94 protein-coding genes and 4 pseudogenes (2 of these 98 cut by a window edge) are annotated in these 115343 nt (G+C 42.7%); 18 read left to right on the forward strand and 80 right to left on the reverse strand.

Features of this window, described 5'->3' with window-relative positions; translation table 11 throughout:
• The 8 genes and pseudogenes from CRO04_RS03085 to CRO04_RS03120 form a co-directional block, all read right to left on the reverse strand.
• A protein-coding gene (locus CRO04_RS03085) for an endonuclease MutS2 (RefSeq protein ID WP_097002769.1) crosses the window boundary here: on the reverse strand, window positions 1-929 show its start. It extends 997 nt beyond the left edge of the window; 929 of the gene's 1926 nt are visible here — the first part of the coding sequence; it begins with the start codon at window positions 927-929; its stop codon lies beyond the left edge, outside the window.
• Between the two features lie 298 nt (window positions 930-1227).
• Window positions 1228-2274 carry an NUDIX domain-containing protein gene (locus CRO04_RS03090; protein ID WP_097002770.1) on the reverse strand — a complete coding sequence of 349 codons (1047 nt, stop codon included), beginning with the start codon at window positions 2272-2274 and terminating at the stop codon, window positions 1228-1230.
• 13 nt (window positions 2275-2287) lie between these two features.
• Window positions 2288-2683, reverse strand: a complete 396-nt coding sequence (locus CRO04_RS03095) for a ty transcription activator TEC1 (protein ID WP_097002771.1) — start codon at window positions 2681-2683, stop codon at window positions 2288-2290.
• A 261-nt stretch (window positions 2684-2944) separates the two neighbouring features.
• Window positions 2945-3418 (reverse strand): LURP-one-related/scramblase family protein, encoded by a 474-nt coding sequence (locus CRO04_RS03100; protein ID WP_097002772.1) that lies wholly within the window; start codon window positions 3416-3418, stop codon window positions 2945-2947.
• A gap of 31 nt (window positions 3419-3449) precedes the next feature.
• On the reverse strand, window positions 3450-4133 hold the full coding sequence (gene nth / locus CRO04_RS03105) for an endonuclease III (protein WP_242974339.1): 684 nt from the start codon (window positions 4131-4133) through the stop codon (window positions 3450-3452).
• A gap of 1 nt (window position 4134) precedes the next feature.
• Window positions 4135-5358: pseudogene (locus CRO04_RS03110) on the reverse strand (endonuclease Q family protein); the annotation flags it as partial.
• A gap of 101 nt (window positions 5359-5459) precedes the next feature.
• Window positions 5460-5876 (reverse strand): YjdF family protein, encoded by a 417-nt coding sequence (locus tag CRO04_RS03115; RefSeq protein ID WP_097002773.1) that lies wholly within the window; start codon window positions 5874-5876, stop codon window positions 5460-5462.
• Window positions 5877-6068: 192 nt separating this feature from the next.
• Window positions 6069-6809, reverse strand: coding sequence for a hypothetical protein (locus CRO04_RS03120; protein WP_097002774.1), 741 nt, complete (start codon window positions 6807-6809; stop codon window positions 6069-6071).
• A 534-nt stretch (window positions 6810-7343) separates the two neighbouring features.
• Here CRO04_RS03120 and CRO04_RS03125 point away from each other — a divergent pair.
• Entirely contained in the window at window positions 7344-8354 is a 1011-nt protein-coding gene (locus CRO04_RS03125; RefSeq protein ID WP_097002775.1) for a hypothetical protein, read from the forward strand.
• Between the two features lie 34 nt (window positions 8355-8388).
• On the opposite strand, the gene CRO04_RS03130 is transcribed toward CRO04_RS03125, so the two are convergent.
• Complete coding sequence (locus tag CRO04_RS03130) at window positions 8389-9117, reverse strand: PLP-dependent aminotransferase family protein (protein WP_097002776.1); 729 nt, start codon at window positions 9115-9117, stop codon at window positions 8389-8391.
• On the opposite strand from CRO04_RS03130, the gene CRO04_RS03135 reads away from it, so the two are divergent.
• The gene (locus tag CRO04_RS03135; RefSeq protein WP_097002777.1) at window positions 9110-9424 is read left to right on the forward strand and encodes a GNAT family N-acetyltransferase; all 315 of its coding nucleotides are present in this window, start codon (window positions 9110-9112) and stop codon (window positions 9422-9424) included. The genes CRO04_RS03130 and CRO04_RS03135 overlap by 8 nt on opposite strands.
• On the opposite strand, the gene CRO04_RS03140 is transcribed toward CRO04_RS03135, so the two are convergent.
• The gene (locus CRO04_RS03140) at window positions 9406-10590 is read right to left on the reverse strand and encodes an MFS transporter (RefSeq protein ID WP_097002778.1); all 1185 of its coding nucleotides are present in this window, start codon (window positions 10588-10590) and stop codon (window positions 9406-9408) included. The genes CRO04_RS03135 and CRO04_RS03140 overlap by 19 nt on opposite strands.
• Window positions 10591-10707: 117 nt before the next feature.
• On the opposite strand from CRO04_RS03140, the gene CRO04_RS03145 reads away from it, so the two are divergent.
• Window positions 10708-11622, forward strand: a complete 915-nt coding sequence (locus CRO04_RS03145) for an AraC family transcriptional regulator (RefSeq protein WP_166432456.1) — start codon at window positions 10708-10710, stop codon at window positions 11620-11622.
• Between the two features lie 241 nt (window positions 11623-11863).
• On the opposite strand, the gene CRO04_RS03150 is transcribed toward CRO04_RS03145, so the two are convergent.
• From CRO04_RS03150 to CRO04_RS03220, 15 genes and pseudogenes are all read right to left on the reverse strand, one after another.
• Entirely contained in the window at window positions 11864-12517 is a 654-nt protein-coding gene (locus CRO04_RS03150; protein ID WP_097002780.1) for an ABC-2 transporter permease, read from the reverse strand.
• On the reverse strand, window positions 12514-13362 hold the full coding sequence (locus tag CRO04_RS03155) for an ABC transporter ATP-binding protein (RefSeq protein ID WP_097003088.1): 849 nt from the start codon (window positions 13360-13362) through the stop codon (window positions 12514-12516). Before CRO04_RS03155 ends, CRO04_RS03150 begins: the two co-directional genes overlap by 4 nt.
• Window positions 13363-13367: 5 nt before the next feature.
• A complete protein-coding gene (locus CRO04_RS03160) occupies window positions 13368-13739 on the reverse strand; it encodes a GntR family transcriptional regulator (RefSeq protein ID WP_097002781.1) in 372 nt (123 codons plus the stop codon).
• A 133-nt stretch (window positions 13740-13872) separates the two neighbouring features.
• Window positions 13873-15549, reverse strand: a complete 1677-nt coding sequence (locus tag CRO04_RS03165) for a methyl-accepting chemotaxis protein (protein ID WP_097002782.1) — start codon at window positions 15547-15549, stop codon at window positions 13873-13875.
• 139 nt (window positions 15550-15688) lie between these two features.
• Entirely contained in the window at window positions 15689-16642 is a 954-nt protein-coding gene (locus tag CRO04_RS03170; RefSeq protein ID WP_097002783.1) for a tocopherol cyclase family protein, read from the reverse strand.
• 72 nt (window positions 16643-16714) lie between these two features.
• Window positions 16715-17659 (reverse strand): L-lactate dehydrogenase, encoded by a 945-nt coding sequence (locus CRO04_RS03175; RefSeq protein WP_097002784.1) that lies wholly within the window; start codon window positions 17657-17659, stop codon window positions 16715-16717.
• A gap of 99 nt (window positions 17660-17758) precedes the next feature.
• Window positions 17759-18592 carry a methyl-accepting chemotaxis protein gene (locus CRO04_RS03180; RefSeq protein ID WP_097003089.1) on the reverse strand — a complete coding sequence of 278 codons (834 nt, stop codon included), beginning with the start codon at window positions 18590-18592 and terminating at the stop codon, window positions 17759-17761.
• A gap of 121 nt (window positions 18593-18713) precedes the next feature.
• Window positions 18714-20858, reverse strand: a complete 2145-nt coding sequence (gene vanT / locus CRO04_RS03185; protein WP_097002785.1) for a serine racemase VanT catalytic subunit — start codon at window positions 20856-20858, stop codon at window positions 18714-18716.
• A complete protein-coding gene (locus CRO04_RS03190) occupies window positions 20845-21615 on the reverse strand; it encodes a M15 family metallopeptidase (protein ID WP_097002786.1) in 771 nt (256 codons plus the stop codon). The genes vanT and CRO04_RS03190 overlap by 14 nt, the downstream gene beginning before the upstream one ends.
• 2 nt (window positions 21616-21617) lie before the next feature.
• Entirely contained in the window at window positions 21618-22661 is a 1044-nt protein-coding gene (gene vanG / locus CRO04_RS03195) for a D-alanine--D-serine ligase VanG (RefSeq protein WP_097002787.1), read from the reverse strand.
• A gap of 2 nt (window positions 22662-22663) precedes the next feature.
• Window positions 22664-22939: pseudogene (locus CRO04_RS03200) on the reverse strand (M15 family metallopeptidase); the annotation flags it as partial.
• Between the two features lie 248 nt (window positions 22940-23187).
• Window positions 23188-24287 (reverse strand): annotated as a pseudogene (gene vanS, locus CRO04_RS03205) (vancomycin resistance histidine kinase VanS).
• Between the two features lie 13 nt (window positions 24288-24300).
• Window positions 24301-24999 carry a VanR-ABDEGLN family response regulator transcription factor gene (gene vanR / locus CRO04_RS03210; protein WP_097002789.1) on the reverse strand — a complete coding sequence of 233 codons (699 nt, stop codon included), beginning with the start codon at window positions 24997-24999 and terminating at the stop codon, window positions 24301-24303.
• 87 nt (window positions 25000-25086) lie between these two features.
• Window positions 25087-25542 carry a peptide deformylase gene (def, locus tag CRO04_RS03215; RefSeq protein ID WP_097002790.1) on the reverse strand — a complete coding sequence of 152 codons (456 nt, stop codon included), beginning with the start codon at window positions 25540-25542 and terminating at the stop codon, window positions 25087-25089.
• Complete coding sequence (locus tag CRO04_RS03220) at window positions 25517-25777, reverse strand: helix-turn-helix transcriptional regulator (protein WP_097002791.1); 261 nt, start codon at window positions 25775-25777, stop codon at window positions 25517-25519. The genes def and CRO04_RS03220 overlap by 26 nt, the downstream gene beginning before the upstream one ends.
• 255 nt (window positions 25778-26032) lie before the next feature.
• Here CRO04_RS03220 and CRO04_RS03225 point away from each other — a divergent pair, with 255 nt between their 5' ends.
• A complete protein-coding gene (locus tag CRO04_RS03225) occupies window positions 26033-27076 on the forward strand; it encodes a PocR ligand-binding domain-containing protein (protein ID WP_207654387.1) in 1044 nt (347 codons plus the stop codon).
• 66 nt (window positions 27077-27142) lie between these two features.
• Here the strand turns inward: CRO04_RS03225 and CRO04_RS03230 are convergent, their stop codons facing one another.
• The 10 genes from CRO04_RS03230 to CRO04_RS03275 all read right to left on the reverse strand — a co-directional run bounded on the left by CRO04_RS03230 (window position 27143) and on the right by CRO04_RS03275 (window position 39200).
• A complete protein-coding gene (locus CRO04_RS03230; RefSeq protein WP_330400766.1) occupies window positions 27143-28135 on the reverse strand; it encodes an ArsR/SmtB family transcription factor in 993 nt (330 codons plus the stop codon).
• Between the two features lie 65 nt (window positions 28136-28200).
• On the reverse strand, window positions 28201-29823 hold the full coding sequence (locus CRO04_RS03235) for a glycoside hydrolase family 43 protein (RefSeq protein ID WP_097002793.1): 1623 nt from the start codon (window positions 29821-29823) through the stop codon (window positions 28201-28203).
• A 4-nt stretch (window positions 29824-29827) separates the two neighbouring features.
• Window positions 29828-30676, reverse strand: coding sequence for a carbohydrate ABC transporter permease (locus CRO04_RS03240; RefSeq protein WP_097002794.1), 849 nt, complete (start codon window positions 30674-30676; stop codon window positions 29828-29830).
• A gap of 2 nt (window positions 30677-30678) precedes the next feature.
• Window positions 30679-31575: a carbohydrate ABC transporter permease gene (locus CRO04_RS03245; RefSeq protein WP_097002795.1), complete on the reverse strand. Its 897-nt coding sequence runs from the start codon at window positions 31573-31575 to the stop codon at window positions 30679-30681.
• A gap of 26 nt (window positions 31576-31601) precedes the next feature.
• Window positions 31602-32972 (reverse strand): ABC transporter substrate-binding protein, encoded by a 1371-nt coding sequence (locus CRO04_RS03250; RefSeq protein ID WP_097002796.1) that lies wholly within the window; start codon window positions 32970-32972, stop codon window positions 31602-31604.
• A 62-nt stretch (window positions 32973-33034) separates the two neighbouring features.
• Window positions 33035-34003 (reverse strand): family 43 glycosylhydrolase, encoded by a 969-nt coding sequence (locus CRO04_RS03255; RefSeq protein ID WP_097002797.1) that lies wholly within the window; start codon window positions 34001-34003, stop codon window positions 33035-33037.
• A 171-nt stretch (window positions 34004-34174) separates the two neighbouring features.
• On the reverse strand, window positions 34175-36532 hold the full coding sequence (locus tag CRO04_RS03260; RefSeq protein WP_097002798.1) for an ABC transporter permease: 2358 nt from the start codon (window positions 36530-36532) through the stop codon (window positions 34175-34177).
• The gene (locus CRO04_RS03265) at window positions 36516-37211 is read right to left on the reverse strand and encodes an ABC transporter ATP-binding protein (protein ID WP_097002799.1); all 696 of its coding nucleotides are present in this window, start codon (window positions 37209-37211) and stop codon (window positions 36516-36518) included. Before CRO04_RS03265 ends, CRO04_RS03260 begins: the two co-directional genes overlap by 17 nt.
• A 61-nt stretch (window positions 37212-37272) precedes the next feature.
• Entirely contained in the window at window positions 37273-38502 is a 1230-nt protein-coding gene (locus CRO04_RS03270) for a sensor histidine kinase (RefSeq protein ID WP_097002800.1), read from the reverse strand.
• On the reverse strand, window positions 38499-39200 hold the full coding sequence (locus tag CRO04_RS03275) for a response regulator transcription factor (protein ID WP_097002801.1): 702 nt from the start codon (window positions 39198-39200) through the stop codon (window positions 38499-38501). Before CRO04_RS03275 ends, CRO04_RS03270 begins: the two co-directional genes overlap by 4 nt.
• Before the next feature lie 310 nt (window positions 39201-39510).
• Here CRO04_RS03275 and CRO04_RS03280 point away from each other — a divergent pair, with 310 nt between their 5' ends.
• A complete protein-coding gene (locus CRO04_RS03280; protein WP_097002802.1) occupies window positions 39511-40671 on the forward strand; it encodes an endo-1,4-beta-xylanase in 1161 nt (386 codons plus the stop codon).
• Window positions 40672-40768: 97 nt separating this feature from the next.
• On the opposite strand, the gene CRO04_RS03285 is transcribed toward CRO04_RS03280, so the two are convergent.
• The 5 genes from CRO04_RS03285 to CRO04_RS27130 all read right to left on the reverse strand — a co-directional run bounded on the left by CRO04_RS03285 (window position 40769) and on the right by CRO04_RS27130 (window position 48659).
• Window positions 40769-43411: a glycoside hydrolase family 9 protein gene (locus CRO04_RS03285; RefSeq protein WP_097002803.1), complete on the reverse strand. Its 2643-nt coding sequence runs from the start codon at window positions 43409-43411 to the stop codon at window positions 40769-40771.
• A 96-nt stretch (window positions 43412-43507) separates the two neighbouring features.
• Complete coding sequence (locus tag CRO04_RS03290; protein ID WP_097002804.1) at window positions 43508-46156, reverse strand: glycoside hydrolase family 48 protein; 2649 nt, start codon at window positions 46154-46156, stop codon at window positions 43508-43510.
• Window positions 46157-47001: 845 nt separating this feature from the next.
• On the reverse strand, window positions 47002-47376 hold the full coding sequence (locus CRO04_RS26705) for a DUF5680 domain-containing protein (protein ID WP_330400777.1): 375 nt from the start codon (window positions 47374-47376) through the stop codon (window positions 47002-47004).
• Window positions 47298-47672 carry a helix-turn-helix domain-containing protein gene (locus CRO04_RS26710; protein ID WP_242974325.1) on the reverse strand — a complete coding sequence of 125 codons (375 nt, stop codon included), beginning with the start codon at window positions 47670-47672 and terminating at the stop codon, window positions 47298-47300. The genes CRO04_RS26705 and CRO04_RS26710 overlap by 79 nt, the downstream gene beginning before the upstream one ends.
• Before the next feature lie 870 nt (window positions 47673-48542).
• Window positions 48543-48659, reverse strand: coding sequence for a putative holin-like toxin (locus tag CRO04_RS27130; RefSeq protein WP_330400767.1), 117 nt, complete (start codon window positions 48657-48659; stop codon window positions 48543-48545).
• 939 nt (window positions 48660-49598) lie between these two features.
• Between CRO04_RS27130 and CRO04_RS03300 the strand changes: the two genes are divergently transcribed.
• Window positions 49599-50207, forward strand: a complete 609-nt coding sequence (locus CRO04_RS03300) for a hypothetical protein (RefSeq protein WP_097002805.1) — start codon at window positions 49599-49601, stop codon at window positions 50205-50207.
• 136 nt (window positions 50208-50343) lie between these two features.
• On the opposite strand, the gene CRO04_RS27245 is transcribed toward CRO04_RS03300, so the two are convergent.
• The 3 genes from CRO04_RS27245 to uvrA all read right to left on the reverse strand — a co-directional run bounded on the left by CRO04_RS27245 (window position 50344) and on the right by uvrA (window position 55292).
• Window positions 50344-50436: a putative holin-like toxin gene (locus tag CRO04_RS27245; RefSeq protein WP_242974326.1), complete on the reverse strand. Its 93-nt coding sequence runs from the start codon at window positions 50434-50436 to the stop codon at window positions 50344-50346.
• A gap of 202 nt (window positions 50437-50638) precedes the next feature.
• Window positions 50639-52180 carry a glutamine-hydrolyzing GMP synthase gene (gene guaA / locus CRO04_RS03305; protein ID WP_097002806.1) on the reverse strand — a complete coding sequence of 514 codons (1542 nt, stop codon included), beginning with the start codon at window positions 52178-52180 and terminating at the stop codon, window positions 50639-50641.
• Between the two features lie 283 nt (window positions 52181-52463).
• Window positions 52464-55292, reverse strand: a complete 2829-nt coding sequence (gene uvrA, locus CRO04_RS03310; RefSeq protein ID WP_097002807.1) for an excinuclease ABC subunit UvrA — start codon at window positions 55290-55292, stop codon at window positions 52464-52466.
• Window positions 55293-55544: 252 nt separating this feature from the next.
• Here uvrA and CRO04_RS26720 point away from each other — a divergent pair, with 252 nt between their 5' ends.
• Entirely contained in the window at window positions 55545-57533 is a 1989-nt protein-coding gene (locus CRO04_RS26720; RefSeq protein ID WP_097002808.1) for a YARHG domain-containing protein, read from the forward strand.
• A gap of 57 nt (window positions 57534-57590) precedes the next feature.
• Here CRO04_RS26720 and CRO04_RS03320 read toward each other — a convergent pair whose 3' ends face one another.
• From CRO04_RS03320 to CRO04_RS03360, 9 genes are all read right to left on the reverse strand, one after another.
• Window positions 57591-60965, reverse strand: coding sequence for an ATP-binding protein (locus CRO04_RS03320; protein WP_097002809.1), 3375 nt, complete (start codon window positions 60963-60965; stop codon window positions 57591-57593).
• Window positions 60946-61596, reverse strand: coding sequence for a DUF4194 domain-containing protein (locus CRO04_RS03325; protein ID WP_097002810.1), 651 nt, complete (start codon window positions 61594-61596; stop codon window positions 60946-60948). Before CRO04_RS03325 ends, CRO04_RS03320 begins: the two co-directional genes overlap by 20 nt.
• Window positions 61593-62954, reverse strand: coding sequence for a Wadjet anti-phage system protein JetA family protein (locus CRO04_RS03330; RefSeq protein ID WP_097002811.1), 1362 nt, complete (start codon window positions 62952-62954; stop codon window positions 61593-61595). The genes CRO04_RS03325 and CRO04_RS03330 overlap by 4 nt, the downstream gene beginning before the upstream one ends.
• Before the next feature lie 158 nt (window positions 62955-63112).
• The gene (gene ftsH / locus CRO04_RS03335) at window positions 63113-65077 is read right to left on the reverse strand and encodes an ATP-dependent zinc metalloprotease FtsH (protein WP_097002812.1); all 1965 of its coding nucleotides are present in this window, start codon (window positions 65075-65077) and stop codon (window positions 63113-63115) included.
• Between the two features lie 143 nt (window positions 65078-65220).
• On the reverse strand, window positions 65221-66201 hold the full coding sequence (locus tag CRO04_RS03340) for an ABC transporter permease (RefSeq protein WP_097002813.1): 981 nt from the start codon (window positions 66199-66201) through the stop codon (window positions 65221-65223).
• Window positions 66202-66215: 14 nt separating this feature from the next.
• The gene (locus CRO04_RS03345; protein WP_097002814.1) at window positions 66216-67319 is read right to left on the reverse strand and encodes an ABC transporter permease; all 1104 of its coding nucleotides are present in this window, start codon (window positions 67317-67319) and stop codon (window positions 66216-66218) included.
• Window positions 67316-68845, reverse strand: coding sequence for an ABC transporter ATP-binding protein (locus tag CRO04_RS03350; protein ID WP_097003091.1), 1530 nt, complete (start codon window positions 68843-68845; stop codon window positions 67316-67318). Before CRO04_RS03350 ends, CRO04_RS03345 begins: the two co-directional genes overlap by 4 nt.
• Window positions 68846-68954: 109 nt before the next feature.
• Window positions 68955-70229: a BMP family ABC transporter substrate-binding protein gene (locus CRO04_RS03355; protein ID WP_097002815.1), complete on the reverse strand. Its 1275-nt coding sequence runs from the start codon at window positions 70227-70229 to the stop codon at window positions 68955-68957.
• 156 nt (window positions 70230-70385) lie between these two features.
• Complete coding sequence (locus tag CRO04_RS03360) at window positions 70386-74213, reverse strand: GDSL-type esterase/lipase family protein (protein WP_166432457.1); 3828 nt, start codon at window positions 74211-74213, stop codon at window positions 70386-70388.
• Between the two features lie 335 nt (window positions 74214-74548).
• Here CRO04_RS03360 and CRO04_RS03365 point away from each other — a divergent pair, with 335 nt between their 5' ends.
• The 6 genes from CRO04_RS03365 to CRO04_RS03390 all read left to right on the forward strand — a co-directional run bounded on the left by CRO04_RS03365 (window position 74549) and on the right by CRO04_RS03390 (window position 81389).
• Complete coding sequence (locus CRO04_RS03365) at window positions 74549-76159, forward strand: CTP synthase (RefSeq protein WP_097002817.1); 1611 nt, start codon at window positions 74549-74551, stop codon at window positions 76157-76159.
• Window positions 76160-76526: 367 nt separating this feature from the next.
• Window positions 76527-77705, forward strand: coding sequence for an ABC transporter substrate-binding protein (locus CRO04_RS03370; RefSeq protein ID WP_097002818.1), 1179 nt, complete (start codon window positions 76527-76529; stop codon window positions 77703-77705).
• Window positions 77706-77830: 125 nt separating this feature from the next.
• Window positions 77831-78712, forward strand: a complete 882-nt coding sequence (locus tag CRO04_RS03375) for a branched-chain amino acid ABC transporter permease (RefSeq protein ID WP_097002819.1) — start codon at window positions 77831-77833, stop codon at window positions 78710-78712.
• Window positions 78713-78722: 10 nt separating this feature from the next.
• Entirely contained in the window at window positions 78723-79826 is a 1104-nt protein-coding gene (locus CRO04_RS03380) for a branched-chain amino acid ABC transporter permease (RefSeq protein ID WP_097002820.1), read from the forward strand.
• Window positions 79826-80692 (forward strand): ABC transporter ATP-binding protein, encoded by an 867-nt coding sequence (locus CRO04_RS03385; RefSeq protein ID WP_097002821.1) that lies wholly within the window; start codon window positions 79826-79828, stop codon window positions 80690-80692. The genes CRO04_RS03380 and CRO04_RS03385 overlap by 1 nt, the downstream gene beginning before the upstream one ends.
• Complete coding sequence (locus tag CRO04_RS03390) at window positions 80679-81389, forward strand: ABC transporter ATP-binding protein (RefSeq protein WP_097002822.1); 711 nt, start codon at window positions 80679-80681, stop codon at window positions 81387-81389. The genes CRO04_RS03385 and CRO04_RS03390 overlap by 14 nt, the downstream gene beginning before the upstream one ends.
• Before the next feature lie 45 nt (window positions 81390-81434).
• On the opposite strand, the gene CRO04_RS03395 is transcribed toward CRO04_RS03390, so the two are convergent.
• From CRO04_RS03395 to rimP, 10 genes and pseudogenes are all read right to left on the reverse strand, one after another.
• On the reverse strand, window positions 81435-82478 hold the full coding sequence (locus CRO04_RS03395) for a C40 family peptidase (RefSeq protein ID WP_097002823.1): 1044 nt from the start codon (window positions 82476-82478) through the stop codon (window positions 81435-81437).
• A 57-nt stretch (window positions 82479-82535) separates the two neighbouring features.
• Entirely contained in the window at window positions 82536-83492 is a 957-nt protein-coding gene (locus CRO04_RS03400; protein WP_097002824.1) for a bifunctional riboflavin kinase/FAD synthetase, read from the reverse strand.
• Window positions 83492-84397, reverse strand: a complete 906-nt coding sequence (truB, locus tag CRO04_RS03405; RefSeq protein WP_097002825.1) for a tRNA pseudouridine(55) synthase TruB — start codon at window positions 84395-84397, stop codon at window positions 83492-83494. Before truB ends, CRO04_RS03400 begins: the two co-directional genes overlap by 1 nt.
• Before the next feature lie 12 nt (window positions 84398-84409).
• Window positions 84410-85360, reverse strand: a complete 951-nt coding sequence (locus CRO04_RS03410; protein ID WP_097002826.1) for a DHH family phosphoesterase — start codon at window positions 85358-85360, stop codon at window positions 84410-84412.
• Window positions 85361-85372: 12 nt separating this feature from the next.
• Window positions 85373-85735 carry a 30S ribosome-binding factor RbfA gene (gene rbfA, locus CRO04_RS03415; protein ID WP_097003092.1) on the reverse strand — a complete coding sequence of 121 codons (363 nt, stop codon included), beginning with the start codon at window positions 85733-85735 and terminating at the stop codon, window positions 85373-85375.
• Window positions 85736-85822: 87 nt separating this feature from the next.
• On the reverse strand, window positions 85823-88837 hold the full coding sequence (gene infB, locus CRO04_RS03420) for a translation initiation factor IF-2 (protein WP_097002827.1): 3015 nt from the start codon (window positions 88835-88837) through the stop codon (window positions 85823-85825).
• A gap of 55 nt (window positions 88838-88892) precedes the next feature.
• Window positions 88893-89222 (reverse strand): annotated as a pseudogene (locus tag CRO04_RS03425) (L7Ae/L30e/S12e/Gadd45 family ribosomal protein); the annotation flags it as partial.
• Window positions 89215-89484: an RNase P modulator RnpM gene (gene rnpM, locus CRO04_RS03430; RefSeq protein ID WP_097002829.1), complete on the reverse strand. Its 270-nt coding sequence runs from the start codon at window positions 89482-89484 to the stop codon at window positions 89215-89217. The gene rnpM and the pseudogene CRO04_RS03425, both read right to left, overlap by 8 nt.
• Before the next feature lie 21 nt (window positions 89485-89505).
• Window positions 89506-90663 carry a transcription termination factor NusA gene (gene nusA, locus CRO04_RS03435; RefSeq protein WP_097002830.1) on the reverse strand — a complete coding sequence of 386 codons (1158 nt, stop codon included), beginning with the start codon at window positions 90661-90663 and terminating at the stop codon, window positions 89506-89508.
• 29 nt (window positions 90664-90692) lie between these two features.
• A complete protein-coding gene (gene rimP / locus CRO04_RS03440; RefSeq protein ID WP_097002831.1) occupies window positions 90693-91160 on the reverse strand; it encodes a ribosome maturation factor RimP in 468 nt (155 codons plus the stop codon).
• A gap of 265 nt (window positions 91161-91425) precedes the next feature.
• Between rimP and CRO04_RS03445 the strand changes: the two genes are divergently transcribed.
• Both CRO04_RS03445 and CRO04_RS03450 read left to right on the forward strand, forming a co-directional pair.
• Window positions 91426-92193 carry an ABC transporter ATP-binding protein gene (locus CRO04_RS03445; RefSeq protein WP_097002832.1) on the forward strand — a complete coding sequence of 256 codons (768 nt, stop codon included), beginning with the start codon at window positions 91426-91428 and terminating at the stop codon, window positions 92191-92193.
• Window positions 92186-92983: an ABC transporter permease gene (locus tag CRO04_RS03450; RefSeq protein WP_097002833.1), complete on the forward strand. Its 798-nt coding sequence runs from the start codon at window positions 92186-92188 to the stop codon at window positions 92981-92983. Before CRO04_RS03445 ends, CRO04_RS03450 begins: the two co-directional genes overlap by 8 nt.
• A 408-nt stretch (window positions 92984-93391) precedes the next feature.
• Here the strand turns inward: CRO04_RS03450 and CRO04_RS03455 are convergent, their stop codons facing one another.
• The 4 genes from CRO04_RS03455 to CRO04_RS03470 form a co-directional block, all read right to left on the reverse strand.
• Entirely contained in the window at window positions 93392-94408 is a 1017-nt protein-coding gene (locus CRO04_RS03455; protein WP_097002834.1) for a pirin family protein, read from the reverse strand.
• 1 nt (window position 94409) lies between these two features.
• The gene (locus CRO04_RS03460; protein WP_097002835.1) at window positions 94410-94862 is read right to left on the reverse strand and encodes a MarR family winged helix-turn-helix transcriptional regulator; all 453 of its coding nucleotides are present in this window, start codon (window positions 94860-94862) and stop codon (window positions 94410-94412) included.
• A gap of 171 nt (window positions 94863-95033) precedes the next feature.
• Window positions 95034-95345 (reverse strand): DUF3784 domain-containing protein, encoded by a 312-nt coding sequence (locus tag CRO04_RS03465; protein WP_097002836.1) that lies wholly within the window; start codon window positions 95343-95345, stop codon window positions 95034-95036.
• Window positions 95346-95481: 136 nt separating this feature from the next.
• On the reverse strand, window positions 95482-96474 hold the full coding sequence (locus CRO04_RS03470; RefSeq protein WP_166432459.1) for an acyl-CoA thioesterase/BAAT N-terminal domain-containing protein: 993 nt from the start codon (window positions 96472-96474) through the stop codon (window positions 95482-95484).
• 277 nt (window positions 96475-96751) lie between these two features.
• On the opposite strand from CRO04_RS03470, the gene CRO04_RS03475 reads away from it, so the two are divergent.
• Window positions 96752-98119, forward strand: a complete 1368-nt coding sequence (locus tag CRO04_RS03475) for an MATE family efflux transporter (protein ID WP_097002838.1) — start codon at window positions 96752-96754, stop codon at window positions 98117-98119.
• Window positions 98120-98197: 78 nt separating this feature from the next.
• Here the strand turns inward: CRO04_RS03475 and CRO04_RS03480 are convergent, their stop codons facing one another.
• The 8 genes from CRO04_RS03480 to CRO04_RS03515 form a co-directional block, all read right to left on the reverse strand.
• On the reverse strand, window positions 98198-98557 hold the full coding sequence (locus CRO04_RS03480) for a hypothetical protein (RefSeq protein ID WP_141400936.1): 360 nt from the start codon (window positions 98555-98557) through the stop codon (window positions 98198-98200).
• Between the two features lie 7 nt (window positions 98558-98564).
• On the reverse strand, window positions 98565-99530 hold the full coding sequence (locus CRO04_RS03485) for an ABC transporter ATP-binding protein (RefSeq protein ID WP_097002840.1): 966 nt from the start codon (window positions 99528-99530) through the stop codon (window positions 98565-98567).
• 1 nt (window position 99531) lies between these two features.
• A complete protein-coding gene (locus CRO04_RS03490) occupies window positions 99532-100575 on the reverse strand; it encodes an ABC transporter ATP-binding protein (protein WP_097002841.1) in 1044 nt (347 codons plus the stop codon).
• Between the two features lie 11 nt (window positions 100576-100586).
• The gene (locus CRO04_RS03495; RefSeq protein ID WP_097002842.1) at window positions 100587-101504 is read right to left on the reverse strand and encodes an ABC transporter permease; all 918 of its coding nucleotides are present in this window, start codon (window positions 101502-101504) and stop codon (window positions 100587-100589) included.
• Window positions 101505-101521: 17 nt separating this feature from the next.
• Window positions 101522-102481, reverse strand: a complete 960-nt coding sequence (locus tag CRO04_RS03500; protein ID WP_097002843.1) for an ABC transporter permease — start codon at window positions 102479-102481, stop codon at window positions 101522-101524.
• An 81-nt stretch (window positions 102482-102562) separates the two neighbouring features.
• Complete coding sequence (locus tag CRO04_RS03505) at window positions 102563-104305, reverse strand: peptide ABC transporter substrate-binding protein (protein ID WP_097002844.1); 1743 nt, start codon at window positions 104303-104305, stop codon at window positions 102563-102565.
• Between the two features lie 69 nt (window positions 104306-104374).
• Window positions 104375-106057 carry a M3 family oligoendopeptidase gene (locus tag CRO04_RS03510; RefSeq protein WP_097002845.1) on the reverse strand — a complete coding sequence of 561 codons (1683 nt, stop codon included), beginning with the start codon at window positions 106055-106057 and terminating at the stop codon, window positions 104375-104377.
• A gap of 1 nt (window position 106058) precedes the next feature.
• Window positions 106059-107171, reverse strand: coding sequence for an ArsR/SmtB family transcription factor (locus tag CRO04_RS03515; RefSeq protein WP_097002846.1), 1113 nt, complete (start codon window positions 107169-107171; stop codon window positions 106059-106061).
• Window positions 107172-107416: 245 nt separating this feature from the next.
• On the opposite strand from CRO04_RS03515, the gene CRO04_RS03520 reads away from it, so the two are divergent.
• Entirely contained in the window at window positions 107417-107986 is a 570-nt protein-coding gene (locus CRO04_RS03520; RefSeq protein WP_097002847.1) for a GNAT family N-acetyltransferase, read from the forward strand.
• On the opposite strand, the gene CRO04_RS03525 is transcribed toward CRO04_RS03520, so the two are convergent.
• From CRO04_RS03525 to CRO04_RS03545, 5 genes are all read right to left on the reverse strand, one after another.
• Window positions 107944-108789 (reverse strand): MerR family transcriptional regulator, encoded by an 846-nt coding sequence (locus tag CRO04_RS03525; protein WP_097002848.1) that lies wholly within the window; start codon window positions 108787-108789, stop codon window positions 107944-107946. The genes CRO04_RS03520 and CRO04_RS03525 overlap by 43 nt on opposite strands.
• A gap of 19 nt (window positions 108790-108808) precedes the next feature.
• Window positions 108809-110152, reverse strand: coding sequence for an MATE family efflux transporter (locus CRO04_RS03530; RefSeq protein WP_097002849.1), 1344 nt, complete (start codon window positions 110150-110152; stop codon window positions 108809-108811).
• 117 nt (window positions 110153-110269) lie between these two features.
• Window positions 110270-110770 carry a PTS sugar transporter subunit IIA gene (locus CRO04_RS03535; protein ID WP_166432460.1) on the reverse strand — a complete coding sequence of 167 codons (501 nt, stop codon included), beginning with the start codon at window positions 110768-110770 and terminating at the stop codon, window positions 110270-110272.
• Between the two features lie 28 nt (window positions 110771-110798).
• Entirely contained in the window at window positions 110799-112268 is a 1470-nt protein-coding gene (locus tag CRO04_RS03540) for a glycoside hydrolase family 1 protein (protein WP_097002851.1), read from the reverse strand.
• Between the two features lie 27 nt (window positions 112269-112295).
• Window positions 112296-113693 (reverse strand): PTS transporter subunit EIIC, encoded by a 1398-nt coding sequence (locus CRO04_RS03545; protein WP_097002852.1) that lies wholly within the window; start codon window positions 113691-113693, stop codon window positions 112296-112298.
• Between the two features lie 212 nt (window positions 113694-113905).
• On the opposite strand from CRO04_RS03545, the gene CRO04_RS03550 reads away from it, so the two are divergent.
• Entirely contained in the window at window positions 113906-114739 is an 834-nt protein-coding gene (locus CRO04_RS03550) for a MurR/RpiR family transcriptional regulator (RefSeq protein ID WP_141400937.1), read from the forward strand.
• A gap of 289 nt (window positions 114740-115028) precedes the next feature.
• Here CRO04_RS03550 and CRO04_RS03555 read toward each other — a convergent pair whose 3' ends face one another.
• A protein-coding gene (locus tag CRO04_RS03555) for a flavodoxin family protein (RefSeq protein WP_097002854.1) crosses the window boundary here: on the reverse strand, window positions 115029-115343 show its 3' portion. It continues 255 nt past the right edge of the window; 315 of the gene's 570 nt are visible here — the last part of the coding sequence; its start codon lies off the right edge, out of view; its stop codon occupies window positions 115029-115031.

A 115343-nucleotide genomic window follows, 5' to 3' on the forward strand; every position in this document is an offset into this window, starting at 1 on the left:
ACCTGATCCGGGTTCATAAACGGATGGCGCCCTTCCACGATCCGTATCATCCGTTCTGAATGGAGCTCCGGCTCCACTCCGTTCATATCTGCACTTAATTTAGCTTTTGCAAAGAGGAAATCCAGTTTCTCTAAGACCTGCATGTTCTCTGTAAGAACCGGAAGCTGATCTTCTACCAGAGCTGTAAGAGTATAGAGAATTCTCCTGGTTTCATTCTCCTCTTCGATTCTTAAATTCTCCAGTTCACCATTTAACACTGCAATGGCAGATGGTTCAATAAATAAGGTTGAGCCGGTAGCGGACTGGTCAATAACGCTTCCAGGCACCGACGGTTTATACTCCTTTTTCACCGGCAGGCATACCTTACCATTCCTGATCGTTATATAGGAATCAGAAAAATACTTTTTATTGCCCCGAAGCATAGTCTCAGCCTTTGTTCTCAGCTTCTCTTCCATTCGGACGATGTCCTGGCGAATGCTTCTTAAATATCTGCTCGCTGAGTCATCCACCCGCTTGTTCCTGATACTTTCATACAATTCCTTTGCAAGATCCTCTAACGGATTTAAATTCTCTTCATAATAGGCCAGACTCAATTCTAAATATTTGCATCGGTTTAAGAAATCCTTGTACCGTTTTACTCCTGTTAACATCGTTCCGATGAATTCCAGTTCCTCCGGCATCAAAAGACTTTCCTGTGTAACTGATTTGAAAATTGCCAAAAGGCCGTTCATAGCAACTGCCGGAGGCTGCCCCATACGGTCCAGGATCATTCTCGCCTGAGTCGTGTCCCGAAGATTTTTCCTTACCAGGGCTTCGTTCAGTTGTGGAGTTAATTTCCTGATTCGTTCTTTCGCACCATCTGTAAGAGCCAGTTCTTCTAATCTTTCTAAAATACGGTTAAATTCTAATATCTGAAATGTGTGATTCATGTCATTCTCCCTGTTTCATCTTTTTTAAGCTGCTAAAAGATTCATGGAGCAATCAGCCAGGCCTGTTTTGATACACAAAAAAGACCTGTAAGACTACAAATCCTCGTCTTACAGGTCTAAAATCCTGTCAGTCAGTTTTGTATCTTCATGGGCTAAACAGGTACACAAACTAAGGAGTGCAAAAAACTGCCTTCCTTCCGTTGATTCTCCTGTTCACATTATGATTCTGATTTACGCTCCATGATAGGACACAATTAACATAAACACACTTCCTGCTTTCTTTGATTCTTCTACTATATCACAATTCAGCTTGTCCGGTCAATCCCTTTTTCTGATACCACTGCGCAAGCATGTGAAGCTCTTTTTCATTTAAACAGTGAACCAGAGTTCCGTCTCTCATCTGTCTTAAACATTCCTCATAATCCATCCAGAGTACGGATTCCACTTCCTCTTTCTGAAGCACAAGCTGACTTTCATCCACCGGTTTTTGATATACATAAACATGGCTGACTTCGTGATTACGAAACGGTCTGCCGTAAAATTCAGCTTCCTCCTGTTCCTCGTGAAGACCTACATAAGCAAGTTCCTCCGGTAAGGCATCAATCCCCAGTTCTTCCGACAGCTCCCTGACAGCCGATATAAGAAAATCGTCTCCTGCCGGAATATGTCCTGCAGAAGAGATGTCGTAGCATCCGGGATAAGCATCCTTGCCTTCACTTCGTTTCTGTAAAAGCAGATCAAATCCGCTTTTATCATTAGGTCTTACTACCCATACATGAGAAGTTCCATGAAGCATTCCAGCCCGGTGCATCATAAAGCGGGCCCGAACCGTCCCGGTGGTCTGCCCAGTGATATCCCGTTCTTCCAAAAGTTCCAGCGGTGTTCCGTTTAAGAAAGCCGCCTTTAATTCCTCTTTGTGATACTGCAGTTTCAGAGAGAAAAAGGGAATCTGATCCATTAAAAGTTCAAAAAAAATACGATCCCCTTCCCATATGGGAAGACTGTGGATCTTTTCAACCGGCACCCATTCAAGCACTCCCTCCTGGCAATCTGTCAGTGAGCCTTCATAGCTGTCCGCTGTATATAAAAACATATATTCATCAGGATACTGGTTCGACACAAAGGTTATGAATCCCCTTAGTTTATAAGATAACAGAGTCAGTCCGGTCTCCTCTTTCACTTCTCTTAAAAGGCATTCTTCCGGGCTCTCCCCTTCTTCCAGATGACCGCCGACTCCCACCCACTTGTCCTGATTGATATCATTTTTCTTTTTAATCCGGTGAAGCATGAGATAGCGCCCCTCATTTTCAATGTAGCAAAGGGTAGTTAAGTTCTGATGCGCCATATCCGTTTCCTCCTTACTTCTTCTCTTTTAAAACTGCGTTCTCGTTAATATCAGAAACCGTCTCCGTTATATCTTCCGATGAGGCCCGCACCTCCACCTGCACTGCACAATTGGTTTTCTTTCCATCATAGATAACCGGAACCCGGTATGTACCCGCTTTATTCCAGTCACACTGGCTGAAATCAAATGTGAAGCCGGAAAGATCGTAGTTCTCCTTATTAAAATACCGATCTGCCTGCAAATCTGGTGCTGTACCAAGGACGGTTTTTGCATAATATGTGGTTGTGGTATTGTCATCGAAAATAGGCTCTGCTTTCCCTTTTAAGGTCTGAAACAGCAGAACAAGTACCAGTACCAATACCAATGTTCCGAACAATGTTAAGTGTAAGTGAAATTTCCTTTGCTTCATCTGGGCCTCCATACTTAAATCCGATTGTTTCATGAAAAAAGCTGCGTTTAAGGCAGCGTAGTCCTATATTATATTACCATATAATTTCCAGATTGGCATCCATTGATTTATTACAATTTCTTAAATTTATCCTAAAGAAGTTCTTTTCATGTCACTGTGAAGCGGGAAAGAATTATATGCAGATTTATACTATTACATAAAAATAAGGCACCGCTCCGCCTGATTGAATGAATGGGCGGAGCGGTGCATGATATTTTTTTATTATTTATCCTGACTGCATTTAACAGCATCAATGGCAAGAACCACCATTAAGGATAACAGAGCCTCCCTCTCATCCTCCACATCAATGATATACGTGTCCGTAAAACGGAACAGCTGTTTTTCTATCTGCGCCACAACACGACCATCCCTGGAATATATAGAATAATCCCACTCAAAAAAATCGCCTTTTACTTCCCAGCCATTACAGTCGATGTTAAATGAGGGCCTGAAAAAAGTAAACTCCTTTGTTATTGTCCCCACAGTCTCACCATTAATAATAATATAAAACCGGGGAAGAAACGTAAATATCTGCTCTTTTAAAGTAGCCAGATGACCGCCGTTTTTATCATAGATTTCCAGCTTATGTCCCCACGCAGGTTTGCCTTTGACTGTGAAAACGCAGCCGCCTTCTTCATTATATATGTCATAACTGTCAAACCAGGAAAAAAAGCGTTGCTTAAACATTAATTTCATTGTTTCGTCTCCTTTTATGCGTTGTCGGTAACTAATTAACCTCCTGCAGCTTTCTCTCGCACCAATCCGCCAGCACACATTCCCCGCACTTAGCCTTCCTGGCTGTGCAGATCTCTCTTCCATGATAGATCAGCTGAAAGTTAATCCGGTTCCAATGTTCCTCTGGTAAAACGTTCTGAAGCTCCTGTTCCACTTTCACAGGATTCTTTCCTTCTGCCCAGCCAAGCCGTCTGGATATCCTGAATACATGGGTATCTACCGTAACTCCCGGAATATTATACGCATCGGCGAGAAACAGGGTGGCTGTCTTCCTCCCCACTCCAGCCAGCTTTAACAGTTCCTCTATTTCTGCCGGAACCTCACCGCCATATTCATTTACAATCTGAGTACAGCATTTCTTTAAATTCTTTGCTTTATTCTTATAAAGACCTATGGAACGAATAGATGCTTCAATCACTTCCAATGGTGCTTCTGCCAGCTGGGCTGCAGTCTGAAATTGTCTGCAAAAGTCAGGCAATGATTCTTCCACCTGTTTATCTGTACTCTGCGCACTGAGCATAATCGCTGCCAGCAGCTGCCATGGCTGATCATGATAGAAACCTTCTTTTGTCACACCGTACACTTCATCCAGCTTTTTAAGAATTGCTTCTGTTTTCTCTTCTGTCATCTGTGTTGTATTCCTTTCCTCATCTTTTGCCAGGGGAATTTTTATCACTATCAAACAGCTTAATTCTTCCATATTCCCCGTCATATCCCGGTATTCGTTCCACGTTTCCTTCCCGAAGCCGGCTTACACCCTCTGCAATCAAAGGATCCGATATCTGCCTGATATCTTCCAGGGGAACCTCTCTTAAGATATCAAACTCCGGTCCCAGTCTGCGCAAAAGTTCAAAATACTGATTCTGAACCTTTTTGCTTGCCGCAGAATATCCCAGACAGGCTGCAAGCACCTCTGGCAGCGGTACCAGACTTTCAAACGGCTTCCCCTGGGGCAGCACAAACCCTTCTTCCCTGTCAGAAAGCTGCCTGATCCGGCGGGATACTCCCATAGTCAGTTTCCTGCCACAGGCCGGACACCTGCCGGAATGCTGTTCTGCTTCAGAAGGCGAAAAACAGATTCCACATTTTCTGTGACCGTCATGGAAGTATTTTCCTTCTTCCGGAAAAAATTCGATGGTTCCCATTAATCCTCTGCCCGTACTTAGCGCCTGAGAAAGTCCGTTAAAAGTCAGATTAATGTCTAACAGGCTGGCTTCCCTGCCAAGCTTTGCCGGAGAATGGGCATCGGAGTTGGAGATCAGCTGGAAACGGTCCAGCGCCGATATCCCCCAGATCATGGAAGGATCGGAAGAAAGTCCGGTTTCCAGTGTATGTATATGAGACGTCAGATCCTCGAAACACTCTTCTATCGTATCAAAGCCAGAACATGCTCCAAACAAAGAGAAATGGGGTGTCCAGATATGAGCGGGGATATAAACTGCCCGGGGATCTGTTTCCAGCATCATCTCCAAAAGGTCGTGACAGTCAAGTCCTAAGATAGGCCTTCCGTCTGAACGGATATTGCCCACTGCCTCAAGCTTCGTGGAGAGTTTTTCTGCCGCTTCCAGTCCAGGCAGAAGAATGAGGCTGTGTACTTTTCTTGTCTTTTCATTCTTCTTATATATAGAACTGATTTCTCCTGAAACAACAAAACGGGGAATCAGGGAATCGGAGGTACTTTCACCCTCCAGGCGGTACTCTGCCTTTAACACATAAAGTCCATCATCCGCCGGAATCAGTTTTTCTTTTAATTCCTCCCGCCATGCCGGGTGAGTAAAATCACCGGTACCAAGAATCCCGATTCCCTTTCGTCTTGCCCAGAGATCCAGCTGCTCCGGTGTACAGTCCTTACTGGTTGCCATGGAATACCTGGAGTGGATATGTAAATCTGCTATGTACATTCTTTCACCTGCTTTTGTCAATATAAATTCAATTATACCCTTCCGCCCTGCCCCGCGCAATTAACAATCTCTTCCTGTTTTTCTTCAAAGAGAAAGGGGCATTATCTGCCCCTGTGCTTCTCCTTTTTCTTTTGCTGTTTCTGTTCAAACCTTTGCTGGGCTTTCTCTTCCCTTGCTTCCCGGGACAAAACTTTCCGCTCCAGTTTTCCTTCTTCCTGCTGCAATTTCAGCGCCTGCTGGGATTTGGTGCTGATTCCTGTGTTTCGAATCTGCCTGCGGACCTCCCGCAAAATCCGTTTTGGATTCTTCCTGCTTACTTTTGCAGCAGCTTCAACAGCCGGACTAAACCTCAGTCTGTAGTAATTCTTGCGGAGGAATTCATTTACCTCATAATCCTTAGGCTCTGCGCCGAATGTGACCTTGCTTGCAGACAGCTTCCCATCTGTTTCCCGCTCCAGAACGCCTACCCAGAAGGGCTCCTCAAAAAATACTGAAAATCTTACCGAAACCTTGTCCATAACAATTCCTCCTTTTATTGTTTCGACAAAGAACGGACGACCAGGAGGAGGGTTACTTAGAAACGGAGGTAAACCGTTTCCGCCCGGACTACCAACCGGATCTCCATGACAAATGTCATGAGCTGTGTTTTTATCTTTGCTTTTTTCATTATATCATTTCTGTCAAAAGCTGAAAAGACCTCTATAAAACTATCAGATAATTAAGGAATCCAGCCCGTCCACACCATTCTTCCATGCCATATGGATGTCATTATGTATGGATCTGGAGGGTATGGATCTGGAATCCAGCGTGCAAGTAAAGTGTGTTCTGCAGTTATGCATCACCCATATGCATCTATAGCTCTTTTTCAGCACACAGCCATAAAACGCCGACAATTCCAGCATCAAATCCCGGCAATTTTCAAAAGGTTCTCCCTGATTTTCCAATATTATTTTTTTAATTATTTTTATTGCATCTTCCGTTGTCATCTGAGACAGATCCAGCTGGTGCTCTGTCACAAACTTTTGAGCCAGCAATTCATGTTTTTCAAACAGTCTGAAGTCATCTTCTTCCCGGAAATAATCATTGTCCACCGGCGGCTGTGCAATCTTCTTGAAAAAATCAGGACCATATACGTTCAGTAACTCCGCATAGGTTTTTACTGCCTGTCTGTATTCTCTTATTGAGGAATATGCAATCCCCTCGTCCCTGCTTTCCGGTACAAAATCACTGGTCCGGTAGCTGCTGTATCTTCCTGAATAGCAATGAATGACCATAAACAGCTTTTTTTCCCATGTTCTGCTGTAAAACTCAACCACCAGCCTTGCCGTTTCACCCTTACTGTTTCTAAATTTCCTGACAAACCAGCAGCTATCTATGTTTTCACCGGATATAAATCCAATGGGCCTTAAAACAGTTCCGATAATCTCTTTAATGATTTCTTTACTAGTCATAAATATATTCTCCTTTTAAATAAGCAAAGCTGCGCAAGTATACGATTAGAGAATGTTACTTTGGCTTTATTATATAATATCTGTCATATCCAGCACAAGCTGATATAGGCTAAAAGTTACAATTATTGATAATTATACCTTTTAAGCTTATACCATGTTTCCAACAGTTTCTCAACCGATGGGACAAAATTATACATGTTAGGTTCCAAAATTTGCATTTTTTACTGAAAAAATCCATCAATTTTAATCGTAATGAGCTTCAATATTGATGCTATGTTCTGACTGCTCTTTCCTGAATTGACTCCCTGCATCTTTTGTGCTAAGATGTGCCTATCAATTTTAGCAGAAAGGATTAACCATCCAGGTAACTTCCCCGGAAGGGAAAAAACTGACTACGAACCTGAAGCTGAAAGCCTCAGATCTGGAGCTTATGGAACAGTTAAAAAACATTGTTGTTACTGGAAAGTTATGGTAAAATACTTTCAGGCCATGAATAGTTCCCCTACCAATGGCTGAACAGGAGGAATTAAAAATATGAAAAAACTGATGAAAGTATTTGCTGCTGCATCACTTCTGTCTCTCTCCATTGCGTCTACCGCTATGGCCGGAACCTGGAAGCAGGATTCAGAGGGCTGGCGCTGGAAGGAAGACGATCATACCTATACCGCTTCTGCATGGAAGTGGATCGATTCTGATAAAGACGGAATGGCAGAATATTACTATTTTGATGATAACGGATTTCTGGTTACGAACGCTAAGACTCCAGATGGACGCACTGTGAATGAAAACGGTGCATGGACTGACGATGGAATCATACGATTAAGAGCAGCTAACCCATCAACTGCTCTTGAGATGAAGAAAAAGGGAGAACTTCTTTACCAGGAGGCTGACAAGAAAAGTTCTTCTTTACCAGGACAGGATATAAACGCAGATATTAATTTGGATGTATATTACAACTCTGTGCAGCTTCCGATTAATATTAATATGCAGATGAAGTACCATGATATCGATACTCCCAATATGGAATTTTTAACCTACAGCAACATTAAAGCTATGGAACTGGAAAAAACAGAAAGTTCCTTTTATACCAATGGCTGCTACTACTCCAATTCAGGAGACAACCAAAAGTTTAAGGTGAATATCGGATACGAGGATATGTCAAAGCATCTCACCCTTGGGGGACTTACAGGGCAGTTTGCCAAATTACTGAACAACGTGCAGATCGCCCAGGATAAGGCAGGTAATAACGTACTGTTTTACTCCACAGAGGCAGGCGGCCTGGAACAGTATTTAAATACATTCTACGATAAAGTGTGGCCTTCTCTTACCTACTCAGATTTTAAAATCACTGGTGTGAACGGTAAAGCGGTATTTACTCCGGAAGGCTATTTCTACAAAGAATCCCTCCTGATCTCCATGATTATCACTGAGGAGGAAGAGACCATGAGGATTAATATGAATGTAAACCTGGATTATAACAATCCTGGACAGGCTGTAACAATCACGTTTCCTTCTACAGACGGGTATGAGGAAATTGTATATTAAGCAAATGGGAGTGTTGCAAAAAGATATGAAATCTTTAAGATTTCATATCAGGAGCAATACTCCTGTTCTTTTTAACAAAAATATCAGTCTCTTCTTTGATTACTTCTATCACATCTTCTAATGCATTCAAATCTTTTTCAGATACACCTGCAATGCAGAGACGAAGACCTTGAAGTCCATCCTCGGAAATAAGGTATTGGGAAACTAATATATTTTTCTGAGAAAGCTTTTCTACAATTCGATTGGCCGAGATAGCAACAGGCATCGATATCCATAGAAACAACCCTTGCTTCGGTACATGAAAAGTCAGTCCAGCCAAATCAACATGTGACAGGATTGCTTTTGCCTTTACTAGTTTTCGTCGATAGCATGCATTCACTTTACGAATGTGCTGATCGTACATTCCTGATTTTAGGAAAAAATTCAGTGCACCCTGTGCAATCCCGGAAGTACAAATATCAGATAAATACTTCTGTTGAACGACCATGTCACGTAGAGCATCAGGAACAACCATTGCACCTAAACGGATTCCTGGTAAAAATGTTTTTGAAAAACTACGGATGTAAATTGTAAGCTGGTTAGTATCGTAATAATGCAGGGGAAGGCATCTTTTGTCCATTCCCAAATCGGCTAAATAGTCATCTTCAATCATTAGAATCTGATAGCGACCGCAAAGATTCGCAATCAGATTTTTATTATTTTCCGAAAGTGAATATCCGGTTGGATTATGGTATCTCGGAATAATATAAAATGCTTTGGACAGCTATTGTGATTTCGAAAAGCATGGAATTGGATTTACGCTGCTATTAAAAGATAGAATCCCGGCTTCTACCGCCTTCGCATCCTATGTAATTGATCGTAAACTTGAAATAGGAATTGAGACGAGCACAGATTACCGCGGTTCAGGCTTTGCAGCAAGGGTATGCGCCCGATTGATCGATTATTGTCTGGATAATGGTTTGGAACCTGTTTGGTCTTGCAACTCGGGGAATATGGGTTCCAGAAAGCTTGCAGGGAAATTAGGCTTTGAGGAATGCAAAAGAATTCCCTATTATCGTTTACCAGTATAAATTGCTAAAAACCTTATAAGAACGATTACCAGAATAAGGGGAAATACGATTGCAGAAAATATGCCAATTTTTAAATTGCTGTCAAACCACCCGGAAACAATTCCTACCAGCGCAGGACCTCCAGAACATCCCAGATCACCGGCAAGCGCCAGGAATGCGAACATGGCTGTGCCTCCGCCCCGAATCGAAGCGGCAGCCAGACTGAATGTCCCGGGCCACATGATACCTACCGAAAAACCGCAGAGTCCGCACCCAATCAGCCCCAGAAACGGATAGGGGGAGCAGGTAATTAAAAGATAAGATCCCATACAGAGAATTCCGCTTGCCACCATAACCTTTTTCAGTTCCCATCTTTCCCCATACTGCCCATATACAGCTCTGGATATCCCCATCATAATGGCAAACAGCATAGGACCAGCCAGATCACCAATGGTTTTTGTCACACCCAGTCCCTCTTCCGCAAAGGCCGATGCCCACTGGCTGACTGCCTGCTCACTTGCGCCCGCACAGACCATAAGAATCATAAAGACCCAAAACAGCTTTTTTCCAATCAATGCGCAAAATGATATTCCCTCCTCCTCTTTTCCAAGAGAAGCAATGGGAACACGAAAAAATAAAACCATGCACACAGCCGGTACAACCGCCCAGAAAAGCGCCAGTATCTTCCAATTACCAATGCCAAAGATTCGGAAAAATAAAGTAGAAATCAGAACCACACCCACATGCCCCCAGCAATAGAAGGAGTGCAGCATACTCATGGCTTTTTCTTTATTATCTGTGGGACAGGCTTCCACAATGGGACTGACAAGAACCTCTAAAAGACCTCCGCCAATGGCATAAATTACAACAGCAAACAGTAATCCCATCCAGGAAACAGAAACAATCCCCGGAAGAACCGTCAATAAAATCAGACCTGCTGCCGCCATGAGGTGTGCGGCAACCATGGAAATCCGGTATCCTACCCGGTCAATGAATGCGGCAGATAAAAGATCCACCAGCAGCTGAACCCCAAAATTCACCGTAACCAGAAGGGTAATTCTGGATAATGATATCCCATATTCCCATTGGAAATGAAGAAACAGCAGTGGAATAAAATTATTGACAATTGCCTGAACAATATAGCTTAAAAAGCAGGCATAGATGGTATTTTTATAACTTACCTTCACGTATTGATCCTCCCCCACATAATTTTATTGTATTATACCGCAGATGGTAATTCAATTCTTGCAATTTACCGCCAGCATATGATACAATTTAGCCGATTATATAAAGGAGAACGCTCTATGCAAAATACTAAAATACTGACCGACGAATCCATGATGGAGCTGGTCTCCCATGGTTTTGCAGACTTTCCTTTTCAGTACTATTATGAAGATGTGGGAAAGTTTGACAACCGCTGCATTGACTGGCACTGGCACAGGGAGTTTGAACTGGTATCGGTGACCGAAGGAATCGTACATTGTTCCATCGGAAATATCCATTACATACTGGAACCTGGTGACGGTGTCTTTATTAATACCGGTGTTATGCACCGTTTTCTGTCAACTGGTACCGCAATCATTCCAAATGTACTGTTCGCTCCGGAATTTATTGCAGGGGAAGGAAGCTTAATCTATGAAAAATTCATAGCTCCATTCCTTTTCTCCGGCATATCCCACATCGTATTAAGAGGCAAACGTCCATGGCAGAGCCATCTACTGTCTGCTTTCTCAGACCTCTGCCGCCTGTGCAGTAACCAGACGGCAACCTGGGAGCTTGAGGTACATGCTCTGGTCTGCCGGATCTGGTCCGTCCTGTTTGAACACAGGGAGGAATTTGCCACTATGGAAAATGCAGGAATCAACCGCCTGTCCCAGGCCCGTTTTAAACGTATGACCGCATTTATTGAAGAAAACTATGGTAAGAGACTGACCCTGGAAGACATTGCGCATTCGGTAGGAGTCAGCAAGAGGGAAGCGCTCCGCTGCTTTCAGTGTTCCGTCCCTCTTTCTCCCATTGAATACTTAAATAAATACCGGCTGAATCAGGCAAAGAACCTTCTTCTGCACACAGACCGGACAATCACTGATATCGCAGAAAGCACTGGTTTTGAAAGCACCAGTTACTTTGACCGTCTGTATAAACGGGAATATCACACGACTCCCAGGAAGCACAGATCCGCCTTTCAGCGTGAAGGCCATATCCGAAAACAGAACTGAGAAAAAACAGCAGGAAATACAGCAGAACCAGTACAAAGCAGATTTCACCTGCCAGCCGGTATCTGACTAATCGGATTCCTTTTGCCCATTTATAAAAATAATAGGATATGAAGCCAATCCCTATGGACCCGATTAAGATCGGCATCCATGCCATAAAAAGAAGAATAAGATTCATTGAACTACGCTCCGGTACTTTCTCCTCTTATCTTCCCCTTTTTATGACTGAATAATCCAGATTCTGTCAGAATTGCTTTTTCCTTATAATTCTGACAGAAACCAGGTAAGAAACAATTATTACTGCAACACCGCACAGAAGCAGGATTGCGGTCACCGGTCCCAGTTGAAGCGTGTTTAACCTTCTAGCTGCTGCGGATAAGTCTACCTGAAATATCTTTGCTGATCTCACTGCAAGGAATCCGATGGCAAAGATTACTCCAATGATTATAAACAGAGCAGTTCTTCCTTTTTCCTGGCCGAACTTCAACTGTACCGGAATCATTACAGACAGGAACAGGAAAGACAAAATAAGAAACAAAAGTGATGTAACTACAATTTCCCAGGCATCTGCTCTTCCTCTTACAACATTCATGATAACTGCAATTATATTCACAACCAGCCAGGCTAACCCCCCCGTAAGGATACCAAATACATACTTCTCTGCCGTATACTGCTCCCTGGTGACAGGAAGGGTAAACAAAAAAGCATATCCATTGTCAAATTCATCGTAACTAATCGTACTGATTGAAAACATGCAAAAGATTAAAGTCGCATAATTAATCACAAAAACCGTATTAAAATCTGCCAGAAACATTCCCACCGACAAAAAGATATAAAACAGGAAAATGCGCATCTGGTTTTTCATAAGCAGAATATCTTTTATTAACAATCCTCTCATAACCGTTCCCCCCTTATCATCATTGTTATCACTTCATCAACACTTCCCTTTTCCATTATAATTTCCGGCTGATTATCCCGGTAATACTGGATCTTATCTGTAAGGAGACGATAGCCGAAAGTGTCCTTTTTTTGCCGGATAATATATTTCTTATCCAGATTCTGATACTGTTCCTGTGTTACTTTTAAAAGGCCATAGCCTCCCAGAAGCGCATCGGTTTCCTCGTGCAGAACAATTGCTCCCTCATTAATGAGATAAAGATCGTCACACAGCTGCTCTAAATCCGTGGATATATGGGAGCTGATCAGTATGGAACGGTCTCCTGGCTCCATGTACTCCCGGATGGTATCTAACAGTTCCTCTCTGGCAAGAACATCAAGCCCGGCAGTCGGCTCATCAAGAATAAGAAGCCTGGCTTTATGGGACATGGCAGCCAGCACCTTCACTCTGGCTTTCATTCCAGTAGAGAATTCCTTCATCCGTTTACCAAGCGGCAGACCGGATTCTCTGCATTTATTTATAAACCACTCTGAATCGAATGACTGATACAGGCTTTTCATTATTCTTGTAATATCCTGTACCGTTAAATACCCGCTGAATCCGGAATCAGCCAGAACCACGCCCATATCCTGTCTTTCCCTGAGGGACAGCTGGTTAATTGGTTTTCCAAATATGGATACCGTACCTCCATCCAGTGTAATCAGACCCAGTGCCGATTTGAATACAGTGGTTTTCCCCGCACCATTCGGGCCAATCAGCCCGGTAATATATCCCGGCTGAAGATCCAGAGAACAGTTCAGCGTAAAATCTCCATACGTTTTCTGAATATTTTCCAATTTTAACAACATCATCAATCCTCCAAAATTAAATAAAACAACTCCGTCAGTTCCTCATCCTTCATACCGCAGCTTCTGCCCTTGCGTATTGCGGCTTCCATATCTGCCTCTACCTCTTTTTTCTTTTCCTCCAGCATAAGTTCCTGACTGGCGTAAGCAATAAAGCTTCCCTTTCCATGAACCGTCACGATAAACCCTTCCTGTTCCAGGTTATCATAGGATTTCTTCACAGTTAAAGCACTGATGCGCAGTTCCTTTGCCAAAGTCCGGACAGACGGTAGATTATCACCTTCTTTTAACGTACCCTGCATGACTGCTCTCTTAATCTGTTCCGTGATCTGTTCGTACAGGGGCTGCATGGATGAATTATTTATTATTATTTTCATATCACCCCTCCTCAATAAACAGTATATAACAGTATACAACTGTTGTCAACTGTTATATACTGTTTGTCATTATTTTCATTCCATAAAAAAAACGATACACAGGCCTGATCAAACCCGTGTATCGTTTTTTTATTTATCTTTTCAGCCGGAACTGACCAAGTAACGCTTTTAGATTCTGTGCCTGTCCGGCAAGCTCCTGGCTGGAAGCGGAATTTTCTTCCGCAGATGCTGCGCTGTTATCTACCTCCATGGAAATCTGGCCGATTCCATTCTCAATCATTTTAGCAAATTTGGCCTGATCCTGGGAAGCGTTTGCTATGCTTCGGACCTTATCCATAATCTGACTGCTTTCCTTTGATACTCCATCTAAATTGACGGCTGCCCGGTCTGCGAGAACGGTTCCCTCTTCCACTGCTTTTAAAGATGCCTCAATTAAGTCAGAAGAGTTCTTTGCTGCATCTTTACTCTGGCTTGCTAAAAGACTGACCTGACCAGCCACGACAGCAAACCCTTTCCCTGCTTCTCCAGCCCTTGCAGCCTCGATAGAAGCATTTAATGCAAGAAGATTGGTCTGCATGGCAATATCATCAATGGTTACAATCATCTTACTGATTTCCTCAGAGGTTTTCTTTATACTGCTCATGGCAGCAACCATTTCTTTCATATTCTGGTTCTCTGTATAAATATCCCGTGCAATCCTCTCCATTTCCAACTGAATCGCCTTTGACAATTCCGCATTTCCACCAATCTGCTCTGTGATACGGGAGACAGACTCTGATAATTCGTTTGCGATACCCGCCTGGTTTTCAGCTCCTACCGCCAAAATCCGGGCAGACTCTGATATCTGGCTGGAACCATCAGATACCTGATTGGCTGCATGATTCATTTCTGCAAAACTTCTGGATATTTTTTCCGTAAAACGATGCAGGGAGGTTTCAATATTACTGAAATCTCCGATAAACTCATTGGAAAAGTCAACATTAAAATTGCCTCCTGCCATCTGCTCCATCACAGTGTCAATTTCCATAATATAGCAGCGGATCTTCTCCATGGAATCTCTCAGCCCCCGTGCCGCCTGTCCGATCTCATCATCGGATTCACAGGCAATCTGTGTATGTAAATTTCCTTTTGCAAACTCCTTCGCTGCATTCTGGATCTCTTTTAACGGAACAGCAATGGATTTTGTCAGACGTTTTCCCATCAGCAGCGCAATACCAAGGGATATAAGGGAAAAGAATGCCAGACATACGGTTGCCAGATTCTGAACCCTCTGGCTGTTTGTGTATTTGGCAAGTGCCGCCTCATCTGCCTGAGTACCAGTCTGATCCAGTGCATCAGCCAATACCTCCGATGCGTCGTTAAATGTAGTCTGATAATATTTTACTGCACCTTTTGTATCATTTTTCTCCAGCATGGATATCAGAGCTGCGGTATCTTTCTGAAAATCAGCAAATGCCTGATCGAGAGCATCCCCCGTCTGTTTATCCTTCAGATTTTCCTTTATCACTCCTATGTATTTTACTATTTTTTCATATCTGCCTTCTATATCAGCTTTTTGTTCTGCAGTCACAGAATTATCTTCACAAATGGCGGCCCAGAGGATCCGTTTATTAATCGTCTGAACATCTTTTCGTATCTCCATTTGTTTTTTCGTTGTCTCATACTGAACGCGGTAGAACGTTGTCATATTATTGCCAATGTTACGAAAGCTCACCAGCGAAAAGACGGAAGATAGAAAAATAATAAAAACCAGAATTGCAAATACCCATTTCAGCCTCGTAGAAATACTTAATTTTCCTGCTTTCTTCATCTCAAATCCCCTCTTTCGGTTTGTTATTGTAATGTACTTCTAATTCTATTATAGCAACGGAAAAACCCAATTCCAACTTAATATTCATTCAGAAAACGAGCTATTATCTTAACAAATTGTAAGATAACAACTCGTCGTGTTATAAATCAGCCTCAAAACTAACAGAGCTGCTGGACAGATCAAAGATAACTTCTTCTCCTTTATACAGCAGAAATCTGCCCCGCACAAGATGCTCTTCCTTGATTAACCGGCTCATTGCCCCCTGATTGGGCGCCAATAGTTTATGTGCAAATCGTTTCTCGTCCTTTCGGTTCTGGTTGGAGAGGAATACTTTCAAAACATAGGTTCGCTGTTTTATAATCACAGCAGTCTCTCTTTTACTCACCACCCTTGCTCCTAAATAGGTCGCAAACCTGTATTCTTTCCCCTGATACATGATAACGCAGATACAGCCTTCAAACCGGATTCCCAGCCATGGAATTATAGCCACAGAAACCAAAACAGAAGCATTTTCCAAAAAGTCATTGCACTGGAGCCAAAGATAACTTTCCGGAAATGACTTTCCCTTATCTCCTTCTATATAACCCAGCCCTCCGCTAAAATCCACAATCCTGCCGTTCAGTCTGATCTTTCCCGACAGCCTGTGTGACATGCTGATGATCTCATGCTTGCATTCCATAAAAGGCATGATCTGAAAGGGCCCCATAATAGAATACCGGATTGGGGTGACAGGACCAAAACGTACAATTCCCTGCAGTGAAAGTTCCTCTGTCTTTATATTCACCTTTACCCCTTTTCGGGAAAAAATGTTATTATCCAGCATAATCATCTGCTGCCTTCGGTCAATCAGGAAATCCTCTTCCTTAAAATCAAGACAGCAGGCTCTTTCGTTCCATATGACCTGAACAAAGGGATAGCTTTTCCCCCTGCCATCCATGCTAAGTCCGGGAATCAGTGCAAGAACCGTATCTTTGTTCTGCATTTTAAAGTACCAGCCTGCAAAAAATTTCCGTTTTTTTATACAACAAAGATTCATACAGATATCTCTCATGCTGTCTCTGAATACTGCGAAGCTGGTTTTTACATCTGGCATTTAGCGCAATCCTCCTGACTTCCATCGTCTAATCATATGGTTGCCAGATATGCCAGATCATAGTCAGGAAAATCAGCTAAATATAAAATTATTGCGAAGTATCTCCACAGACTGATGAAACTTATCCAGTTCCTCGTCCGTCATATGGATCTCCAGTATATCTGCGGCACCGGTACGGTTTAAGATCGTGGGCACTCCTGCAAAGACATCCGTCTCCCCATATTCTCCCTCCAGTAACGTGGATACTGGAATAATACGGTTCTCATCGTAAAGAATTGCCTTTATGATTCCGGCACATGCCGTAGCTATTCCATAATAGGTAGTTCCTTTCCTATTATAGATCTCCCAGCCTTCCCTGGTTGTCTTCTTTACAATTTCATCAAGATCTACGTCACCCACAAGATCTTTATTATCATGAATGATATCATTGAATGATTTGCCGGCTACGGTCACAATAGACCAGGGAACCATCTGGGAATCTCCGTGTTCTCCCATGGAATAGGCATAGACACTTCTGGGATCCACGTTCACCAGCTCTGCTATAAAATTCTGAAGTCTTGACGTATCTAAGGAGCTGCCTGTACCGATTACCTGATTCTTTGGAAGTCCGGACAGCTTATAAACATAGTGGGCAATGATATCAACCGGATTGGATACTACAATGAAAATTCCATCAAAACCACTTGCCATGACAGGTTCAACGATGGTTTTTACAATTTTGGCACTGACCTCCAGCGTATCCAGTCTGGTCTGTCCTTTCTGGGGTGGCGCTCCTGCTGTAATTACCATGATATCCACATCCGAGCAATCTGAATAACTGGCTGTACGCACTTTCACATTACGGTCCAGATATTTGATTGTATCCCTTAAATCAAGTACCTCGCCCAATGCTCTTTCTTCGTTGATATCAATCATTAAAATTTCGTCACAAACTCCCTGGGTTACCAGGCTGAATGCAGTGGAGGACCCTACCAGTCCGCAACCTACAACAGCTACTTTTGATTTTTTGATCTTCATGTGTTATTCCCTCTCTGAACGGTGTCATAATAACTGATTTTTATTACATAAAATAGAGATAGTGCCTCCTTTGGCTCTATCTCTATCTCTTTAGCGGCTTTACAGATGCTCAAGAAGTGATTCCAGCTGCTTTGCTGTTCCGTTTAATTCCTCAATGGAATTGAGTATCTTTTGAAATTCTTCCGTTTCCTTTGTAAAAATCCGATTGGATTCGTTGATCCGGGTGTTAATCGTGGTAATGGAGGCATTGATACTTTTCAACACTCCGTCGATCTGACCGATGGATTCGCTGGTGGAGGCCGACATCTTACGGATCTCTCCTGCGACTACGGAAAAGCCTCTTCCTGCTTCTCCCGCCCTTGCTGCCTCAATGGCTGCATTCAGTCCCAGTAAATTGGACTGGGTTGCCACGTCCTTAACAAAATCCAGAATGGAATCTGTATTCTTTGTACTTTCATTGGCTTCTGACACTTTAACCGATATCTCACCGTTCATATCCTTAAGCTGTTCAATTCCCTTGCTCACATCATTGGTAGATTCGGTAATCTGGTTAGCACCATCCGTCAGCCTGTTGATCAATTCAATTAAGTTGTTCCTCTTTTCCAGACTTCTTCCTAAAGTCAGGACACCAATCACCTTGTTCTTTTCGGTTATGGGAACTGCATAGGATTTGAATGGAATGCCATATACAGCTGCAGGCACATCTTTTATAATCACTCTGCCAAAATCTAATGCCTCCCTGATTGCTCCTCCTGCAGGAACAATGTCACCGGGATTAATATGAAATTTCAGCTTACTGCCATTTCTTACTGTAATGAACTTCTCTGTATCGGTTAATGCAAAAGATACATCATCATCAAATAAATTCATTAAATATGGTATAACAGAATAAAAAGAATCCAGTATTTCATTTCCAGTCACTGAACTGTCCATCTTTCGTAATCCCCCTTTTTTTGAAATCATCTGGTTCCTGCCCATATGTAACAGGATGATGAATTCCAAGCATATTACTTATTTTATTACATTCCATGATTTATGTCAATAAAACTGCTTTTTATGTTATGGAACGAATTATTCTTGTTCCCATTCTGCTTAATAACTCATTCGTTATGGTACCTGCCTTGTCTGCAACCATAACAGCAGATAAACTATTACTATTATCTGTACCAATTAATGTTGCAGTCATTCCAACAGCAACATCCCGTATGTCAGTTACATCAACAGCAAGTTGATCCATACAAATTCTTCCCACAATAGGGACTGTATAACCCCCGATTAAAACTTCTCCATTTTCACTGGACAGATTTCTTGGAACACCATCCGCATACCCTATAGAAAGGATTGCAATCAGGCTGTCTCTTTTTGCAACAAATGATCTCCCATAGCCAACGCTTTCACCGCTTCTTACAGCCCTCATAAGTATAACTTGTGACTTTAATGAAAGAACAGGCCGTAAATCAAGATGTAAATGAGGATTGTCATGGGGAGAACTTAAAACTCCGTATAACGCTATTCCAGCCCGCACATAATCACATTTTAGCTCCGGGTAATTTAAGAGTCCATAACTGCTCTGTATATGAATTGGGGGAGGCTCTATACCAGCCATTCTTATACGTTCAAGCAGTTGATAAAAGCTGGAAATCTGCATTTTCGTAAAGCTGACATCTTCCGCTTTAAGACTGTCTGAAACACAAAGATGGGTAAAAATACCGCATACATATATTTTCTTGTCCCTAAGCACCTTTAAAATGTCATCAACATCACTGGCTGCAAATCCAAGACGGTGCATTCCTGTGTCAACTTTTATGTGTGTCTTAATCTTATATCCCTGATTAGCCAGAAAGCCTGCATACTCTAAGCTAATCAATGTCTGCGTAAGTTTGTATTTATAAAGTTCTCTGGCTCGTGCAGGATTTGTATAGCCAAGAATTAATATTTCTCCCTCAATTCCATGTCGGCGTAACGCAATACCTTCATCAATAGCAGCAACCGCAAACGATTTTACTCCCATGCGGCTGACAGCCGCAGATACTTCAAAACTTCCGTGTCCGTAAGCGTCTGCCTTTACGACTGCCATCAACTCACAACCTTCAGGCATCGCTTTTCTTAAAACTTTAACATTATGACTTAAATTATTTAAATCAATTTCTATCCAGGCTCTTTCTTTATTTATGACACTTGCTTTTGTTTTCGTATTACTATTCTTAACTTTATAAAGCGCCAGAACAGACAATACTGCAAATGAAGTGGATGTAATACTGACTGCCAGATAATGCACAACACTGTTTTCAACAAGCAATGTTTGTAATCCAAGCAGCTTAGCAAACAAACGAACGACAACAATCATCATTGGATGAATTATATAAATGACCAGTGTTGCTGTTCTTAAGAATGCTCTTTGATGTCCTTTCCAAAAGGTCAGAGTATGAAACAGGAAATACATACACGGCAGGAGAAGAATATACATACTGTCGTGCCTCTGCACTCCTAACCTGTGCAGCAACAGCCCTTCACTAAACAATAACAGGACAGAGACTAAAAGGCCAATCAGGCTTTTTTTCAATGAAGTACGAAAAGGCTTATCGGCAATCATACCGCCAAGCACAAAGAACACGGGAGCAAAGAATACTCCGTTCCTCGTATAGTCTGACACCTGAAAAACGTAACCATAAAACGCTTTTAACAAAGGTAATTTTTCAGAGATCCCATAATAGCTGTCACCAAATAAGCCAATCACATAGAAAGCCGAAGTAATCATCAATGCTTTTTTGAAACCTGTCTTTTTTACGAATAACCATGCAAGCATTGCACCGATAACAGACGCAGGAAGATACCACAAATGATACAGCGTTCCATCAAACAGAAGATCTTTTATGATGTTGGGCAGCAGATGATCCATTGCAAAATAGCCATTATAGATATTTATGGGAATGTAAATGACAATAGAAACCGCATATATAAGTACCGTTTTTTTAACAAAAGCCCTTAGCTTATCGTCATTATAATTGTATTTAGAAATAAGAAAAAATCCCGAAGTCATAAGAAAAAAAGGCACAGCAACGCGGGATATTATCCGGGTAAGTATAAAATCGCCTGTTTGGCTGTATGAAGATAAGGGGGAGGTATGAATTGCGATTATCAAAAAAGCTGCAACAACTCTAAAAATATCAATCCCCTTATAATATTTAGTATGATTCATTCCTGTTCCTCCAAAGTGTCACAATAAAACCATCGATGTTATTTCCCGACACCAGATATACTGCTTTTTCTGGCAGAGAAAATGTCGTTTTTGCCCCTTTAGCAGCCATAACATAATAAACTTCGATACTTTTATCATTCATATGTGTCAGTAAGCGCTTCCCATTGCCTGGAAATTGTTTGATAAAATCAATGTATTCTTCCAGAGTTAATTTTTTTTCAATCATAATTTGGGAATGAGGGTATCCCACATATCGAAAATGCCAGGGTTCATGAGCAATACCCGTAATTTGTTCTTTACCGCTGGGGTATCGTTCTATAAATCCATAATGAGGAGCAATTCTACGAAACTTATCACAAATACCTTCATACGGAAATTCAGGACAAATAAAATCAATTTCATCTTTTTTTAATCCCAGGTCAATAGCAAGTCCCGTCTGATGCTCACTATGATATGGAAGTGCTACAAATTTTCGTGTGAAATCCTCTCCGCTTTCCTGACGAGAGGTTTCATATATTTTTGTCTGCTCATTTGCAGAGCGGTATCCACTTACAGGAACAATTTCATTTGAGCAGCCGATCTTTTCAAAAATAAGCTGAAAAACATTGGCAGCTTTCCGCATCATAAGAATATTGGGATATTCTGCGGTGGCCGGCGTTAAATCCGTTCCATCAACGTTCTGTACCGGGTATTTTGCATTTACAAGAATCAGATTTCCAGCATGTATTTCTTTATTTGATAATGTAATAGTGGTCATCGTTATATATACAACCCAATCAGTTTGTCCAGAATTTCTTCAAAGGACATACCAATTCCTTTCATCATATTTGGATATCGGCTATGAGATGTAAACCCGGGGATTGTATTAACCTCGTTAAAAACAATTTCGCCGTTTGGTTTCAGGAACATGTCAACTCTTGCAAATCCAGAACAACCAAGCGTTTTATAAATTGTTTCTGCCGTTTCCTGTATTCGTTTTTCACATGCGGAATCTATTCTGGCAGGCATATAAATTTTAGAAGTTTTCAAGGTGTATTTTTCAGTATAATCAAAAAATCCGTCAGTCAGTTCTATTTCGTCAACTTTACCTATCATTAAATCATCTATACCTAAAACAGCACAGCCCACCTCAAATCCTGGGATGTTTTCTTCAATGATAACCGCATCATCGTGTTCAAACGCAGCGTCAACTGCCTGTTGTAACTCAGTTTCATTATATATTTTAGTTATACCAAACGACGAACCTGCCCTGACTGGCTTTACAAAAAGCGGATAGGTAAGTTCCGATGATTTTTTCAGCAGTTCATAATTAACAGGCTGCTTAAATACCATTGATTTTGGAACTGCAATACCTGCGGCACAAACAAGCCGATGTGCCATATCTTTATCCATACACAGTGCGGAAGAGAGCATATTACAGCCGATTACCGGTATGCCTGCAAGCTCAAACAATCCTTGTACCGTTCCATCTTCTCCGTACCTGCCGTGCAGTACGGGAAAAGCAAAATTAAGTTTTATCACCCTGCTTTCGCCCTGCACAAACTCTATAATGCCGCCTGTTGTCCGATTTTGCGAAACTACAACAGGAATAAGATTACTGGAATCTTCAATCCAGGTATTATCAGGTATTTTATTAAAATTGCCGCTGTAATGATACCAATTACCTTGTTGTGTGATTCCAATAGGGACAATATCATACTTCTCAACATTCAAGTTTTTAAGAATGGAAAATGCCGACTGTAATGACACTTCATATTCTGTTGAATGCCCTCCAAATATTACTGCTATTCTATTCTTTTGCATTTTTATTTTCCTTTCGTTTCTATATATTCTTCAAGGCAGATACCTTTATTGAATATTTCAGCAGCGGCATCAACACCAACATAGCGATAATGCCATGGTTCATTGGAAACTCCAGTCAAATCTGTCTTTTCTGGCGGATATCGGAGAATGAATCCATATAGATGCGCATTTTTCTTAAGCCACCTATAGACATCAGTACCCACAGAATGAATACCGTCAGCATTAATATCAACAGCAAGTCCAAGCTGATGCTCGCTGGTGCCAGGAACAGCTACCCAGAGTGTTCATTTACTTCTATATCATTCTCACTTTGTATCGGATTCCATTTATTTACCAAAGTCAGATACCGGTCCTCCTTTTTCGCTTTCGGGTGTAAGTAACATTTCGGGGCATATTAAGTTCTCCTTTGCAAATATTTGTCAAAATAAAAAAGCATTCTCACCCTGACACAATCATTGTATCAAGAATAAGAATGCTCTTTTTTCGTTTGACCCCACAATTTTCTCAATTTTTCATGTTAAATCTCTTACGATTTTCCTACGAAACGGGAAGTTTAACCTCAAACTCAATCATCTCATCTTTACTTTTTGCGGTTATTGTTCCATGATGAAACTCAACAATCTCTTTCGCTATGGCAAGTCCCAGTCCTGCTCCCCCACTATTTGAACTGCGGGAAGTATCAAGCCGGTAAAACTGTTCAAATATTCGTTCAAGCTTTTCTTTTGAAATTGTTTCCCCGTGGTTTACAAACTTTATTATTGTTTCCGTATTGTTCTGAACGACTGAAATTTCAATATCAGTATGATCAAAGCTATAAAAGACAGCATTTCGCAAAAGATTATCTAATACCCTCTGTATTTTATTTGCATCGCATTTTACCATAATATCCGCAGCAGCAATGAGTTTGCATTTTAAATTTTTATTAGTCATCATCGGCTTGAACTCAAATGTAAGCTGTTCAAGCAGACGGGTCATATTCACTCTGCTATATTGAAGTGATATGTTAGTAAGATTAAATCTTGTTATTTCAAAAAATTCATTTATTAAATCTTCAAGGCGTTCCGCTTTATCAAGTGCTATGGATAAATATTTTTCTCTGAGTTCTTCTGAAATCTGACTTTCTTCACGCAACAGTGTCAAATATCCTATAACAGATGTTAATGGCGTTTTTAAATCATGGGCAAGGTAAACAACGAGGTCGTTTTTCCGTTGTTCCGCATCTTTTGCAGCTCTCGCGTCTCTTAACGCCTTTTCCCGTACCAGATTCAATTCGTGTTGGGTGTTAGCCATTGCAGCCGGCAAAACGATTGGTTCTATCGCCGGAGATGCTAATTGTTCGGCTGCAGATACTATTTCATCCAGATAGCGGAGAGGTTTGGATATGAAGTAATAGGTGATCAGAATCCAGCCAATCAAAGTTAATATTCCCACAAGACCTGTAATGTGAATCCTTATTAACCGCAAAGCTCTATAAACAAGGTTATTACCATCCCAGTTAAACAAGGAACTAAACCAACTTGCAATAAACACAGACAGCACCAGAAACACAATATAGACAATTACCGCCAGAAAATATTGAAGAAGCAGTCTGCGGGATAATTTACTGTGGCGCTTATTATTTTGCATTATTCGTTCATTATTATTCAATCGTATATCCAACCCCCCATACAGTTTTTATAAATCTTGGATTTTTGGCAGGTTCCTGGAGCTTTTCCCTCAATCTTCCGATGTGTGCCATAACGGTATTGTTGTTGTCGAGATATTTTTCTCCCCAAACGTTCTCAAACAGTTTCTCGGAAGAAACCACTTTTCCCTGATTTTCACACAAAAACCAAAGAACAGAGAACTCTATTGGAGTCAGTGCAATGTCTTTATCAAACAAAGTACACTTATGTGTTTCTTTATTGATAATCAGCCCTTTTATATCGTATTCGTTTGTCTCTGCAGGCTGCTGCTCCGAAACATTGTTGTATCGAACATAACGCCTTAATTGTGTTTTTACTCTTGCAACGACCTCTAACGGATTAAAAGGTTTTGTGATATAATCATCCGCACCAATAGTCAGCCCCATTATTTTATCTGTATCTTCAACCTTTGCAGTCAACATGATAATAGGATAAAAATGTTTTTCACGGATTTTCTGACAAATATGGAATCCGTCAATATCCGGGAGCATGACATCTAAAATCGCCATATCCAGTTTTGTTGATTCAATACACTTTAAGGCCGCCATACCATTATAATATTTAAAAACCTGATATCCGTCATTTTTAAGATACACTTCAATTAAGTCGGCTATTTCTTTTTCGTCATCTACAATCAAAATACTTTCGTTCATATTATAACTCACCCGCCTCCTGGTCACCACACTGGTCTTTTTGATTAGTGTATCACATCCGGTCTTTAAAATGCAATTTTCCTATAATTAAAGCTCTACTTCTTCTATAGCTTTATCCAAAAATATGGTTCCGTCCAGATGCTCCAGTTCATGGCAGAAGCATTTAGCCAGTTCATCTTCTCCGGTCACCATGATCTCATTCCCGTTCTCATCGAGTGCCTCGATGGTGACTTTCTGCGGGCGGATAATCTTTACAAAGCGGTCGGGGAAGCTGAGACAGCCTTCAATACACTCCTGCTCTCCGCTGCACCCGATGATTCTCGGGTTTACCAGCTTTAACAGGCAGTCACAGTAATCAATCACTACCAGTCTCTTACAGATTCCCACCTGATTGGCTGCTATGGCAGCTCCGTTCTCTGTGTGATGCAGGGTTTCCAGCATATCATCAAGGTTCTGTCTGATTCTGTCATCTATAACCATTACTTCTTTACAGCGTTTCCGAAGAATCTCATCATCATTATACCTTAGTTTCCTGACAGCCATTCTTATCCCCCCTGCTTTTATCAGCTCTTGATTTTCTTTCACTTTCTTCAAATAGAAATACATCCTCTATCGGACGTTCAAATACACTGGCAATGTCATAAGCGAGCCATATGGATGGCTCAAACTTCTCTGTCTCAATTGCATTGATTGCCTGTCTGGAGGTTCCTACCAGCTCGCCCAGCTGTTCCTGAGTGAGTCCCTTTTCCTCCCTCAATTGCCTGATCCGGTTTTTCATATTTGTTCCTTTCTTCTTGTCATGTTGACCTTACATTGAGTATATGACGTTTTAATTGTAAAGTCAACCTTACATCATCCCCGACCGAAGCAGTTAAGTCTGTTTATTGGTAAAAAATCACAATTAAGAACCACAATCGATAATTTTTCCTCAAATTATATATACAAATCATCAGCTTTGTGGTAAAATTTATGTAAAATCTTTCGACATTTTTCAACATTTTATATTAATTTCAACATTCACGGAGGACATATTATGAAGATGGATAACAATGACAATGTTTATAAAACACTTTCAGAAATCAATCTCTCAGATGTAATGGAAATTAGTCTGCTGCAAAAATTCCTTGATAATTTTGCAGACAGTATGAATCTTGCAAGCGTCGCCGTAGACCGGGATGGAAATCCGGTTACAAATCCAAGCTCTTACACAAGAATTTGCGCACAATACACGCATTCAACGAAGACTGGAGATAGCCGATGTGCCGCCTCCCATAAAAGTGGCGGTCAGGAAGCAGCCAGACTGGGAAGGCCTTATATCTTTAAATGCCATTCAGGCCTCATCGATTTTGCAGCACCCATCATAGTGGAAGGTGAGCTGATCGGTACGATTCTGGGCGGACAGATTTTAAGCAAAAAGCCTAATGAAGAGGAATTCAGGCGTGTTGCTAGAGAAATCGGAGTCAATGAAGATCAATACATAAATGCGCTTCATGAAGTAAACATTACATCAGAAAAAAATATCCACGCAGCGGCGGAAGTTCTTTTTATTGTTGCCAACTCGCTTTCCCAGATCGGTTATCAGAAATACAAATTAAAATCTATGAGCAAGGATCTGGTCGATCAATTTTCAGTGATCGAGTCGACTATGGAAGAACTGGCAGCATCCTCCATACAAGTGGTTGAGAATCAGAATGAACTGAACAAAGAGATCGTAAATGTGAAACAGATATCAGAGCAGATCAATGTCATCCTTAATTCCATTAAAAGCATTGCAGATCAGACGAAGCTGTTAGGTCTTAACGCTTCGATTGAAGCGGCGCGGGCCGGTGAGGCTGGAAAGGGCTTTGCAGTCGTTGCCACTGAGATCCAAAAGCTTTCCCAGAATTCAAAAGATACTGCAACCAAAGTGGTTCAGCTGACCGAAGACATTCAAAAATCAATTACGAAAACACTGCAGTTTTCCGATTCCACGATGAAAAACACCGAACAGCAGTCATCGGGAATTGAGGAAACCACAGCCAGTATTGAAGAGGTTTTAGCCTTAACAAATGAATTAAATAAAATGGCAAATACCTGATAAAAAAGCACCGGGAAATGATCACCTCCAGACGATCATTTCCCGGTTTTAGTTCTATCTCCTATATCAGTCTTCACTCTTGCCTTTTACCGGGCTATAATGAACCCTGACTTTAATATCCTGGTTATAATTTCCAAAAGTGCTTCCAAATATGGTCAATCCGCCTGCATTTACGGCATCTTCCTTTACCTGGAATTTTAATCTGATGGGGCTGCGTTTATCCAGTTTTAAATCATCAATGGTAACGGAGGATATTTTTAAACCATCAATAAAGGTTCCATACTGATTGACCACAATCATCTTAAGCAGACCATACTGGTTCCAGTTGGGGAACCACCAGTCAGGAGTAAAAATCCCCGGAACATCGCCAAAATCCCCCGGACTGGTCCACATTCCAAGTTCCACATTGTTAATGCTGATGGTAATATCGGAAGGCCAGTCATTGTTAATTCCAGGTGCCTCACTCCCGATTTCCACAGAAAATGTAATCTGATCGATTTTTTGAAGAGGAGGCAGCAGATTGGGGATTACATATTCAACGTATCCTTTGGTAAACCAGACAATGTCAGCCTGATACCGGTCCGGGTGGGCAAAATAACGGGGATCATCCACTTCTCCAATAATTGTCCTGCTGCTGGCCAGACCGCATGTGGGCAGAACCTCATAATCGGAAAAATATCCGACTTTAATATCCGTGGTATAGGTGTTTTTCCCATCGTCACTTTGTTTCGGAGCTATATCCACCAGTAATTTATCCACATTCACACGGCATATTTTCTGGTTCCCGTGACCATTGTGTTCTGAAATTACGCAAATAAGGCCGCAGTCCTCCAGTTTCTTAATGTGACTGGTCAAAGCTCCATTGGTCACTCCCAAACTGGACGCCAGTTCATTCATATTCAGCTCGGTATGCTCAATTAAAAGCTTTATAATCTTAATTCTAAGTTCCGATCCCAGAGCGATATAAATCTTCAGCCCTTCCTCAACATTTTTAATATGCAGCATAACAAATCCTTTCGCGCAGATGCGCAGTATACTATGAAAAACCATCTCTTTCATCTAATTATCATCATACATGAATTCGTGTTTTCATACAATACTGTTTTTCAATTATACTGTTCAGCTTACTTCTTCCTGCTCCCCCATATGCACGTATTGTTATCTCCAACCGCAGTAAACGTCATCACCTGTTCTGCCGGTGTCTTTTCGTTATACTGCTTAAAGAATACGCCATGATATTCTGTGCCCCCCATATTGATGGTAATATAATCATACCGGTCACCTTTCATTTTTTTCCATATACCGTCCCTGTCACCGATAATACTTCCGTCCGCCAATAATGTAATTGATTGCGGACTGATCATTTTAGGGGAAGTATCCATACCATGATTGATCAATTCATATGTGCCAGTAATTTCGCCGTCCGGATAATGGCCTGCCTTTTCATTCCGGTTCTCATATACAGCCGTCACCGGCCAACCCTTTTGATTGAGAAATTGCTGGTGAACCCGGACCTCATGATATTCCGTACCCTGATCAAACCTCTGGTGGTAAATCAGATAATGCTGCCCATCTTTATCTATTAATGCCGAGTTATGTCCGGCTGCTTTATATCCTGTATTGGTGCCGGAGAGCTTATAATTACCAATCAGCTTAACGCCATACTGATCATTATTCCTATTACTGTCCGCTGCATTGTTCCCTGCTGCATCCAGATAAGGCCCCGTCACCTCTTTTGACCGGAACATGCGCATGTTATAGCCTCCATTGGCAGTCAATGCTCCATATGTCTCATATAAATAATAGTATCCGGCTTCATCATCATAAACAATATACGGTCCTTCCCCTGACTGATGGTTTCCGCCTGCCAGGTGAATACCAAAATACCGGTCCACATAATTTCCGCTTATTTTATCAACAGAATCCGTTCCGGGATACTTTGCATCTCCTGTCTCCCGGTCCATTTCCAGCAGATAGATTCCTCCGGACCAGGAACCATAGACCATATAGAGCCTTTGGCCTTCTGCATCAAAAAATAATGTGGGATCTATGGCGTTGGGACAATAGTTATGGTTCCACTCTTCCGCCGTAAACCATTTTTGACTTATACCATTTTTCAACCTTCCGGAATCAATCAGTTTTTTTATATGAATGGCATCAGTATCCCAACGGGTATTTCTTTGACTGTTTCCATCCGGCTTTCCGTTTTTCGTAAAACCGGAATAGACTACTGTGCCCACATAGGTATAAGGTCCTTCTATGTCCTGTGATACTGCATAACCAATACAGGAGCGGCGCCATGTGGAAGAGGCACTGTAATAAATCATATATGCCCCTTTTGTTCCGTCTCCGTTGATATAATAGGGATTCCAGATCACATCCGGCGCCCAAACAGCATATTTTCCACCTGAACAGTCTCCGTCATCATAACCTGCCCAGCGAAATGATTCTGCCAGATTCTCTTTTATATTTCCAAAAATCCAGTTATCCGTAACATTCTCATAATCCTTGCCAAGAGATTCCCAATCCACCAGATCCTTTGATTTTGCGCCTGCCAGATGAGAGCCAAAAATATAATATTCTCCGTTTCTGGCCCTGATTATGGACGGATCATGCACAGATACCCGTTTAGGCGGTACATTTGCGCCTCCTGCTGCAATAGCAATACCGGCTGACAGAAACAGTATCATAACTAATACTGCAGCACCAAATTTAATTGTTTTTATCTTTTTATTTTCATTTCCCATTCACTCACCCCTTTACCGCACCGGCTGTCATACCTTCAATAAAATAACTCTGGAAGCATAAAAATACTACCAATACCGGAAGAATTGCAAACATGGACCCTGCAATCAATAGATCATAGTTATTACCGTAAGGCGTCAGCAGAGTATTCAGACCGATGGGCAGCGTAAATCTTTTCGAATCCCTAAATACCATCATAGGCCACAGCATGTTATTCCATGACCCCATAGCACATAAAATCCCCATGGCTGCAAATGCCGGCTTGGTTAATGGCAGCATGATCTTCACACAGATTCCGAACTCAGTGGCTCCATCGATCCGTCCCGCATCCAGCAGTTCCTTGGGCAGGGAAATCATATACTGGCGGAAGAAAAAGATGGTGGAGGCACTGCATAGACCGGGAAGAATGACTCCTGCAGCCGTATCAATCAGTTTTAAATCTATCATCTCCTGATACAGAGGCAGCATCAGGATTTCAAAGGGAACCATCATGGTTGCAATTACCAGAAAGAACAGTATATTCTTCAGCCTGTAATCATACATGGACAGACCATATGCCACAAAATAGCAGATAATCAGAGTCAGTACTACCGTAAGCAGAGTCAGTACCATGCTGTTTTTAAACCACATGAAATACTTTTTTGAATCCGCATTCCAGGAAAAAAGATAGCTATAGTTGCTAAATGACAATGTGGAAAAATCCAGGTTAATGCTGAGTCCGCGCCGGATTAATTCTCTGCCGGGCCGAAAAGAAGCGAAAGCCCCTGCCACGACCGGAAACAACACCAAAAGACTGAGGAATGCAAAAACTGCCGATGACAGTATGGAAAGGAGTTTATTCTTATTATTATTCATAATTATTTTTCCTCCTCTTTAAAGGTCCCGTTGAGAATCAGCTGGACCACATTAATGATAAGAGCCATCGCAAGAAGAGTCAGACCTACAGCCGAGGCATATCCCATCTGATTCTTTTCAATTCCTCTTTTATAAAGATAACCGACAATGGTAAGTCCAATGTTTTTCGGCGAAGCATTGCCTGCCCACAGCATAAAACTTTCCAGAAACATGGATAATCCTGCATAGACGCTGATGGTCAGTACATAGATTGTGGTTGGTCTCAGCAGAGGAATGGTAATATAACGGAATTTGTTCCAGGCAGTTGCCCCATCTATGGATGCAGATTCGTACAGGGTGGTATCAATGCTTTTAAGACCGGATAAGAAATACAGCATATTCACGCCGGTCCACCTCCAGCAGCAAAGGATTAATAGTGCAAACATTGCAGAATTTTTTTCTTTCAGCCAGGGAATCGGTGCCTTCCCCAGATAGCTGAGGATAACATTCATCTGGCCCGTTGGAAGTTCCGAAAACATCAGACGGAATAATGTACCAGAAATTACGACTGATGTTAGGGCAGGCAAGTACAAAGCCCCTTTCCAGAATCCTTTTGCCCTGACCAGATTGCTGTCCATTAAAACAGCATACATCATCGGAAAAGGAATCAGTAATACAATTGAAAAGAACATATAAGTAAGGCTGTTTTTAACAGCTGTATGAAACGTAGTGTCTCTAAACAGCTTCCCATAATTTGCTAACCCGATCCATTCAATCTGCCCCGGAAGAATATTTTGAAAACTCATTTTAACCGTACTGAACAGAGGATAAATCCAGAATATTGAAAAACTCAATATGAAAGGCAGCACAAATATAAAAGGAGCTGCTTTCTGTGAATAGAAGATCCGTTTAAATTTCATTCATTTCCCCTCCACTGTATCACGAACTACTCTTCCAGTTCCAGATAATCCTGGGCTTCTTTTAAAGCCTCATCTACGTCTTTCCCATCCTCCAGAACTTCGTTTAAGGTAGTTGTACAGAAATAATCATTGATGGAAGGAGTCATCTTTGTAATGCTTAAGGTATTAATTTCTGATTTAACCTCATTTAAAACGTCAAAAGGATTTGTCTTAAAAAAACTGATATATTTATTGGAAGAATCCTTCGTTACCGTATCATCTGTCCATAGTTTGGTATTACATACATCAAAACCAAGCTGCTCCCAAATCTGACCGCTTCCTTCTGAAGAACATTTTGCATATGTAATAAAATCTGCTGCCAGTTCCGGATCTGAAGATTGTTTTGTTACTACAGTTCCAGTTCCTCCAATACCCACAGAACGGTTCTGACCCTCTTTAAATACCGGCAATGGAGCCATAGCTATCTTTCCTTTCATCTCAGGCATATAATTTAAAAAGCGGCTCATATACCATAATGCTTTTGGAAAGGATGCAATATTACCGTCCAGTATATTCTGGAATCCTTCTTCTAAATCAACATGCCCGGCCGGTGAGATCATGGCAATCTCGTCTGTCAGCCAGCCCTGCTGCATGGTAAGCATATTTCTCACGGATTCCAGTTCTACGTTCAGGGTGCCATCCTTACCGGCTGCCCAGTCTTCTCCATATTCAGACATTGCAATAGACATCCAGTCAATCCCGCCAGTATCCACACTGGTCATCTTTACTTTTCCATCTGAGGCCTCTTTTAATTTTTTTCCTGCTTCCGTGTAGTCATCCCATGTCTTTATCTTTGTATAATCAATTCCATACTGATCCAAAATTTCCGTATTGTAATACATGACTGTAGCTCCTACATGGGTAGGCGCACCATAATAGTTCCCATCTTTTGAATAAACATCTAATCTGGATTGTACCAGATCACTCTCATATGGTTTTATTGCATCGTTCAACGGATAAAGCTGAACATCTCCCTGAAGGAAGTTGGGAAACTGACCAATCTCCACATCACACAGATCCGGAGCGCCCTGCCCGGTCTGTAATGCCATAATCAGTTTATTATGCATATCGGCAAACGGATAAGTTGTAAAGGTAATCTGAATCTGCCGGTCCGGATTCTCTTTATTCCATCTTTCCAGCATATCCGCATAAAATGTATTATGCAGTTCAACAAACGACCACATATTCATATGCGTACCTGAATCCGGACCTACTGTATTGACTACTTCTTTTTTGTCATCTGCAGCAGATTCCTCTGCATCAGCTTTTGGACCTGTTCCTGCTGCGGAACTGCATCCAGATAAAACCATCGCCGCTGTTACGGCACCAGCCAGAAAAATTGATAATTTACGCTTCATATTGTTTCTCCTTTACATTATATTAAATTAATTTAGTTTTTTCTAAATATTTAGACAAAAAATTACACACCAAAAGAAAACACCGGTTCCCCATCTTTACTCCACTTCATTTTCATGATCATAGTGTGCCGGTTTGGATCATACAGAGGATTTCCCTCTATTACGCAATATTCTCTTCCATGATAAATACAATAATCGGTGACCATATCTTCTCCTTTTACAAAAGAATTATGGCCTGGCCCATAGATATGCTTTGCTTCATCTGTCGATAAAACAGGCTTTCGGTATTTCTTCCATGCGTGTGGGTCCATTATGTCTTCGGTCTCATCAATGGTTAACATGCCCATGCAGTAATCACTTCCCGTATCGCTGGCAGAGTAGGTCAGATAAATCCGCCCGCCATGCTTTAAAACCGCCGGTCCCTCATTTACCCAGAAACCTTTCCGCTCCCAGTCATAATCCGGAGTGGACAAAAGGATATGTTCTCCTGATAGTTTCCAGGGTGTCTCCATCTTAGACAGATACAACTGGGATATCTTTTTTCCAGTACCGGTTTTCTCTGCCCAGACCATATAGAATTCCTTCTTATGCTGGAAAACAGTCGCATCCAGTGAAAAATCCTGAAATGTAAAGAGATCCTCGTCTGATCCCTTCATTCTGCCCAGCTCTCTCCACGGATCTGTTATGGGATTTGGACCGGTACACTGCAGAACATAAGGCCGGATCTCCCAAATGTTTTCCTTTTCTCCCGCAGCATAATAGATGTACCAGCAGCCGTTTAAGTAATGAATCTCCGGCGCCCATATATGGCTTCCCTGGTCACCACTTTCATGTTTGTACCATATCACTTGCTCGTATGCAGTCTGTAAACCCTTAATCGTATCTGCACTGCGTAAAATAATTCTGTCATACTCCGGTACTGATGCTGTGAAATAATAGGTTCCGTTATCATGCCGGAATATATAGGGATCGGCACGCTGACGTATAAACGGGGTATTAAACTCAACATCTGATGTATTTGGTCTTTTCATACACTTATCTTTGATCTCACTTTCTATTTTTGTATATATTATACAACATAATTTATCTGAGCTCAAGTGTCATTTTAGAAACTATTAAATTATTTTTTTAAAATCTAAATAAAAAAACCGGAATATTGCTTTCAAGGGCAACATTCCGGTTTTCTAAATGTATGCGTCTACCTATAAATTACTGATGGTATCCACAACAGACATATTGCGAATCCGCTTTGCCGGACCCTGCACCGCTAAAATAACAGATAAAATGACAATTGCAACTATAACGGTCATCTCTGTAAATGGCAGCTTCCATTGTTCCCCCCAATGAAAGGTTACCATACTTGCATACAGATACCGATTCAGCAATAACCCAATAGCAACTCCAAAAATACTTCCAATAATAGCATAAGTGAAAGCCTCCGCAGTAATCATTTTTATTAACTGCCGGTTAGTCAGTCCAATGGCGCGGAAAACACCATACTGTTTCATACGGGCTGATACACTCATGGCTGTACTATTTACAATGTTAAAAATAGTAATTAATGCAATCACGGTCATAAATCCATAAATGAATATTCCAAATGAGTAAAAAGAACCGATAACACTCCGGTTGCCGGACCGTTTATCAGAAAATGTAACCCCTGTTCCAGCCAGTCGGTGGATTTCGTCAACATCGGAGTCTGAAACATTCTTAGACAGCTGCAGATCAATAATCGTATAATCCGTCTGGCCGGTCAGCTGCCGGAATGTATTCTCAGAACAGATAATCGTCCCCACTCCGGGCGCAGTATTAAACGGAACCGAAGACAGTGAACCAGTAATGTTGATCGTCGCAGATTTATTTCCTGTCTGCAGTGTAACTATATCACCCACCTTCACGATATCCTGCCGGTCAAATACAATCAGTCCGCTGTTTTCTCCCTGTTGAACCTCATCAACGGAGCCTCTTAACAAAAAATCCTCTGCCCAATGAAATTGATTCTCCTCATATGAAATCAGATCAACCTTTCTTACCTCACCGTTTATTAAGGCAGGGACATCATAAGCGAACATACGTCCATATGCCCGCTTAACCGCCGGATTCCTGCGGACTTCGTCTAACAGTACACTGTTGATGGAGCAGCTGTTATCCTGACTTACAATGGATATATCCGGTGTCCACGGCTTTAATGGTCTGAGCGAGTGATGCATAAAATCAACCGTAACGGAAAATGAAAGGAATAAAATAATACTCAGAGAAAACGACCCTGTCATTAATAGAAAATTCTTTTTACCAGATACGGCGTGGTGAATACCAAGAGATGTTTCTATCTTAAACGGGGTTCTTACTGCTTTGTGAACTGGAGATAAATTATTTCTGGTTCCAGAGACAGCCGCAAGCGGAGAGACTGCAGCAGCTCTTTTTGCAGGAGAACGGGCAGCAAAAAAAACGGTCATAATCCCCACACAGATACCCGATAAGATGGCAGGCAGGCTTATTCCAAAAACAGCCATTCCGCCAAAGTATTTTGGGCTGAGATAACGAAGCATCGCACATAAAATCCAGATCACAACAATTCCCATGGAAATTCCCAGCGGAATGGCTATCCTGCACCAGCCAAGCGCTTCCCTCTGGACAATCCGCATCACCTGTTTTGGCGTTGCACCAATACAGCGTATCATGCCGAAAAACTGGGTGCGCTGGGCAACATTACTGTTAAGGCTGCTTGCTATCATCATTATGCCTGCAAGCAAAACCAGTAAAAATAAGACAGCAGCCGAACCATAAATCTGAATCATAAAAGAATTACCGCTTTGACCCAGTAAGCCTAAGAGTTTTGTGTTTTCAGATGAAAGCTGATCCGATAATCCAAACTGGGTTTTAATATCACTGATTACTCTTTTTATATTGCTGTGTCTGGAAAACTGAACATAATAGAGGCTGTTATAATCAGCAGCTTCCCCATTTATAACCGTTGAGTACAGGGAACGAAATTCACCGGTTGTCAAAAAAATGCCGTAGGAATCTTCCTCCATTGTTTTGCCGGACCCCTCCGAAAAACCGGAAATTATAAATTGCAGTCTTGCTCCTGCAGGCCCGTCCACTGTAACCGGATCTCCCAGATCCAGACCCAGCATGGTTTTCGCATTTTTTGTTATCATAACCTCATTGTCTTTTTGTGGAAATGCGCCTTCTGCAATAATTCCTATGTGCATTTTTGTAATCCAGCTTTCTTCACTTCCGCAAATAACAACATTCTTCCCCTCTAACGTATAGCCCTGATCCCCGTTATAGTTAAGAACTCCATACCAGGAGGAAGCCGTTACTTCAGGACGCGCAGAGATCATCCTTGCTTCTTCGTCACTTAACCCTTTAAATGCCGCATGCCAGCTTCCCTCCTCCATATATACCTGCATAATCTGACTGCGTATAGCCATATCGGCCATACCAAATATAACCGCAACAAGAAATACAGCCAGAACAATACAGAACACTGACATTTGGTTTTGTCTTTTATGGACTTTGGCAGAGACCGAAACAAGATCAAGATAACTTTTCATTCTCATTTCCTCCCCAGTCCGTAAGTATTCCATCCGATACACGGAGCACACGGTCCGCAGAGACAGTCAGATTGTTGTTATGGGTAATCATCAGAATCGTCTGACGATAGTGGCGGGAAGCCCTGACCAGCAGATCCACCACATCCTGACTGTTTTTACTGTCTAAATTCCCGGTCGGCTCATCAGCAAGGATCAGTTTTGGTCTTGTAATCAGCGCCCTTCCTATCGCTGCCCTCTGCTGCTGTCCCCCGGATAACTGATTGGGCAGGTGATGTCGGCGGTCCTTCAGTCCCAGGACCTCTAATATTTCATCTACAGCCGTTGGGTCCGGCTTGCGGTAATCTAAAAGTATGGGAAACATGATATTCTCTTCAACACTCAGTTCTGCAATCAGCTGAAACGATTGAAATACAAAGCCGATATTGCGCCTTCTGAAAATAGTGCGCTGCTCTTCCTTCATGGAAAACAGATCTTTCCCCGCTATACAGATATGACCGGAAGTAGGGGAATCCAGGGCTCCGATGCAATTTAACAGTGTGCTTTTGCCTGATCCCGATTCTCCCACCACAGCTGCAAACTCTCCCTGCTCCAGGGTAAAAGAAACATCCTTCAGGGCATTCACCTGATTTTCACCTTTCCCATAAATCTTTGATAAATGATGTACGTTTAATATCTCCATTTCAATACCACCTTTCCGTAAAAGGATAGCAGATACACCTTACGATCCGGTGAATTACAACTTACATATCCGTAAGAAAGGAAAGAGTAAAAACAGTTCCTTCCTGCTGATCGCTGTAAACGGAAATCATGCCGTCCTGCCCTTCAACAATGGATTTTGCAAGTGACAGTCCAAGGCCTGCACCCTGGGTATCCAACGATTTTCTGCTCCGGTAAAAGCGTTTAAAAATATGTGGTAAATCCTCTGCGTCAATTCCATCCCCATCATCAGATATAAAAATACGGGTTATTGCAGGACTTCTTTTCCATGAAATACGGATTCTGCCACCAAACTCCGTATGATCCAATGCATTTTTAACGATATTCCCCAGTGCTTCGCTTGTCCACTGCCTGTCGCAGATTACCGTCTCTTCTGAAGATTTGTCAACAATAATCTCTTTCCCCTCAATGGCAGCTCTTGTAGTTAATTCACCGGTAGCCAGGGAAACCAATTCCGATATTTTGCACAGGTCCTTTATAAAAACAATACTGCCCGCATCCAGACGGGTGATTTTTAACATGGATTGAATCAGCTGTTCCATTCGTTTCAGCGCAAGACCAGCCTTATGGGAATATTCTTTCACTGTTTTAATGTTATCTGGTTCATCGGATATAATTTCATAATACATAATAAGAGCTGCTAGGGGTGTTTTCAGCTGATGGGATATATCTGAGATTGTATTTTTCAAAAACTCTTTTGTTTTATGTCCTGATTCATTTTTTGACTGCAAAATCATGGAAAGCTGTTCTGTCAACGCGAACAGACGATAGATGGTTCCCTCATTCATCTGAGGCATATGGCAGGAAAAGTCCCCTTCGATAAAGCGGTCAATCACATCTGCCGCCTGAAGATAAAGCTGTTCCCTTTTCCATAAAAACCGGAATATACTGTATAGGAGTACCATAGACAGCAGCGCCCATAACAGAAGCATGGAAAAACCAGAAAAACGTTGAAATTCAGAAACAAAAGGAAGAAACCTGATAGCAGTATGTTCTGTCACACCGATCCTGGAAAGGAAATCCCCTCCCCTTTCGCTTACTGACGTGCTCGTAATTGCTTCTGCAATCACATCGTCAGAGACGCCCTGTTCTAAGAGGGAAGTCACAACCGCATTATCATGAGATAAGAATAAATTTAACCCTATTTCGCTCTGTACCCCAGACAATCCAAACCCGGCGAGGAATACCAGAAAAATGAAGAAAATAAGAAAGATACCAAAACCCTTTACCTGTTTATCACGAAAGATATTCATGCAGATACCTCATTCCATTGATAACCGAACCCACGCACTGTGATCAGATGCTCCGGGTGCGATGGGTCATGTTCAATCTTCTCACGAAGCCGCCTCACATAAACCGATAGCGTGTTATCGTCTACATAATCACCTGTACTGTCCCACAATTCATTTAAAATCGTGCTGCGTGTTATTACCCTGCCTGCATTCCTCACCAGCAGACAAAGCAGACGGTATTCCGCGCCTGTTAAGTCCAGCGTTTTTTCTCTCAGAATCACACGGCTGCCCAGCAGATCGATCCAGATATCGCCGCGCTCCAATACATTTTCATTATTATGACTGGATAATCCGCTTCTGCGAAGCAGTGCACGGATTCTGGAACACAATTCTCCCAGTTTAAAGGGCTTTGTCACATAATCATCACCGCCGCTGTCTAACCCTCTGATGACATTCACCTCTTCATCTGAGGCAGTCAAAAAAAGAATCGGTACGTGATTGCCCTGTTTCCTCACATTTTCACAGACATCAAATCCTGTTCCATCAGGTAACGTCACATCCAGTATCATTAAATCATACCGGCTGATTTGAGGGAGCCGGTCCATTGCCTCTTTGACTGTTCTTACAAGGTCTACTTCGAATCCATTCCGCTTTAATGTATATTTTAACCCATCCACCAAACTGATATCGTCTTCCAAAAGTAAAATTCTGCTGTTCATAATATGACCTCCAAGTATCTGGTTTTCTTTACTGGTCTCAGTAATAGTTATACCTTATGTGACCTGATGTTTCAATTACTTCCCAGAAAAAATGACGAACAGTATCGTAATTGTTACATTTTAATATTTTCCAGTCAATCGTATGTTATTTTAGTAATAGTTCAACAAAAGAGACTTTGAACTCAGGAATGGTAAAAAGAGGAGCAGAGAAAGGGGGAATATTCCAACGGGGTTTGCAAAACCTGTTATTACCAATACTCGTTCAAAGAATCTTTTTAGATAAACAAAAAATATACAAGGGGGTAGTTAAATGAAAAGATCATTTACAAAAAAACTAGTAACTGTTGTTTCTGCAATTGCACTTACTGTTTCATCCTTAGGGGTCACCCAGGCAGCAACGCCCGACCAGAATCTGTTAAATACATATGGAACCAAATTCCAGCGGGTAGGAACTTGCGTAAACCTGCGCCAGTTACAGGACTCTTCTACTTTAAATATCATCAAGCAGCGGTACAATAGTATCACACTTGAAAATGAAATGAAGCCGGATGCACTGCTCGGCAGTTCTCCGAACCTGATATCAGTCGCAGAAGCGAAATCCTTAGGATACTATATTCCAAGCGGCTATACAGAACCTACTGTACCGAGAATCAATTTTGATACAGTAGATAAGGTATTAAAAATTTGTTATGAAAACGGTCTGGGAGTACGGGCCCACACTCTTGTCTGGCATAGTCAGACTCCAACCTGGCTGTTTCGGGCAGGCTACAACGCCGGTGCAAATCATGTGGATCAGAACACAATGAATGCACGTATGGAATTTTATATAAAGACAGTGATGAATCACGTCTATCTGAGCAATTACGGCAGTGTTGTTTATGCCTGGGACGTTGTAAATGAATATCTTCATTCTCCATCTAATTCTGACTGGGTTAGAATTTATGGAAATGTTTCAACAAGTCCGCAATTTGTAAAAACAGCCTTCCGTTATGCTTATGAAACATTAAGTTATTTTAAACTTACCGATAAAGTTAGCTTATTCTACAACGATTACAATGAATATATGGAAGCTAATAATATCATTAAACTCATTCAGTTTGTTAATTCAGACAGAAAAATATGTAATGGTGTAGGAGGACAGTCTCATCTTGCATCAACCTTCCCAAGTGCTTCTTATTTCAAGCAGGCCTATACCGCATTTAAAAATGCAGGCTTAGAGATTCAGATTACTGAATTTGATGCCGGAGCCGGCTCTGAATCAGAACAGGCTGCTTATGTATATGACGTTATGAAAGCAGTCTGCGAAGTTAAACGGGATGGCGGCAACATCACAGGCTTTACCTGGTGGGGATTATCTGATGATGTGTCCTGGAGACGTGAAAACAGTCCTCTGCTCTTCTCAAACCTCTGGACTCCTAAAGCTTCCTATTACAGAACGCTGGATGCATTTACCGATACATTTAACCGGTAGGCAGTAATTTTATATCAGTGGCAGGACTGTCTTATGGCAGCCCTGTCACTGATTATTAATACTTATTCATCAATGGTAATTAGCCCGACACAAACTATTAGGGTTCTGTCCCCCATTGAAGATTTCCGGCCAGGTAAGCGGTTATTTTATCACAGTCGGCATAATCGGAGCCTGCTCCCTGATAGGAATAATCGTCTGTCTGGATATAATTCGTCCAGTCTGACTTTGCAAATCTCACCTGCAATTCCAGGAATTCAGCCGCAGAAAGGATACCTGACCCTTCTTTAAAACCAATCTCCAGATAGGTATCGGCACCATTCTTTACCTCTCCCATTTTCACAAAGGTTCCTGTCACATTGTCTGTTCCCGCAGAAGACCAGTCACACCAGAATTGCTGTTCTTTTTGTCCGTCAATTGTATAATAATATCTTAATTTAACATCAGAAAGGCTGATATCTCCGGTTCCCGTATTATACAGCCTGATCTTTGCTGCAATGCTGCCTACTGTTTCGGCCATATTCACATGAAACGCCTGGACTTTCAACTCTCCCGTAGTTATTACCGAGCTATCGGTTATGGTAATTGTAAAAGCAGGATCATTCCCGTCGCTGAAATCAAAGACCAATTTTAATTTACCAATGGATTTGTCAGCCAGATAGGAGCTTAAAATAGTAACTATATTATCAGAAATTACATAATCATTATCTTTCACCAGCAAATCGGTACCATTTTTTATATTGTCAAGGGTATTTCCATTATATATAACTGTCACCGATACATCTTCAGGATTGTTTTTGTCAAAAGTTCCAGTTACCGGACTGATGGAAGAACTGGTCTGTGAACTTCCCGGCTCATCTCCGAATACCTTTACCCCTGCGTCATATACAGGAATATAGTTCGTCTTAACAACTTTTCCGGAAGTTACGCCGTCTAATCCTGTATAAGAATAATCATTGGAATTATCCCAGGATTTCATATTTTCTGGTGCGGCGATCCGGAACTGAATTTCTTTTTTGTGTGCAGACTGTCCTCCTGGATAAATCTTAGTTCCGGTAAAATCAACATTCACATAATAAATATTGCCAGCTTCATCCCAGGGCAATAGCCTTGATACGTCCGCTCCCTGGTTATAATTTGCTTTTATTGTAAAATCGTCTGCTGTGTAGCCTGCATTAACAGCCTCTGTTATATCTACAAAGTACTTAAATGATAAATGATCTCCCATCCTTGCAGGCCAGCCCGAGCAATTATAAATCAAAGCCTTGATTTCTATAAAATTGCTGCCTGAAGCGTTAATTCCTGCTTCTACAAAATATTCGTCGTTCGTCACTTCTTCCATTGCCGTAAAGTCTGCAATGGGATCTCCGCCATATTCTCCATAAAGCTTTGCAAGTGCACCCACAAATCCCGCATTATAGTCACAGGCGACTTCATTGTTGACATAGTTATTAATTTCATCTGTATAACTGTCATCTTTATCCGGTCCTCCTGCCAACGCCCCATAAAGGGTATGCCTGTGGTATGCGGGTACGGTCATGCTGTCAGCCCAGGAACTGTGTGCTGTCCTGTGGTGAGGTCTTTTTGGAGGATTTTTCCCATAACCAACCACAAAACTATGGCCGCTGCTTCCCAGAGCATAATCTACCTGCTGTTTCGCAAATTTCTTGTAGGCCTCTGCCTTTTCTGCACTGCATCCTGACCAGTCAGCATAAACGCTGGCTAAAAAAGCCGTGGTGGTCGCATATCTTAAAGCCCCCCAGGAATCCAGCCAGGCAAGACCCTTTGGTGTATAGGAAATACGGCTGCCGTTATATCCCGTTGACCAGTAATCCAGATGCATTTGTATACTGTTCCTGTATATCTCTTTTCCGGTTATTCTTGCAAGAAGCAAAGCAGCGCCATAATGCACATCATCCCAGCATTGCGCCCATTTATAGGAAATGGTGGTGGATTGAGATTCTGTGCCCCAGTTAGGCACATAAGATTCTGCTTTGTCCAGATAATCGGAATCTTTGGTAGCTAAATACAGCCATACACCGGACCAGGACAGTTCATCATAGAAACCGCTGCTGGAAGTGTAAAAACCATTTGCTGCGGTATACCCGCTGTCACTCTTCGTTTTGTCAGCAAATGAAAAAAGCTCTTTCGCATGTTGAATGCAGGTTTTAGCATAATCGGGATCACGATCAGCATAGATAACACCAGCTGCTGACAGAGCTGCCGCTGCTGCCGCTGATACTGTAGAACCAGGACTGCTGACATCTACCTTATAGGACGGTCTTTCCATCTGCATTACTTCTGCCGGCCCCCACCAGGAATGATCCGTATTGCCGTTCCCTACCTGGTAGTAAAAAACATCTGCCGAAGGGTGGCATTTTATAAGGTAATCAGTTACCCATTTGATTTCCTTTAATAAATACTCTAACTGGCCGCTTTCTTTTAAGACCTCCTCTGACTCATATACGCTCCAGGCGAGCATGGCAGCCGAATAAGCCATGGGAAGATTAAATTTTACATGATCTCCTGCATCATACCAGCCGCCGGTTAAATCAATCCCTGCGTCTGAACCGTCGGACAAACCAGAATCTCCTCTCCAGTTATTCCTGATATCAGCAGGCAGCTTTCCGGAACGCTGGAATTCATAAAACATAATTGCTTTTTGTAACGCTTCTCCGTAATTATAATTTGATTCTGCCTTTGCCGGCTGAGCCGCAGACGTGGTATTCTTTTTAATTCTCATATCTAAACCTCCGGGTTCTTATTGATTATTCTGACCCAAATACAATTTTCTGATATTCGGGCCAGAAATTTTTATATGAAAGCTATCACGCTTACATTACGGTTCCATACCCCATTTCAGGCTGCCAGAAATATATCCTGTAATTTTTGTACTGTCGTGATAACTGCTGCCTGATTCTGAAAATGAATAATCTCCCGTCTGGGTATAATTACTCCAATCATTTTTAGAGAATCTTACCTGGACTTCAGCGGACTGGCCTGCTGCCAGTTCACCCGCTTCATCCGTAAATCCGATTTCCAGGTAATAATCTGCTCCTGGCTTTGCTTCCGGCATTTTTACAAAAGTACCAGTTACATTACTGCTGCCGGCCGAAGACCAGTCACACCAGAAACTCTGATCCTTTTCTCCATCTATGGTGTAATAGTATCTAAGTTTCAGATCTGAAAGTGAAATACTGGTATTTCCAGTGTTGGAAACTTTAATTTTCGGTGCAATCGCACTTGTCTGCGCTGACGTAACTCCATTAAACATTTGTACGTTAATGTCCCCGGCAGCTATTGAAGTATCTTTCACAGTCACGACAAGTACAGGATGAATCCCCGCGCTGAAATCAAAGGTGAGCTTTAATTTCCCGATTTCTTTTTCTGCCAGATAAGTTTTCAACAATACAACTGTATCATTGGTTAAGGTGTACTCCACATCTTCTGTTAAATACTTATCTCCCTCTTTAATTCCTGTAAAGGTATTTCCGTTTAAGGAAAGAGTGATTTCAATGTCTTGCTGATTACCGGCCTTTTTGTCAAAAACAGCTGATGTCGGGTCAATAGATGAATTGTTTACCGGTTCTCCGCCTTCTCCAAACAGCAGGGAGTATACCCCGTTGGCAATGGCAATATCACACTGTGCCCAGAAGCGGTGGTAGCTTAATACCGGAGCTGTTCCGCTATTGTATGCGTCCTCAACCTTCTTAAAATCAGGATCATCTTTATATTTAGAACGGATATCTATAAACTTAACTCCTGGTTTAATCTCGTCTCCGTTTGGCATGGTTCCTTTCCAGCCCTCCGGTACATAGACTTCCTGATCAAAGAAACGGCTGTAGTCATTCCTTTTTTCCGGAACGGTAAGTCCTTTGTCATCTTTGTACAGGTTCCACATACGGTCTAATAATTCCTTGGCGAGTACTCTGGCCTCATCGTCACCAGAAGCTTTACTGTAATACAGCAAGGTATTGGCAAGTGAGCCTGCTACGCCGAGGTCAGTTCCATAGGTGCTTACTTCTACATGCAGATTGGGATTTCCGGTATAGGATCCTGTCCAAGTTTCAGGCTGACCTGACCAGTCTAAATTATCAGGGATCGCAAACGTTCCATCCTCTTCCAGTTTCACTACTGTTTTAATCCATTTAACCCATCTTTCCAGCAAGGCCTCTGCCTTGGAATCCTTTGTTTTATAAAAATACTCTGCTACACGCTGCATTGACCATGCCTGGAATCCAAACCATCGGTTGCTTCCGGGATCAGCATAAACAGGGTGTTCCTGATAACCCATACCATAAAAGGTCGCGGTTTTTGACGGCCAGCTTTCATAACGGCCGTTATTGGAATTGGAGACACCGCCGGCGATACCGCCTTCTTCGGACTGCAGCCACTGATAGAATTCCAGCTGTCTCTCCAGGCTCTTCTCCCAATCATTTGCACCATTTGGGGAAATTGGTTTGAATTCCTCATCCTGTGACAAAATCCAGGCTGCCATAGGGTTCTGATAACCAAAATGGCTGTGGCTGCAGCCAATGATCCAGGACCAGTTTGCGTTTACGCCGCCGCCCCATGCATAATACCAGCAAAGCAGGTAATGAGCCGCATCGTAACCGCTGCCAGCAGCATTCGGAGAGCCGATTTTACGGAAATATTTATCAAACATGGCGTATCTTAAATAGTCACCCATTTTACTGGCCTTGCCAATATAGTTTCCAAGATCCACCCCATATTCACTGGCCCACTTATCTGCCCAGTATGTCGCCTGAATTGCCCGTGCATCTGCATCAGGTGCATTGGTATACTTAAACTGTTTTGCATAGCTGCTGTCACCGGTAAACAGATCCAGGAATCCGTTTTTACCACCGAAATGCATATCATCCCAGCACGGCTGAGGAATTGTTTCCCAGGTAGATTCCTCCCTTCCTCTCTGGAAGGTATTGATATAGGACGGTTCCGACACACCATCCCCACGTCTGCCAAAACCATACCAGTTATCTGCATCTAACAGCCAGTGCATTCCGTAAATAGTAGAAGTGCCATAAGCGGACTTCAATTCATTGTAGATTGGATCCTTCCCAACTGCTGCACCAGTGTCCAATTTTGCGGGATAAAGACTTGGAAGCTCCCATTCCGGTGCATAGGTTGCTGGTTTACTGGGATTGTATCCGGACATACTGCTATTTGGCTGGTCTTTTTCGGTTGGAATCATATAAGTTTCTGCAATATCCCAGGCTTCTTTAAATCCGGAAAAATCACCGGTAAACTTTCCGTACATAGCCTCGAGCCAGATATAATAGCTCAACGTTTCACTGGTAGTAACATGACCATAGTCAGGTGCTTCTACCATCAAAGTTTCTATCGAGTGATAAGGAATTCCTTTCGAACTGAAATATCCGTTTTCGGAATCGTGCAGTTTCTCCCATAATTCCAGGAACCTTTCCTGGTAGATGTCTGTGGACTCTTTTAATAACTCTTTATTTATCATCTAATAACCTCCACTTATACTAAAAATCAACAGAGTCTTCAAAACGATAAAATACTTAAATTAATTATTAAATGAAATTACTCTCTTTGCTGAAAATTGGGGTACTTTACGTTGAGACTCATTGGTCTTTGGCATATGATTTTTCGAGTGAATTCCAACATAAGTGCCGAAAGAATACGTTGAGTAAGTCTGCTTTTATCACATTTATCCGTCTGCAATCAAAGCATAAAACGGTGCAACGTAAATGTAATAAAGCAAATTTCAGCACTCAATGAACGGCACTTGTATTTAAATTTACACCCAAGGTCAGTATATGCTGATGACGTCATAAGGGTGATGGACACCTTCTAGGGATGGATTATGTTCTTCATGAATTTGATGACATGGAAGATGAAAATTTGAGGGTGAGGGGGGATGTTATATATACTTAGCCAGTTTTTCACAGCTCCTTCTTAAGCATCTCATGGTATAAATTATTGATCGTAGTTGATCCTGCTCAGGTTTTCTGTGGCAGGTCTGCCTGGATCTATTGGGGGGCATTGAGACTTTTAAAAAATGAAATTTTAATCGTATATTGTGGTTTAATTTGTGGTGTTATTTACCGTTTAATAGTTTGTAAAAGAGTTAATTATTAGATTTTAATGTATTGGATAACTATTAAAAATTCTTTTATTACAGCTCAAAACATAAAAAATAGAAGCTCGAAATGAGCTTCTATAACTGAATCATTCTTCTGATTTAACACTACTGGCGGTATCTGATGAAAATCTCCGTGTTTCAGAAAAAAATAGTATGGAAAATCTTGTCTGAATGTGAGTTGCGAGTTAAGATTATACCCTATTTCACTAAACCAGCACACCTCCATGATAAAAACATTCATAAACTTTAATATTCTGGCAGAAAATTTCTTCGTACCCCTGGAACCAGTCCATATCTCCTATTACCTTAGTTTTATATGTATACTCTCCAGATTGATAGAATTCCGGACCCCTGAAAGGTAATTCTCTTGTTGCTGACCTTAATACTTCTTTTAAGAAATCACTGCTGAATCTCTCGTCTAGGTTTCTGCCAAAATAGTTCATCGAGTAAATTGCTCTTTCGTTTTTCCATATAGCTTCCTCTCCTGAAAACTTTTCTCCGCCTAACCAGATATCATAATATTGGTAATCACCTTTTTGTAGATATAATCGTTTGAACCAGGCCTTGATGTGCCACAGGATTCAGCATAACCTGCGTATGTATTTTTGATTGCCTCTAATTTGAAATCTATCAGTTGGTCCATGTCATTATCATAAGCGCTCTCCATAGATTTGCTGCATTGATTGTCTTTAACAAGATAATCAACCGTTATATGAAATAATTCACTTAATTGAATCAAATTCATTATATCCGGGTATACCATGCCACTCTCCCACTTTGTGACAGCCTGACGGGATACATTTAATTTTTCAGCTAATTCTTCCTGGGTGATGCCTTTGGATTTTCGTATGATTTGTAATTTGTCTGAGAATGTCATTTTATTGATCCTCCATTTTTAATGATTACTTTCTTCTAGAATATCACAGGCAGCAGGACTAGAAAAGCAATGGGGGAGTACATAAAAGATACTGGTCGTTGCATTGATTGGTGTTTTTATATGTATAACTAATTTATTTGAATTTTGAGGAAGAATTCATCAGCAGTTTTAAATAACTGGTTGGAGCCAGATGGGAGTGGAAAAGATGGCACAGTTGCGGGCGTATTATCTGAATGGAGGCTATTGGGGGATTATAATACAAAACAAGCCACTCTGCTCGTCATCATTGCTTTGTAAGCTAGTTCAGGGCTTGTTTTAAATGCAAAAAATAACAATATAAAAGAGCAACCGCCCACAAGGTAGAAGCCCACTTAGACTTTAAGCGTCCTTACGGATACCGCCTATCCTGTTGGCTGACAGGGTAGGCATTTTTATTATCTCTTATTTTTCCTGTCTATGTAGGTCAGTAATGCGATCAGGAATGACCCGCCTAAAAACAAGCTTCTTCTTGACAGATCATTTTACAGGAAACGCAATATACCCATATAACGAAAAGTGATTTTTTGTATAACAAAAACCCCTCCCCCGCGTAACGGGTGATTTATATTTCGCACGTTTCGCAAGTTCATCTGGGTTATGAAACAGTTTAGACTATCTGGAATACTTATTCTTACTTTTATACGGATAAGGATCAAAAGCTGGCTAACCTATTAGTAGTCCCGGCGGCCAAAATACACTTGAAATCACTTTATAGATATGATATATTAGATATAAAGAAAGCACCCACTCCAAAGTGGATGCCCCGAGCAAAATAGGTCAAATGTCCTTACGGACACCGCCTATCCTGTGGTCAGACAGGATAGGCATTTTTTATTTGTGCTTGTTTCTCTTGTCGAGAAAGGTAAGCAACGCAACAATTAATCCGCCAAAGGAAATCAACAAAGCTAATATCCCTAAGAAAATCATAATGATTTCATATGCCGTCATGTGCGCCACCTCCCTTCCTATGTATTCCGGTAATCCGGTTTCATTGGCTCGGGAGGTTACCACCCTGTCATGGGTACTTTCACAGGGAATTGTATCATACATTCTTATTGGTTTCAATAGAGGTTATTTTTTAGCAGAAAAAGTATCCACTCCAAAATCAGAATGTTAAAAAGAAATGGACACAGCGGTACCGGAATTTGGAATTTGGTACTGAGCCAGTTAATGTTATTGTATCTGGAACATTTTTTCCTAATAATTCCAGAGGTCGGATATAGGCAGTGCCCACAAAAAAAAGCTATAGGTAACGACTATTTTTGTTATCCGAAAGTATATAAATTGGGAATCAGGTAACTACAGATAGAAACTTATGTTCCACATTGCAAATAAGTTCCGAATCATAGGAATTTACTACATATCTAATTCAATTCCAGACAGTTGTCTACTTTCCGGACACAAGAAAATTTACGCTCTCATTTTAAATATTGTAGTATTTCTATATATTACTAATTACATATAACAATTTTAAATTTATGATATGTAATCTCGATCTCCGTCATATCTATGAATGAGTACCTTCCTTTCTCTATGTGTAATTCATCATTTTGTATTTTACAATTCATTGTTATAAATTTTCCATCATATACGTCAATTTTCCATTACACCATCCACACTTCATTGTTTTACCCTCCTTTTTCCTCTCCATTATACACCAAATTATTCCATAAGAAAAGAGACGAGGTTGGCCGCTTTTTAATCGGAAATATTCATGCTTTCTTTATACTGTTCAGTTAATGTTTCATAATTAATCCAATGAAGAGTAAGGTCTATTAATGTTTCCAAATCATCAATATCTTTATCGACCCATTTTTTTCATAATGTGTTTCATCATTTCCTAACCAAATAGCACCTTTTTCATGGCTTTTAGCCGTGGCTCCGGCCATGATGAATTACGCCACCATATTCTATAAATTACAAAAGAATCCATGCAAGGCAGTTGGCTCCATTGGAAAATCCAGTGCAAATGCAATGCAAATTTGGACTTTAGACCAATTGAACAGTTCATTGAATACGAAAATAAAACTGCAGGCCACCTGGCTTTCAATATTTTGTTTTGGTCCGGAATTCGGGAAGGTGATCAAGTCAGCGTTGTATATCCATACCTCAGTTTCTTCCTGGCAAACATATGCACACCTATATCCTGACAAAGAGAAGATGTTAGCTTCTCAGCTCAATACGGCAAAAATCAATGGCATAACAGCTAACCTATCACTAGAGGACCAGCTTACGAAATTCATGACACAATTCCAAGGCCATATTGCAGAGCAGCCGGCTCTTATCGATATAAGCAGCGAAGAAATTATTCGTTGGAATCCTGAAACCAGGGAAAAGACTATTGTCACACGTGAAGAGTTTGAGGCTGATGCAATATTGTCCCAAAACATAGAAGCAGATCTGGCCGTAGCTGAAATCTTTCAATCCGGATATTTGGAGATAAGCGGCATAGTCTATTGTCTTGCCAGCCGGGGACTGCCGATAAAATATCTGTAGGCCTTGAAATTTCTAAAGACATGATTTATAATAGCAATATAAAAGAGCAACCGCCCACAAGGTGGAAGCCCAATTAGACTTTAAGCGTCCTTACGGACACCGCCTATCCTGTTGGCTGACAGGGTAGGCATTTTTATTATCGCTTATTTTTCCTATCTATGTAGGTCAGTAATGCGATCAGGAATGACCCGCCTAAAAATAATATACTTAAGGCCTGGTATGTATCCATATGCACCACCTCCCCTCTTCTGCAAGTTGGGAGGCTTCCACCCTGTACACGGTGCTCATGGAAAATTATAACATGCATTGGCTCATATCACAATATGCTTTTCTTCTGCTTCAATAACCATCTGTCAAACTATATTAATGTCACGAGGCAAAAATAAACCTCGAAAGCCCAGTGTTTATGCGGGTTCCGAGGTTTTTTCCAATCACTCAAACTCAATCGTAGCCGGCGGCTTCCCCGTGCAGTCATACAACACCCGGTTCACGCCCTTCACTTCATTTACAATCCTTCTGGTCACAACCCCCAGAACCTCCCATGGAAGCTCTGCTGATTCCGCAGTCATAAAGTCCGAAGTCAACACTGCTCTCAAAGCAATTGCATAATCATAGGTTCTCTCATCGCCCATGCAGCCAACGGAACGCATATTCGTAAGTGCAGCAAAGTACTGTCCCAGTCCTTTATCCACTCCCGCTTTCGCAATTTCTTCCCTATAAATCGCATCTGCCTCCTGTACAATCCTTACCTTTTCCGGTGTAACCGCACCGATAATTCTAACACCAAGCCCCGGACCCGGGAATGGCTGACGGTAAACAAGATATTCCGGAATTCCAAGCTCCAGACCGGCTTTACGAACCTCGTCCTTAAACAGAAGACGAAGTGGCTCAATAATCTCCTTGAAATCCACATGCTCAGGAAGTCCGCCCACATTATGATGGGACTTGATCACTGCAGACTTACCAAGACCTGACTCAATCACATCCGGATAAATCGTTCCCTGAACAAAGTAATCCACTGTACCAATCTTCTTCGCTTCATCCTCAAATACACGGATAAATTCTTCCCCAATAATCTTCCGCTTTGTCTCCGGATCTTCTACTCCATTCAGTTTCTCATAGAAACGTTCCTGAGCATTCACACGGACAAAGTTCAAATCATATGGGCCTGCAGGTCCAAATACTGCCTCAACCTCGTCACCTTCGTTCTTACGAAGCAGACCATGATCTACAAATACGCAGGTAAGCTGCTTACCAACCGCCTTCGCCAGCATAACCGCTGCCACAGAAGAATCCACACCGCCAGACAGCGCGCAGAGAACCTTTCCGTCTCCAACCTTCTCTCTGATAGACTGAATTGATGTTTCCACGAAGGAATCCATCTTCCAGTCACCGGTACACTTACACACATTATAAACAAAGTTGGAAAGCATCTTCGTTCCTTCCTGTGTGTGCATAACCTCCGGGTGGAACTGAACAGCATAAAGCCCCTTTTCGTCGCATTCCATTCCTGCAACCGGGCATACCGGGGTGTGAGCGGTAACAGTAAAGCCTTCCGGTGCTTTCTCTATATAATCCGTATGACTCATCCAGCAGATGGTCTTCGGATTTACATTCTCTAATATTTTGCTGCCGGGTTCTACATGAACTTCTGTCTTTCCGTATTCGCTGACAGGAGCTGTGGCAACCTTGCCACCCAGCATATGAGCCATTAACTGGGAGCCATAACAGATTCCCAGGATCGGGATTCCCATTTCAAAGATTTCTTTTTCACAGCAAGGGGACTCTTCCTTATAAGCACTGTTTGGACCACCTGTGAATATGATTCCTTTGGGATTCATCTCTCTAATCTTGTCCAGTGGCAGTGTATGTGGATGGACCTCACAGTAAACGTTGCATTCTCTGACTCTTCTGGCAATCAGCTGGTTATACTGTCCGCCGAAATCCAGAACGATAATCATTTCTCTCTTCACGGGTATTCCTCCTAATTTAAGCTTCAACAAATAGCACTTTGGATAACATTATATTCTACTTCCAATGGCTTGACAAGTATTTTCTACAATTCAGAAAAAAGATGTCGATTCTGACAACCAAAGGCTCCTTTAAACTTTCTTTTCTCACCAATCATACGAAAAAAACGGAATATGCCGGAAATGCCCTTTGTCCCAACCGCCTGCCTGTGCGTCTTCCTGCACAGGAGGCGGCGGAGACTCCGGGCTGAATAATCTCCGGAATCTTCCGCTTATAAAGCCTCTTTTACTGCTCTAAATATTTCTTCACATATTGACCGGTATAAGACTGCGGACACGCTATAATCTCCTCTGGTGTGCCCTGGGCAATAATCATTCCGCCCTTGTCCCCGCCTTCCGGACCGATGTCTATGATATAATCGGCTGTTTTTATAACATCTAAGTTATGTTCGATGACAACCACCGTATTGCCGCCGTCAGACAGCTTGCGGAGAATCTCGATCAGCTTATGGACATCTGCAAAGTGAAGTCCGGTCGTCGGCTCGTCCAGAATGTAGATGGTCTTGCCGGTTCCGCGCTTGCTCAGCTCCGTAGCCAGCTTAATTCTCTGGGCCTCTCCACCGGACAGCTCCGTCGATGGCTGTCCAAGACGGATATAGGATAATCCTACATCATTGAGCGTGGAAATCTTCCTGGAAATCGTAGGAACATTCTCGAAAAACTTAAGCGCTTCCTCTACCGTCATATTTAAAACATCGTAGATTGTCTTTCCCTTATATTTCACATCCAGTGTCTCACGGTTATAGCGCTTGCCGCCGCAGACCTCACAGGGCACATATACATCCGGAAGGAAATGCATCTCGATCTTGATGATACCGTCACCGCTGCAGGCTTCGCACCGGCCGCCCTTCACGTTAAAGCTGAATCTGCCCTTGGCATAACCTTTTGCCTTGGCATCTGCTGTGGAAGCAAATAAATCACGGATGAGATCAAACACACCCGTATAAGTAGCGGGATTCGACCGTGGAGTTCTTCCAATCGGCGACTGGTCAATGGCAATAATCTTATCCAGCTGTTCTGTACCTGTAATCTCCGTATGCTTGCCGGGAATGGTTCTGGCACGGTTTAACTTCTTTGCAAGGGCCTTATAAAGGATCTCGTTAACCAGAGAACTCTTACCGGAACCGGAAACACCGGTGACGCAGGTCATCACTCCCAGAGGGAAAGTCACATCGATATTCTTTAAATTGTTCTCTCTGGCTCCTTTGACTGTAAGATAGCCGGTAGGCTGCCTTCTCTCCCGGGGAACCGGAATTTTGATTTTACCGCTTAAATAAGCGCCGGTAATGGAGTTTTTGTTCTTCATGATCTGCTTTGCATTTCCTACCGCAACCACATTGCCGCCATGCTCACCGGCTCCGGGTCCGATATCCACGATACAGTCAGCTGCCATCATGGTGTCCTCGTCATGTTCCACCACGATCACGCTGTTGCCCAGATCACGCAGATGAAGAAGCGTCTTTAAAAGCTTGTCATTATCTCTCTGATGGAGACCGATACTGGGCTCATCTAAAATGTACGCCACACCCACAAGTCCGGAACCGATCTGGGTTGCCAGACGGATTCTCTGGGCCTCTCCGCCGGAAAGGGTTCCTGTGGCACGGGTCAGTGTCAGGTAATCAAGACCTACATCAATAAGGAATGAAATTCTCGCACGGATCTCCTTTAAGATCTGATCTCCGATGGCATGCTGCATATCTGACAACTTCAGCTGGTCCATAAAATCACGGAAACGGACGATGGACATATTCGTCGCTTCGTATATGTTCTGATCCCCCACTGTTACAGCCAGGGACTCCTTCTTTAATCTCATGCCGCCGCAGGAAGGGCAGGGGGTAATCCTCATAAATGTCTCATATTCTGCCTTTGAGGATTCTGAATAGGTCTCCCGGTATCTTCTGGCAACGTTCTGGATCAGTCCTTCAAATGCCACGTCATAGATTCCCTCTCCACGCTGGCCTTTATAATAAACCTTGACTTCTTTGCCGTTGGTTCCGTGGATGAGAATGTCATGGACCTCCTGTGAATACTTTTCAAAAGGTGTGTCAAGCCGGAAATGGTATTCCTTAGCAAGTGCCTCCAGGATCGCACGTGCATAGCTGCCTTTATCCGTACAGGACTGCCAGCCAAGCACAGTAATGGCTCCCTGATCAATGCTTAGGCTCTTATCAGGAATCATTAAGTCCTCGTCAAACTCCATCTTATATCCTAAACCGAAGCAGTCCGGACAGGCACCAAAGGGGTTATTAAAGGAGAAGCTTCTTGGCTCCACTTCTTCAATGCTGATTCCACAGTCCGGGCAGGAAAAACTCTGGCTGAAATGAATGGGCTCTCCATCAATGACATCCACAGTCATCAGTCCACCTGCCAGCTCCATCACCGTCTCAATGGAATCGGTAAGACGCTTACCAATACCCTCACGGATCGAAAGCCTGTCCACCACCACTTCAATGCTGTGCTTGATGTTCTTCTCCAGCTTAATCTCTTCAGAAAGTTCATAGAGATTGCCGTCAATCCGGACTCTTACGTATCCGCTCTTACGTGCGCTTTCTAAAACCTTGGCATGTTCCCCTTTTCGTCCGCGCACAACCGGAGCCAGCAGCTGGATTCTGGTCCGCTCCGGAAGCTCCATAATCTGATCCACCATCTGGTCTATGGTCTGTCTGCGGATCTCTCTTCCGCACTTCGGGCAGTGGGGAATCCCGATTCTGGCATAGAGAAGCCTCATATAATCATAAATTTCCGTAACGGTACCTACTGTAGAACGCGGGTTACGGTTGGTTGACTTCTGATCGATGGAAATGGCCGGTGACAGGCCTTCGATGCTCTCCACATCCGGTTTTTCCATCTGACCGAGGAACTGCCGTGCATAGGAGGAAAGAGACTCCATATACCGTCTCTGACCTTCCGCATAAATGGTATCAAAGGCCAGGGAAGACTTCCCGGAACCGCTGAGACCGGTTAATACGACCAGCTCATTCCTGGGAATGTCCAGACTCACGTTCTTTAGGTTGTGCTCATTGGCACCTCTTATCTTAATATACTGTTTTGCCATACTGTACTCCTGTTATATCCTCAGATTCTTAATTTTACAACAATCGAATGCGGACTTATGATATGAAGTCCGCACTTGTAGTTACTCAGCATTTTCCCCATTATAGCACAACATCAGTCGCATTGCAAACATTTGTTCGATATTTTTTCAGTAATCCTGCTTTCGCCTTTCTTTGTAATTCATCAAAAAACTATTTATTTAAAAGAAAGCATGGTATAATCATTATATACTAAAAAAGAGGGCTGAGAAAATATGAAACCACATCCATTACTGCCAGTTGTACTGCTTGCTCTTTCTTTAACTATATCCGGATGTACGGGGAACTCCCGGCTGGAGGAAACCCCTTCTTCGCCGGCGGAATCCCTGACGAATCAGAATACCACAAAGCAGGATACCACCAATCAGGAACAAAACAGTACCGGGGCAGAAAAATCAAACACAAATAAAAACAGCAGTCAGGTCACAGTAAAAACCTGGTCTGCAGACAATAATGAGACTTATACCGATCAGGGTACCCTGTTATATCGGTGGAACAGCCGGGTCCCAGAGGTCATAATCCCTGATAAGCCCCAATCCCAGTATCTCATCAACAGGAGCATAAGAGAGAATGACCAGGTCACAAGGCTATCCAGTTTTATCAGTGACATAATGGATATTCCACCGGCATCAGCAGCCGGAACGCCGGGTAACAATTATCTTTTTACCTATGATTATCAGGTGCTGCGAAACGATGGAACAATATTAAGTCTGAGACAGAATGGCACCGATATCCGTAAAAATGACCGGCAGGATACTTTTACTTATTTAAGTTCCTATGACGTGGAAAAAGGAAAAAAGATAACGCTTACAGCTATTTCCGATGATCCGGAGGCTCTGAAGCTGGCCCTTGCACAGGCAGCCGCAGGCCAGTCATCTGCCGGTGGCTCCAACGCTACCCTTCTTACGCATCTCATGACCTCCGGTCTGAATCAGTTTGCACTTTTAAAAGATGGAATTCTATTATCTCCAGAGCAGAATGCAGACAATGCTGAATCTGCTGCCGGAGAGGAAACTTTAATCCCATATGGGCAGATTGAAAAATTGTTTAATGACTATGGGAAACAGCTCATGACAGCTGCACAAAAATCCGGGGACGAAGCCATTGAAACAAAGGAAGAGCCGGAATATATATTTCCGGAAAGCAGCACCAGCTGCCTCACGGGAGGAGATTTGCTGGAAGCAGACCCCGCCACGCTGAGACTGGCAAGAAACGAAATCTATGCCCGCCATGGAAGAAAGTTCGACGCGGCTGATTTACAGAACTATTTTAACAGTAAATCATGGTATCAACCAGAGACAGACCCCTCTGATTTTAAAGAAGATTCCTTAAATGAAGTGGAAAAGAAAAATCTGAATCTGATTAAAACAGCCGAGAATCAGCTGCCAGGCAAAGAAATTTCCAATGACGGTGTTACCCTGAAAGCTGACAAAGATTATCTTCTGGATCTGGACGGTGATGGTAACTGTGAATCCGTACGCTGGAGCAGCACCGAAGGCAAAGAAGATCCTGATGAAAAAAATTTCGGACTTTATATAAATGGAAAGTACCAGAATTCCATTCCGGAAAATATAAGGGGCAACATCAATCTTACGGCATTGGATCTTAATAAAAAGGACAAAGAAATTGAACTTCATCTGAGTGTGTACCAGGAATCAGATTCCATTTTCTCCTTCAGTTTCTACCGTTACCAAAACGGCAGCCTGAAGCTGATCGGTGATCTGGCAGGTCCAGTATGTAACGGTAATGGAAAACTGTTTCGCCAGAACGGTATGAGAGCGGAAGGAGACGGCAGCCTGACAGTCTCAACAGACACTCCATTTTCAGGTTCCTCTCCCCAGTTTGGATGTTACTTTACAGATCTGTTTTTTTCCTACAAAGACGGAAAATTAACAGAGGTTCCACAAGAGATTTATTTTAAAAAGGATTATGATCTGGTCACCAATGCGTTCCTCCATAATAATCCCGGTCAATATTATGTGGTATCCCACCCCTTTCCTGTGACAACGACGATGGAAGGTGATACCCCCGCTTTCTCTGTCAGCGCCGGGGAAACGGTCTGTCCCATAGGCTGGGCGTTAAAGGACGGACATACTTTTGTGCTGGTTATGAACGAGGCCGGAGACTGCGGCTGGGTAAAGGAAACAGCCGGGGATTCTGATCCCGATACAGCATATTATCTGGAAGTTCCTGGCTGGGGATAAAAAATCACCTTGCTGCGGCTTGAAAAAGCCGGGCAAGGTGATTTTTTACGTTTAGTTTTATACTATGTCATCCGTTTCCTCTTCAAGCTCCCTCATCAGCGTATGAAAGCTCTCCCTCTCAAATTCCTGTATGGAAATGGATTTTTTGTTCGGATTAGCAAAGACAAAGGTCTTATCCACATTCTCCACGTAATTCTGGATCTTATCATTGGTGGCGCTGATAATCGCCTGAAATCCAAGACCGCGGATCAGCTCGATACAGCTCGCCACCTTTTCCGCGTCCATTTTAGAGAATGCCTCATCAAGGACAACCAGGCGTATGGTTGGATTCCTCTGTATTTTCTGAGGAACATTGATCCGGTATGCCTGGGCAAAGCTGGCAAGCAGCGCCACATAAAGGGGATTCTGTCCCTCTCCGCCGGAATTCTTCTTTAGCATCTTGCTTAAGCGGATCTTAATGACCTCATCCTCGTTCTGGATCAGCTGCTGCATGTCAAAGGTCAGATAGGTGCGGTAATCCGCATATTTATCCATGTTCCGCTTTGCTTCCTCCATCTGCTCCGGAGTTGCGTTATCCGGCGGGATGAAGATATTAATCAGGTCATTGATTAGGTCCCCGTACTGGTTTTCATGTTCCATGGTGAAAAGATTCATCTGGTTATCCAGGTTATCTGTAAGCTGGGAAGGATTAATCTCCAGTGAATCATCCATAAACATATCATAATACCTGCCGTCCGGTCCCTTATTCTTTCCAATGACAAACTGATACTTGTCCTTTCCGAAGTCCAGTCTGCTGATAATCCGGTTTAACTCATCCTTTCTCTGGAGCGCATCACGGATAGCGCTTCGGATCTTAAACATAAAGTCGTCTTTGAAATGAAGCACTGCGGACTTTGCCTGTTCTGCCGCCATGTTCTTATATTCTTCCAGATTTGCACATTCCATGATCTCCAGAAGACGGTCATATTCCCGGTTATCTTCTGCAGTCAGGGAGAAATTCCGGTTAGGATATCTGCGGACATACTCCCCTCTTGCTGAGACAAGAAGACGGTATGCCTCTTCCCGTGCCTCTTCTGCTCTCTTTAAAAGCGCATAGTATTTATCCTTTAAACGGTCATAGCGAACAGCTTCCTTATCCTCCAGAGATGCTTTTAATATTTCCTCCAGCTTTTCATCGGCTTCCAGAACCCGTTCTTTTGATACCAGTTCCTCTTCCAGCTGTACCGCTTCACGCTGGAATTCTTCCGCTTTTCTTTGGAGATCTCCCATGAGTCGGTCTAAGGCTCTTAACTCAGCCCGCTTTCCCTCGCAGAGGCTTAAAACAGCTTCCCGTTCCTTTTCCCATTCCTCTACATTCTGGGCCTTCAGTTTTTCCAGCTTCTGCTCCAGCTTTTTGATTTCTTTCTCCTTATCTTTAAAAGCTGCTATTTCCTGCTGCCACTCCACATAAACCTCTGTTTCCTCTGTTAACGCTTCCAGTGAGAGAATCCGGCTGCACTCCCCTATGATCAGTTCCTGTGGCTTTTTTTCCGCCTCCATGGCTTCCAGATTCTTCTCCAGAAGACGCATTCTGCGGCGTACACTGTCCTTGCCGATATAGGCGAATCGGGTATAATGATCAGGATTGATGTGCTGTAAACGGAAAGAGTGGTACAGCATACATTCCGGTGTCACACCAATGCGGCAGGTGCGAAGTTCTTCAAGGCTTTCGCATTTCACCACCTTTCCAAGGAGCAGATCCATATAGGGCTGTAAATAAGATTCTCTCACAATCACTTCTTCCACAAGGGAATTTTTAAGAACCTCATGTGTGCTCTCTCCTGCCCTCTCTGTATCCAGAACTGCCACATGGAAGGCCTCACTCTGGTCCAGTTCCTCATAAATCTCCATGGCCGCTTTTGCATAGGCTGGCGCTACAACCAGAGACAGCTTATGATTGCCCAGATAGCCTTCTGCCGCATTTCTCCATGTCTCATCCCTGATATCCAGAAGATCCGCAAGAACATGAACCTCCACTGCCTTCCCGGTCTTTAGAAGAAGACGCTGCTGGAGAAAGGTTTTTGCCCGCTCCAGATACTTTGGATAAGCCTTGCTTCCTGCTTTTAACTGGGCGAGTTCTTCACTGGTCTGACGCTCCCGCTTTTTGATATCCCTCAAAAGGCTTTCCGCCTCTTTTTTCGTATCTTCCGTCTCCGCCTGCATCTGGGCGATGGATTTCTTTAACCTGGCCAGTTTTTCCTCATCAATTGTATTTTTCTCAAATTCCTCAATGTCCCAGATGGTCTGGTTGGAGGTGGATTCCTCATCAATCCACGCATGTAAGCGGTCTGCCGTCTGCTGCCATTTCATTACACTTTTATTTAGATGATTCTTAAGCTCCCTGGCTGATTCCAGCTGATTCTTCAGATCCTCATATCCGGTGGAGGAAATCTGGCGGAGAAGTTCTTCTCCCTGCTTTGTCAGATCATTAATCTGGGAATCTAATCCCTCTTTCCGCTCTTCCTGACGGGCATATTCCTCCCCCGAAAGGCGGATCTTATCCCGCAGCGCCTGAATCCGGGTCTGATCGTCAAGAATCTCCATTCTGCGGAAATAATAGGTGTTGGACCGGATCTCCTCATCCTTTTCCATAACCGAATCGTAAAGGGATCTCATCTCCTTTAAATAGCCAATTTCTACAAAGGTATCCTCAATTTTCTTCCTCATTCGTCCGTACTGCATGACGCTTTCCTGCATGTCCTCAATGTGGATATCCTGCTCCATGCATATATATTCCTTTACGAAGTCCTCCAGCCGGATATTCATTCGGAACGGAATTGCCCGCTTAAACAGTATGGGGAACTTCTCCGAATCCAGTCCGCCCAGGTAAACATCATACAGCTGTCTGCGGAACCGTTCATTATGAGAGGTTGTAAAATACTCATCTTTCTCAAAATGGAGCTGAAGATAAGAAGTTACTTCCTCAATTGTCATGGTTCTTGACCCGGTGCGGTATTCATTCTGCCACAACGGGCCTTTGTGCCAGAAAAACTTCCTTGAGATTTCATTGGTCGCTGTTTCCACATCAAAGATAATTCCGATACACTGACATTCCCCATTATCCGTACGCTTTAATTCCAGAGCAATGGTGGTGGAGAAATTCTGATTCCTCAAATAGGCAAACTCGTTGTTCTCACCGATGTTTACCATCCCCCGCAGATATTCGATTAAGTTCCGGTCTGAATCATCGGCAGCGGCCTTGTTAAAAAATCCTCTTCCGTCGGTATTGGCATAGAGCAGGATCTGCATGGCATCAATGACCGTAGATTTTCCGCTGCCGGAATGACCGGTAAAGAAATTGATCTCTTCATGGAATGATAAGGTCTTCCGGTTGATATAATGCCAGTTATTTAAAAGTATTCTGGACAGAGCCTCAAAATTCTGATTCATCATCGCTGTCTTCTCCTTCCTCAAATGATTCCAGCAGGGCTCTCACATCATCGCCGAATAAAATCACATTGATACTGGGATAGATGATCATGCGGTTGTCCCCGTCTAAGTCTTCTAAAACATCAAGAGGCTCCAGAATCTGGTACTTTTTCAGCAGGGCGATGGCACGGCGGATCTCCGTAACAGACGGCTGCTTTTTAAACAGACGGTAATTGCCCAGCTTGTCATGAATCTCGCTGATGGTTGTATAGACGTTAACACTGGTGGAAACTGCCGCCATCTGTTCATCGTAAATCAGCTTCAGCACCAGTAAGTAAAGGGTTGCAAGCTTAGGCAGCTTTTCTCCCATGGTATCCTCTCCCTGTATGTAGATCAGACCCAGCTGGCTGTTCTCCATCACATTTACACCGCTGACAGCAAGATACGCCCGGATAAATTCCAGATGCCTGTTGCAGATTTTAAATTCCTGGTTATAGAGAAAACGGTTGGACCGTTTGTCGTATTTGTGTTCCAGAATAAAGGTCTGTTTTAGCAAAAGCCGGATTGCATCTTTTAACTCCGCCTTTTCCCCCTGCAAAAGACCGTCATAATATGGGATCTGGCTGATAACGCCAGGATATTCTTCATTTGTCATACATCATTCCTCCTTACAAATACCAGCCTGGGATAGCGGTACCTTCCGTTATCAATCAGCTCCGGTTCCATGTCCTCCACCTGATAAAGGCTTTTTCTCCTTATAGAATAGTCATACGCCAGAATCAGTTTTTCAAATTCCTCAGCTGTACGGACTGTGTCTTCCCTGACCTCCATACGCCCCTGTACCATGCGGGATTCGATATAGCTTTCGATTTCCTTCCGGCTGTAACGGTTCTTTACCCTGTTCAGATTCAAAATCTCTTCTGCCGTCAGCTGGACCGGTTCTTCATCCGGTACCAGAGTCTCTTTAAACTCAGTCCGGCTCTTTCTCTTTTTGTAAATGGATTTCTCAGAAAGAATTGCAAGCTGGGATAAATTCATGCAGTTTCCAGCTTTTTCAATTGCCTCCTCCTGATCCTTTGCAAGAGAAAGATGGTTTAATAAACGGATTACCAGGCCCTTCATATTATCCTCCTGATTCAGAAGATAGTTAAGCCTTGTAACTGTGGCGCGGATATAGCGGGAATGTTCCTTGTCCATATTGGAAATCCGGTGTTCGATATCATCAAAGCCCCGTTCAATCTGATCCAGCTTTTCCGCCACATCAGCCGCAGTCACCTTGTTTGCACTTCGCCGGCCCATCTCCTCCATCCATGCCAAATCCTCACGCAGATCTCCGATCCACCGTTTTATGTCATTTTTATAGAGATAAAAGTTATCCGATGTCTTTAAAATGTGATATTTCTTTTTTACAATCTCCTCCACATATCCTTCCAGATGATCCTTTAACAGTTCTCCATAAGCTTTCTGCTCCAGGAGATTTGCAAAGAACTTATCCATGTTGTGAAGCATGTCCTGCAATGATTTGTTAAGACGTTTCGTATTGATATAAGCGGTATTTAAAAGGCTGATCCCCGCCCTGGGATCATTCTTTAAAGAAAAGAGAATGGCGTAAATATTCTGAACATAAATCTGGGTTTCATCCTCTTCATCACTTGACAGCTTAAAAAATGCATCAATCATAACAGCAGCATAATCCGGAATTACGATATTCACCGTCATGGAGGCATAGTCATCCACCTTGCGAAGCCAGCCTGCCCTCAAAAGCCAGTTTAATACTCTGGAAGCAGGCGGCAGCAGTTCATCCGCCTCATCTTCCAGTTCGTCCTGCCAGATCACCAGCCGTTTCTGTATAAAATACTCCTCTAAAACCTGAAGGCACACCTCCCGGCTTAAAAAATAGTTGCTGTATTCATATTCTTCGTTAATTCTTAAAAGCGCTTCTATGTAGGTAGACCGGTTTATGGAACGGAATAGTCCCCAGAACCGGTCCGGTATCTCATTCATCAGTATCATGGTTGTTTTGATTCCTCTCCCATCGCTTCGTTATTCCTATAAAAACAGACAGAAAGAAACGGCTATCATCACATGACAGCCGTTTGATTCTTCGCCATTATTTATATTATACCAAAAATATCCATGGGTTACAATCAGTTTGTAAAGCATTTCGACGATTATAAGTCCGTTCCATCCTCTGTTTCTGAACGGATTTCTTCCTTCACCCAGTCGCTCAGTCCGTCTTTTGGCTCCTCTGATGAATCATCATTATCGGATTCTTCGTCTGATTTAACCGGTTCCGGAATTCCCTTTGCTTCCCGGAAGATCTTCATGAATTCCTTACCGGTAATGGTCTCTCTCTCAATTAAGAATTCCGCAATCTTATCCATAATATCACGGTTTTCCATCAGAAGACTCTTTGCCTCTTCATAAGCTTCTTTTAACATCTTCATGACTTCTTCATCGATCTGGGAGGATGTTGCTTCTGCACAGTTCATTACCATTCTTCCGCTTAAATACTGATCCTCTTTGTTGGAAAGACCAATTAGTCCAAACTTCTCCGACATTCCGTACTGGGTGATCATGGCACGGGCAACCTTGGTGGCCTGCTCAATATCATTGGCTGCACCTGTAGTAATGGAATCGAAAACGATCTCTTCCGCAGCCCGGCCGGCTAAATAGCCTACCAGCATGGCGTGGAGCTCTTTCTTGGAGTTTAAGAACTTTTCTTCCTCCGGTACATGCATGACGTATCCCAGTGCTCCCATGGTTCTCGGAACTATGGTGATCTTCTGTACCGGCTCTGCATCCTTTTGAAGTGCGCTTACCAGTGCATGCCCCACTTCATGATAGGAAACGATTCTTCTCTCTTCCTTATTAAGAACTCTGTCTTTCTTCTCTTTACCAACCAGGACAACTTCAACAGCCTCAAACAAATCCTTCTGGGATACCGCATGGCGTCCGTTCTTTACTGCCAGAATGGCTCCTTCATTAATCATGTTGGCAAGATCGGAGCCAACAGCCCCGGAAGTTGCAAGAGCAATTGCATCCAAGTCTACCGTATCATCTAAAAGCACATCTTTTGCATGAACCTTCAGGATGTCCACACGGCCCTTTAAGTCCGGCTTATCCACGATAATCCGGCGGTCAAAACGGCCGGGACGAAGCAGAGCCGGATCCAGGATCTCAGGCCGGTTAGTCGCTGCCAGAACCAGAAGACCCTTGGAAGAATCAAAACCGTCCATCTCAGAAAGCAGCTGGTTTAATGTCTGCTCTCTCTCATCGTTGCCGCCGCCGAATCTGGAATCACGGCTTTTACCGATGGCATCCACCTCATCGATAAATATGATACAGGGTGCAGATTCCTGTGCCTGCTTAAAAAGATCACGGACACGGGATGCGCCCACACCTACAAACATCTCAACGAAATCAGAACCGGAAAGAGAATAAAAGGGAACATGAGCCTCACCGGCAACTGCTTTGGCAAGTAATGTCTTTCCTGTTCCTGGAGGTCCTACTAAAAGGGCTCCTTTTGGAAGCTTGGCACCAATCTTTGTATATTTTCCAGGGTTATGAAGGAAATCCACGATCTCTGTTAGAGATTCTTTGGCTTCATCTTCACCCGCCACATCTTTAAATGTAATTCCTGTCTCTTTCTGAACGTATACCTTGGCATTGCTCTTTCCAACGCCCATCAGTCCGCCGCCGCCCACACGGCGCATCATAAAGTTCAATAAGAAGCCCATTGCTGCGAATAAAAGAAGATAGCTGACAATGGTCTGGATGAAAAAGTTTCCATCCCGGCGTGTCCTTACGGTCTCTACACCAGCATCACGAAGACGCTCAGCAAGGTTTAAGTCGTTGTCCATTCTTACCGTATAATAGCTGACACCTGGTTTATATTCCTCCCAGGTCTTCTTAGGAGTAATACTGATTCTGCTGTCCTCTACAATAACCGACTCCACCTGCTTGTCATCTACCATATTCATAAAGGTATCATAGCTTAATTCTTTATTCGTCCTCGTCGTTATGGCATTATGCAGATATGAGATTCCTGCTACCGCAATCAGAAACGCTGTTACCCAGATAACGATGACCTGGGCATTCTTAGGCATTTTGTTATTCTGATTCTTGTTATCCATCTGTGTAAATTCTCCAATCCGAATAGTTTCTACCCATTCTATACCTCTATCATTATAGTGTCAGTCTCCCCATAAATCAAGAAAAGAATTATAAAATACTTATAAACACAGGGACTGGATGCAATTAACACTTTTTATTTTTTTTAACGTTCTTCCCTGAAATAAGCACGACCCAGACTTGCCGGCGGCTGGTGCTCTCTTTCTTTTCTTAAGCTGGTTATAATTAACACCACAATCGTCACTACATAAGGCAGTGCCTTGAAAATCTCCTGAGTACTCCGGCTGAGTCCCGGAATGTATAAATAAAGAATATAAAGTCCACCAAAAAGCAAGGAACCCCAGATTGCATTAACCGGTTTCCAGAGAGCAAAAATAACCAGGGCGATGGCAAGCCAGCCTCTGTCTCCGAAACCGTTGTTGGTCCAGGTTCCGCCGGAATACTCCATGACAAAATAAAGTCCGCCCAGTCCGCTTAAACCGCCTCCGATACAGGAAGCCAGATACCGGTAAGCAGTCACATGGATACCGGCAGCATCTGCAGTAGAAGGGCTTTCACCAACAGCTCTCAGATTCAGCCCTTTTCTCGTACGATTTAAGAAAAAAGAGAGTAAAACTGCTAAAATAATGGCAAGATAGGTTAAAAAGCCATAAGAGAAAAAGGCCTGCCCGATCACACCCAGCTTTGATAATCCTGGTATTGGGGTCTTAAAAGCTGCTCCTGTGGCTGCAACGGAAATCTGACCTACGCCGCCTGCAAGCTTTGATAAAGAACCACCGAAAAAATTACCGAAGCCCACGCCGAACGTGGTCAGTGCAAGACCGGTCACGTTCTGGTTAGCGCGAAGGGTTATGGTTAAAATACTGTAAATCAGACCACCCAGTGCCGCACATAAAAACGCACACAAAAATGAAATAATTACCCCAACCAGACCGTTAGGTTCTGCAGCGGAATTTTCATAAAGGAAAGCGCCGATCAGTCCGGCGATTCCTCCCATATACATCATTCCCGGAATTCCGAGATTTAAATTGCCCGATTTTTCTGTCAGTATTTCACCCAGGGCTCCATAAAGGATTCCGATTCCCTGACCAATGACTTTTTGAATGAAAATTACCAAAAATCCCATGACCGTTCTCCTTCCTATTCTTTTGCTGATGCCTGTTTCGTCCCACGTATTCTGATCTTATAATCAATAAAAAATTCACAGCCCAGGATAAAGAACAGGATAATTCCGGTGATGACGTCTGCGGCATTCTCATTTAAATTGAACTGGGAAGCAATCTGTCCTGCACCTTTTTGCATGAATACAAGGAAAAACGATACTAAAATCATGGCGAAGGTATTAAACTTACTCATCCATGATACGATAATCGCCGTAAATCCTCTTCCTCCTGCAGTACTGGTGGAAATCGTATGACTGGCCCCGCTTACAATGATAAATCCTGCAATTCCGCATACCGCTCCGGAAATCGCCATGGTTCTTAAAATTACTTTTTTCACATTAATTCCTGCATACCTGGCCGTGTTGCCGCTTTCACCCACAACCGAAATTTCATATCCATGCTTGCTGTATCTTAAATAAATGAACATGGCTGCAGTCAGAGCCAGTACAATCACCAGATTCCAGCCGTACTCCAGACCAAACAGCTTGGGAAGCCAGCCTCCCTTTGTTGCAGAATTGATGGTGCCCACGGAATTGGAGCCTTTTGGATTTTCCCAGAAAATGATTCCAAAGGTAACCACCTGCATGGCAACGTAATTCATCATCAGCGTGAACAGCGTCTCGTTAGTATTCCAGTAAGCCTTAAAAAATGCCGGAATCACAGCCCATAACATCGCTGCCAGAGCACTTCCTGCAAACATTAAGGGAAATAAGATCAAAGGAGGAAGGGTATTGCCCAGATAAATCATCATGGCTGCAGAGGTGACGCCTCCGATGAGCACCTGTCCTTCTGCTCCAATATTCCAGAACCTCATCTTAAATGCAGGTGTGATGCCAACTGCAATGCAAAGCAGTACCAGAGTATCCCGGATGGTCATCCAGGTACGGCGCTTCGTTCCAACTGCACCTGCAAAAATCCCTTTATAAACCTCTACAGGATTCAGTCCCGTCAGAGCGATAATTACAACTGCGCAGACAGCCAGAGCCAGCGCCACAGCAACCAGCCGGATCAGCCACGCCTTCCAGGGCTCTATGGCATCCCGCTTTGTCATCTGAAAAACCGGTTCCTTTCCCTTACTCATCCTTGTGTTCCTCCTGTCTTCATCATCAGTTTTCCGATTTCTTCTTTCGTAGCAGTCCTTCCGTCTACAATGCCGCTGATCTCTCCGCCGCACATAACTAAAATCCTGTCACAAAGCTCCATCAATACATCAAGGTCCTCTCCCACACAGACAACAGCCGTTCCCTGCTTCTTCTGCTCATTGAGAAGATGGTAGATGGTATAGGAAGAGTGAATATCCAGTCCACGCACCGGATAAGCCACCAGCATAACTGCCGGAGCCAGGGAAATCTCTCGTCCGACCAGAACCTTCTGAACGTTGCCTCCGGAAAGCTTCCGTACCGGAACAGCCGTTCCCGGTGTGGCGATCTCAAGCTCTTCAATGAGACGCCGGGCAAGGTCCTTTGGCTCTCTCCTGTCTGCAAAAAAGGATTTTCCTTTCCGGTAACTTCGAAGCATCATGTTATCTGTCATATCCATGGCACCCACAAGTCCCATACCAAGACGGTCCTCAGGAACAAAGGATAAGCAGACTCCGATTTTTGCAATCTCAGCAGCTGTCATGGAAGTCAGTTCCTTTTCGCCCCCTTCCGGCGGATAATAGGATATAGAACCTTGTGCAGAAGGAATGAGGCCTGCAATGGCTTCTAAAAGCTCTCTCTGACCGCTTCCTGCCACTCCTGCGATTCCAAGAATCTCACCGCTGTTGGCTGTAAAGGAGGCATTGTTTAAGGTCTTTACCCCTTCCCGGTTAATACAGGTCAGTCCCTTCACATGGAGACGTTCCTTCGGTGATACAGGGTCCGGACGCTCGATGTTTAAGCTTACTTTTTTACCAACCATCATCTCCGTTAAGGACTCTTCCGTAGCGTCAGGGGTATGGATGGTGCCGATATACTGCCCCTTTCTTAAAACAGAGACCCTGTCAGAAAGGGACAGAACCTCATGGAGCTTATGGGTAATAATAATAATGGAGTGACCGGCTTTTCTCATATTACGTAAAACAGCAAAGAGGCGGTCAGCTTCCTGAGGGGTCAAAACGGCGGTAGGCTCATCTAAAATTAAAATATCAACGCCCCGGTAAAGCATTTTCACAATCTCAACCGTCTGCTTCTGGGATACGGACATCTGATAGATCTTCTGGTCAGGATCTAAGTCAAATCCATATTTTCCGGTCAGTTCCCTGATTTTATCATTCACTGCCTTCCGGTCCAGAATCTCTTTCCCAGGCAGTCCCAGAATGATGTTCTCTGCTGCAGTCAGAACATCAACCAGCTTAAAATGCTGATGGATCATACCGATTCCCAGATCAAAAGAGTCTTTTGGTGACCGTATGGTGACCTCTTTTCCATGAATGAATATCTGTCCCTCATCCGGATAGTAAATACCCGAAATCATATTCATGAGAGTGGTCTTTCCGCTTCCGTTCTCACCCAGAATTGAGAGAATCTCTCCTTTTTTTAAAGACAGGCAGACTTTATCATTGGCAACTACCTGGCCAAACCGTTTTGTGATATGTTTCAGTTCAATGGCATAATTATCGTTCACCCGGCTAACCTCCGTTTTCATATTTTCCTCATTTTTCCATTGTCTTAATGAACCGCAAAAAGCGGGGCCAGATTACTGGCGCCGCTTTTCATTTATATCCGGCAGAAGCTTAGTTATCAATGGTGGTGATACCATCAATTAAAATATCAAATGCCGGTGCGGAACCGTGCTCGGATTCATGGAAATAACCATCTTCAATGTACTCCACATCGCTTCCGTCTTTTTTATAGGTCTCCAGCTTTTTGCCGTCTACAGTAAAGGTAGATGTATCAAATACATGAAGAGTTCCTGCTTTGATGGCAGATTCCACTTCTTTTACCTTCTCCTCTGTTCCAGGTGCTACTGCATCCTTGTTCAGCTCTGTAATGGAGTTAGCCCCCTCTTTGTATCCCTGGCACCAGTCTGTATCAATGGCCTTGCCGTCAAGGACACTCTGCACTGCGTATGTTACATATGGGCCCCAGTCGATGGATGCAGAAGTAAGTGCTGTCTTTGGAGCAGTTGCAATCATGGAAATATTATAGCCAACGACGGGAACGCCTGCTGCCTCACATGCAGTAGGAGCACCGGTTGTATCCGCATGCTGGCTGATTAATGCACAGCCGTCAGAAATCAGGGCATCTGCTGCTTCCTTCTCAAGATCGAAGCTTGCCCAGCTGTTTGTATACTTCACTTCCATAGTTGCTTCCGGACAAACGGAACGGACACCTAAGAAGAAGGAAGTATAACCGCTGATTACCTCTGCATAAGGATAAGCACCTACATATCCGACCTTTACTGCATCCTTTTTCACTTTACCGTCTTCCACCATCTGGTTTAACTTAAGTCCGGCTACAACACCGGATACATAACGTGACTCATAAACATTGGTGAAATAGTTATGCATGTTGCTCAGTCCGCTTAATGCAGCCTGATAGCCGGTTGCGTGACAGAACTGTACATCCGGATATTCCTTTGCTGCCTCCAGCATATAGGATTCGTGTCCGAAACTGTTGGCGAAAATGATGTTGCACCCCTGATCAGCAAGATCCATAGCCGCATCTTTACAGGTTTCATCTTCCGGTACATTCCATTTAATAATGATCTGATCGTCAGATAAGCCAAGAGCCTCTTTCATTTCCATGGCTCCCTTATAATGCGCTGCCGTATAACCTTCATTTTCATCACCAACATAGATAAATCCAACTTTTAAATCTTCTTTGGCTATGCCGCCTTTTGAAGCTTCTGTGGTTTCAGCACCAGACTCTGTCTTGGCAGATTCCGCAGCCTGTGTCTCTGTCTTTTCCGCTCCGGTGGTTGCTTTAGAAGCAGAACCGCCGCAGGCTGTCAGGGACAATGCCATCATACCTGCAAGTGCAAGGCCGACCATTTTCCTTAATTTCATAGACTTTTCCTCCTTAAACATCAGCTGGGACCATGAAAAAACGTCAGGAAGGGCCTAAGGCTCACCTGACGTAATTGTCATACCCTTATAATAAAAATACATTAATCAGTATAGCATCCTTTTTCTGCTTGTCAATATGAATTCTGTATTTTCAGCTTATTCAAGGGTCAGATTTATATTACTGAATGTGACGTCAGCATTACGGCATGCAAACAGTCCGGCATAAACATATTCAGGATCGATGGAAGTCAGCTTAAAATCAAATCCTGCAGTAACCGGATCGTTCTCTCCATAAATGCAGGTATAGCCATCATCAGTCTTACGGACAGTTACATGAACGGTATCCCCGATTCCATAGGTTTTTGCTGCAGTCCCGCCTTTGATAAGAACACCATTCTTTCTGGCAAATGAATTGGTCTGAACCGATGATGCAAGACCGAGGGGTCCTGCTGCTACGTAATCTCCCAGTGTCTCATCTGCTGCAAGGTCTAAATACATATCATCTCTGACCATAATCCCAAAGGATACCTGATTGTTGGGAACCAGCTTATTGATTTTTACATCAGCGGAAAGAGTGAAATTCTGTGTTGAAGGAATTGCCTGATAATACATGGCAAGGCCTTCGTTGGGTGTGGAAATTTTACCGATACCTGTACCAGATTCATTGGAGGTAAACACACCAGCCCTGATATGAAGGGCTTCATTTTCCACCGACTCCAGAGTAAAATTATCCTTATTGATCTTTTCCTTCCCTCCTACATTGCCAAAAACAGTGCCTTTCCAGGGCCCTGACACAGGCCAGATGGCACTGACACCATCAACTCTTGCATACGTGCGTTCCTGATACTCCGGATTTACTTCTAGTATCTCCGGAGAGGGCTGTGCGTAATCAGGCTTTACAAATCTCTTGATAGGATTCCCGCTCTTCATTACTTCATCAGCGATAATCCATGCATTGCAGGCCGCTCCATAGATGTTGGTGTGTGTATCATCAATGCTGATTTCCTTGGAAGAAGTCCACGCATGCCGGTTTTTTACTCCTTCTGCACCTGACTGCTCATAGATCTCTTTCGTTCTTCTGGTCAGATCCAGAACAGTAACACCCGTTGCTGCTCCCAGATCCCGAATTGCCTGGGCATAATCTCCGCCTGGATAAACTCCTTTATCCGTCACCTGGGTCTGGGTAATATGTCCGCTGGTTCCATCATACTGGTTATTTTTATTTCTTCTCACGATAGGCGTACATAAAACAGGAGTTGCTCCTGCATCCTGAGCCTTTTTAATATACCTCTTATACAGGGAATTCTGAAACGATCCGTCATCACCAATACCTCCGGCCGGATCAGTGAACCGCTCTGCCTCTGTCTTTTCGTCGTTATGTCCAAATCCAATCAGCAGATAATCTCCCTCTTTCATTCCTGCAAGCAGAGTCTTATAATTTTCTGTAAAAGAAAAGCTTAAGGAGCTGGTACCGGATATTGCAAGATTCTCAACTTTCACATTTTTTAAATACCGGTTAAGCTGTGTTCCCCAGCCGTATCTTGGATAGTAGTATGTATGATCCTGAAAAGCACTGACTGTGGAATCTCCTACCACCCAGACAACTGGACGAACCGGTGTTCCGTCTCTTCTCGCACCTGCATATTGTGGTGCAAGAGCAGTCAGCGTCAGCAGTCCCTTCATATCAATGGTTCCGTCCGAAAGACGCTGTGGAATTCTTCCTGTATCCAGACTTTCAAACATGGAAGCGGTTATTGCCTCACCCAGGCTGTTCACTGATTTATTATTCTGATATAAATAATTATTTTCCGTAAAAATCTCCCCTGCATCCTGTCCGTTTAACTCAATCCGCTCCGCTGTGTCAAGGTATTTATCTCTGTAGGAAATAATACCATCTGCTTTAAATGCAGTGGTCACTCCCTTATTGCTGTACAGTGCCACATTAGAACCTCTGTTGTTATAGGAAGTGGAACGGTATATCTCAATATCCGGGCATGAATTGGAATCAATACCTTTCGCCTTGTTTTCATAGGAAATACTGTTTATCAGAACATGATGTCCTGAGATACCAGATCCTCCCATCTTAAATCCATTGCCGTTTCCTGCTTCAATGAGCTGTCCGTCTTTCCTGATATAACCATTCTGGTAAGCAACACAGTTCTTAATCGTCACAGCTCCGATCTGGCCGCTTCCCACCTTGGCAAAAAAGTCCCAGCCATCATCGGCATTGTTATATGCCATGCATCCGTCAAATACATTACCCTCTCCGCATGTCAGCTTTGCTGCGAATCCATCCGCATCTTCCATGGCAGCGTCAGAATTGTTATAGGAGGTACAGTTTAGAATCAGGTTTCCTGAAGGCCATTTTTCAAAGGTTTCTTCCGAAGTTCCGCTGATCTGAATTCCGGTATTTCCATTGTCATATGCTTCAACCAGTTCAATCAGATTGCTGTTGCCTGCTACCTGAAGCCCCGCTTTTAAATCCATTGTTCTTGTAATATCTATATTTTTCAAATGCCAGTAACTTCCCCAAAGCTGCATTCCGCTGCCCTGTCCTTCAAAATCAAATACAGCGCGCCCTTCTTTCTGGGGATCTGTTTCCATCGTAATCATCTGGTCTTTCAATCCATCAATTCCTCTTTCCACTTTCAGCTCTGAAAGTTTATATACCCCTGGTTCCAGATAAATGCTTTGTCCAGGTGCCGCATATTTCACTGCCTCTGCAACAGAAAGCGGTGACTGGTTAGTTCCCTCTCCATCAGAGGTACCATTTGGAGATACATAGATGACGGTGCCATTATAATTCTTTCTGATAACTTCTTTTGTAATTGTCTGGCTGGAGTATGACTTCAGTTTTGTATATGGAGCCGGCTCAAAGGTTGGGGACGGCACAAATACTACAGATACCTGATTCACACCCTCTTTCAGATACAATGGCTGCACCAATTCGGCTCCTGCCTTTATATTCCTGTATTCCATTGTCATTCCATTGAGTTTGGGAATTGCCACACCGTCTGCGTTCGTCTTAAATACCATAGTATAATTTTCAGTGCCTGATGTAGACGCCGATGTAATCTTAAAATCCGGATCTATGTATGTAATCGGATGAGGTTTCGCGGGCGGATCTGTTTTCCTGTCTGTGACTGAAAATTCAATGTTGGAAAAGGTGGCATTACAGCCTCTTGCCACTGCAAATCCAACGTAAATATGATCCTTATCTATTTTGCAGAGAGGATCCTCTTTCCCATCCAGATAATAAACCTCTTCTTTTGTCTCTCCCTTCTCATCCAGATACAAAGCGTGATATCCGGTATTGGTGCGCTTCAGGATCATGGTGTAGGTCTTTCCTGATTTTATTTTTACAGACGGATCAAACGCTCCGTTATCTGCTGTAAAAGTATTTTTCGCAGGTGCGCTGTCTGCAGATGTAATACCGGAAAAAAAGTGGAAGCCCACTCCATCCTTTATACTTGATTTTGTGCCGTCTTCTGCGGTATAGCTTAACTTTGTTCCAATAGCAGCCATGGAATTGGTGTAAAATGGTTTACTGCTCACTTTGTCCTCACCAATACTGTCCCGCGCCAGTAATGCGAAGCCTTCCTGACCGTCAGGTGTTGGATTGATATAGTCCACAGTTATGTCTGCTTTCAGGCAGAAGTTCTCATTTTCCGGATCAAGTGTTGTGTAGTAATATGAAATTCCGTCATAACCATCTGTTGAAACAAACTTGCCGCCTTTTTTATCAATGCTTCCGTCCCCCTTTACAGAGCATGAGGTCAGGCCCACCCCGTTTACAATGGAACTGCCGTCCTTTATTGTGTTTACAGCCTCTCCGGTAGATGTTCCAAAATAAGTAAATGCCCACGGGTGTTCTCCTTCCGCTATCATGCTTTGACTGGGTGATGCCCCATACGCACTTATTCCTGCCGACAACGATACTCCGCAGAGACAGCAAAGTGCCAGTGCCTTACCAAAACTCATCATAAATACCTCCTTCTGCATTATCAGCTTCCTACAAATAATCAGTCTTTTCCCATATTTTTATCAAAAAAATAAGTAGAAAAGTCCCCCTGCACATTGTGTAAGCGCTTACATTGTGCAATATAAACTATATTACCATAATTTACCAGTGTTTTCAAGGCATTTAGCACATATGTTAATCAGAACTTGCTTCTATACGTCCATGATTGATCTCGTTGCTATTTTTTTGCTTTTTTTATAAGTTTTTTTCAATATACACTAGATTTTTTCTCAAAATAGCAGTATAATATTTTTTTTGAAAATATCCCCATACCATCACAGAAGGAGGTTACACTGTTATGTCAGTGAAATACGTATTTGTCACCGGAGGCGTAGTATCCGGACTTGGCAAAGGTATTACCGCAGCATCGCTTGGACGATTGTTGAAAGCCAGAGGCTACAAAGTAACAATGCAAAAATTCGATCCATACATCAACATTGATCCAGGTACTATGAATCCGGTTCAGCATGGAGAAGTCTTCGTCACAGAGGACGGCGCAGAAACAGACCTTGATCTAGGTCACTACGAGCGGTTTATCGACGAAAGCTTAACACAAAATTCCAATGTTACCACTGGTAAAGTTTATTGGAACGTACTGACCCGTGAACGGCGCGGGGATTTCGGGGGAGGCACCGTACAGGTTATCCCTCACATTACCGACGAAATAAAGAGCCGTTTCCACCACAATCCCAACTCCTCCGATACTGAGATAGCTATTATAGAAGTAGGCGGAACGGTAGGCGACATCGAAAGCCAGCCTTTCTTAGAGGCGATCCGACAATTCCAACATGAAGTAGGCCACGAAAATGCGATTCTTATTCACGTGACCCTGGTTCCATATCTGAAAGTTTCCGGCGAACTGAAAACGAAACCCACCCAGGCAAGTGTAAAAGATCTGCAGGGAATGGGTATCCAGCCCGACATCATCGTATGCCGTTCCGAACTGCCCCTTGATGACGGAATCCGCAGCAAAATCGCACAATTCTGTAACGTTCCCAAGACACACGTAATACAAAATCTTGATGTGGAAGTATTATATGAGCTCCCCCTTGTAATGGAAGAGGAACATTTAGCTCAGGTTGCTTGCGAGAGCTTACATTTACCATGCCCGGAACCTGATTTAAAGGATTGGGCTGCAATGATTGATAACTGGAAGCATCCCGAAAAGGAAGTAACCATTGCCCTTGTAGGAAAATACATCCAGCTTCACGACGCTTATATATCCGTAGTGGAAGCATTAAAACACGGCGGAGTAGTAAGTCGCGCCGAAGTTCATATCAAATGGGTGGATTCAGAGCTTGTTACTGATGAGAACGTTTCCGAATACTTTAATGATGTAGACGGAATTCTGGTTCCGGGAGGCTTTGGAAGCCGCGGAATTGAAGGCAAGATATCCACAATCCGTTATGCAAGGGAAAACAATATTCCGTTCCTGGGTCTTTGTCTCGGCATGCAGATGGCAATCGTGGAATTTGCCCGCCATGTAGTTGGCTTTGACGATGCACATTCTGCAGAGCTTGATGAAACCACCACTCATCCGGTGATTCATTTAATGCCTGAACAGGACGGCATCGAGGATATCGGCGGAACCCTTCGCCTTGGTTCTTATCCATGTGTTCTGGACAAGTCTTCCAAGTCCTATGAAGTTTATGGAGAGGAACTGATACACGAACGCCACAGACACAGATATGAGGTAAACAATGATTACCGCGATGCCTTAACCAAAGCAGGAATGACCTTATCCGGAATTTCTCCGGACGGACGGATTGTGGAAATGATTGAAATCCCTACCCATCCATGGTTTATCGCAACTCAGGCACACCCGGAACTGAAATCCAGACCCAACAGGCCTCACCCTCTGTTTAGAGAATTTATCCACGCGGCTGTTGAGCATAATAAAACAAACTAAATTATATAAAAATGGAGTCCGCACTCTTTCACCAGGAGGCGGACTCTTTTTTGTTCACGACAAAGACAGTCTAAAGATGTTTTAACACAGGCAGCTCACACCCTCAACTTATTCCAGATCATACCCACCCGATTCCCTCTGACTTCCAGTATGTTCCATATGTTCCATAAAGCCACCAACCATTTTATGCACCTTCTCAGAAACCAGGCTTTATATTCATTCTGAAAATAAGAAATTACTTTATATTATTATTTTCTTTTATTTTTTTCTTGCACTTTTCCCATCTTCTGATATAATAATATGCAACGTGTGTCTATACGGAGGACAGTTGTTTTTCCATGAGATACACAAAAAGGAGGATAAACTTATGAAATTGAGAAAAGTTTTTGCACTGACTATGGCAGCATGCTTAAGTGCCAGTGTAATTGCCGGCTGCAGCTCCAGCCCCCAGACTGCAAAGGGAAACGGCGAGAAAGTTATTAAGATCGGAGTATTCGAACCAACCACCGGAGAGAACGGCGGAGGCGGAATGCAGGAAGTTTTAGGAATCCGTTATGCCAACCAGACTCACCCGACCGTGAAAATCGGAGGGGAAGAATACCAGGTTAAATTAGTGGAAGTCGATAATAAATCAGATAAGACAGAAGGCGTTAATGCTGCGCAGAAGCTTGTCAGTGAAAAAGTGTCCGTTGTACTTGGCAGCTATGGCTCCGGTGTATCCATTGCAGCCGGACAGATCTTCTCAGATGCAAAGATTCCTGCAATCGGAGCTTCCTGTACCAATCCACAGGTTACCCAGGGCAACGATTTCTATTTCCGTGTATGCTTCCTTGATCCGTTCCAGGGTACTGTTATGGCAAACTACGCCAATAACAACGGGGCAAAGAAAGCAGCCATTATCACCCAGCTTGGTGATGATTATTCCTCAGGACTTGGTTCTTTCTTTAAAACTTCCTTCACAAAACTTGGCGGAACAGTGGTAAGTGAAGAACAGTTCCAGACCAACCAGACAGACTTTAAAGCAATCTTAACCAATATAAAGGCACAGAACCCAGACATCATCTTTGCACCATCTTCCATTACAACAGCTCCGCTTATTATCAAACAGGCACGTGAGCTTGGAATTACCGCAACCATCGCTGCAGGTGATACATGGGAGAACTCAACCATCATTGAAAATGCCGGTGACTCTGCAGAGGGCATCGTACTTTCCACTTTCTTTGATGAGGCAGAGCCTGCCAATGATGAAGCCGCTTCTTTCATCTCCGGCTTTAAGACATACTTAAAAGAACAGAAACAGGACGAAATCATTCCTGCCGTATCTGCTCTTGGCTATGACGCTTACTTAAGTGCTCTTAAGGCAATTGAAACTGCCGGCTCCGCAGATGGCACAGCAATCCGCGATGCATTAAAGGGAGTTTCCATTGACGGTGTTACAGGAAGCATTTCCTTTGACGAGAATGGCGATGCAAAGAAAGACATGGCATTTATCAAGACCGTTGAAGACGGCAAATTCAAATTCTTAACTACGACTACAGTAAAATAAACGCACATACCGCGGCAAAGCAGTCACGTACGGATGAGTGGGGATAGTTTTTTTCCCCACTCGTTCCATTTGCAGGCTGGTATTATGAATATTCCATACTAAACAGATAGGAGGCATTTTGCCACATGAGTCTTTCAACCTTTTTACAGCAGTGCCTGACCGGTATCTCCTTAGGCGGTGCTTACGCACTGATTGCCATTGGTTACACACTGGTTTACGGCATCCTGCGGCTCATCAATTTCGCGCACGGTGACATCTTTATGATGGCAGGCTATTTTATGATCTTTGCAATGGCTGCGTTTCCATGGTTTATCGCCATTCCCATCGTTTTACTCATCACCGTCTTTTTAGGTGTTTCCATTGAGCGGGTGGCATACCGTCCCTTACGTACCGCACCAAGGATGTCTGTTATGATCTCTGCAATCGGTGTTTCCTACCTTCTGCAGAATCTGGCCACATACTTATTTACAGCCCTTCCAAAAGGTTATCCGGAGATTCCATTTTTAAAGAAGATTTTTAAAATCGGCGGTCTTTCCGCGTCCTTTGTTACATTTCTTACACCGGTGCTGACTTTAATCATTGTGTACATCCTGATTGTTCTGATTAACAAGACTAAAATCGGCATGGCTATGCGTGCTGTTTCAAAAGATTATGATACTGCTTCCCTAATGGGAATCAAGATCAACCGCGTTATCACCTTTACATTTGCCATCGGCTCTCTTCTGGCTGCTGTCGGCTCTGTCCTGTACTTTACAGACCGTATGACCGTTTTTCCATTCTCCGGCTCCTTACCAGGCCTGAAATGTTTCGTAGCTGCCGTATTCGGAGGTATCGGAAGCATTCCCGGCGCTGTAATCGGCGGATTTATCCTGGGACTTGGGGAAACCGCTCTGGTCGCTATGGGGTATTCCACCTTCAGCGACGCATTTACCTTTGTTCTGTTAATCGCCATTCTCCTGATCAAGCCAACCGGCCTGTTTGGTGAGAAGACAACCGATAAAGTGTGAGGTGTCATCTATGAAAAAGAACGTATTTTCCAAAAACAGGCTTTATACCCTGATTGCTTTATTGTTCATCATCGGAATCCTGGGATTTTTACAGGCAAACAGTGCTCAATACAGCTATCAGATCTCCATTCTGGAGCGAAGCGCCATTTATGCAGTGGTGGCTGTTTCCATGAACTTACTGACAGGCTTTACCGGTCTTTTTTCCCTTGGTCAGGCCGGCTTTATGGCAATCGGCGCCTATACAGTTGCCATACTCACCATTCCGGCTGAAACCAGAGCCAGCGTTTACTATGTAGACGGAATTGCTCCTTTCCTGGCTAATCTGGAGTGCCCGTACTGGCTTGCACTGATCATTGCAGGACTGTTTGCAGCTTTGGTTGCCGCTTTAATCGGCATTCCGGTTCTCCGCTTAAAGAGTGATTACCTGGCAATTGCTACTCTGGGATTCTCCGAAATCATCCGTGCCGTCATCGCAGCTCCCCAGTTAAACAAGATCACCAACGGTTCCTATGGATTAAAAAGCATTCCAGGTTTTCCAAACCTTTATGCTGCATTCGGACTTTGTGCCCTTTGTATTCTTTTAATGGTTCTGCTGATCAATTCCTCTTATGGCCGGGCATTTAAGGCTCTTCGTGAGGATGAAGTGGCAGCACAGGCCATGGGCCTGAACCTGTTCCACTATAAAGAACTGGCATTTATTATTTCTTCCTTTTTTACCGGCGTAGGCGGAGGTCTTCTGGCAATCTTCATGCGTTCCATTGAATCCAAGACCTTTTCCATCAACCTTACCTATGATATCCTCCTGATTGTTGTATTAGGCGGAATCGGAAGCATCACCGGCAGTGTCATCGGATCGTTTCTGGTCACTGCCGGAAGGGAGTGGCTGAGATTCTTTGATAATCCTCTTTACATCGCCGGGATTCAGATCCCTCTGTTCCGTTCCGGCTTTCGTATGGTAATCTTCTCCATCCTTCTTATGGCGGTGGTGCTTTTCTACCGCAGAGGAATCATGGGAAGCAATGAATTTTCCTGGGATGGTCTCTTTCGGCTGATTAAAGGAATTCCACAAAAATTTAAGAAGAAAAATAAAGCACAGAAGGGAGAAAACGCATAATGTCAGCTACAGCTAAAACCCGTGCAAATATACTTCATATGCAGGACGTTACCATGCAGTTCGGCGGTGTTGTGGCGGTAAACGGCTTAACTCTCGATGTGAACGAGGGAGAAATCGTTGCTTTAATCGGCCCCAACGGTGCAGGAAAGACCACTGCCTTTAACTGTGTAACCGGCATTTACGAGCCCACCTTCGGAGAAGTGAAATTTCAGGGTGAGACCATACTCGCTAATACACCAAAGGGCAAAATGCAGAAAATGTATCTGGGAGAAGTAACGCCCAGACCTCTCTCCATCGTGCGCAATACACCGGATATCATCACAAAAAAGGGAATTGCCCGTACGTTTCAGAATATCAGGCTGTTCGGACAGCTGACTGTCTTTGACAACGTGCTGATTGCAAAGCACATGCGTGCAAAACAGAATGTATTTTCCGCTACCCTGCGGCTGAACCATAAGGAAGAGGCAAGAATGCGGGAAGAAACCACAGCTCTCCTAAAAGAGCAGAACCTTCTTCATTTAAAAGATGAAATTGCATCTTCTCTCCCCTACGGTCTCCAGAGACGCTTAGAAATAGCCAGAGCGCTTGCTACGGAACCAAAATTCTTACTTCTTGACGAGCCGGCTGCAGGTATGAATCCTCAGGAGACTCAGGAGCTTACGGACTTTATCAGACAGATCCGTGATTCCTACCATTTAACTGTTTTAATGATTGAACACCATATGGATCTGGTCATGCAGATCTCAGACCGCATCTACGTTCTGGATTTCGGTAAACTGATTGCACAGGGTACGCCGGAAGAGATCCAGAATAACGAACGGGTAATTGAAGCATATCTGGGGGTGAGTGACGATGCTGAAGATTGATAACTTAAGAGTAAACTACGGCGGAATTGAAGCGGTAAAAGGAATTTCCTTTGAAGTTCCGGACAAAAGCATTGTGACGTTAATCGGTGCAAACGGAGCAGGAAAAAGTACCACCCTCCGCTCCATCGTTGGCCTTACAAAGCCTTCTGCAGGAAGCAGTATCACTCTGGACGGTCAGGAGTTAATCGGAATGGATACTCCGGACATTGTTTCAAAGGGAATCGCACTGGTTCCGGAAGGACGCCGGGTATTTCCGGATATGACAGTCATTGAAAATATTAAAATCGGGGCTTATTTAAGAAATGACAATCTGGAGGAGGATATCAACTGGGTCTATGATTTATTTCCCAGGCTTAAAGAACGAAGCTGGCAGCTCTCCGGAACACTCTCCGGCGGCGAACAGCAGATGCTGGCAGTTGCAAGAGCCCTTATGAGCCACCCCAGAATCCTTATGATGGATGAGCCCTCTCTCGGTCTTGCTCCCCTGATTGTAAAGGATATCTTCTCCATAATTAAGGAGATTAATAAAAAGGGCGTGACAGTCCTGTTAATCGAGCAGAATGCCAATATGGCACTCCACACAGCTGATGTGGGATACGTTCTGGAAACCGGACGGATCACCATGTCAGGTCCTGGAAAAGAGCTTCTGGCTGATGAATCGGTAAAAGCAGCTTATCTCGGAAAAACGAAAAACTAAAAAACGCAGACAGATACCGCATGAAACTGGTATCTGTCTGCGTTTTTAATTGATCACCCGTCGTATGGTAACCGGTCTTCTGTAATTCCAGGAGGAAATTTTTATCCCGCTTCTGCGGTTGGCAGCATGAACGATCTTCCCCTGCCCGATGTACATGGCAACGTGATCGATTTCCCTTCCGCTGGAATAAAACAACAGATCGCCGGGTTCCATGCTGGAAGACGGAATCGCCTGTCCTTCCGCAGCCTGCTGTCTTGAGGTGCGGTCCAGCTGGACACCTGCCGCATGCTCCATTACATATTGAATGAAACCGGAACAGTCGGCGCCTGTATTGGGGTTGGTTCCACCCCAGCGGTATGGATTTCCAACGAATTTCACTGCATAGCTTACAACACGGGTCCGCAGACCACCATTTTTCTCTGCCTCCGGAATGGTATAGGCAATGGTGGCATTCTCTGGTGCATAGGCATACGCAGTCTGTCCGTTGTATTCAATTTTAGTCCAGCCTCCGTTACGGGAAATGTAACGGTACGTTTCGCCTTCATGAATTCGTCCTATTATTTCTGAATTCGTATCAGGCTGTGTGCGGACACGAAGGGCCTCAACATCTACCCGGAGCATCAGCCTCATATCATAATAGGCGATTGCTCTGGCCTCCTGTCCAGTGGCTAAGTATTTTCCGTATACATAACCGGTTACCTGCCCTGATTTTATTTTATACCAGCCATTCTCTTCGGACAACACACTGCATCCTGCATGGCTTCTTAGTTTCCCTACGATTTCCGCATCGTTCTTTGGTTCTTTCCTGATGTTTAAGGAATCTTCAACTTCTGCTACTCCCAGATTTTGAAAAATGGTGTTGAAGGTTCCATACCTCACTTTTTCCTGCGTAAGACCGGCCGAGCTTTCCGTTGACTCCCGTTTTCTGGATTCCTGATATTGATCCATGTAGACCTCCATACCCGCTACGGGCGTTCCGGTCTTAACGGCAGTCTCTGTTCTTGCGGCCTGTACATCTGCTGTTCCCATCCATACGGTACAACCGCATGCGATGGCAAAGCCAAGTACTTTCCATGCTTTGTCAGTCATATGCACTTTCCTTCGCAAGTTTTTGATTGTGAAACGGGCTGTGAAACCGCCCCTTTCCTACTGCAACTGAGTGATTACTTTTTCCGGCAGGTTCTTTAAATATTCTAATCCCTGTTCCCTGTCTTTTCGTATCTGTTCTTTTAACTGCTCAAGCCCCTCAAATTTCCGCTCCGGACGGATGAAGTGCAAAAGCTGTACCTCTATAGTCTTTCCATAAATATCCTGATTTATACCAAAAATGTAAGTTTCTGCACCAACGGGTGATTCCCCCTTAACAGTCGGCTTTCTTCCGATATTGGTGATTCCCCCGTAATAGGTGCCGTCAACATACACCCGGGATATATAAACGCCAAAAAGGGGCAGATGTTTTTGTGGCGGCGGAAGGATGTTGGCGGTTGGGAAACCCAGAACCGCTCCTCCGATATGATTGCCGTGTACTACCTCTCCATGGATGGCATAGGGTTCTCCCAGCAGTTCATTGGCTTTTTCCATGTTGCCAAGATCCAGCTGCTCTCTGATATAAGTACTGCTGATGTCCCGGTGCTCGTCCTGCTCCTTTGGAATCACGATCAGCTCATAGCCATACCGGTCCTTTAACTGTTCCAAAAGCGCTGCATTTCCGGCACCTTTATATCCGAAGGAACAGTCTGTTCCTACTACAATGGTTCTGGCATTCATCTGGCCGGACAGAATCCGTTTTACAAATTCCTCAGGTTCCATTCTGGCAGTTTCCTCTGTAAAGGGATATTCTACCAGATAATCAATCCCCGCTCTCTCCAGATTATTCTTTCTCTCCAGATTGGTGGTAATCACCTTCTGGGCAATCCCATTGACTAGCGTACCTGGAGACATGTCAAAGGTAAAGACTGCTGTCTTACAGCCTGTCTCCTTCCTGATTTCCAGCATCCGACCAAGCAGCTTTTTGTGACCTCTGTGACGTCCGTCAAATTTCCCCAGGGTCACCACAGCAGGCTCTTTGATCTGAAACTCTCTGGTTCCTGCAATATATTCCATTATCTGCTTCCTCCCAGAAAAACTTTCTGAGGCTTTAAAAGATTCCGTTCCCTGTTGGGTTCATAGATCCCGATAAACTCCATACTGCTGTCATAAACACGGACAGGACCGTCGGACATGGTATATTCACCTTCTGCCTGATTTTGCATAAATGGATTGCCGTTGTGAACCAGTTTGTCAAACTCCTCTTTCATTACCAGCTGCGGATAGGAGGAAAACACCTTGTCCACTGCAAGAATATGTTCTCCCAGGCTTCCTTCGTCCCGTAATTGTTCAATCCGGGAAAGTGTAAGGCTGTCTTTCACATAAAAATCTGATACCCGGGTTCTTAAAAGAGATTCCATACAGCCTCCGCACCCCAGTTTCTCACCAATATCATGACAGAGTGTTCGGATATAGGTGCCTTTGGAACAGCTGACTGTAATGGTGACTCTGGGAAGCTCCATCCGTTCTATGCGGATATCATAGATCTCCACAGGTCTGGCCTTCCGTTCTATCTCTTTTCCTGCTCTTGCCAGCTCATAAAGCTTCTTTCCATCCACTTTTAATGCCGAATACATGGGAGGAACCTGGTCATAGTGTCCCAGAAAGCTCATGACTGCAGCTTTCACCTCTTCATCCCCCGCCTCTACCAGACATGTATTTAGAATAGTTCCTGTGGTGTCCTGGGTATCGGTTACCATCCCAAGAAGCAGCACCGCCTCATAAGTCTTTGTTTTATCTGTCAACATGTCACACAGTTTGGTAGCCTTTCCCAGACAGACAGGAAGAACTCCTTCTGCCATTGGATCCAGTGTCCCTGTATGACCTATTTTTTTCTGTTTTAAAATACCTCTCATTTTCGCCACAACGTCATGAGAGGTAAAACCTTTTTCTTTATATACATTAATAATGCCGTCTGCCATTGCTTGTATCTCCTAATTAAGCTGCCTCGATATCTGATCCGACAGATTGTTGATCACATCGTGAATATTACCTGTCATGGTACAGCCGGCCGCTTTTTTATGTCCGCCCCCGCCGAAATAGACGGCAATTTTACTTACATCAAGGTCTGTAGTGGAACGCAGACTCACCTTATATTCCCTGCATGCAGTCTCATACATGAAAATCGCACACTCCACACCTTCTGTAATTCTTAGCTGGTCAATGATTCCATCCATATCGCCGCTGCCGACTCCATAGAAATCCATGTCTTTTTTGCTGATGGCACTGAAAATGCATCTGCCGCCATGAAATGTGATGCTTTCTAGCAGGGCTCTACCTAAAATCTGGTTCTGTATATAGGTTTTCCTGTAAAAGCTGTCATCGATGATGCTTGAATAGTTAATTCCCTTTTCCATCATCTTTCCTGCAATTTCCATGGTTTTTGCAGAGGTACAGTCGTATTTGAATACACCGGTATCATGGATAATTCCGGTATAGATGCATTCAGCCACCGCTTTACTGATCTTATTCTCATCAAGAAGACCAAATAGTACCTCGCAGGTAGAGCTTGCCTCCCCTTTGACTACATTTTCCGTTCCATATCCGGTGTTGGTGATATGGTGATCTACACACAGACTTTTCTTCGCTGCGTTTAAGTATTTGACCGCCTCGCCAAAACGAAGCGTATCACTGCTGTCTAAGCAGATACAAAGATCATAGCTCTGGTCTGTGCCAAAATCGCTGACAATGCGGTCAATATATTTTAAATATGCAAATTTAACGGAGGGCTTCTCTAAATAAACCACTGCGTCAATCTCCGGACAATTTTCTTCCAGATAATTATAAACTGCCAGACAGGAACCTACACAGTCCCCATCCGGTCTCACATGGCCAAGAATTGCCACGTTCTTCACATCTTTGAGAAATGCTTCAAGGAAACTCATAATGGCACCTCCTTACTCTTTGATGTCTTTCGTAACCTCGTCAATGAGTCTGGACATATTCACTCCATATTCAATGGACTGGTCCAGTATAAACTTAATTTCGGGTGTATTGCGAAGATTCACTCTCCGGGCAAGCTCCCGGCGGATATAGCCTTCTGCACTTTTCAGTCCTTCAATTGTTGCTTTTCCTGCTTCTTCATCGCCCAGAATACTGATATATGCCTTACAGAATTTTAAATCCGGAGTCACCTCAACTGCAACTACGGTTGTCATTGGGTGAATTCTGGGGTCCTTGATTTCCAGACGGATGATCTGGCTTAATTCTTTCTGCACTTCCATATTGATTCTGGTATTCTTTATACTGTTTTTACGCATCTTATTCCTTTCGCTGTCTGCCCGCATATTCAAAAAGACCAGCCCGGTAAAACGGGCTCATCTTTTGAACGTTCAGGGGAAGAGTTCCTAGCGCGGAACCTCCACCATGGCATATGCTTCAATCATGTCATCTTCCATAATATCATTAAATTTCTCAAATACAAGGCCGCACTCATATCCAGTTGCAACTTCTTTTACATCATCCTTAAATCTCTTTAGGGATGCAAGAGGTCCATCATAGATCTGCGCTCCCTGACGGGTGATGCGGACGCTACAGCCTCTCTGGAATTTACCGTCCATTACGTAGGAACCAGCGATGGTACCGACGCCGGATGCCTTAAAGGTCTGACGGACAACTGCGTGACCGATGATCTTCTCTTCAAAGACAGGATCTAACATACCCTTCATGGCAGATTCCACATCTTCGATGGCCTGATAAATTACCTTGTAAAGTCTTAAATCTACTTTTTCCCTGTCTGCAATTGATTTTGCCGTAACATCAGGTCTCACATTGAAACCGATGATAATAGCATTGGAAGCAGAAGCCAGGGCAACGTCGGATTCATTGATGGCACCAACTCCGCCATGAATCACCTTAACCATTACTTCCTCATTGGACAGTTTCACAAGACTCTGTTTTACTGCTTCTACAGAACCCTGAACATCTGCTTTAATAATCAGAGGAAGCTCTTTTACATTACCAGCTTTAATCTGGGTAAATAAGTCATCCAGTGAAAGCTTCGCTTTTGTATCTTCTAACAGACGGTTCTTTCCTTCAGAGATAAATGTTTCCGCAAAGTTTCTTGCTTCCTTCTCATTCTCTGTACCGATCAGAACATCACCTGCACCCGGAACATCGTTTAAGCCCAGGATCTCTACCGGAGTAGATGGACCTGCCTCTTTTACTCTCCGTCCCTTATCATCCATCATGGCACGGACTTTTCCGAAACAGGAGCCTGCAGTAACGGTGTCGCCTACATGAAGCGTACCCTTCTGCACCAGTACGGTGGCAACCGGTCCCTTGCCCTTATCAAGCTCTGCCTCAATGATGAGACCTCTTGCCCGGCGGTTTGGATTAGCTTTTAATTCTTTCACTTCTGCAGTAAGAAGAATCATCTCCAGAAGTTCTTTAATTCCGTCTTTTGTATGTGCGGATACAGGAACACATACGGTACTTCCGCCCCAGTCTTCCGGAATCAGTTCGTACTCAGAAAGCTCCTGCTTAACACGGTCAAGGTTTGCACTCGGCTTATCAATCTTATTGATGGCAACAATGATCTCTACCTCTGCTGCCTTTGCATGGTTGATTGCCTCGATTGTCTGAGGCATTACACCGTCATCTGCCGCTACAACCAGAATGGCGATATCGGTAGACTGGGCTCCTCTCATACGCATGGCTGTAAATGCTTCATGACCCGGTGTATCAAGGAATGTGATCTTCTGACCACTGACCTCCACCGTATAAGCACCGATATGCTGGGTAATACCGCCTGCCTCTCTGGAGGTGACATTGCTCTGCCGGATTGCATCAAGAAGAGAAGTTTTACCGTGGTCAACATGGCCCATAACGCAGACAACCGGCGGTCTGGAAACCATATCTTTCTCATCTTCTTCCTCTTCCTTGAGAAGCTCTTCAATCACATCGATCTTAATTTCCTTCTCACAGAGAACTTCATATTCCATCGCGATCTCTTCTGCCTGAGCAAAGTCGATTTCTGTGTTGAGGGTAACAATCTTGCCCTTTAAAAACAGCTTCTTTACGATGGCGGAAGGCTGAAGTTTCATCTTTTCTGCCAGCTCTTTTATGGTTAGAATCTCAGGTACGATAATGGTCTTGATTTCCTCAACTTTAGGTTCTACATGAACCGGCGGCAGAATCGGGGCTTTTCCACCCTTTGCTGCTGTTCTTCCCTTGCTGACGTCATCTTTGTCTCTCTTATCAAACCGGCCATTTTTATAGTTATTCTTCGTAGCTCTGTTACTGGTAGGCTTTGCCTGAATCGGAGTATCAAAACTTTTAGGTGCTCCGTCTCTGCTGGTACGTGCTCCCTGGGGTCTTCCACTGCGGTAATCACTATCTTTGTCATTCTGATAACCACCCTGCGGTCTTCCATACCCCTGACCCTGTGGTCTGTTTCCCTGGTAACCTCCCTGGCCCTGCGGTCTGTTTCCCTGGTAGCCGCCCTGACCCTGCGGTCTGTTTCCCTGGTAGCCGCCCTGGCCCTGCGGTCTGTTTCCCTGGTAGCCACCCTGACCCTGCGGTCTGTTTCCCTGGTAGCCGCCCTGGCCCTGCGGTCTGTTTCCCTGGTAACCTCCCTGGCCCTGCGGTCTGTTTCCCTGATAGCCGCCCTGACCCTGCGGTCTGTTTCCCTGGTAACCGCCCTGACCCTGTGGTCTTCCGTCGCGGTTTCCCTGATAGCCGCCCTGGCCCTGCGGTCTGTTTCCCTGGTAGCCGCCCTGACCCTGTGGTCTTCCGTCACGGTTTCCCTGGTAACCTCCCTGACCCTGTGGTCTTCCATCACGATTTCCCTGATAGCCGCCCTGCGGTCTGTTTCCCTGATAACCTCCCTGACCCTGCGGTCTTCCGTCACGGTTTCCCTGGTAGCCGCCCTGGCCCTGTGGTCTGTTTCCCTGGTAGCCACCCTGACCCTGTGGTCTTCCGTCTCGGTTTCCCTGGTAGCCGCCCTGGCCCTGTGGTCTGTTTCCCTGGTAGCCACCCTGACCCTGCGGTCTGTTTCCCTGGTAGCCACCCTGGCCCTGCGGTCTGTCTTCCCGGCTTCCAGTACTATGATCTCTTGAAGATCCGTCAGAGTTCTGCTGCGGTCTTGAGGATCCCTGACCCTGCGGTTTCATCTGTGCATTCTGTGGTCTGAATACAGCCGCTATTTTTTTCTTTGGTGCTTCTGAATCATCACTGTCCGCTGCTTCAGAACGTGCAGGTGAGGTTCCCCTGCTGCCCCCTACTTCCTTTTTCACAATTGCTGCCTGTTCATCGGTGATGTTTGAAGAACTCTTTAAATTTATGTTATGTTTTTCCAATATATCCAGTATCTCCTTACTCGTGTCTTTTCCCAGTTCTTTTGCCAGATCATATACTCTCATGCTTTCCTCCATTCTGTGCACATTCTGCAGCACATACCGGTAGATGTGAAGGATCATTCTCACACTGACTACCTGCATTTGTATTCATTAGTTTCTCGATTGCCTTTGCAAACCCATGATCCACAACAGCAAGAGACGCCCTCATCTCCTTACCCATAGCGTGACCCAGTTCTTCTTTTGCCGCAAAGAAGTACATCGGTACCTTATAGTAAGTACACATATTGGTAAACATCTTTCTTGTATTGTCTGAGGCTTCCTCAGAAACGATCACTAACGATGCTTTTCCTGCCTTAACGGATTTCTCAGTCATGAACTCTCCGCTCGAGATCTTCCCGGCTTTCGTCGCCAGGCCGATCAGATTCAGGATTTTCTGTCTGTTATCCAAACTGCTCCATCTCCCTTTCCAACGCTTCGTAAACTTCTTTTGGAATCGGCATTTTAAACGAACGCTCCAGCCCCTTGCTCTTTACTGCTTTTTTAAAGCATTCCATAGATGGGCATAAATATGCTCCCCGTCCATTCTTTCGTCCGGTTCCGTCAAGAACAAAACTGTCTTCTGAAGTTTTTAAAACACGTATCATCTCTTTTTTATTTTTCATCTCACCGCAACCGATACACTGTCTTTGCGGTACCTTTTTTGTGCTCACGTCTCCATCACATCCTAATCATTATTCCTGAAAGCTGCCTTCGGTCTCTTCCGGCTGATATTCGTTTTGATACTCTTCCTCGTAAGCTTCGCTGGTGTTAGCACTGTCCTGATATTCAAGGCCAAGCTCTTCAAATAGCCCCAGCTCTCTTGCCTGTGTTTCACTCTTGATATCAATCTTATATCCGGTAAGCCGTGCTGCAAGTCTTGCATTCTGGCCTTCCTTGCCGATTGCCAGTGACAGCTGGTAATCCGGTACGATCACCTGTGCCTCTTTGGATTCCTCATCAGCCACAACGCAGATGACCTTTGCAGGACTAAGTGCATTCTCAATTAAGTACGCCGGGTTATCATCCCAGTTGATAATATCAATTTTCTCTCCCCTCAGCTCATTCACGATGGAATTCACTCTTGCTCCGTTTAATCCAACGCATGCGCCTACCGGATCAACATTGGAATCGTTGGATTTAACGGCGATCTTGGTTCTGGAGCCGGCTTCTCTTGCGATTGCCTTAATCTCCACCGTACCGTCTTTGACTTCTGTAACCTCAGACTCAAACAGGCGTTTCACCAGGTCCGGGTGTGTCCTGGACACGGAAATTCTCGGTCCCTTGGGAGTATCCTTTACTTCCAGCACAAAAACCTTGATTCGTTCCGTTGCCTTGAATACTTCCCCCTTCACCATCTCTGTTTCATTTAAAATGGCGTCTACCTTGCCTAAATTGATGCTGACGTTTCTTCCCAGATATCTCTGCACAATTCCGGTAACAACTTCCCGTTCCTGGCAGTACCAGTCGTTATACAGTGATTTTCTGCCTTCCTCACGGATCTTCTGCAGAATCACGTTTTTCGCATTCTGTGTGGCAATTCTTCCGAACTTTTTCGAGTCTATAGGACAATGAATCACATCTCCGATATCGTATTTGGGATCTGTCATCTTCGCTTCTGCCAGGCTGATCTGCAACAGAGGATCTTCAACTGTCTCCACCACTTCTTTTTCTGCGATAACGTTAAAATCACAGGTATCACGGTTGATGCTGACTTTAATATTATCCGCTTTTCCAAAGTGGTTTTTGCACGCCGTAAGGAGAGAATTCTCAATGGCTTCCAACAGAGTCTCCTTGCTGATACTGTTCTCCTTTTCCAGAATATTCAGTGCTTCTAACAGTTCCTTATTCATTTTTTTATCCTCCTAATATCTCTTACTGTTTAGAAATCAAATGCCAGCCGGATGAGTGCGATCTCCGGTCGGTTGAGCGTAAGCTCTGTTCCATCTTCCTGGGCAATGGTCACAGTGTCCTTGTCATAGGATATCAGCGTTCCAGTGAAGTCCTTTTGTTTGTTCAAAGGCTTATACAGCTTAATGTCCACATCTTTACCAATGCTTCTATCATAGTCCTTATCTTTTTTTAAGGGTCTGCCAAGTCCCGGGGAACTGACCTCCAGAATATAGCTGTCTGCAATAAAATCCTTTTCATCCAGCCAGTCTCCCAGCTTCCTGCTTATGATTTCACAGTCGTCAACTGTAATTCCGCCTTCTTTATCAATATAAGCCCGTAAATACCAGTTTCCTGCTTCTTTTACATATTCCACGTCAACCAGTTCAAAATCGTTCTCTTTCATAAGGGGCATTAAAAAGCTTTCTGTTTTTGCCTCATACTCTTCTCTTTTAGCCATTTTCTTCCCACCTTTCCAAACAAAATTGAAAGAGTGGACTTGCGCCCACTCTCTATCCGTCAAACATGCTTGTTATCTTGAATAGTATAACACCCTTTTCCTGGTATTGCAAGAGTTTTTCTCATTTTTTCTGATTTTTCCAACTATTATTTGAATTTCTGAAATTGTTTCCCTACTGGTGAGGACAAAGTTTTCTTCACACTCCCTTTTATTGTACATATTATAACACTATATCAGAGTTAATTCTGTCAAATAAGGAGGACCCATGAAACCAAAACTGGAAGTTTCCGGGCTCAGTTACTCCTATCATTCCCTTGAGGGTGAGACACTGGCCCTTTCCAATATATCTTTTACTGCTGAAAACGGGGAATTCCTTGCTGTAGTCGGTCCCTCCGGCTGTGGGAAATCAACCCTGTTATCACTTTTATGCGGACTGCTGATTCCCGATGAGGGAAAGATCTTAATAGATGGTGTTCCTAAAGACGAATCGGAGGTTAATATCGGTTACATGCTGCAGCGTGACCATCTCTTTGAATGGCGCACAATTATGGGAAACGCAGAACTTGGACTGGAAATCCAGAATAAAAAAAACAGCTGCTCCAGAGAAAAGCTGCATCACATGCTTCATACTTACGGTCTTGGCAGTTTCGAAAATGCAAGACCGTCTGAACTGTCCGGCGGTATGCGCCAGCGTGCTGCACTGGTCCGCACACTGGCACTGGAGCCGGACCTTCTTTTATTAGATGAACCATTTTCCGCATTGGACTATCAGACCAGGCTGTCTGTCTGTGACGATATCAGCACCATTATAAAAAGCACTCGTAAAACTGCTATTTTAATTACTCATGACTTATCAGAGGCGATCAGTGTTGCCGACCGGGTAATAGTTCTGACGAAAAGGCCTGGCAGAATTAAGGCAATTGTTCCCACCTCATTCGGCGGTGAGAACATACGGCCTCTGGACCGCAGAAATATGCCGGAGTTTTCCGTATATTTTAATCAGGTATGGAAGGAGCTGCAGAATCATGATTGAGACACATCCTACCCTGGCCCAGCAGGCATTTATTGAGAAAGAAAAAATACACCGCAGAAACGTCAGAGTCTGGCGCTTTATGCTGCTGGTCCTTCTGCTCTCCGTCTGGGAATTATGTGCCAGACTTGGCATTATCAATGACTTTATTTTCAGCTCCCCATCAAGAGTTACCATCTGCTTTCTTGATATGGTAAAGGATAAAAGTATCTTTATGCACATAGGAGTCACCGTCATGGAAACACTGGTCAGCTTCGTACTGGTAGTCCTGTGCGGTTTCCTGATTGCAGTTCTTCTCTGGTCAAGCCGGAGCATATCCGAGGTTTTGGAGCCGTATCTGGTGATGTTAAACAGCCTTCCCAAATCTGCTCTTGCCCCCATTTTAATCGTATGGCTGGGGAATAACGTTAAGACAATTATTGTAGCTTCCATCTCTGTCGCTGTGTTTGGCTGCATCATGACTCTCCATACCGGATTTTCACAGACTGATCCTGATAAGATCAAGCTGATTTATTCACTGGGCGGAACGAAAAAAGATGTGCTGTTAAAAGTACTGCTCCCGGGGTCCGTCCCCCTTATTATCAGTAATATGAAGGTGAATATCGGGCTTTGTCTGGTAGGGGTGATTATCGGAGAATTCCTGGCAGCGAATAAAGGACTGGGATATTTAATTATTTACGGCAGCCAGGTGTTTAAGATGGATCTGGTTGTGATGAGTATTGTGATTCTTTGTATTGTTTCTGCTATTTTGTATCAGGGGATTTCGTTGCTGGAGAAAAAGATTCGTTTCTAAATTTATAACGTTATGAAAAAGGAGTTTTTACCAATTGGCGGATTCTATTTGGTAAAAACTCCTTAAATTATTGTCTGAATCCGGAATACCTGATTTCCAGTTCCCTGCAGCACTGCATAATTTATATTTACGGGGTATAGATGACTTCTTTCTTATTCTTATACCTCATGTATCCAATTTTCCGACCTTTTCTAATCCTATTGAGGACATAGCAGCCGTTACGTCCTTATTCATGCCCCGCCATTTTGAATTTGCGGGGCATAGATGTAATCTTTCTTCTAGGTATGCCCCTTTTCTTCAATTTTATGATCCCCTCTATACTATTTGGGGCATAGCAGCCGATACGTCTTTGCCTATGCCCCAGTTAAGGATAATCAAAACCAAAAATCCCCTGAACACTGACAACTATTACCTCTTTACCACAGTTCCATCCGGATAGCGGGCGAATCTTCCCATCTCTCTTTCATGAACCGGCTCATCATCAGGCCATGGCCAGCCTCCAAACTGTGTATTCTGGTAATCCTTATATGCATTTTGTATTTCCTGTTCGGTATTCATTACAAATGGTCCATATTGTGCGACCGGTTCATTGATTGGTTCCCCTTCCAGCAGTAACATATAACTGGTTTTATCACCATTTACCACTGTAATTGAATCTTCGCCTGAAAGCCTGATTCTGGAGGAAGGTTCAATATTTTGACCATCTATAGTAATGTAACTGGTTCCCTGATAGAAATACAGGTTACGGTTTAGGGTCTTAGAACCTGCAGCAATATGAAACTCTGCCTCAGGCTCCAGTTCCACAAGCTGGATTCCCACATGATTTTCTTCCCTTGCTGCCCATGAGTTTTTCGTTGGCTCCAGACTTTTTTTGTCTTCATATTTTCCGGCAATTAATCGGATGGTTGCTGTCTTTCCCTTTTCATTTGTATGCTTGATCACTGGAATATCTTCTGCCCATAGCATCTTGTAATCGGGTTCTGCGAACTTACTCGCTGCCGGTAAATTCAGCCAGATCTGAAATAATTCAAGGGGATTTTCCTTATCCTGATGAACCAGCGGAAACATCTCTACATGCTGGCAGCCCGCTCCGGTAGTCAGCCACTGGACGTCTCCATCTCCATAACGTCCCTCTGCTCCTTTGGAATCAAAATGATCTACAAGCCCTTCCAGTACAACCGTAACAGTCTCAAAACCACGGTGGGGGTGAACTGGAAATCCCGGAACCTTTTCTCCATGATACATACTAAAACCGTCTTTCCCGGAAAAATCATTCCCTATTCTTCTTCCTGCTAAAGAAACTGCAGGTCCCTGTACCTCATTCCCTGCCGGGAATTGGTCCTGATGATGCATGGTTGCCAGAAATGGACTGTCCATTCCCCATTGAAATCCTATTTTTTCAATTGTCTTTATCTTTTTACTCATTTCATTCACTCCTTGTCTTAACTTTTTTCAACAGATGCACTAACATTTCTTTTTCCGCTTCATTCAGTCCGGTAAAACTCTCTGCCAGATCTTCCACATGCCTGGGGAAAATCTCTTCAATTTTTTCTCTCCCTTTTTGTGTGATTGCAATAATACTGGACCTTTTATCATTGGGATTCGGATGTCTTTCTATCATGGAATCTTTTTCTAAGTTATTAATTACCACCGTCATGTTGCCGGAGGTAGAAAGTATACTCTCAATAATTTCGTTAATTGTTAAATCGCCTTTGTGGTACAATGCCTCCAGTACAGCAAATTGTGCTGAGGTAAGCCCCCCCTGGTTAAAGATGGCACCCGCTCTTCTGTGAAGTGCCTGGGTTGTTCTGCTAAGTCCGATAAATGCTTTTAAATTGATGTCATTTTCTTTTCCATAAGATATTGTGTTCTTTTTCATAGTTCAAATATATCACTAATTAGTGATATTGTCAATTGTAATTTTATCTATGAGGTCGGTCAATCGAATCTATGTAATTAATGTTATGTTGGAAATGTGGATTGAAATAATTTTCTGATCAGTTTTTTAATCCAGGAAACGGATTCTTAACACTATGCTTAAATAATATTACTAAAATAGCCCGCCATTATACTTTAATTGAGCAAAAATCATAATAATTAAACCACTGATGAAGCAGACTCCAAAAAATATCCATCCATAAAACGTATTTGTTATATAATCAACTGTACCTGTCAATATCATTCCGCCTCCCATTACAATACATGCTTTACCCATTTTTTCTGTGTATGGTTTCTTGTCCTTTTCAATCACTTTAGTATGGTGATAATCATGTATTAGCGTTATCTGCTCTTTTTTCCAGATGCGCCACCCCACAAAACTAAAAAATAAACCTATCAGTACCAGAATTATCAATTCAAACATATGCACCCTCTATTCTATCCAAATAATCTCTCGGAATCTCTAAGCCTTGATTCGCCCTTATGGTGCGCTTCCATAGTATCTTTTATTATTTTAACAGAAGCAACACTGTTCCAAACAAAATCTTTCTTACCTGCCACTAATAAAATATGAGCTTCCGTTTTCCTATTTTAATACGTGCCTTTTCTTTAAATCGGTCAGGCATCAGATTTCTTGATAATTCATAAGAAAGATAATAACCCGGAGGTAAATTAAAAATTTGGATTATGGTATTTTTAATAGACTCAATGAACGCCAGAATGGGAGATACAACTAAACAGGGTATCGGCATTCTCTCCAATGACCACGCTGAGGATATCGTATATATTCCCTGCCAGACATATGCTGAGGGAGAGACAGCTATCACTTTTTTTACCTTTTCATTCAGTGTCGATGTCAATAACGCCAATTCAGCTCCTCTTGAAAATCCCATAATCGATACATCAGCCGTTCCTGACATTTTACATAACCAATCAATTCCAGCATTTATATATTCAACTGGAATTAGTCTTAAAAAAGCAGGAAGTTCTTTTATTGGCTGAGGATCACCAGCCGGGCTGAAATACTGAAGACTAAGTACATTAAAACCTTTATTAGCCAGACATGCAGCAAACGGAAGCATAGGGTTTGCAACTCCTTCTGAACCGCCCAACAAAAGAATTGACTGTGTTTTCTCTTTATCTGAATGATAAAAGTAGTGTCCTGTAACAGGAGTAGTAACCCGTTTGTATTGTACCTCTTTATTGGTGAAATAACGTGTAAATGATTTTTCTATCTTCTCTCCACAACAAGTTACCGTTAAACTACATATTATATATTCTCTCGTAAAATCCCTTTCATATCGTATATTTTTAACTGGTTGCATTTCTTTACAAGATGCAAACAGCCCCATAGAATCTATTCCCTTATAATTTCCTTCAATAGGCGCAATTTTTGCTAAATTCACAATACCATTTTGATCTGTCTTGTATAATCCATATGATTTACAAGAGGCATCACACCAGGAATATTGTAATTTAAGTACAATGTTACATACCGTCTCTGATACCAATTCGGAAATAATAAAATTTAGTCGTTCATCAGCAATTTCCATTCTTCCTAAAATAGTTATATTCATCTGGATATTTTATCAAGCCACTTACTTGATATACCTCCTGTTTATATGGAATGAATCTTTTTTAAGTTTATATTTTATCAAAAAAGAAGTCAACAAAATATACCCTGTCTTATTCCGCAAAGTTCGACACAATATCTTATATACTACTGCTTATAACAATGCTTGACTTTCCCATACCTCAAGAGTATATTTTAACTCTATACGGTAATAACTAATTTTTCTACCGCAAATCTACTAATCAGGTGAATCGAACATGAATTCAAACTTTTTAAAGCAAAGCACCGAGCAGAGACGGGATCTCATTCTTAACGGCTCCGTCTTTACTACCATATTATTTCTATCTGTGCCCACACTTATGATGGGGCTTATCCAGTCCGCCATACCGGTCATAGATGGTTTGTTTCTAAACAATCTGGTAGGAACCAGGGCGGCCAGCGCCGTTACATACTGTACTCCCATTGTAAACATGATTTCTGCCCTGGCTCAGGGCGTGAGTGTGGCCGGTATGGCAATTATCGGTCAGTCCAATGGAAACGGGAATTTTAATAACAGCCGGAAGATATCCACACAAATCATTGTTTTTACTTTTTTGCTGGGCTTTGCACTTGCTCCTTTGCTGATTGCCCTTGCATTTCCCATATCCTCCCATGTAAATAAAGAAATTTCCCGCAATGTTTTTCTCTATCTTGCATTGAACGCCTGTGTGACGCCTTTTTCCTTCATGGAATCAATCTATAACTCCATAAAAAATGCCAACGGCAAGCCGGAGGATACATTTGTCCGGATGGTGATCATGCTGATTCTGAAAATTATTTTCAACGCCCTCTTTATTGCGGTATTCCACTGGGGTCTTGTGGGCTCTGTCATGGCATCCCTGGCATCAAACTTTTTAATAACAGGCTGGATGTATTATGAGTTATTCATTAAAAAAACAGGAGAACGCTTTGTTCTGGCAGGATTCCGGTTCGACTGGACCATTATTAACACCTTACTGCGCATCGGCTTTCCTGCCATGCTTTCCAGTCTGATGCTCAACCTGGGCTTCTTCCTGATCAACAATGAGGTAGAAAAATACGGAGCTATTGTTTTAAATGGACAGGGTATTGCCAATAACATTACATCCATATGTTTTATACTCCCCTCCTCCTTCGGTTCCGCAGTCACCACCATGGTTAGCATGAATATAGGCGCGAAACAGCCGGATAAAGCAAAAAAAGCATGTCTGGCTGGTTGTATCATAAGTGCTGTCACCGCTGCGCTCTTAATCGCACTGGTCGTGCCTCTTTCATCAAAACTTACGGTGCTGTTTACCAGGGATGCTTCTGTTCTTTCCGTTGCAAACCAGGCACTTCACATTTATACATATTCCGTAATCGGATTCGGCATTTGTATGGTTCAGCAGGGAGCATTCATCGGTCTGGGAAAGACTCGGATTACTCTCTTCATAAGCCTGTTGCGTGTATGGCTTCTGCGATACATATTTATCCTGGCAACAGAACACGTGCTGAGCTTTTATTCTGTGTTCTGGGGAAACTTATTTTCCAATTATATGGCTGCTCTCATTACTACCATTCTGATTTTGAAAGTAAAATGGGTCTCTGACATAAATGGGACATTATAAAATAAAAGATACGAAACTTGGAAGGAGCTTTCACCGCACAAAGACCATGCCGCAAAAGCTCCTTCTCTTTTATCCCGATTATGAATGATTTAACATAAATAAAATCTCATCTAAAATACAACCATATAACAAAACAATTATACTCATTATAATAACTGTAACCCGATAAGAAAAGATTTCAAATCTTTTTTTCCACTCAGACCAGTCTTTTTCTTTCTCCCTGTCTTTTCTTAAGATCGATACCGCACCGATTATCAGCCCTGCACTTCCCGCAGCAAATAAAACCGCTTTTATGCTTTCCAGAGCAGTGATCAGACTTCCACCTGATAAAATAAGACTAAAAATTCCGCTGATTATTACTAACACCATGCTTGCCAGGCTGCTGTATTTCAAACATTTATAAAAATCCGCTCCAACCTTCTTTATCTGCTTCATCATAAGAATCCTATTTATGATACAAGTGGCAGGCCACGAAATGTCCCTGCTCCACTTCGATTAATTCTGGCACTTCACATTTGCACAGATCCATTACCTTACGGCATCTGCCCTGGAATTTACAGCCTGGCGGCGTGTTAATAGGACTGGGAACATCCCCTTCCAGCATGATTCTCTGCCTGGTATCTTCGATTTTGGGGTCAGCAATGGGAATGGCTGACATTAATGCTTCCGTATAAGGATGGAGCGGATTATGATAAAGGACTTCTGATTCCGCAAGTTCAACCACGGACCCTAAATACATAACCGCAATCCGGTCTGAGATATGTTTTACCATTGCCAGATCATGGGCAATAAATAAATACGTCAGCTTCATTTCCTTTTGAAATTGAATCAGCATATTGGCAATCTGAGCCTGAATGGATACATCCAATGCGGATATTGGCTCATCGCACATTATAAATTTGGGTTCCACAGCCAGAGCTCTTGCAATTCCGATCCTCTGCCTCTGCCCGCCTGAAAATTCATGGATAAAACGGTTCGCATGTTCTTTATTTAAACCGACCAGTTCCAGAAGATGGGCAATCTTTTCATCTTTTTCCTGCTTTGTTTTCGCAAGACCATGAATTTCTATCCCCTCACCGATAATCTCTGCAACGGTCATTCGTGGATCCAGAGAAGCATAAGGGTCCTGGAAAATGATCTGCACTTCTTTATTAAAAGCCTTTTTATCTTTTCCTTTCAGCTTATGGACATTCTGCCCTTTGTAGTATACTTCCCCTTCCGACGCACGATACATGCCCACAACCGTACGTCCGCAGGTTGTTTTTCCACAGCCGGATTCCCCCACAAGACCTAAGGTTTCCCCTTCCTTTATGGAAAAAGAAACGTCATCTACCGCTTTTAAAACGTCATGTTTGCCGACATTAAAATATTTCTTTAAATGTTTTACCTCTAATATATCCTGATTACTCATTTTATTCACCCTCAGTTATGATCGCTCTGTCATCATGGAACATTTTTTTAATGGCTGCCGGTACTTCCTCATGGTGCAGCCAGCATCTTGTATGATGACCAGCTTCAAAATCAGTTGTTTCAGGCATCTCTTCCAGGCAGACATTCATACAATAATTACAGCGTTTGGCAAAAGGACAGCCCTTTGGAGGAGAAATAAGATCCGGTGGTGTTCCTTTGATGGTTTGCAGAAGCTGCTTGTTTTTCCACTCTAATTTGGGCACACTGCCAAGAAGAGCTAAGGTATACGGGTGCTGTGGATGATAGAAAATTTCTTCTCTTGTTCCGCTTTCCACCACCTGGCCTGCATACATTACCGCAACTTTATTTGCGGAACCTGCTACAACACCAAAATCATGGGTAATTAAAATAACAGCCGTGTTCAGTTTCTCTTTCAGACTTTTAATCAGCTCCATAATCTGTGCCTGAATCGTTACATCCAGAGCCGTCGTGGGTTCATCCGCAATCAGTATCTTCGGATTACAGGCAATGGCAATGGCAATCATTGCCCTTTGTCTCATACCGCCGGAAAATTCAAACGGGTATTGGTCAATTCTCTTTTCCGGATTGGGAATCCCCACTGCCTCTAATAACTGAATGGCTTCCTTTCTGGCCTCTTTTTTACTGATCTGCCTGTGCTGCACAATATTTTCAATAATCTGTTTTCCTATTTTCATGGTGGGATTTAAGGAAACCATGGCATCCTGGAAAATCATTGAGCATTCCCCGCCCCGAAAGGCTCTCTGCTCTTTTTTATTCATCTCCAATACATTCTTTCCCTGATAGAGAATCTTACTTTCCTTTTTGATTTCCCCCTGGGGCGCTTTCACAAGAGACATGATTGCTCTGGAGGTGACGCTTTTACCGCAACCTGATTCGCCTATAATCGCCAATACTTCTCCTGCTTTTACGTCAAAGGAAACACCTCTTACCGCCTGTACTTCTCCTGCATATGTATGAAAAGAAACTCTTAAATCTTCCACTTTTAATAAAGGTTCCTGACTCATTATAATTCCTCCTAGTCTCTAAGCTGTGGATCAAGGGCATCCCTTAAACCATCACCTAAAATATTAAATGACAATACGAGTAAACATAAAAGTAAGCTAGGATATAATAAATGAGACGGATAAAATGCCATAGCCTCCTGACCTGCTGACAGCAGTGTTCCCAGGCTGAACGCAGGGGGCTGAAGTCCGATTCCTAAAAAAGAAAGTACGGTTTCGTCAAAAATTATATAAGGAATGGAAGTAGCAAGATCCAGAATCAGTAAGCTTAACGTATTGGGAATTAAATGTCTCACAATGACTCTTCCGGAAGAGGCTCCTAACGCAGCAGAAGCCATAATATACTCGCTTTCCCTGAGTTTTAAAATCTGGCCTCTGACCATACGGGCTGTACTCGTCCAGTTGGTGATACATAATGCAAATAGTAAGGGGAGATAACCATTGCCTAATACCACTAAAATAATTAAAGTGACAATCAGATAAGGAATACTGTTTAATACCTCTACAATCCGCATCATGACATCATCGACTAATCCGCCCAGATATGCCATAACCGCACCGTAAATACAGCCGATCAGCACTTTCAGGCTTGCTGCCACAACAGCAACTATAATGGAAAATCTCAGGCCCTTCCACAAACGGGAAAAAAGGTCTCTTCCTAAATAATCCGTCCCCAGCCAGTAAGTCCTGCCTGGCGGCAGATTTTTAATTTCCGGCATCAAAGTTGTATAATTCTGTCCGCTTATTGCGGGGCCAATGATGGACATAACAAAAAGAACGATAAGTACAGCCATTGATAAAAGGGCCAATTTATTTTTCTTTAACCTTCTCCATGCATCCTGCCAGTAGCTGATGTTTGGTCTGACAACCTCATCAGCATCAAACTTCGACTGGTCAGCCAGTTCAAACCGTTTGTCTTCCAATGAATTCATCCTATTTCTCCTTTCCGTTATTTCCTGGCACCGATTTTAATTCGTGGATCAACGATACCGTATAAAATATCGGTAATCAGCATCGTTATAACCGTTATAACGGCATAAAATGTTGTTCCTGCCAGAACAATCGGAATATCTCTTGTCTGAACCGCTTCTATATAATACCGTCCCATTCCGGGAATGGAGAAAACTCGTTCTATGAACAGAGAACCCGTCAGAATACTCGCCACAGTTGTGGGCAGTACAGTAATAATAGGAATAAATGAATTACGCACTACATGGTTTTTCACAATCTGCACCTCAGAAAGTCCTTTTGATCTTGCTGTAAGAGTATATTCCTGATTAATACTTTCCAGCATACTGGTTTTGGTCAGTCTGGAATAATAGGCAATAAAGCTGCAGGAACCGGCAATGGTTGGAAGGATTGTATACTTCCAGCCTCCAAACCACAGCTCTTTTCCTTTCGGCCAGCCAATGATGGGCAGTTTAAACAGATCTCCATTTGCACAATATTTTTGAAGCAGAAGTGATATTACCAGCGAAGGCATGGATACCAGAATCATGGCACCGACCAATATCAGCTTATCTAAGTAACTTCCCCGTTTCATTGCTGCGATAATCCCCAATAAAATCCCGACAGTCACGCCCAATAAAATCTGCTGAATACTAAGCCTGACCGTTACCGGAAGCTTCGCCTTCAGATTTTTTGCAAATGTTTCTCCTGGTCTGATGATCGATTCTCCAAAGTCACCCTTTACAATCAGCCCCTTCATAGTAATCACATAACGCTGAACGACAGGTTTATCATATCCATATTTTTCAATAATCTTTGTCTGCACCGTTTGCGGTAATTTGGCAATCTTTGAAGTCAGTGCATTTCCAGGGATTGCTGCCAGCAAAAAGAAGGTAGCTGTCACAATCAAAAACAAGGTAATCAGCATTTCCAATACTCTCCGGACGATGTATCTTGCCATATTCATTCTCCTAATCTATCAAGGATACCAAAAGCACACCGACTTTTGCCGATGCGCTATTGGGTATCACCTTAAGTCTGTTTATTCTTCCACAATATAAGCATATTTGAATTCAAATTTTCCGCCAAAAACAGGATATTGGAAATTATGAAGACGGTTATTGATATAACTATGTTTATCGCGATAAAGCAGAGGTTTGATTGCAGCATCGTCCTTGATCAAGATACTCTCCGCTTCCCCATACAGTTTCATACGTTTGTCATTGTCCTGTTCTGTTGCCAGCTGATCCAGAATCTGATCATACTTTTCACTGGAATACTTACCGTAGTTACTGCCTCCGCCGGTTCTGAAGATATCAATAAATGTCATCGGATCATTATAATCTGCTCCCCATACCTGCATACAGAGGTCAAACTCACCTGCTAACTGAGCTGCATTTGCAAGTCCGAAGTCGCCGACAATATTGAGATTTACTTTAACGCCTAAATTATCCTGTATCCGCTGTACGACGTATTGTTCAATGTCTTTTTCAATTGTTGTCTCACCATAGCCTAAGAACTGAAGCGTGATCGTGCTTAAATCATCGGTATCTTTCCCAAGTTCCTTTAATCCTTCATGGAATAACGCCTTTAATTTTTCCGGATTATTCGCATACTCGCTATATTCCTCTTTAATCGGTTCTGCTACTTCCGAACGATATTCTTTGTCCCCTACTTTAATATTAGGCGTAACAAGTCCGTAAGCTGCCGTATATCTGCTATTATAGACAGAATCAATAAATGTCTGGCTGTCAAAGGTGTAAGCAACTGCTTTTCTTATCTTTGAATTCTGCATGATACCACTGGGGCATGATTCCTGTGTGTTAAATGCAAAATACTGGGAAGCAACATCTCCATCCGTATAAAGCTGGCATTTGCCTTCACTGGCCGCCTCATCCCATTTTTTTAAATAATCACCGGAAGCTGCAACAAAATCTAACTGGCCTGCTTCAAACAACTGGAACTGGGTAGCTGTTTCATCTACCTGCTGTAAGTCAACTTCATCCAGGTAAACATGTTCTGCATCCCAATACTCCGGATTCTTTACAAAAACAGTGCTTTGGTTTGCTGTATATTCCTTAACCATAAACGGTCCGCAGGATAAAGTCTGTGTTGCATCGGTACCATATGTATCGCCATACTTTTCAATATTATCCACACGGATCGGATTAAACATTGTATAGGCTAATTTATCAATAAAATAAGGTTCTGGTGCTTCAAGGGTAAATTTCAGGGTATAATCATCAACCGCTTCTACGCCCACTTCATCAAAACCACATTTCCCATTGTAATAGTTCTCTGCATTCTTAATCGGGAAAGCAAAAAATGCATAAGGACATGCCAAATCTACATTCAGCACTCTTTCTACTGCGTCTTTATACTGGCTTGCAACTACTTCCACCCCATCCGACCATTTATTCTTTCTTAAATGAAACGTATAGGTCAGACCGTCGTCGGAAATTTCATATTTTTCGCATCCTGTATTCTCCAGAACACCCTTATTTTCTCGGAATAAGCCTTCGCAGGTTGCTAAGAAAAACGAACCTGACTCAGAATCTCCAACCTGTGCGGTGTCAAACGTAACCACATTAAATTGCATGCCATGTGCAACCTGCTCTGCTGCAAGTGTCTCTCCGTTTGGTCCTTTTTTTCCACTCTCTGCTGTTTTCTGTGTACCTGCATTATCCCCGCCTGCAGACGTTCCGGCAGAACCGCCGCAACCGGCTAAACTGGCTGCGACCAGTCCTGCTGCCATTAACACACTAAAAAATCTTTTTAATTTCATTTTTATCCATCCCTTTCACTTCATTTTTATAGTTTCAGCGACCCGCTTCACGAGCCGCGTACTATACAGCTAAGCTTTTGTCATATACAGTGATTCCAGTTTCTCAACGATTTTCTTCACACAACCATCTTCAAACGGGCTGTCTAACCCAACTTCTTTCAGCATATTTGTAAAGAAGTCACTGGCTGATAAATTACAAAGCTTTAAATAACTGTCCCAGGCTTCCTGGTAATTTTCATCCATTCTGATTTTAAACTGGAATGCGCAGATCTGTGCAATACAGTAATCAATATAATAGAAGGGATCATCATAAATGTGAGGCTGTTTTTGCCAGAATCCCCCTTTTTCAAAGTAAGGAAATCCCGCATAATCCATATGAGGCCGATACTGGGATTCCAGCTTTTTCCATGCCTCATGTCTTTGGGCAGGAGTCATCTGAGGATTTTCATAAACAATGTGCTGGAATTCATCCACCATACAGCCATATGGAATAAAGATAGCAGCATCCTCCAGATGCATAAAACGGTAATCATCGGTTCTGTTTCCAAAAAACTGATTCATCCAGGGTTCTGTGAAAAATTCCATTGACATGGAATGAATCTCTGCTGTTTCCATAGTGATATCCGAATGTTCTTTAATCGGATCCTTTCCTGAAAGATAGCCCTGGAACGCATGACCGCATTCATGAGTAATTACATTAATGTCTCCACTGGTCCCGTTAAAATTTGCAAAAATAAAAGGAGCGTTGTAATCTGGCAGATATGTCATATACCCGCCGGCCCGTTTCTTCTTTCTGCCCAGTACGTCAAATAATTCATTTTCGGACATAAAATCGAAGAACTCTTTCGTCTCTTTCGATAATTCCCCATACATCTTCTGAGCACAGGCCATAATTTCTTCCGGAGATCCAATTGGCTGCGGATTTCCATTGGCAAAGTAAACGCCTTCATCGATACAGGATAATTTTTTAAGGCCTAACCGTTTTTTTCTTCTCTCATGAAGCTTCCCGGCAAATGGTACAAAGTATTCCTTTACCTGTTTTCTGAAATTTTCCACCATATCCTTGTCATAGCAATTTCTCTTTACACGGTCATAGCCGGTTTCCACAAAAGTATCATAACCTAATTCGTCGGCCTGTTTTGTGCGGTTCTTCACTAATTCATCATAGATGGAATCCAGTTTTTCTCCATTGGCTTCAAAAAAGGCGCAGTATTTAGTATATGCTTTCTCCCTTACCTGTCTGTCCTTATGGGTCAGATATTTTCTTAATAGTGAGAGATTCAGCGTCTCCCCCTCCCAGTCGATTTCTGCACTGGCGATCAGCTTGTCGTATGCCGTTGTCAGCGCATTTTCTTCCTGCTTAAGCGGTATCAGCTTTTTATCAAATGATCTGATGTTAAGCTGAATGTTTTTAAATGCAACAGTACCGATCTTCTCCTCTAAATAGGATCTATAGGGAGATTCGTACATCTGCCGTGCATATATAACATTCATATCAATCAGTTCTGGCTCTATTTCATCATAATAACTCTGTTCTTTTTCATAAAACGGATCAGTCGTATCAATATCATGTCTGATTTTTGCAATGGTGACCATGGTTTCAATTTCATCTTTGAATTTATAGTACTTTTTATGAACCTGAAACTGGGCTTCACCACTTTCTGCATTGGCAAATTCATTCATGAGCTCCTGGAACCGGACCTTTTTTTCTTCCATATCCACTCTTTGATAGGGCATCTCTTTAAACTTCATTTTAATCCTCCAATAATTTGCTTTTCGTCACTTCTAATAAATAATTGACGGCCTCTTTGTTCATCTGATAGAAAACTTTATTGTCTGATTTTTCTATATTAATAAGACCCAGCTTCATAAGTGTATTCATATGATGGGATATGGTAGCAGTCGTAAGCTTCAATTCTGCAGCAATTTCCTGCCCATATGCTTTGTCATTCCGGATAAAACGCAAGATCTCAAATTTACTGGGATCCGATAAGAGCCTGAGTCCATTGCTCAATTCCTGATTGGACAAGCGTCTTTTTGAAACTTTAAAATTACAGTCAAACAGGATACCAACATCTAACAGATGATAATCTCCTACATTTTCATCATTCCCGTAAAAGATTACCCGGTTACAAGCCATAATCCGTGTTCTTATGAAAGTCGGCCTGCTGGGATAACTATCCTCTTTGATGTTATAAAAGCTATTCATTAACTTATGGAAATTGTGCTGTTCGAAATAATCCACCCAGTACGCAGTGGCTGCTCCCTGTAATTCTACTAATGTTTCCTCGTGTTTATTTAATGCTGCAACTGTCTGGTCCAGGATCTCGTACAGATTATCAAGATGTTTTCCGGAATGTTCTATTAATTCCAACAATTTCCACTTTTGCCCAGGCTCACATTCCAGGTTGTTAATCCTGTCTGTAAAGGAAAACTTCTGATTATTTTCATAGACAGAGGTCTTTAAATCTAAATCATCGTAGGATAATTCCAGAGAATCATCATTTTTAATAGATTCCATTGATTCTACAATGAAGCTTTTTATTTCATCTTTACTGCCGGAAAATGTGGAATGCCGCATACATTGAAATAATATCTTTGCAATGCATAGGTTATCTGATAAGAATGGGGAAAAGTAATACAAAATCTGGGGATCGTTTAAATCTGTGTATTTTTCAATATCATCCTGTACAACAGATAATTTATCCAGTTGATAACAAATTTTTTCATGCTTCGTCTCATCTGTTCGTTTCAGTATATCCATTTTCAAATTTTGATACGAATTTTTATTGATAATACGAAACAGTAATTCAATGCTTTCTATATAATAATCAATCTCTTTTATTACAGTACATTCTATGCTCATTTTATAACCTCATCACTTTAAATGAATAATATGTCAACTCGATGCATAAATAAAGTTCAATTTTTTTTATTATATCATCAATTAGAAGCTTGTCAACCAATATGTTAGATAAGCATCAAATATGATACAATGAACTTATAAAGTAAATGTATTACTCTAATTTCCTTAAAATATTAAGGTGATCTGGTAATACCTGCTCTTATGTGGTATAAAATAAAATACAACAGCCTAGCGGAAGGGAAAATATGAAGGATATTATATACAATCTGGTCCCAATTATAACGGAACGTTTATATATCAATGAAATTACAGTAGATGATCTGATACAAATTAGAATGGAAACAAAATATGAAGATATGTATAAAATGACATGCAGACCAATAATGAACAGAGAAGGATCTGAGCTGGCTGAGTTTTATAAGAATATTATAAAAAAAGAAAATGCATTTATTTTTTCCATCAACAGAAAGGAGGGGGGATTAGTTGGTAAGATATCTTTCAGTGATTTTAATCCAAGAAACAGAAGTCTGGAATTAGGATATTATGAAATCCCACGATTTAGAAAAAATGGATATATGAAAGAAGCTCTCATCAGCCTTTTGAATATATTTTTCGAAAAAATCAAGATAAACAAAATATATGCACAAACTGGAAGCTTTAATGCAGAATCTATTGGATTACTGGAAAATTTGAAATTTAAACAAGATGGGGTTTTAAGGAATCATCATAAATTGAATGGAAAACTCTATGATGATTATATTTTTTCTATGCTTTATAATGAATGGCAGTGTTTTAAGTCAGCTACTGGTATTTGAATTTCTGTTACAAATTTTTTTGTATCATCAGTCATTCCGTAATCAATCATCGTAATTTCTTTGGAAAATCCCGTAATGTGAAATTGATGTTCCGTTATAAAATCGGCCATCTTTTCATACTGTTCCGCAGAACTCATATGGCTTCCGCAAAACCTCAGCGTCACACAGGTTTCTTCTGGCAGTTCCTCAACCGGTCCTGAATAAGCATCTTCTTTGTCTAAAATCAGAAAAACCATATCATATTTGTCATATTGACCCTTTAATAGTCTGTCCTTTGTTATACCTACACCAACTTTTCCCAGAAAAACAACCGTATCCCGCTGATCCTGCTCCAGCTGCCGAATGGAAGACTCTAAATCAAGATACGATTCTATGGAAAACGAACCCTCAATCCATGCAATCCGCCTTGAGGCAATGTGCTTCACCTGAATGGTATCAAGTTCAGAAGAAAGAGCATCCTCAATCTGCCTTAGACGGTGCTCTATCTTCCTCTCAATTATTTTTAATTCCTTTTGCTTGTTAATAACAGCTTCCTTTTGCTGCCGTAACATCATCTGAATTTTATCAATATCACGGTTATTTAAGAAATCTGCAATTTGTTCTAATGGCATATCCAGTACACGTAAATACCGGATTGTGTTAAGACATTCAAACTGACTTGTACTGTAATAGCGGTAACCGGTTTCATGGTCTGTATATTCTGGACGTAAAAGTCCTTCTTTCTCGTAGTGGCGCAGGATACCTACACTTACATGAAACAGCTTTGCTACATCACCTATTCTAAAAAGCCCGCTTTTTTCCATCTGCTTTTCCCTCCAACATTCATATGCAGCCGTTTAATTTTCCAGTATGCTTACTCAGCCAGATAAAAACACTGACACAGATAATAACTGACAGAACTGATCCTGCGGGAGCTGCAATTCCCATGGGATACAGAGTGTCTGCAAAATATACGGATGCCAGATATGCAAGCGGGATACGTGCACAAATGATTGAAATTAAATTGTGTATAAACGAGATACCGGATAAACCATATGCACAAAAATATCCGCTGAAACAGAAATGAACCCCTGCAAAAATACAATCCCAGACATAACCGCTCATATACTGACCGCCAAGCAGAAGCACTTTGGCATCATCTGTAAACAGCCCGATTATCGGTTCAGCCGATAATTGCATCAAAACTGCTGATATTGTGCCGAACGTAACCGTTGTTAATATTCCGACCAAAAGCGTCTGACGGGCACGATCATGTTTCCCTGCACCTGCATTTTGTGCAGAGAGTACAGAAACGGTGGACAGCATAGAGGATGGAACCAGAAATAAAATGCCTATTATTTTTTCCACAATACCTACTGCTGCTGCATCATTTAATCCCCTGTTATTTGCAATTACAGTAATTACAATAAATGCGATCTGGATAAACCCATCCTGCAAGGCAACCGGAATACCAACTTTAAGTAAATTACGCATTATAACTATCTGCGGTCTGAAATTCTTCCGTGAAAGTCTTACCATTTTTCGTTTTCTGATAATGACCAGGGAGACGATAACACTGATCGTCTGTGATAATGTTGTACCCAGCGCTGCACCGGCCGCTCCAAGTTTTAATATACCGATAAAAAGATAATCCAGTGCAATGTTTGCCACACAGGCTACCGCAATAAAATACATAGGACTTTTGGAGTCGCCCATTCCCCGAAATATAGAACTGATGATGTTATATCCTGTTATAAATGGTATACCGATTATGCAGATTGTAAGGTATGTAACCGTCTCTGAATAAGCTTCGGCAGGTGTTAACATAATGGCAGCAATCGGATTTACTGCCATGAGCAATCCTACCATGATTATGACTGATAAAACCATAAACAGAGTAACCGTGTTCCCAACAGTATTAGATGTCTGCTCATGATTTTCTGCACCCACAAAACGCCCGATCATCACTGTTGCCCCCATTGCCAGACCCACAATCATAACCGTCAGCATATGCATAACCTGACTTGCTATGGAAACTGCGGTAATACTATCCACCCCATTAAACTGTCCTATAATAAACAGATCAGCCATACCGTACAGTGTCTGGAGAAAATAAGATAATAAATAGGGTAATGAAAAATATGCAACTGTCTTAAATATACTGCCTGTGGTTAGATTTTTTTCCATAAATAAAAGTTCATCCTTTTCTTAAATAAGTATATCATAATGTCTACAATCGTTGTAGAGTCAATACTTAAAAAAAACGCCGCAGCTGTTTCCTGCTATGGCGTTTTTGTATGTTAATTAATGAATTTTATAGGAAAGTGCTTCACTTTCTATGCCTACTCTTCCTTCCTGTGCATACTCTAACTTAGATATACGGTCCATATTGACAATAATCATGGGTATTGTCAGATCATATCCCCTTGATTCCAGATATTTAATATCAAATGTGATAAGCTTCTGTCCTCTTTTTATCTTCTGCCCCTGCTTAACAAAGGATTTAAATCCTTTTCCATTCTCTTTTACTGTATCCAGACCGATGTGGATCAGAACTTCAACCCCGTCATCACTTACAAGCCCTACCGTATGATTGGTAGCAAAGACTGCAGTAACCGTTCCATTGCAGGGTGCTGCAACCTCACCTGACTCAGATTGAAATGCGATTCCGTCTCCCATCATCTTTTGGGCAAACATCTCGTCTTTCACTTTCTCGATGCTTAAAATCGTCCCGTCTGTAATCGAATATAAATGTCCTGGCTCACAGGGTAACTCTGTTTTTTTCTTAAAAAATCCCAATCCCACAATCATTCCTCCATCTGCCGGGCATTTCTTATTTCATGTCCTTGCCCCAGTCTTTTCCATTGGACTTAATGAGCTTTGAGTACCAATAGAAGGAATCTTTTTTAATGCGTTTCATACTGAGTTCTGATACGTCCTTACAGTTGACAAGCTCCTCATCCGTTGTATCAATGTAAACCAGGCCGTAACGCTTCTTTATTCCATTCCCGGTTGATAATAAATCCGTAAATGACCATGGATTGTAAGCAATCACTTCACAGCCATCCTCGATGGCAAGACCCACATTGTAAATCTGGTCTCTAAGGAAATCAATTCTGGCTGTATCGTGTACCTGTCCATCTGCATCCTTAGTCTCATTTGCTCCTAAACCATTTTCAGTAATCATCATGGGAAGCCTGTAGTGGTTCCAGAGATAACGGAGTGAATATCTCATCGCCTGGGGATCGATTTCCCAATCCCAGTCTGTGTATTCCACATACGGATTGGAACAAAATGCATATTCGCCCGGAACGTTGGGCCATTGCATCTGACCTTTAATACCAAATTTATTCAGGCCATACTCCTGTCTTTCACTGTCAATCTTAGACTCATGTGCGGTGTTGCTTCTATAGCAGTTAACAGCGATAAAATCAATTTTCGCTTTTTTCATAAGCTCCAGATCCTCAGGACGGATATCCGGGTGTACGTCGTGAGTTTCCCAGTATTTTTTTATAAATCCACTGTACTCACCGTATACGTAAGTATCATTCCAGATCTTCTGAGTCAGTTCCTCTGCATTCATAGCTGCTATCTGATCACCAGGATTGCAGGTCTTTGGGTAGATCGGAACATAGCCAGGAACAGGTCCGATTTTTCCGCCCTCAACCATTTCATGACAGTGAACGACTGCCTTTGCATGGCAGAGATTCATGATATGATTGATATCCCATTTTTCTTTTTCCCAGTCCGTACAGCCAGCACTCGTCCCAAGCCAATGGCCATAGCAGATCTGCATATTCTGCTCATTGAGTGATAACCAGTACTTTACTCTGTCGCCGAAATTTTCAAAACAAACTTTACAGAGGTGTTCAAATGCATCAATTGTCTTTCTGCTTCTCCAGCCGCCTAATTCCTCATACACCCAGACAGGTAAATCATAATGGTAAATGGTCACGATGGGAGTGATATTGTTTTTAATCAGCTCGTCAATCAGGTCATTGTAAAATTTAATTCCTTCCGGATTGACTTTTCCGTCAGAATGAGGAATAATTCTTGACCAGGAGAGAGAAAAGCGGTATGAACTGAAGCCGCATTCCGCCATAAGTGCCACATCCTCTTTAAATCTGTGGTAATGGTCGGCTGCAATTGAATTATCAGCATATGGCTGTTTCTTCCTGCTGTTTAAATCTATCATGGCCGGAGTTCTTCCGCCCTCAGCAACTCCGCCTTCTACCTGCCATGCGGCGCTTGACGCGCCCCACATAAAGTTTTCGGGAAATTTAGGGTCTTCTTTATAATACATTTTATACCTCCAGTTTTTTAATACATTTTATTGTTTCTCCGCCGTCTTCTTTTCAGCTCTTTTACCTAATATCAAAGTAATTAAAAATGAAACTGTAACAGCAATTATCATTACTAAAATAGATACAATCAGGTTTTTTCCTGTCCCGTCGGGATTAATATACGCAGGGATTGATATAAATCCGGGTGTTGATACAACGTACTGTGTCATACCAAACAAACCTGCCAGGAGACCACCGATTCCGCCTCCGATCATTGCACCTAAAAGCGGATATTTTTTTACAAATAACACACCATATACGCCAGGCTCTGTAATTCCGCAAAGTGCAGTAATACCGGCACCCGTTGCGATACTGCGGGATTCCGCATTCCTTGCAATCATTGCTGCAGCCAGACATGCGCCGCCTACTGCTACATTGGCCGGGGCCATACCGGTACAAATAAGCGGATCTGAACCGATTTCAGCAATTAATAAAAATACTACGGGATATGCAGCATTATTCATTCCGAAGAATACCATCAGCGGTGTCGTAATACCAATGATCATAACTGCGATTGCCGGAGCAACTCTGTAAATAGCCAGTACACCGTCCGCCAGCCATGTACCTGCAAGGTTACCGATAGGTCCCAGTACAATCAGTGTTACAGGAACTGTGATCAGCATTGTAATAAGCGGTACGAAAATTGTCCGTAAATAGACAGGTATTATCTTCTGTAAATTCTTATAAATCACAGACATAAATAGTACGCCCAGAATTACAGGAAATACCGTTGAGTTATACGCGATCTGTGCAACCTTAATGCCGAAGAAATCAAGAGCTTCCGCATTATTTATGGTTGAATATAACAGGATTGCGCCAAGGAACGCCCCAAGGTATCCGTTGGATTTTAACTTGTTTGCTGCTGAAAAACCGATAAAAACCGGTAATGAATAGAAAGCTGCCTGATTAATCGCATAAAAAATCTTATATGCTCCGTCTTCGGCAGACACTCCAAAGAGTGTTGTAAGAAGCGTTAAAACCGCTCCGGTAAGACCTCCTGCGATCAGTACGGGAATAACCGGAGAAAAAGTTCCGCCGATAAATGCCATAATGCCTGAAAAAATATTACTCTGTCCTGCTTTTACATCCTGTTTAGCGGCATCTGAATCCGGCACCTCTCCGCTGGTTTTAATGCCTTCCAGTTTCTTAAATTCTTCATAAAGGGCGGGGACATCTTGTCCGATAACAAATTGATACTCTCCGCTTTGAACAATCAGATTAATCACGCCAGGGATTTTCTTTGCCTCATCTTTGTTCAGCTTTGTTTCATCATGCAGCTGTAACCGTAAGCGTGTCATACAGTGTGTAACATTCGCAATGTTTGATTCGCCTCCGCAAACATGGACTATATCTTTACATATTTGAGCATAATCTTTATTTGCCATAATTTACCCCTCTTCTAATAGTCTGCTTTCAATCTTACCATACCCTCATTGATCAATTAGGATTACATCTGCGCGCCTCATGTAATTCCATGGCTTAATTATATCAAATTCCAACAAAATCCGCGTTTCAGAATATGAAACCATGATAATTTTATATAATTAAACCGCTATTTCATATTGTGCTGCTATGCTTTTTGATATATAATTTGGGCATGGATGAAAAGAATAGAAAACAGCAAAATACATTTAGCCTGAAGGGATTTAATATTACCTCCTCTTTGCTTGCAATCATAAACAATTACAGCGAAGATGATATCAACTACGTTTTAGCGAATTACCTTCTGGAGCGAATTAATGTTATGGATAAAATCAGCATTTATGATGTTATTGATTACTGTTATGTATCAAGGAGTACAATTCACAGATTCGTGAAAAGCATTGGATTTGACAGCTTTACTCACATGAAGGATAACATCAGATATATGAGGATTCATTCCAGGGCATTTATCGATTTCGTGAACCAGTCATCATTTACTGATTACATTATGAATTCCATGGTTGACATGCTTCAGGATATTAATGATACCCTCGACCAGCAAAATATCGGACTGCTTGTGGATCTGATTAAGACAAGTCGTAACGTAGTAATTCTCAACGCAGACACATCAAGCTCTTCTGCCAAGGAGTTTCAGCTGGAGATGACTTCTCTGGGCAGGCTTATTAAGCTTGTCACTAATATATCAGGCAATACAGGAATACTACCTGCGCTAACGGAAGAGGACTTACTTATCACCTGCTCTGCGTCTGGGAACTATGCGATCACGACTAAGGATGATGTTCAGGGTGTCAAGGCCAGAAAGTTTCTCATTACCCTAAACCACGCAAGGCAGTTTGAGGAATACTATGACACGATAATTTTCTTAAGTGATAAATTCCAGTCATCTGAACACATATCCAATGGAATGCAGAATGTATATACGAGATATGGCATCAACTATTTTTTTGATTTATTATTCAACAAATATGTGCAGAAATATCTGATGTGATACCTAAAGCCTTTATAGATACTATCATAGAAAAGGTATTAATTAAGTTTCTGATTTCCGGCCATATCTGGGTGCCAAATTCATGACTGAAAGAGTAACCGCCACTGGAATCATTAACGAAAATGGCAATGCGGTCAACGCTGCATTTATTGCAGAAAAGCCTAACCCCATCTGTAAATAGAAGGTGCGATTAGTGGTGATTCATTCAGTTAAGCACGATAGGAGCGGCTATGAAAAGGAAAATTCCAATGGGAATATTAATGCCCCTAATCCCCAAGCCGACCACTTGTCATTTTTTCGAAACCAACGCTGAACCGAAATCCATAAGGCTTGTTTGCAGGTCCTCTCTTTCACACGCCGGTTTGCTCCGTAAATTGCTAACAATCGGTACCTCTGTAACGTCGAACTCTAATACCTCAAACATTTGTTTTGTATAATCGGTGTAGACCTTGAACAAATCAGCATCTGGATTACCCTGATTGAACGAGAGGATCAGCTTTTGTTTCACTGCGTTTTCTTTAAAAAACGGGGAAAAGCGCGGAGAAAAACGAGCAAATAACCTGTCAGTGATTATTTTCCCTTGAGCGCTCATTTGTCCCATATA

The organism is Lacrimispora amygdalina, assembly GCF_900205965.1.
Lineage (GTDB): Bacteria > Bacillota > Clostridia > Lachnospirales > Lachnospiraceae > Lacrimispora > Lacrimispora amygdalina_A.

Excerpts from the sequence above, each read along its gene's own strand:
- CRO04_RS03090 (WP_097002770.1), bottom strand. The coding sequence starts at position 2,274 with ATGGCGCATCAGAACTTAACTACCCTTTGCTACATTGAAAATGAGGGG.
- CRO04_RS03095 (WP_097002771.1), bottom strand. The coding sequence starts at position 2,683 with ATGAAGCAAAGGAAATTTCACTTACACTTAACATTGTTCGGAACATTG.
- CRO04_RS03100 (WP_097002772.1), bottom strand. The coding sequence starts at position 3,418 with ATGAAATTAATGTTTAAGCAACGCTTTTTTTCCTGGTTTGACAGTTAT.
- CRO04_RS03115 (WP_097002773.1), bottom strand. The coding sequence starts at position 5,876 with ATGGACAAGGTTTCGGTAAGATTTTCAGTATTTTTTGAGGAGCCCTTC.
- CRO04_RS03120 (WP_097002774.1), bottom strand. The coding sequence starts at position 6,809 with ATGACTAGTAAAGAAATCATTAAAGAGATTATCGGAACTGTTTTAAGG.
- CRO04_RS03125 (WP_097002775.1), top strand. The coding sequence starts at position 7,344 with ATGAAAAAACTGATGAAAGTATTTGCTGCTGCATCACTTCTGTCTCTC.
- CRO04_RS03145 (WP_166432456.1), top strand. The coding sequence starts at position 10,708 with ATGCAAAATACTAAAATACTGACCGACGAATCCATGATGGAGCTGGTC.
- CRO04_RS03150 (WP_097002780.1), bottom strand. The coding sequence starts at position 12,517 with ATGAGAGGATTGTTAATAAAAGATATTCTGCTTATGAAAAACCAGATG.
- CRO04_RS03160 (WP_097002781.1), bottom strand. The coding sequence starts at position 13,739 with ATGAAAATAATAATAAATAATTCATCCATGCAGCCCCTGTACGAACAG.
- CRO04_RS03165 (WP_097002782.1), bottom strand. The coding sequence starts at position 15,549 with ATGAAGAAAGCAGGAAAATTAAGTATTTCTACGAGGCTGAAATGGGTA.
- CRO04_RS03170 (WP_097002783.1), bottom strand. The coding sequence starts at position 16,642 with ATGCCAGATGTAAAAACCAGCTTCGCAGTATTCAGAGACAGCATGAGA.
- CRO04_RS03175 (WP_097002784.1), bottom strand. The coding sequence starts at position 17,659 with ATGAAGATCAAAAAATCAAAAGTAGCTGTTGTAGGTTGCGGACTGGTA.
- CRO04_RS03180 (WP_097003089.1), bottom strand. The coding sequence starts at position 18,592 with ATGGACAGTTCAGTGACTGGAAATGAAATACTGGATTCTTTTTATTCT.
- vanT (WP_097002785.1), bottom strand. The coding sequence starts at position 20,858 with ATGAATCATACTAAATATTATAAGGGGATTGATATTTTTAGAGTTGTT.
- CRO04_RS03190 (WP_097002786.1), bottom strand. The coding sequence starts at position 21,615 with ATGACCACTATTACATTATCAAATAAAGAAATACATGCTGGAAATCTG.
- vanG (WP_097002787.1), bottom strand. The coding sequence starts at position 22,661 with ATGCAAAAGAATAGAATAGCAGTAATATTTGGAGGGCATTCAACAGAA.
- vanR (WP_097002789.1), bottom strand. The coding sequence starts at position 24,999 with ATGAACGAAAGTATTTTGATTGTAGATGACGAAAAAGAAATAGCCGAC.
- def (WP_097002790.1), bottom strand. The coding sequence starts at position 25,542 with ATGGCTGTCAGGAAACTAAGGTATAATGATGATGAGATTCTTCGGAAA.
- CRO04_RS03220 (WP_097002791.1), bottom strand. The coding sequence starts at position 25,777 with ATGAAAAACCGGATCAGGCAATTGAGGGAGGAAAAGGGACTCACTCAG.
- CRO04_RS03225 (WP_207654387.1), top strand. The coding sequence starts at position 26,033 with ATGAAGATGGATAACAATGACAATGTTTATAAAACACTTTCAGAAATC.
- CRO04_RS03230 (WP_330400766.1), bottom strand. The coding sequence starts at position 28,135 with ATGAAAGAGATGGTTTTTCATAGTATACTGCGCATCTGCGCGAAAGGA.
- CRO04_RS03235 (WP_097002793.1), bottom strand. The coding sequence starts at position 29,823 with ATGGGAAATGAAAATAAAAAGATAAAAACAATTAAATTTGGTGCTGCA.
- CRO04_RS03240 (WP_097002794.1), bottom strand. The coding sequence starts at position 30,676 with ATGAATAATAATAAGAATAAACTCCTTTCCATACTGTCATCGGCAGTT.
- CRO04_RS03245 (WP_097002795.1), bottom strand. The coding sequence starts at position 31,575 with ATGAAATTTAAACGGATCTTCTATTCACAGAAAGCAGCTCCTTTTATA.
- CRO04_RS03250 (WP_097002796.1), bottom strand. The coding sequence starts at position 32,972 with ATGAAGCGTAAATTATCAATTTTTCTGGCTGGTGCCGTAACAGCGGCG.
- CRO04_RS03255 (WP_097002797.1), bottom strand. The coding sequence starts at position 34,003 with ATGAAAAGACCAAATACATCAGATGTTGAGTTTAATACCCCGTTTATA.
- CRO04_RS03260 (WP_097002798.1), bottom strand. The coding sequence starts at position 36,532 with ATGAAAAGTTATCTTGATCTTGTTTCGGTCTCTGCCAAAGTCCATAAA.
- CRO04_RS03265 (WP_097002799.1), bottom strand. The coding sequence starts at position 37,211 with ATGGAGATATTAAACGTACATCATTTATCAAAGATTTATGGGAAAGGT.
- CRO04_RS03270 (WP_097002800.1), bottom strand. The coding sequence starts at position 38,502 with ATGAATATCTTTCGTGATAAACAGGTAAAGGGTTTTGGTATCTTTCTT.
- CRO04_RS03275 (WP_097002801.1), bottom strand. The coding sequence starts at position 39,200 with ATGAACAGCAGAATTTTACTTTTGGAAGACGATATCAGTTTGGTGGAT.
- CRO04_RS03280 (WP_097002802.1), top strand. The coding sequence starts at position 39,511 with ATGAAAAGATCATTTACAAAAAAACTAGTAACTGTTGTTTCTGCAATT.
- CRO04_RS03285 (WP_097002803.1), bottom strand. The coding sequence starts at position 43,411 with ATGAGAATTAAAAAGAATACCACGTCTGCGGCTCAGCCGGCAAAGGCA.
- CRO04_RS03290 (WP_097002804.1), bottom strand. The coding sequence starts at position 46,156 with ATGATAAATAAAGAGTTATTAAAAGAGTCCACAGACATCTACCAGGAA.
- CRO04_RS26710 (WP_242974325.1), bottom strand. The coding sequence starts at position 47,672 with ATGACATTCTCAGACAAATTACAAATCATACGAAAATCCAAAGGCATC.
- CRO04_RS27130 (WP_330400767.1), bottom strand. The coding sequence starts at position 48,659 with ATGACGGCATATGAAATCATTATGATTTTCTTAGGGATATTAGCTTTG.
- CRO04_RS03300 (WP_097002805.1), top strand. The coding sequence starts at position 49,599 with ATGATGAATTACGCCACCATATTCTATAAATTACAAAAGAATCCATGC.
- CRO04_RS27245 (WP_242974326.1), bottom strand. The coding sequence starts at position 50,436 with ATGGATACATACCAGGCCTTAAGTATATTATTTTTAGGCGGGTCATTC.
- uvrA (WP_097002807.1), bottom strand. The coding sequence starts at position 55,292 with ATGGCAAAACAGTATATTAAGATAAGAGGTGCCAATGAGCACAACCTA.
- CRO04_RS26720 (WP_097002808.1), top strand. The coding sequence starts at position 55,545 with ATGAAACCACATCCATTACTGCCAGTTGTACTGCTTGCTCTTTCTTTA.
- CRO04_RS03320 (WP_097002809.1), bottom strand. The coding sequence starts at position 60,965 with ATGATGAATCAGAATTTTGAGGCTCTGTCCAGAATACTTTTAAATAAC.
- CRO04_RS03325 (WP_097002810.1), bottom strand. The coding sequence starts at position 61,596 with ATGACAAATGAAGAATATCCTGGCGTTATCAGCCAGATCCCATATTAT.
- CRO04_RS03330 (WP_097002811.1), bottom strand. The coding sequence starts at position 62,954 with ATGATACTGATGAATGAGATACCGGACCGGTTCTGGGGACTATTCCGT.
- ftsH (WP_097002812.1), bottom strand. The coding sequence starts at position 65,077 with ATGGATAACAAGAATCAGAATAACAAAATGCCTAAGAATGCCCAGGTC.
- CRO04_RS03340 (WP_097002813.1), bottom strand. The coding sequence starts at position 66,201 with ATGGGATTTTTGGTAATTTTCATTCAAAAAGTCATTGGTCAGGGAATC.
- CRO04_RS03345 (WP_097002814.1), bottom strand. The coding sequence starts at position 67,319 with ATGAGTAAGGGAAAGGAACCGGTTTTTCAGATGACAAAGCGGGATGCC.
- CRO04_RS03355 (WP_097002815.1), bottom strand. The coding sequence starts at position 70,229 with ATGAAATTAAGGAAAATGGTCGGCCTTGCACTTGCAGGTATGATGGCA.
- CRO04_RS03360 (WP_166432457.1), bottom strand. The coding sequence starts at position 74,213 with ATGATGAGTTTTGGTAAGGCACTGGCACTTTGCTGTCTCTGCGGAGTA.
- CRO04_RS03365 (WP_097002817.1), top strand. The coding sequence starts at position 74,549 with ATGTCAGTGAAATACGTATTTGTCACCGGAGGCGTAGTATCCGGACTT.
- CRO04_RS03370 (WP_097002818.1), top strand. The coding sequence starts at position 76,527 with ATGAAATTGAGAAAAGTTTTTGCACTGACTATGGCAGCATGCTTAAGT.
- CRO04_RS03375 (WP_097002819.1), top strand. The coding sequence starts at position 77,831 with ATGAGTCTTTCAACCTTTTTACAGCAGTGCCTGACCGGTATCTCCTTA.
- CRO04_RS03380 (WP_097002820.1), top strand. The coding sequence starts at position 78,723 with ATGAAAAAGAACGTATTTTCCAAAAACAGGCTTTATACCCTGATTGCT.
- CRO04_RS03385 (WP_097002821.1), top strand. The coding sequence starts at position 79,826 with ATGTCAGCTACAGCTAAAACCCGTGCAAATATACTTCATATGCAGGAC.
- CRO04_RS03390 (WP_097002822.1), top strand. The coding sequence starts at position 80,679 with ATGCTGAAGATTGATAACTTAAGAGTAAACTACGGCGGAATTGAAGCG.
- CRO04_RS03395 (WP_097002823.1), bottom strand. The coding sequence starts at position 82,478 with ATGACTGACAAAGCATGGAAAGTACTTGGCTTTGCCATCGCATGCGGT.
- CRO04_RS03400 (WP_097002824.1), bottom strand. The coding sequence starts at position 83,492 with ATGGAATATATTGCAGGAACCAGAGAGTTTCAGATCAAAGAGCCTGCT.
- truB (WP_097002825.1), bottom strand. The coding sequence starts at position 84,397 with ATGGCAGACGGCATTATTAATGTATATAAAGAAAAAGGTTTTACCTCT.
- CRO04_RS03410 (WP_097002826.1), bottom strand. The coding sequence starts at position 85,360 with ATGAGTTTCCTTGAAGCATTTCTCAAAGATGTGAAGAACGTGGCAATT.
- rbfA (WP_097003092.1), bottom strand. The coding sequence starts at position 85,735 with ATGCGTAAAAACAGTATAAAGAATACCAGAATCAATATGGAAGTGCAG.
- infB (WP_097002827.1), bottom strand. The coding sequence starts at position 88,837 with ATGAGAGTATATGATCTGGCAAAAGAACTGGGAAAAGACACGAGTAAG.
- nusA (WP_097002830.1), bottom strand. The coding sequence starts at position 90,663 with ATGAATAAGGAACTGTTAGAAGCACTGAATATTCTGGAAAAGGAGAAC.
- rimP (WP_097002831.1), bottom strand. The coding sequence starts at position 91,160 with ATGGCTAAAAGAGAAGAGTATGAGGCAAAAACAGAAAGCTTTTTAATG.
- CRO04_RS03445 (WP_097002832.1), top strand. The coding sequence starts at position 91,426 with ATGAAACCAAAACTGGAAGTTTCCGGGCTCAGTTACTCCTATCATTCC.
- CRO04_RS03450 (WP_097002833.1), top strand. The coding sequence starts at position 92,186 with ATGATTGAGACACATCCTACCCTGGCCCAGCAGGCATTTATTGAGAAA.
- CRO04_RS03455 (WP_097002834.1), bottom strand. The coding sequence starts at position 94,408 with ATGAGTAAAAAGATAAAGACAATTGAAAAAATAGGATTTCAATGGGGA.
- CRO04_RS03460 (WP_097002835.1), bottom strand. The coding sequence starts at position 94,862 with ATGAAAAAGAACACAATATCTTATGGAAAAGAAAATGACATCAATTTA.
- CRO04_RS03465 (WP_097002836.1), bottom strand. The coding sequence starts at position 95,345 with ATGTTTGAATTGATAATTCTGGTACTGATAGGTTTATTTTTTAGTTTT.
- CRO04_RS03470 (WP_166432459.1), bottom strand. The coding sequence starts at position 96,474 with ATGGAAATTGCTGATGAACGACTAAATTTTATTATTTCCGAATTGGTA.
- CRO04_RS03475 (WP_097002838.1), top strand. The coding sequence starts at position 96,752 with ATGAATTCAAACTTTTTAAAGCAAAGCACCGAGCAGAGACGGGATCTC.
- CRO04_RS03480 (WP_141400936.1), bottom strand. The coding sequence starts at position 98,557 with ATGATGAAGCAGATAAAGAAGGTTGGAGCGGATTTTTATAAATGTTTG.
- CRO04_RS03485 (WP_097002840.1), bottom strand. The coding sequence starts at position 99,530 with ATGAGTAATCAGGATATATTAGAGGTAAAACATTTAAAGAAATATTTT.
- CRO04_RS03490 (WP_097002841.1), bottom strand. The coding sequence starts at position 100,575 with ATGAGTCAGGAACCTTTATTAAAAGTGGAAGATTTAAGAGTTTCTTTT.
- CRO04_RS03495 (WP_097002842.1), bottom strand. The coding sequence starts at position 101,504 with ATGAATTCATTGGAAGACAAACGGTTTGAACTGGCTGACCAGTCGAAG.
- CRO04_RS03500 (WP_097002843.1), bottom strand. The coding sequence starts at position 102,481 with ATGGCAAGATACATCGTCCGGAGAGTATTGGAAATGCTGATTACCTTG.
- CRO04_RS03505 (WP_097002844.1), bottom strand. The coding sequence starts at position 104,305 with ATGAAATTAAAAAGATTTTTTAGTGTGTTAATGGCAGCAGGACTGGTC.
- CRO04_RS03510 (WP_097002845.1), bottom strand. The coding sequence starts at position 106,057 with ATGAAGTTTAAAGAGATGCCCTATCAAAGAGTGGATATGGAAGAAAAA.
- CRO04_RS03515 (WP_097002846.1), bottom strand. The coding sequence starts at position 107,171 with ATGAGCATAGAATGTACTGTAATAAAAGAGATTGATTATTATATAGAA.
- CRO04_RS03520 (WP_097002847.1), top strand. The coding sequence starts at position 107,417 with ATGAAGGATATTATATACAATCTGGTCCCAATTATAACGGAACGTTTA.
- CRO04_RS03525 (WP_097002848.1), bottom strand. The coding sequence starts at position 108,789 with ATGGAAAAAAGCGGGCTTTTTAGAATAGGTGATGTAGCAAAGCTGTTT.
- CRO04_RS03530 (WP_097002849.1), bottom strand. The coding sequence starts at position 110,152 with ATGGAAAAAAATCTAACCACAGGCAGTATATTTAAGACAGTTGCATAT.
- CRO04_RS03540 (WP_097002851.1), bottom strand. The coding sequence starts at position 112,268 with ATGTATTATAAAGAAGACCCTAAATTTCCCGAAAACTTTATGTGGGGC.
- CRO04_RS03545 (WP_097002852.1), bottom strand. The coding sequence starts at position 113,693 with ATGGCAAATAAAGATTATGCTCAAATATGTAAAGATATAGTCCATGTT.
- CRO04_RS03550 (WP_141400937.1), top strand. The coding sequence starts at position 113,906 with ATGGATGAAAAGAATAGAAAACAGCAAAATACATTTAGCCTGAAGGGA.